This is a genomic window from Sphingobacterium spiritivorum (assembly GCF_016725325.1).
Classification (GTDB): domain Bacteria; phylum Bacteroidota; class Bacteroidia; order Sphingobacteriales; family Sphingobacteriaceae; genus Sphingobacterium.
In genome coordinates this window covers 4,785,999-4,901,341 of sequence record NZ_CP068083.1, presented here as the reverse complement: position 1 = coordinate 4,901,341, position 115,343 = coordinate 4,785,999, and the positions used below count along the sequence as shown (strand labels likewise).

General features: G+C 39.7%; 101 protein-coding genes (2 of these 101 cut by a window edge). 40 read left to right on the top strand and 61 right to left on the bottom strand.

All coding sequences use genetic code 11. The features are described 5' to 3' along the window. The 7 genes from I6J02_RS20615 to I6J02_RS20585 form a co-directional block, all read left to right on the top strand. Positions 1-614 carry the 3' portion of an ankyrin repeat domain-containing protein gene (locus I6J02_RS20615; protein WP_201679640.1) on the top strand. It extends 583 nt beyond the left edge of the window, so the window shows 614 of its 1,197 coding nt (coding positions 584-1,197); its start codon lies beyond the left edge, outside the window; its stop codon occupies positions 612-614. A gap of 9 nt (positions 615-623) precedes the next feature. Beyond that, a complete protein-coding gene (locus I6J02_RS20610; protein ID WP_201679639.1) occupies positions 624-1,970 on the top strand; it encodes an ankyrin repeat domain-containing protein in 1,347 nt (448 codons plus the stop codon). 55 nt (positions 1,971-2,025) lie between these two features. Continuing rightward, positions 2,026-3,036 carry an alpha/beta fold hydrolase gene (locus I6J02_RS20605; protein ID WP_201679638.1) on the top strand — a complete coding sequence of 337 codons (1,011 nt, stop codon included), beginning with the start codon at positions 2,026-2,028 and terminating at the stop codon, positions 3,034-3,036. 391 nt (positions 3,037-3,427) lie between these two features. Next, complete coding sequence (locus I6J02_RS20600) at positions 3,428-3,790, top strand: hypothetical protein (protein WP_201679637.1); 363 nt, start codon at positions 3,428-3,430, stop codon at positions 3,788-3,790. A gap of 9 nt (positions 3,791-3,799) precedes the next feature. After that, positions 3,800-4,009, top strand: a complete 210-nt coding sequence (locus tag I6J02_RS20595; RefSeq protein WP_201679636.1) for a helix-turn-helix transcriptional regulator — start codon at positions 3,800-3,802, stop codon at positions 4,007-4,009. Between the two features lie 47 nt (positions 4,010-4,056). Next, the gene (locus I6J02_RS20590) at positions 4,057-4,452 is read left to right on the top strand and encodes a barstar family protein (RefSeq protein ID WP_201679635.1); all 396 of its coding nucleotides are present in this window, start codon (positions 4,057-4,059) and stop codon (positions 4,450-4,452) included. A 40-nt stretch (positions 4,453-4,492) separates the two neighbouring features. Then, positions 4,493-5,197: a sterol desaturase family protein gene (locus I6J02_RS20585; protein ID WP_201679634.1), complete on the top strand. Its 705-nt coding sequence runs from the start codon at positions 4,493-4,495 to the stop codon at positions 5,195-5,197. Positions 5,198-5,264: 67 nt separating this feature from the next. On the opposite strand, the gene I6J02_RS20580 is transcribed toward I6J02_RS20585, so the two are convergent. The 10 genes from I6J02_RS20580 to I6J02_RS20535 all read right to left on the bottom strand — a co-directional run bounded on the left by I6J02_RS20580 (position 5,265) and on the right by I6J02_RS20535 (position 11,214). Further along, on the bottom strand, positions 5,265-5,756 hold the full coding sequence (locus tag I6J02_RS20580) for a hypothetical protein (RefSeq protein ID WP_201679633.1): 492 nt from the start codon (positions 5,754-5,756) through the stop codon (positions 5,265-5,267). Between the two features lie 112 nt (positions 5,757-5,868). After that, the gene (locus I6J02_RS20575; protein WP_201679632.1) at positions 5,869-6,267 is read right to left on the bottom strand and encodes a hypothetical protein; all 399 of its coding nucleotides are present in this window, start codon (positions 6,265-6,267) and stop codon (positions 5,869-5,871) included. Further along, on the bottom strand, positions 6,251-7,003 hold the full coding sequence (locus I6J02_RS20570; protein WP_201679631.1) for a class I SAM-dependent methyltransferase: 753 nt from the start codon (positions 7,001-7,003) through the stop codon (positions 6,251-6,253). The genes I6J02_RS20575 and I6J02_RS20570 overlap by 17 nt, the downstream gene beginning before the upstream one ends. After that, positions 6,994-7,728 carry a DUF2071 domain-containing protein gene (locus tag I6J02_RS20565; RefSeq protein ID WP_201679630.1) on the bottom strand — a complete coding sequence of 245 codons (735 nt, stop codon included), beginning with the start codon at positions 7,726-7,728 and terminating at the stop codon, positions 6,994-6,996. The genes I6J02_RS20570 and I6J02_RS20565 overlap by 10 nt, the downstream gene beginning before the upstream one ends. Before the next feature lie 2 nt (positions 7,729-7,730). Then, complete coding sequence (locus tag I6J02_RS20560) at positions 7,731-8,132, bottom strand: DoxX-like family protein (RefSeq protein ID WP_201679629.1); 402 nt, start codon at positions 8,130-8,132, stop codon at positions 7,731-7,733. A gap of 105 nt (positions 8,133-8,237) precedes the next feature. Beyond that, positions 8,238-8,708 carry an SRPBCC family protein gene (locus tag I6J02_RS20555; RefSeq protein ID WP_201679628.1) on the bottom strand — a complete coding sequence of 157 codons (471 nt, stop codon included), beginning with the start codon at positions 8,706-8,708 and terminating at the stop codon, positions 8,238-8,240. Between the two features lie 7 nt (positions 8,709-8,715). Then, positions 8,716-9,201, bottom strand: a complete 486-nt coding sequence (locus tag I6J02_RS20550) for a glutathione peroxidase (RefSeq protein ID WP_201679627.1) — start codon at positions 9,199-9,201, stop codon at positions 8,716-8,718. A 78-nt stretch (positions 9,202-9,279) separates the two neighbouring features. Beyond that, on the bottom strand, positions 9,280-9,849 hold the full coding sequence (locus tag I6J02_RS20545; protein WP_201679626.1) for a DUF4256 domain-containing protein: 570 nt from the start codon (positions 9,847-9,849) through the stop codon (positions 9,280-9,282). A 240-nt stretch (positions 9,850-10,089) separates the two neighbouring features. Further along, positions 10,090-10,527, bottom strand: coding sequence for a hypothetical protein (locus I6J02_RS20540; RefSeq protein WP_201679625.1), 438 nt, complete (start codon positions 10,525-10,527; stop codon positions 10,090-10,092). 132 nt (positions 10,528-10,659) lie between these two features. Next, positions 10,660-11,214, bottom strand: coding sequence for a hypothetical protein (locus I6J02_RS20535; protein ID WP_236582200.1), 555 nt, complete (start codon positions 11,212-11,214; stop codon positions 10,660-10,662). A 385-nt stretch (positions 11,215-11,599) separates the two neighbouring features. Between I6J02_RS20535 and I6J02_RS20530 the strand changes: the two genes are divergently transcribed. The 3 genes from I6J02_RS20530 (at position 11,600) to metA (ending at position 13,879) form a co-directional block, all read left to right on the top strand. Continuing rightward, positions 11,600-12,100 (top strand): hypothetical protein, encoded by a 501-nt coding sequence (locus I6J02_RS20530; protein WP_201679624.1) that lies wholly within the window; start codon positions 11,600-11,602, stop codon positions 12,098-12,100. Between the two features lie 6 nt (positions 12,101-12,106). Then, on the top strand, positions 12,107-12,769 hold the full coding sequence (locus tag I6J02_RS20525; protein WP_201679623.1) for a hypothetical protein: 663 nt from the start codon (positions 12,107-12,109) through the stop codon (positions 12,767-12,769). Between the two features lie 165 nt (positions 12,770-12,934). Continuing rightward, positions 12,935-13,879, top strand: coding sequence for a homoserine O-succinyltransferase (gene metA / locus I6J02_RS20520; RefSeq protein ID WP_201679622.1), 945 nt, complete (start codon positions 12,935-12,937; stop codon positions 13,877-13,879). Positions 13,880-13,888: 9 nt separating this feature from the next. On the opposite strand, the gene I6J02_RS20515 is transcribed toward metA, so the two are convergent. Further along, a complete protein-coding gene (locus I6J02_RS20515) occupies positions 13,889-14,407 on the bottom strand; it encodes a hypothetical protein (protein ID WP_201679621.1) in 519 nt (172 codons plus the stop codon). A 117-nt stretch (positions 14,408-14,524) separates the two neighbouring features. Then, complete coding sequence (locus tag I6J02_RS20510) at positions 14,525-15,094, bottom strand: hypothetical protein (RefSeq protein WP_201679620.1); 570 nt, start codon at positions 15,092-15,094, stop codon at positions 14,525-14,527. Between the two features lie 216 nt (positions 15,095-15,310). Here I6J02_RS20510 and I6J02_RS20505 point away from each other — a divergent pair, with 216 nt between their 5' ends. Continuing rightward, positions 15,311-16,132: a hypothetical protein gene (locus tag I6J02_RS20505; RefSeq protein ID WP_201679619.1), complete on the top strand. Its 822-nt coding sequence runs from the start codon at positions 15,311-15,313 to the stop codon at positions 16,130-16,132. Positions 16,133-16,157: 25 nt separating this feature from the next. On the opposite strand, the gene I6J02_RS20500 is transcribed toward I6J02_RS20505, so the two are convergent. The 5 genes from I6J02_RS20500 to I6J02_RS20480 all read right to left on the bottom strand — a co-directional run bounded on the left by I6J02_RS20500 (position 16,158) and on the right by I6J02_RS20480 (position 21,587). After that, entirely contained in the window at positions 16,158-17,075 is a 918-nt protein-coding gene (locus I6J02_RS20500; RefSeq protein ID WP_201679618.1) for a hypothetical protein, read from the bottom strand. A gap of 141 nt (positions 17,076-17,216) precedes the next feature. Then, positions 17,217-17,732, bottom strand: coding sequence for an N-acetyltransferase (locus tag I6J02_RS20495; RefSeq protein ID WP_201679617.1), 516 nt, complete (start codon positions 17,730-17,732; stop codon positions 17,217-17,219). A gap of 88 nt (positions 17,733-17,820) precedes the next feature. Next, entirely contained in the window at positions 17,821-19,227 is a 1,407-nt protein-coding gene (locus I6J02_RS20490) for a PLP-dependent aminotransferase family protein (RefSeq protein WP_201679616.1), read from the bottom strand. A gap of 184 nt (positions 19,228-19,411) precedes the next feature. Next, on the bottom strand, positions 19,412-20,104 hold the full coding sequence (locus I6J02_RS20485; protein ID WP_201679615.1) for a response regulator transcription factor: 693 nt from the start codon (positions 20,102-20,104) through the stop codon (positions 19,412-19,414). Between the two features lies 1 nt (position 20,105). Further along, positions 20,106-21,587, bottom strand: a complete 1,482-nt coding sequence (locus I6J02_RS20480; protein ID WP_201679614.1) for a sensor histidine kinase — start codon at positions 21,585-21,587, stop codon at positions 20,106-20,108. A 178-nt stretch (positions 21,588-21,765) separates the two neighbouring features. Between I6J02_RS20480 and I6J02_RS20475 the strand changes: the two genes are divergently transcribed. Together I6J02_RS20475 and I6J02_RS20470 are read left to right on the top strand one after the other, a co-directional pair. After that, positions 21,766-22,611, top strand: a complete 846-nt coding sequence (locus I6J02_RS20475) for a GLPGLI family protein (RefSeq protein WP_201679613.1) — start codon at positions 21,766-21,768, stop codon at positions 22,609-22,611. After that, positions 22,611-25,253 (top strand): TonB-dependent receptor, encoded by a 2,643-nt coding sequence (locus tag I6J02_RS20470; RefSeq protein WP_201679612.1) that lies wholly within the window; start codon positions 22,611-22,613, stop codon positions 25,251-25,253. Before I6J02_RS20475 ends, I6J02_RS20470 begins: the two co-directional genes overlap by 1 nt. A gap of 219 nt (positions 25,254-25,472) precedes the next feature. Here the strand turns inward: I6J02_RS20470 and I6J02_RS20465 are convergent, their stop codons facing one another. The 12 genes from I6J02_RS20465 to I6J02_RS20410 form a co-directional block, all read right to left on the bottom strand. After that, the gene (locus I6J02_RS20465) at positions 25,473-26,342 is read right to left on the bottom strand and encodes a DMT family transporter (RefSeq protein ID WP_201679611.1); all 870 of its coding nucleotides are present in this window, start codon (positions 26,340-26,342) and stop codon (positions 25,473-25,475) included. A gap of 240 nt (positions 26,343-26,582) precedes the next feature. Further along, complete coding sequence (locus I6J02_RS20460) at positions 26,583-27,230, bottom strand: hypothetical protein (RefSeq protein ID WP_201679610.1); 648 nt, start codon at positions 27,228-27,230, stop codon at positions 26,583-26,585. Then, positions 27,223-27,735: a hypothetical protein gene (locus tag I6J02_RS20455; RefSeq protein WP_201679609.1), complete on the bottom strand. Its 513-nt coding sequence runs from the start codon at positions 27,733-27,735 to the stop codon at positions 27,223-27,225. The genes I6J02_RS20460 and I6J02_RS20455 overlap by 8 nt, the downstream gene beginning before the upstream one ends. Positions 27,736-27,740: 5 nt before the next feature. Next, positions 27,741-28,469 carry an intradiol ring-cleavage dioxygenase gene (locus I6J02_RS20450; protein ID WP_201679608.1) on the bottom strand — a complete coding sequence of 243 codons (729 nt, stop codon included), beginning with the start codon at positions 28,467-28,469 and terminating at the stop codon, positions 27,741-27,743. A gap of 120 nt (positions 28,470-28,589) precedes the next feature. Next, on the bottom strand, positions 28,590-29,270 hold the full coding sequence (locus I6J02_RS20445; protein WP_201679607.1) for a LytR/AlgR family response regulator transcription factor: 681 nt from the start codon (positions 29,268-29,270) through the stop codon (positions 28,590-28,592). A gap of 2 nt (positions 29,271-29,272) precedes the next feature. Then, entirely contained in the window at positions 29,273-30,592 is a 1,320-nt protein-coding gene (locus tag I6J02_RS20440) for a sensor histidine kinase (RefSeq protein ID WP_201679606.1), read from the bottom strand. A 230-nt stretch (positions 30,593-30,822) separates the two neighbouring features. Continuing rightward, on the bottom strand, positions 30,823-31,248 hold the full coding sequence (locus tag I6J02_RS20435) for a hypothetical protein (protein WP_201679605.1): 426 nt from the start codon (positions 31,246-31,248) through the stop codon (positions 30,823-30,825). Further along, positions 31,232-31,642, bottom strand: coding sequence for a hypothetical protein (locus I6J02_RS20430; protein WP_201679604.1), 411 nt, complete (start codon positions 31,640-31,642; stop codon positions 31,232-31,234). The genes I6J02_RS20435 and I6J02_RS20430 overlap by 17 nt, the downstream gene beginning before the upstream one ends. A 195-nt stretch (positions 31,643-31,837) precedes the next feature. Beyond that, positions 31,838-32,449, bottom strand: coding sequence for a HEAT repeat domain-containing protein (locus I6J02_RS20425; RefSeq protein WP_201679603.1), 612 nt, complete (start codon positions 32,447-32,449; stop codon positions 31,838-31,840). 80 nt (positions 32,450-32,529) lie between these two features. Then, positions 32,530-33,219: a hypothetical protein gene (locus I6J02_RS20420; RefSeq protein ID WP_201679602.1), complete on the bottom strand. Its 690-nt coding sequence runs from the start codon at positions 33,217-33,219 to the stop codon at positions 32,530-32,532. Between the two features lies 1 nt (position 33,220). Further along, on the bottom strand, positions 33,221-36,628 hold the full coding sequence (locus I6J02_RS20415) for a DUF6443 domain-containing protein (RefSeq protein WP_201679601.1): 3,408 nt from the start codon (positions 36,626-36,628) through the stop codon (positions 33,221-33,223). Between the two features lie 52 nt (positions 36,629-36,680). Beyond that, on the bottom strand, positions 36,681-41,036 hold the full coding sequence (locus tag I6J02_RS20410; protein ID WP_201679600.1) for an RHS repeat domain-containing protein: 4,356 nt from the start codon (positions 41,034-41,036) through the stop codon (positions 36,681-36,683). A 1,004-nt stretch (positions 41,037-42,040) separates the two neighbouring features. On the opposite strand from I6J02_RS20410, the gene I6J02_RS20405 reads away from it, so the two are divergent. From I6J02_RS20405 to I6J02_RS20385, 5 genes are all read left to right on the top strand, one after another. Beyond that, positions 42,041-44,425, top strand: coding sequence for a TonB-dependent siderophore receptor (locus tag I6J02_RS20405; protein WP_201679599.1), 2,385 nt, complete (start codon positions 42,041-42,043; stop codon positions 44,423-44,425). A 239-nt stretch (positions 44,426-44,664) separates the two neighbouring features. Continuing rightward, positions 44,665-45,192 (top strand): RNA polymerase sigma-70 factor, encoded by a 528-nt coding sequence (locus tag I6J02_RS20400; protein WP_201679598.1) that lies wholly within the window; start codon positions 44,665-44,667, stop codon positions 45,190-45,192. Between the two features lie 61 nt (positions 45,193-45,253). After that, entirely contained in the window at positions 45,254-46,417 is a 1,164-nt protein-coding gene (locus tag I6J02_RS20395; protein WP_201679597.1) for a FecR family protein, read from the top strand. Between the two features lie 143 nt (positions 46,418-46,560). Beyond that, complete coding sequence (locus I6J02_RS20390) at positions 46,561-50,019, top strand: SusC/RagA family TonB-linked outer membrane protein (protein ID WP_201679596.1); 3,459 nt, start codon at positions 46,561-46,563, stop codon at positions 50,017-50,019. A 27-nt stretch (positions 50,020-50,046) separates the two neighbouring features. Then, positions 50,047-51,879 (top strand): RagB/SusD family nutrient uptake outer membrane protein, encoded by a 1,833-nt coding sequence (locus I6J02_RS20385; protein WP_201679595.1) that lies wholly within the window; start codon positions 50,047-50,049, stop codon positions 51,877-51,879. A gap of 126 nt (positions 51,880-52,005) precedes the next feature. Here the strand turns inward: I6J02_RS20385 and I6J02_RS20380 are convergent, their stop codons facing one another. Further along, positions 52,006-53,862, bottom strand: a complete 1,857-nt coding sequence (locus I6J02_RS20380; protein WP_236582199.1) for a M60 family metallopeptidase — start codon at positions 53,860-53,862, stop codon at positions 52,006-52,008. 294 nt (positions 53,863-54,156) lie between these two features. Between I6J02_RS20380 and I6J02_RS20375 the strand changes: the two genes are divergently transcribed. From I6J02_RS20375 to I6J02_RS20360, 4 genes are all read left to right on the top strand, one after another. Further along, complete coding sequence (locus I6J02_RS20375) at positions 54,157-56,580, top strand: TonB-dependent receptor (RefSeq protein WP_201679593.1); 2,424 nt, start codon at positions 54,157-54,159, stop codon at positions 56,578-56,580. Positions 56,581-56,598: 18 nt separating this feature from the next. Beyond that, the gene (locus I6J02_RS20370; protein ID WP_201679592.1) at positions 56,599-57,882 is read left to right on the top strand and encodes a hypothetical protein; all 1,284 of its coding nucleotides are present in this window, start codon (positions 56,599-56,601) and stop codon (positions 57,880-57,882) included. Between the two features lie 117 nt (positions 57,883-57,999). Then, the gene (locus I6J02_RS20365; RefSeq protein ID WP_201679591.1) at positions 58,000-59,037 is read left to right on the top strand and encodes a YncE family protein; all 1,038 of its coding nucleotides are present in this window, start codon (positions 58,000-58,002) and stop codon (positions 59,035-59,037) included. 124 nt (positions 59,038-59,161) lie between these two features. Next, the gene (locus I6J02_RS20360) at positions 59,162-59,452 is read left to right on the top strand and encodes a transcriptional repressor (protein ID WP_201679590.1); all 291 of its coding nucleotides are present in this window, start codon (positions 59,162-59,164) and stop codon (positions 59,450-59,452) included. Between the two features lie 1,129 nt (positions 59,453-60,581). On the opposite strand, the gene I6J02_RS20355 is transcribed toward I6J02_RS20360, so the two are convergent. The 13 genes from I6J02_RS20355 to I6J02_RS20295 form a co-directional block, all read right to left on the bottom strand. Further along, on the bottom strand, positions 60,582-61,394 hold the full coding sequence (locus tag I6J02_RS20355) for a siderophore-interacting protein (protein ID WP_201679589.1): 813 nt from the start codon (positions 61,392-61,394) through the stop codon (positions 60,582-60,584). Between the two features lie 7 nt (positions 61,395-61,401). Then, positions 61,402-62,334: a siderophore ABC transporter substrate-binding protein gene (locus I6J02_RS20350; protein WP_201679588.1), complete on the bottom strand. Its 933-nt coding sequence runs from the start codon at positions 62,332-62,334 to the stop codon at positions 61,402-61,404. Between the two features lie 48 nt (positions 62,335-62,382). Further along, the gene (locus I6J02_RS20345; protein WP_201679587.1) at positions 62,383-63,144 is read right to left on the bottom strand and encodes an ABC transporter ATP-binding protein; all 762 of its coding nucleotides are present in this window, start codon (positions 63,142-63,144) and stop codon (positions 62,383-62,385) included. Then, positions 63,141-64,091 carry an iron chelate uptake ABC transporter family permease subunit gene (locus tag I6J02_RS20340; protein WP_201679586.1) on the bottom strand — a complete coding sequence of 317 codons (951 nt, stop codon included), beginning with the start codon at positions 64,089-64,091 and terminating at the stop codon, positions 63,141-63,143. Before I6J02_RS20340 ends, I6J02_RS20345 begins: the two co-directional genes overlap by 4 nt. After that, positions 64,088-65,029: an ABC transporter permease gene (locus tag I6J02_RS20335; RefSeq protein ID WP_201679585.1), complete on the bottom strand. Its 942-nt coding sequence runs from the start codon at positions 65,027-65,029 to the stop codon at positions 64,088-64,090. The genes I6J02_RS20340 and I6J02_RS20335 overlap by 4 nt, the downstream gene beginning before the upstream one ends. An 89-nt stretch (positions 65,030-65,118) precedes the next feature. Then, positions 65,119-66,174 (bottom strand): YncE family protein, encoded by a 1,056-nt coding sequence (locus I6J02_RS20330; RefSeq protein ID WP_201679584.1) that lies wholly within the window; start codon positions 66,172-66,174, stop codon positions 65,119-65,121. A gap of 34 nt (positions 66,175-66,208) precedes the next feature. Continuing rightward, positions 66,209-67,402: an alpha/beta hydrolase gene (locus tag I6J02_RS20325; RefSeq protein ID WP_201679583.1), complete on the bottom strand. Its 1,194-nt coding sequence runs from the start codon at positions 67,400-67,402 to the stop codon at positions 66,209-66,211. Between the two features lie 278 nt (positions 67,403-67,680). Continuing rightward, positions 67,681-68,190, bottom strand: a complete 510-nt coding sequence (locus tag I6J02_RS20320) for an RNA polymerase sigma factor (RefSeq protein ID WP_201679582.1) — start codon at positions 68,188-68,190, stop codon at positions 67,681-67,683. A gap of 71 nt (positions 68,191-68,261) precedes the next feature. Next, on the bottom strand, positions 68,262-69,401 hold the full coding sequence (locus I6J02_RS20315; RefSeq protein ID WP_201679581.1) for a cytochrome-c peroxidase: 1,140 nt from the start codon (positions 69,399-69,401) through the stop codon (positions 68,262-68,264). 12 nt (positions 69,402-69,413) lie between these two features. Continuing rightward, positions 69,414-70,973: a DUF6850 family outer membrane beta-barrel protein gene (locus I6J02_RS20310; protein WP_201679580.1), complete on the bottom strand. Its 1,560-nt coding sequence runs from the start codon at positions 70,971-70,973 to the stop codon at positions 69,414-69,416. 20 nt (positions 70,974-70,993) lie between these two features. Continuing rightward, complete coding sequence (locus tag I6J02_RS20305; RefSeq protein WP_201679579.1) at positions 70,994-72,352, bottom strand: DUF4876 domain-containing protein; 1,359 nt, start codon at positions 72,350-72,352, stop codon at positions 70,994-70,996. Between the two features lie 11 nt (positions 72,353-72,363). Then, on the bottom strand, positions 72,364-75,372 hold the full coding sequence (locus I6J02_RS20300) for a TonB-dependent receptor (RefSeq protein WP_201679578.1): 3,009 nt from the start codon (positions 75,370-75,372) through the stop codon (positions 72,364-72,366). 5 nt (positions 75,373-75,377) lie between these two features. Beyond that, positions 75,378-76,178 carry a FecR family protein gene (locus tag I6J02_RS20295; RefSeq protein ID WP_201679577.1) on the bottom strand — a complete coding sequence of 267 codons (801 nt, stop codon included), beginning with the start codon at positions 76,176-76,178 and terminating at the stop codon, positions 75,378-75,380. Positions 76,179-76,310: 132 nt separating this feature from the next. On the opposite strand from I6J02_RS20295, the gene I6J02_RS20290 reads away from it, so the two are divergent. Continuing rightward, positions 76,311-77,537 (top strand): RCC1 domain-containing protein, encoded by a 1,227-nt coding sequence (locus I6J02_RS20290; RefSeq protein WP_201679576.1) that lies wholly within the window; start codon positions 76,311-76,313, stop codon positions 77,535-77,537. A gap of 95 nt (positions 77,538-77,632) precedes the next feature. Here the strand turns inward: I6J02_RS20290 and I6J02_RS20285 are convergent, their stop codons facing one another. Next, positions 77,633-78,688, bottom strand: coding sequence for a hypothetical protein (locus I6J02_RS20285; protein WP_201679575.1), 1,056 nt, complete (start codon positions 78,686-78,688; stop codon positions 77,633-77,635). Positions 78,689-79,154: 466 nt separating this feature from the next. On the opposite strand from I6J02_RS20285, the gene I6J02_RS20280 reads away from it, so the two are divergent. From I6J02_RS20280 to I6J02_RS20250, 7 genes are all read left to right on the top strand, one after another. Continuing rightward, on the top strand, positions 79,155-79,730 hold the full coding sequence (locus I6J02_RS20280; protein ID WP_201679574.1) for an RNA polymerase sigma factor: 576 nt from the start codon (positions 79,155-79,157) through the stop codon (positions 79,728-79,730). A gap of 103 nt (positions 79,731-79,833) precedes the next feature. Further along, the gene (locus tag I6J02_RS20275; protein ID WP_201679573.1) at positions 79,834-80,946 is read left to right on the top strand and encodes a FecR family protein; all 1,113 of its coding nucleotides are present in this window, start codon (positions 79,834-79,836) and stop codon (positions 80,944-80,946) included. Between the two features lie 295 nt (positions 80,947-81,241). Then, the gene (locus tag I6J02_RS20270; protein WP_236582198.1) at positions 81,242-84,556 is read left to right on the top strand and encodes a SusC/RagA family TonB-linked outer membrane protein; all 3,315 of its coding nucleotides are present in this window, start codon (positions 81,242-81,244) and stop codon (positions 84,554-84,556) included. Positions 84,557-84,644: 88 nt separating this feature from the next. Continuing rightward, on the top strand, positions 84,645-86,207 hold the full coding sequence (locus I6J02_RS20265) for a RagB/SusD family nutrient uptake outer membrane protein (protein WP_201679571.1): 1,563 nt from the start codon (positions 84,645-84,647) through the stop codon (positions 86,205-86,207). A gap of 97 nt (positions 86,208-86,304) precedes the next feature. Further along, positions 86,305-87,429 carry a DUF1735 and LamG domain-containing protein gene (locus tag I6J02_RS20260; protein WP_201679570.1) on the top strand — a complete coding sequence of 375 codons (1,125 nt, stop codon included), beginning with the start codon at positions 86,305-86,307 and terminating at the stop codon, positions 87,427-87,429. 55 nt (positions 87,430-87,484) lie between these two features. Continuing rightward, positions 87,485-88,480: a glycoside hydrolase family 18 gene (locus tag I6J02_RS20255; protein ID WP_201679569.1), complete on the top strand. Its 996-nt coding sequence runs from the start codon at positions 87,485-87,487 to the stop codon at positions 88,478-88,480. 36 nt (positions 88,481-88,516) lie between these two features. Continuing rightward, positions 88,517-89,974 (top strand): BT_3987 domain-containing protein, encoded by a 1,458-nt coding sequence (locus I6J02_RS20250; protein ID WP_201679568.1) that lies wholly within the window; start codon positions 88,517-88,519, stop codon positions 89,972-89,974. 126 nt (positions 89,975-90,100) lie between these two features. On the opposite strand, the gene I6J02_RS20245 is transcribed toward I6J02_RS20250, so the two are convergent. After that, a complete protein-coding gene (locus tag I6J02_RS20245; protein WP_236582197.1) occupies positions 90,101-90,994 on the bottom strand; it encodes a DMT family transporter in 894 nt (297 codons plus the stop codon). Between the two features lie 87 nt (positions 90,995-91,081). Here I6J02_RS20245 and I6J02_RS20240 point away from each other — a divergent pair, with 87 nt between their 5' ends. Then, positions 91,082-92,512 carry a PLP-dependent aminotransferase family protein gene (locus tag I6J02_RS20240; protein WP_201679567.1) on the top strand — a complete coding sequence of 477 codons (1,431 nt, stop codon included), beginning with the start codon at positions 91,082-91,084 and terminating at the stop codon, positions 92,510-92,512. A gap of 194 nt (positions 92,513-92,706) precedes the next feature. Here the strand turns inward: I6J02_RS20240 and I6J02_RS20235 are convergent, their stop codons facing one another. Both I6J02_RS20235 and I6J02_RS20230 read right to left on the bottom strand, forming a co-directional pair. Then, a complete protein-coding gene (locus tag I6J02_RS20235) occupies positions 92,707-93,705 on the bottom strand; it encodes a beta-ketoacyl-ACP synthase III (RefSeq protein WP_201679566.1) in 999 nt (332 codons plus the stop codon). Between the two features lie 646 nt (positions 93,706-94,351). Beyond that, the gene (locus I6J02_RS20230) at positions 94,352-95,443 is read right to left on the bottom strand and encodes an SH3 domain-containing protein (protein ID WP_201679565.1); all 1,092 of its coding nucleotides are present in this window, start codon (positions 95,441-95,443) and stop codon (positions 94,352-94,354) included. A 306-nt stretch (positions 95,444-95,749) separates the two neighbouring features. Between I6J02_RS20230 and I6J02_RS20225 the strand changes: the two genes are divergently transcribed. Then, on the top strand, positions 95,750-96,523 hold the full coding sequence (locus tag I6J02_RS20225) for a hypothetical protein (RefSeq protein ID WP_201679564.1): 774 nt from the start codon (positions 95,750-95,752) through the stop codon (positions 96,521-96,523). A gap of 118 nt (positions 96,524-96,641) precedes the next feature. Continuing rightward, complete coding sequence (locus tag I6J02_RS20220) at positions 96,642-97,283, top strand: hypothetical protein (RefSeq protein WP_201679563.1); 642 nt, start codon at positions 96,642-96,644, stop codon at positions 97,281-97,283. 16 nt (positions 97,284-97,299) lie between these two features. Here the strand turns inward: I6J02_RS20220 and arr are convergent, their stop codons facing one another. From arr to I6J02_RS20200, 4 genes are all read right to left on the bottom strand, one after another. Further along, positions 97,300-97,728 carry an NAD(+)--rifampin ADP-ribosyltransferase gene (gene arr / locus I6J02_RS20215; RefSeq protein ID WP_201679562.1) on the bottom strand — a complete coding sequence of 143 codons (429 nt, stop codon included), beginning with the start codon at positions 97,726-97,728 and terminating at the stop codon, positions 97,300-97,302. A 52-nt stretch (positions 97,729-97,780) separates the two neighbouring features. After that, the gene (locus I6J02_RS20210) at positions 97,781-98,344 is read right to left on the bottom strand and encodes an RbsD/FucU domain-containing protein (protein WP_201679561.1); all 564 of its coding nucleotides are present in this window, start codon (positions 98,342-98,344) and stop codon (positions 97,781-97,783) included. Then, positions 98,341-101,052 (bottom strand): GH116 family glycosyl hydrolase, encoded by a 2,712-nt coding sequence (locus I6J02_RS20205; protein WP_201679560.1) that lies wholly within the window; start codon positions 101,050-101,052, stop codon positions 98,341-98,343. Before I6J02_RS20205 ends, I6J02_RS20210 begins: the two co-directional genes overlap by 4 nt. Positions 101,053-101,412: 360 nt before the next feature. Beyond that, entirely contained in the window at positions 101,413-102,279 is an 867-nt protein-coding gene (locus tag I6J02_RS20200; protein WP_201679559.1) for a DUF6265 family protein, read from the bottom strand. Positions 102,280-102,438: 159 nt separating this feature from the next. Here I6J02_RS20200 and I6J02_RS20195 point away from each other — a divergent pair, with 159 nt between their 5' ends. Further along, entirely contained in the window at positions 102,439-103,779 is a 1,341-nt protein-coding gene (locus I6J02_RS20195; protein ID WP_201679558.1) for a MutS-related protein, read from the top strand. Between the two features lie 33 nt (positions 103,780-103,812). Here the strand turns inward: I6J02_RS20195 and I6J02_RS20190 are convergent, their stop codons facing one another. The 7 genes from I6J02_RS20190 to I6J02_RS20160 form a co-directional block, all read right to left on the bottom strand. Continuing rightward, positions 103,813-105,123, bottom strand: a complete 1,311-nt coding sequence (locus tag I6J02_RS20190) for a tetratricopeptide repeat protein (RefSeq protein ID WP_236582196.1) — start codon at positions 105,121-105,123, stop codon at positions 103,813-103,815. Between the two features lie 5 nt (positions 105,124-105,128). Beyond that, positions 105,129-105,479, bottom strand: a complete 351-nt coding sequence (locus I6J02_RS20185) for a DUF2200 domain-containing protein (protein ID WP_201679557.1) — start codon at positions 105,477-105,479, stop codon at positions 105,129-105,131. A gap of 47 nt (positions 105,480-105,526) precedes the next feature. Continuing rightward, the gene (locus I6J02_RS20180) at positions 105,527-106,192 is read right to left on the bottom strand and encodes an SMI1/KNR4 family protein (protein ID WP_201679556.1); all 666 of its coding nucleotides are present in this window, start codon (positions 106,190-106,192) and stop codon (positions 105,527-105,529) included. Positions 106,193-106,338: 146 nt separating this feature from the next. Then, entirely contained in the window at positions 106,339-106,515 is a 177-nt protein-coding gene (locus I6J02_RS20175) for a hypothetical protein (protein WP_201679555.1), read from the bottom strand. A 36-nt stretch (positions 106,516-106,551) separates the two neighbouring features. Then, the gene (locus I6J02_RS20170; RefSeq protein ID WP_201679554.1) at positions 106,552-107,055 is read right to left on the bottom strand and encodes a hypothetical protein; all 504 of its coding nucleotides are present in this window, start codon (positions 107,053-107,055) and stop codon (positions 106,552-106,554) included. A 278-nt stretch (positions 107,056-107,333) separates the two neighbouring features. Then, positions 107,334-107,888, bottom strand: coding sequence for a DUF1697 domain-containing protein (locus tag I6J02_RS20165; RefSeq protein WP_201679553.1), 555 nt, complete (start codon positions 107,886-107,888; stop codon positions 107,334-107,336). Between the two features lie 86 nt (positions 107,889-107,974). Beyond that, the gene (locus I6J02_RS20160) at positions 107,975-108,625 is read right to left on the bottom strand and encodes a metal-dependent transcriptional regulator (RefSeq protein ID WP_236582195.1); all 651 of its coding nucleotides are present in this window, start codon (positions 108,623-108,625) and stop codon (positions 107,975-107,977) included. Positions 108,626-108,745: 120 nt separating this feature from the next. On the opposite strand from I6J02_RS20160, the gene I6J02_RS20155 reads away from it, so the two are divergent. The 5 genes from I6J02_RS20155 to I6J02_RS20135 are packed head-to-tail and all read left to right on the top strand — an operon-like array spanning position 108,746 to position 112,923. Then, a complete protein-coding gene (locus tag I6J02_RS20155; RefSeq protein ID WP_236582194.1) occupies positions 108,746-111,013 on the top strand; it encodes a TonB-dependent receptor in 2,268 nt (755 codons plus the stop codon). A gap of 10 nt (positions 111,014-111,023) precedes the next feature. After that, positions 111,024-111,497, top strand: coding sequence for a thioredoxin fold domain-containing protein (locus tag I6J02_RS20150; protein WP_201679550.1), 474 nt, complete (start codon positions 111,024-111,026; stop codon positions 111,495-111,497). Between the two features lie 10 nt (positions 111,498-111,507). Further along, a complete protein-coding gene (locus I6J02_RS20145) occupies positions 111,508-111,675 on the top strand; it encodes a hypothetical protein (RefSeq protein ID WP_201679549.1) in 168 nt (55 codons plus the stop codon). A gap of 7 nt (positions 111,676-111,682) precedes the next feature. Beyond that, positions 111,683-112,087, top strand: coding sequence for a hypothetical protein (locus tag I6J02_RS20140; protein WP_201679548.1), 405 nt, complete (start codon positions 111,683-111,685; stop codon positions 112,085-112,087). 20 nt (positions 112,088-112,107) lie between these two features. Then, the gene (locus I6J02_RS20135) at positions 112,108-112,923 is read left to right on the top strand and encodes a ZIP family metal transporter (protein WP_201679547.1); all 816 of its coding nucleotides are present in this window, start codon (positions 112,108-112,110) and stop codon (positions 112,921-112,923) included. A 70-nt stretch (positions 112,924-112,993) separates the two neighbouring features. Here I6J02_RS20135 and I6J02_RS20130 read toward each other — a convergent pair whose 3' ends face one another. Genes I6J02_RS20130 through I6J02_RS20120 form a run of 3 tightly spaced genes read right to left on the bottom strand, consistent with a single transcriptional unit; the run spans position 112,994 to position 114,839 of the window. Continuing rightward, positions 112,994-113,533 (bottom strand): YfiT family bacillithiol transferase, encoded by a 540-nt coding sequence (locus I6J02_RS20130; protein ID WP_236582193.1) that lies wholly within the window; start codon positions 113,531-113,533, stop codon positions 112,994-112,996. Between the two features lie 26 nt (positions 113,534-113,559). Continuing rightward, positions 113,560-114,102, bottom strand: a complete 543-nt coding sequence (locus I6J02_RS20125) for a dihydrofolate reductase family protein (RefSeq protein ID WP_236582192.1) — start codon at positions 114,100-114,102, stop codon at positions 113,560-113,562. Between the two features lie 14 nt (positions 114,103-114,116). Then, positions 114,117-114,839, bottom strand: coding sequence for a hypothetical protein (locus I6J02_RS20120; protein WP_236582191.1), 723 nt, complete (start codon positions 114,837-114,839; stop codon positions 114,117-114,119). Positions 114,840-115,122: 283 nt separating this feature from the next. Between I6J02_RS20120 and I6J02_RS20115 the strand changes: the two genes are divergently transcribed. Continuing rightward, on the top strand, positions 115,123-115,343 hold the 5' portion of the coding sequence (locus I6J02_RS20115; protein ID WP_201679545.1) for a SusC/RagA family TonB-linked outer membrane protein. 2,848 nt of this gene lie beyond the right edge of the window; the window shows 221 of its 3,069 coding nt (coding positions 1-221); it begins with the start codon at positions 115,123-115,125; the stop codon falls past the right edge of the window.

Below are 115,343 nucleotides of genomic sequence, written 5' to 3'. Positions count from 1 at the left end.
GGGCAGTTTCTGCCGGAAATATTTCCCTTCTTACTTTGTTGCTTGAAAATGGTGCAGACCCCTCCGTACAGGATTGGAAAGGTGAAAATGCATTTTATCATGCTGCGGTACATCTGCATAATAAAGATATGGTAAAGCTTCTGTTGGAATACCAGACTCCTGACTGGCATATGCTGACTAAACAAAATGAAAATCTCCTGAATGCATTTCTCCGGGCGATGTTGAATGGGAATGAAGATGATTTTGAGATACTTGAATTGTTTCTTGAAAATGGCGCAGATCCCGAGATGACAAGTCAGTACTATAGCGCAGAAAAATCCGGACTGGACTGGATTGCCGAAAAGCCCTTTGAAGTAATGGAGCGTTTGCTGGAGAAAGGATATTTCCGGATAGACTATCAGGATAATGAAGGAAATACACTCCTTCATAAAGTTTGCCGGTTCAATGTAAATTATGAGGAAAAGGCAGCTAAGGATCTTTACCGTAAGGTCAAACTTTTGCTGAAAGCAGGGACAGATCCGAATGTCGAAAATACAGCAGATAAAAAAGCGGTAGATTATGCGATGGAGGATAATCTTAAAACCAAAACGGTAGAACTTTTATTAAATCAGTAGAAATAAATCATGTCACAATCATTTATAAAAGCCTGTGAAGACGGCAAACGTAAGATCGCTGAGATATTATTGGAAAAACAACAGGTGGATGTCCGATACACGGACGAAATGGGACGTACAGCACTGCATTATGCTGCCCATCGGGGTTATCTGGACCTGGTAAAACAATTGATCAGTGCCGGAGCGGATATCAGCTATGAGGAACATAATGGAGAAACTCCCGTTTTCTTCGCTATCCTTCAAAAGCAAAAGCAGACCGCCTTATATCTGATCGAACAGGGAGCTAATCTGCAGATCAACGATTTTCAAGGTAACAGTTTACTTCATGTCGCTGCAAGCAGCGGACAGCAGGAGATTGTAGAAAAACTTCTGCAAGAAGGCCTGGATGTCAACGCGCTCAATAATCAGGCAGAAACACCGTTATTGCTGGCGGTACAAGGCAAATTTCCGCCCGTTGTACAGGTGCTGCTTCATAATGGAGCAAATGTAGATCTGACTGATAAAAATGGAAATACAGCACTCAATACAGCCGTAAGCAGCAGTTCTGTTCCTATTGTAAATATGCTTCTGGATAATGGAGCTACCGTTAATTTGCTGAATGATCAGAGTGAAAGTCCGTTGCTTATCGCGACTAAACTAGGTAACCGTATTATTGCGCAGAAGCTGGTCGAGACCGGAGCTGATATTTTTACAGAATCCGCAGATGGCGTATCACCTGTCTGGTATGTATGTGGCAGTAACCAGAAAGAACTTTTATCTCTCTTTATTTCCAAAGGTCTCTCTCCGGACTATGCAAGGCCGGTAGACTCGTTTGACGGAAAAGATGGACAGTATATCCAAAAACTTATAGCACGTACGGGAACACGCACATTTATTCTGGGGTATGAACCTCATTATGCAGGAGAAACATTATTGCAGACCGCTGCAAAGTCGGGCTATCTGTCATTGATGAAAGTATTAATTGACAGTGGTGCACAGATTGATAAGCAGGATGCCTCCGGTAATACAGCATTGCACTATGCTGCTTCCTATGGTAAGAAGGATGCTGTTCGGTTTTTGCTTTCTAATGGCAGTTCTCCTGATATTACTAACGTACTGGAGCAAAAAGCCATAGATTATTCTAATATGCAGGGATTTAATGAAATTACAGCCTTACTGATTGAATATGGTGCGGCACCTGATCCGGTCGTATCAGGTTTAGTTTCTCCGGTTAAAGAGGTATCAAGAGAGGAAAAACCGGCAATGGATATGGCACAGAAAAAACAAGCTCTGTTTGATCTGAAGGATTTGCTGGATGCGGGAATTATTTCCAAAGAAGAATTTGAACAGGAAAAAAGCAAAATTCTGCAGGCTTAATAAATAATCAGGATCTGGAAAGGAAAAGAAGATCATCAAAAAAATAATAAACACGATGAGATACGGACATATTTTGATTTACATACTCCTGTTTTGCGGAACAGCTCAGGCACAAAACAAACGTCCTGTACTGGATATCATGCTGACTAATTATACTTATCCTTATGAAGTTCACTACCTGAATTTTAAAAGTCAGGGGCAGGAGATCCGCATGGCCTATATGGATGTGCAACCCTCACAATCAAATGGTAAAACGGTCATGCTTCTGCATGGCAAGAACTTTAACGGAGCGTATTGGAAAACTACAGTTGAATCACTGGTAAAAGAAGGATACCGTGTTATTGTGCCGGATCAGATAGGATTTGGAAAGTCTTCTAAGCCGGTGGGTTATCAGTTTACCTTTCAGCAACTGGCCAGCAATACAAAACTATTGCTTGAAAAGTTAAAAGTGAACCAGATTTATTTGTTAGGGCACTCAATGGGGGGCATGCTGGCAGCAAGGTTTACCTTGATGTATCCGGATATGGTTGAAAAGCTAATTCTTGAAAATCCAATCGGACTGGAAGACTGGAAATTAGTGGCGCCCTATACTACGATTGATGAAAATTATCAGAATGAACTGAAAGCTGACTATGAAACAACCCGAAATTATCAGTCAGGCTTCTATTATGATAATAAATGGAAAGCAGAATATGATGAATGGGTGTATTTGCTGACAGGATGGATCAAATCTCCGGATTATCCTACAGTCGCTATGAATAATGCACAGACTTCGGATATGATATTTACGCAGCCGGTAGTCTATGAATTCGGTAACATTAAAACACCAACCTTACTGATTATCGGTACGAGAGACCGAACTGCAATCGGTAAAAATAAAGTAAAAGATTCAGCAGTAAGAGAAAAAATGGGACTTTATCAGTTTTTGGGTAAAGAGACACAGCAGAAAATTAATGGATCACAATTGGTTGAACTGGATAATGTAGGCCATCTGCCACATATTGAAGTATTTGACCGGTTTATAAATCCTTTGAAAGCTTTTTTGGCTAATCAGGCTGGTAATTAGTCTGCTACGAATGCGGGACCTGCCCGGTAGACAAGTTCTTTTAAGTGATCAGCTCATCATGGGATTAAAATAATACATCTGGAGTGTCAATATAAACCTCTCTGCCCTGAGGGCATCTCTCCTTAAAAAGGAGAGAAAATATCCTGGTTTAACCATTGCGTCAGTAGGTGTCCTCACTAACCATTTATATAGGTTCGTTTTTATCTTATAGGCTATAACCTCTCTGCCCTGCGGGCATCTCTCCTTTAAAAGGAGAGAAATATCCAGGTTTAACCATTGCGTCAGTTGGTGTCCTCACCAACTGTATAACACATAGGGTCTTATATATTTTGTAAAGTATACTTGACATTATGAAAAGTATGCTTACCTTTGTTTTGTAAACATTAGAATTATGAAAGCTATTTCATCACCCGGACTTTTCACCTTTCAGAAGTATATCGGTATTGTTGTAACCGTAATCGGAGCATTAATCTTTATATTTGACAGGAGACCGGAAGCAAGTACACCACTTATGATCGGATTGTTCACGCTCTATATTTCAAAGAACAGGGTAGAAGATGAACGGACATCGAGCCTGAAAACTTCTTCACTCTACATTGCATTTATACTTGCATATACGATCAAATTAATAAGTTCCAATTTGTTTTCGCATGGGATGATGGGCATACAGATTACAGAAGTAGATCACTTTATTATTTTAACATTTGGTATAGCGCTGATCACATATTACATCAGGCTGTATTTCGGGAAATAAAGAATATAAATGACCAATACATTAAAGGTAGAAAGAGCCAGACGAAATATGACACAGGCGGAGTTGGCAGCGCTTGTAGAAGTATCCCGTCAGACTATAAATTCCATTGAAATAGGAAAATATGTTCCCTCAACGTTACTGGCATTGAAGATTTCCTCAGTTTTTGAAATCCCGGTTGAAAGTATTTTTAATCTGGAAGAATCGGACTGGATAAAGTAATGAATTTCTGTCCTTTTGGGCAAGTATATAAAATCAACAAGTAGCTTATGAAAAATACGGTGATGATCGATGGTAATAACATTCACGATATCAGTTCTTTTTATGAAGAGATCAATCGTGTTTTTATGGCGGGTGAAGATTGGAAAATAGGCTGTAGTCTGGATGCTTTTAATGATTTACTGTATGGTGGATTTGGTATTCTGCATAAACTGGAGCACCCCAGATTAATCTGGACGGCAATTGACAAAAGCAAGGCTGCCCTTGGATATGATGCAACAAGGGCCTATTATCAACAAAAAATAGATGCTGGTCCGGTCTTTAATACCAGTTTTTTCGAACATAAACTCGCTGAACTGCGTGAGGGAAAAGGACAGACTTATTTTGATATTCTGCTGGAGATTATAGCCGACCATCCGGATATTTCTTTAGAGATGAAGGCTTAGAAGGTCCGGATAAATTGTAAATAATTTGTTAAGTTTGAGTATGGAGGAATTATTAATATCCATTTCCCGATTAAATCCTTTTGTACAGTTTCTGATCTTTCTGGTGCAAAATATTCTTGTTTTTCTACTCGGGCTTTTGTTTGGATATTATCTGTTGCGAAATCGAGCAGAACATACCAAGCAGATTTCAAAACGAGATAAGGGAATTGCAGCCGGTACTGTTCTCATTAATACCATTGTTACATTAACTGGATTTGTATTTTGGGAGAAAGGCTGGATTGAGATAGCATTCGGATGGTCTTTTTATGCGTTCACAGATCTGCTTATTCTGTTTTTTGCTATGGATCTTCTTATGTATATTTTCCATCTGGCTATCCATTACTCTTTTATGTATACGTATATTCATACATTACATCACGAATCCGTTGATCCCAATCCTATAGATCTTTTTGTGCTTCACCCGTTAGAAACAGTTGCTTTTGGAGTAATGTGGCTGCTATTGCTTTTGTGCGGAACATTTAATATCTGGGCAATCTGTATTTATCTGATTCTTAATGTAATATTTGGTATCGTAGGACATTTGGGAAGCAATAATAATGTGCCCGCTAAAGGTATATGGAGTTATCTGGGGACTGCAGATTTTCACCATGCACATCATCGGGATGTGAAATGTAATTTTGGTTTTTACACCAGTATCTGGGACAGACTTTTCCGCACTTATGCTGTTAATAAAAAGAACTCATAATTTTGCAGTAGTGGAATTCAGGAAACAGATCTAAAAAGATTCATGGCGTCCGGATTTAGCCTTCCTTCTAAAGTTGGATGTTAGGTGAGTCTCCTACTTCAAAATCCCATGTATATTCATAGTGCGGAAGATTCGAATTTGTCTCAGGAAAGGAAAGGTGTTTTATCTCTTTTGCATTTCCATAATCTTTGCCTTCCAGAAGATACACCCCGAGATTTTTGTTTATTTCTTTGACTATTTCAGGAGTTATAGCTTTATTCATTTCTCCGTCAGCAATGACTTTTACCCGAATCTGCTGTTTACCTGAATCCTTCAGGTAAGCGGTAAGCTCATATGGTGCAGGAATACCGTCACCACCATGCGATTGTGCCAGTAAAGAATCATTCACAAATATTTCATAATCTATATTTCTGATATCATGATTCAGAAAGTACGTTTTGGTAACTTTAGTAGGCTCTTCTACAACCTTGGTTTCGTTGCTCACCTTATTTTTACCAATGTCTCTGCAACTCATTAAAAACAAGGTGCTCCCGATCATACACAAAATAAATTTATTCATAGTTTTTCTTTTTCTGGCAGATTATACACAGCTATATGCGAATTATAATTCTCTAAATTACATAAATTCTATAAAAGAGAAACGTTATTCGGGTCTTTTGGTTTCCTTTTGATTAAGATAGAAAGTATATGCCTAAAAATACAGCACTCAAATAGATCCATAACAGACAGAAGGTAATATGTATAATTGTTTCAAATTTCTTCCCTTTCCATAACTCTGTTGAATATCCTGAAAACTGAACGATTAATCTCACAAACCAGAATATTCCCAGACCCAGACATATTTTTCTTCCCAACGCTGTATGGACTAATTCAACAGGAGATGTATAGCATAGTAAACCCATGAGGAAAACGCCAATCGCAATAAACAGGGTATGAATAGACATCATCTGTCTGTTGATAAGATTCAAGGATTTAAGTTCCTGTTTCCAATTGAAATACCTCGGAAATATAATATGGATTCCTGCCAGAAGGATCAACAGTATGCCTATGATTTTAAGTTGTAATTCCATTTTTTTCTAATATAAATGTACTCACAAATGGGGTTACTTTAATCTCCTCTTTTAACAGAAGACCAGCCTGCTGAAAGACATACATCCAATCTTTTTTGGAGTAAAAATGCAGAAATCCAATAGTATAAGCTAAAAAATTATGGCTATCCCGCAAGTGCTCGGTTATCATGATCTGCCCGTCTGACTTGGTCACACGGTTCAGCTCTCTGAAAAATAGGATACGCTCCTCCTGATTTCTGATTTCATGTGCTGAAAGTATAGCGAGACAGATATCGAACCTATTATCTTCAAAAGGTAGTTGTGTTGTCTGTACGCAAACAGCATCCTTTGACGGGTAGATCTTCCGGGCTCTTTTTATGGATATTTCGGTATGCTTTTCCGGATCATAAAAGTCACATGTCGTAAGATGAATATCCGGTGAGATGCTTTTTAAAATCCTGCTCGTTTCATCAAATCCGGCATTGATATTCAATACATTTTTATGATCCATTTTACCAACCCATCTCAACTGATACAGATCCGATAAATCATAGATATAATAAGAAACTATCAGGGAAATGAGAATGGTTATCCCCGCTATCACATTTCCTGTGATAAGAACGAATTGCAAATGAGTTGGAAGATAGGAGTGAAAGAAGATGGAAATAAATAAAATCAGTAGGGCAATGACATAAAAATGCCAGTTAAACCGGATAATATTCCCTACTCCCTCAAAAGGTTTTCGCTTTAATGCCATGACTCTGTTCTTCCTTTCTTCCAGTAATAAGGAACATTTTTTATTTCAAAAGCGCTGGATAAAACAGGCGTATCCAAATTTAAATGTTCGAAAAAATCAAAATGGTAAGCTTTTATCTGTATAGGTGAAGGTTTCCAGTTTTGACGAACACCTTCTATGATCAATACCTTTTTATTTGCTGAATTGTATGAAAATGTAAAGGGAAGTGGACCTGCAAATTTCCGTGCATCTTTCCAGTCCGAAAATATGGATCCTTCCGGGATCTGAATGTCCTCTTCTGATCTGGTGATCTGAATTTCGAAACCGGACTTTTTTGAACTTACAGAAATAAAATCATCTTTATTTATCTTTAAAATATCTGTAGTGGAGTAATTGTAATGCGTGAAAATATTTCCCAGGTATTCCATTTTCTTTTTATCCGTTTCAGATTTTAAAATATAGAGCCCCCTGTATTTTTTTCCATCTGCATTGCTGTAGCGAACGAAGATCCGGTAACCGATGAGAAAAAAATCGTGCCCCATAAAAGACGGAAATCCTTTGGGCCTCAGGGAAGAGGTCTGTACCAATGCTACAGCTATAAAAGCCCATTTGTTTTCAAAAAGATCTAATTCCAGACAATCGGGTATGAATTTCTGAAGCTGTTGTTTAGGCAAAGCAAAAGTGAGGACAATTGAACTGTCAAAAAATGCTTCAACTGCAAAGGGATGATTTTTTAAAAATTCCATATTCAGATTTGCGGTCCTGCCTTTTTATAGCGTACAAATTCAGTATAGTATATAAATCCTGCAAATAGGACGGCAAATACGAGATTAAGCCTGCCCCATAAAAGAAGGTCAGGTACGACTACAAATTCTATTATATTCATCGTGATCACCACCACAATCTGTGTAATAGCATTGAATCTGGATTTAAATCCTGTCAAAATCCACGCAGCCATTAGAATTTCGGCCAGCCCGATCAGTAGTGTTAAGGCTCTGGCATGCTCCTGATCCAGGATTGTCCCGACAATCTGCTGATGCCGGGGTTCAAAGTCAAGAACTTTACAGAATAAACCATTGATCAGCCAGACCAGGCTGATGATCAGGTTTTCAAAACGAACCGGATTGCGATTGTTTAGTTGACTGGCCATACAGGTGTTCAGAATATGAATATTTTATTACCGGATGCTATAAAAATACAAATATTCCCGGCTATAAACTATTTCGCTGATAAGGGATGCAAATTCGTATTATAATCAGACGAAGTGTCTCCATTGTTCTCCTTCAGCTATGGATTTTATAGCTTCATTTCTTTTCTTCAGAAAATCAGCCATATAGGCTCTCAGGAATGCTTTCTCTGCTATTCGTCCCAGCAGACCTAAGGGAGCTTCGAAAGTAAATTTATCAATCATCAGGGTTCCATCTGTATGCTGTTCAAACAGATGTATATGTTCCATACTCTTAAATGCACCTTTCAGCATTTTATCTTCAAACATATGAGGCCTGTCAAATGCAGTGATGGCCACACTTAACTTTTGATAGATGCCAAAGTGTCTGGCCCGCCAGGTCACGGTTTCGTGAAGTTCTATCAATCCGGATAATCTGCCAGCAATAGCTTTTTCATTTGTTTGACGTGTAGAAAACTGATGAATATCGATACTTCTGCTGAGATCAAATACACGTTCTATGGGGGCTTTGATCAATGTTTCAATCCGGATAGTCGGCATACTCTAATTAGGATTGAAGTAATTTGATAATGTCTTTTTCGAGTGCTTTTGGTTTTGTGGTAGGCGCATATCGTTTAAAAGGCTGACCGTTCTTGTCAATCACAAATTTGGTAAAGTTCCATTTGACACGGTTACTGATAAAACCGGAAAGTTGTTTTTTAAGATATCTGAATATCGGATGCGTGTCAGCACCATTCACATCGCACTTTGCAAGCAATTGAAAGGTGACGCCATGATTGACCATACATACCTGCTCTATAGTCTCGTTACTTTCGGGTTCCTGTCCGGCAAACTGATCGCATGGAAACCCTAATAGAATAAGTCCTTGCGCACTGTATTTTTTATGAAGCTCTTCCAGACCCTCAAACTGAGGAGCTAATCCGCATTTTGTGGCTGTATTGACAATCAATACTACTTTGCCTTTATAATCGGACATCGGAATGTCCTTCCCTTGGGGAGTAAGGGCTGTCAACTGATAAAATGGTTTTTCCATTAGGAATGTTTATGTAAGTCTTGTATAATTCTGTTTCTATCTGTTTTGACCTTATTTACAAATGGATTATATATATTGTTATATCGCTATCCATCCACGAAATCCTCTTACAGCATAATAAGAGGAGGCTCCATTGTGATAGATAAAAACCTGTCCGTAACGAAAGTCACCGAATATAGCACCCCCTAACTTGCGGATCGGATCAGGTGTGCGTAACCAACTGGATGTTTTGTTATCAAAATTGCCAAGTTGTTGTAAATAACGGTATTGTTCTTCAGACAGCAACTCAATTCCCATTTCCATAGCCAGATCTATGGCATTATTTTCAGGTCTGTGTTCTTTTCTTGAGTCTTGTCCTTCCCGGTCATAGCTGAGGCTTCTGCGCCCTTTTGGGGTTTCAGCAGAACAGTCAAAGAAAGTACAAACTCCTGATTTTTTATCATAACTAACCACATCCGGCTCACCACCCGTTTCTTCCATTTCATAGAGTGACCGGAGTTTATCCGGTGCAGCTTCCAGACGGGCTGATACTTTATCCCAATGCAGATCCGGATGACGGTGAATATGTTTTTCAAAGCGTGCTTTTAATACCTCAATAAGGTCCTGATGATGAGCAGCAGACAATTCGGATTTGTTATTGTTTTTCATACTGTGTTACTTACTGTACCGATGATAAATATTTAACGTAATATAACACAATAATAATATTTCATTGGATATAAAAACAAAAATGAGCGCATAGAAATCTGCAGAAGTTAGAAAATTAAAAAGTATTGATTTTAGGGAAGGAGTGGGGAATGTACTTCCAACAAAACAGAAGTTTTACCTTACCGGCTGTCAGAATAGATTCCCAAAGCCGGTAAGGTGTTTTTTTATCAGGAAAGCTGATTAAGCTTTTCCGAATGTTGTTGTTTTTACTTTTTTAGTATTGCCTGAAGATTCGATTGTGCTTTTGATCTCCAAAAGACCACCGTTCATCCTGTAGTCAACACTGAACGACTGTGATTTCTGACTTTTATCCATATATTTAAAAGTGATCTTAGAGCCATATAATGCAAAAGTACCTTCAATATTACTTGCAGTAGCATCCTGTCCGATATTTCCGCTTAAGGTAAACGTATCATCAGGATAAAAATCGATAGCCAGACGATTGATCTTTACTTCTTCAGTTTTTATGATTTTATCATCCTGATACGTATCGATCTGCTGGGATACCCCAATCCACTCTGCAATAATAGGATCATCGCTGCTGTCTTTGGCACAGGATACAATAAAACAGGTCAGTACTGCTACACAGGCATTCAACCAAAATAATCTTTTTAACATGTATTTAGTTTTCTTTTTTTATTATTTGCGAAGGTAATGAAAATGAATTTTAACAAAAAAAACAATAACATTTTTGTAGACAGTTCTCTATATTTCAGTAAGTTGTTGCCGGATTTCTTTTGTAACAGCAAACTAAATTCCCGGTCGCGGATCTTCGTCTGTAATGGAAATATTCACCGGAATTTTTACGTTGCGGGTCTGGTTTCCGGGCATTGCAAACAAGACTGTGATATGGCCTTTCAACGTTTCAAAATTTTTATGGAGCTTTACATAAACGCCTAATTGTCCGCATAGCACATCGTTGTATGTCCATAGTGAAAAATCCTGTAAAGGCATAACACTGTTATTATCCTTTAGCTGAAGTTTTTCGTTTTTCTCGTTTATCAGTTCATAATCTTTTATTTCATAAGTTGCAAAGTCTGCAATATCATCCATTTTATTGACGATATGTCCGTTCTTATTGTATTCCTCAACTTTACTCTTGGCGAGCGGGTAGTAAGTCAGAAGATCAAATTCATCAGCCGGCTTTTTATGTATTAATGTCCGGTCCGAATTAAGGGCCATGACGTTGCTGCTGATCTGATCCAGAAATTCTTTTGTTTCTTTTTCAGAGTAGGGATAATTTGCAGGGCGGTTACTCTGGCAAGCGAATAAGACAGGCAGAACTAAAAACAATATCTTTTTCATCGGTTTCTATTTGTGTAGACGAACTATTATGCCGTGAAGTTAGGTGTTTTTAAAGTAGTATTCAGAAGTTACATCCCAAAATATTTTCCTGTCTGTATGAAGTAAATAAACCGCTTAAGATGTGGTTCGACGAATCTGAAGTCATATGTTGCGAATCTGGATTGATATCCTACGAATAGGTATTCTCCGTTTTATAATACAGGAATGATCTGTTTATTTGTTCTTAGATTAGGATTACAGAACGCTGATACAATATTTCACCATTGAAGATGAATCAAACAGAACTATCGTGATTTTCTGAGCACAATAGCCAGCCTGAATTAAAATCAGATATCTGCCATTGTTAGGTGAGCTTTATCCGCTTTAAAAATAAAAATGCATACAGATGAAAAATACAATTATTGCCTGCTTTACTTTTTTCATATTTTTATTATCGTGTACCGATGAGCAGGAAATCGCTTATAACGAAAAAGTTTCTGCCGAGTTTTACAGCAATAAAATGCGCTTTGAAGAAGTGCAGGAAAAACTGGCCAGCGGATATTTTGACAATTCCGCAGATATTCAAATTCTAAAAGATGTAAAGGATCTGGAAAGTAAATCTGAGTTGGCTGTCACTTCCGGAAAGGATATTAATACATTACTGATCAGTGAAACAGCAAAACCATATCATACGCAGCTATTGTTGTATCTGGATAAAATACAATTATATTATGCCCTTACGGGAGAATATATCAGTAATACTGATACAGCAGCCAGAAGTCAGTTGATGGACCGCATGAATAAGGTGAGCAAGGATGTGGAAGATTTGCATAAAAAGTGTCTGGAATCTCAGATTCTTTTTTTGAATAAAGCAGGTCTACAACATGTTCCTCTACAAGCTAAATAACAAATAATGAGCAATACCGTAAAGCTAAATAAAGATACGCTACGCCTTATCATTGATCCGTTATTATTCGGAGCAATATCATTTGGTCTTCTTATTCTGCTTACTTATTTGTTTCGTTTTGACAAGAATGTCACTATGGAGTGCCTGGCTATTGCAACCATTATTATCGTTTTACGTGTTTCCTATTTGCTGGATGCAGATAGTGCGAAGCATTTTCGTCAACATTATTCACAGATACATGAAAAAAAATTGAGCAATGAAAAATTCAATTATCACCATGAATATTACGAACGGCCTTCTTTTTATTTTTTTCTGATATTCGGGACATTTGTCGGGGCTTATGGCGTATTTGTATTGTTGGAAAAGTATGTTTTCGGATTTGTACTTCTGATAATAGGAGGAGGCTACATTTACCATATTCTGAAGCCTCAAAAAAGTATAAAAATAACCGCTAACGGAGTTTGGTCAACAGATTTTGGATTTATATATCTGAATGATATCAAAAAGTTTGAATACTACTTCTCAAATGGCAAATTTTCATCCAAGCATATTAAGATTTATATGCAGAATCCCGATTTGTATAAGATGAAATTGCCTTATCTTATTGTTTCCATGCCAAATATAGAAAAGGAAAACAGTCTTCGATCAGAACTTTCTAAGCTAAAATAGCGATTTACTCCTTAGCTATTTTAGAACTTCTCATTTATCGCTGGAAAATTTTCCTTTTAAATATATATTTTAGAGAAGAGTAGCCTTTAATTGGGTGTCAATATTTAAGTTATGGTATATTCTTTATATTTTTGTGTGGAATAAAGCATTATAAGGAAAGAGAATATGCCTGTTAAAATACCCAATAATTTGCCAGCTATAGAGCTTCTGAAAAAGGAAAACATATTTGTAATGAGTGACCTTCGGGCCAATACACAGGATATTCGTCCTATGCGTGTACTTATTCTGAATCTAATGCCTTTGAAGATCTCTACAGAAACAGATTTTGTCAGGTTGCTTTCTAATAACCCCTTGCAGGTGGAGGTCGAATTTCTCAGACTGGACTCCCATACATCAAAAAATACACCGGAAGAACATCTGGAATTGTTCTATAAAGGTTTCGGAGAGATAAAGGAAAACTTTTATGACGGAATGATCATCACCGGTGCTCCTGTAGAAATGATGAAATTTGAAGATGTTAATTATTGGGAAGAAGTTACAATGATCTTCGATTGGGCTAGAAAGCATGTTACTTCCTCCTTATACATCTGTTGGGCTTCTCAGGCAGCTTTATACCATTTTTATGGCGTAGAGAAAGTACCGCTTGATGACAAATTATTTGGCGTTTTCAAACATACGGCCACTGAAAAAACACATCCTTTATTCAGAGGATTTGATGATGAATTTTTTATTCCGCATAGCAGACACACCACGATCCTGAAGAACGATCTGGAAGATAAAGAAGAAGTATCAATCTTATCTGAGTCGGCAGGTGCCGGAATTGCAATCGCTTCCTCGAGAGGAGGACGTGAGTTTTATCTGACCGGTCACTCTGAGTATGCTCCGCTTACACTGCACGAAGAGTATGTGCGGGATGTGGAAAAAGGACTGCCGATAGAAGTCCCTCAAAACTATTATACGGATAATAACCCGGCAAATCCGCCACTGGTGAGATGGACAAGTCACGCAAATCTGCTGTTCAACAACTGGCTTAACTATTTTGTATACCAGGAGACTCCATATGATCTCAAAGATGTGGAGCATCTGGGAGACATTAAAGTCAATAGCTAGTCCAGCAAATTAGTTTAGCTTTTCATTATTGTCTATTAGTTTAATCTCAAAATCATATTGAAAAGCAGGAAATAAGGCCGATGGTTCGGCGGAGGAACTGTTTTTGATATAGATTGGCTCTCCTACAGGCTTGTATCCACCCCTTACTTTTTTCCATTGATCATAGAGTACAGGCCGGAAAGTGGTCGTGTCATGCTCATTAGGTATAAGTCTGATGCATGATTTTGGCATTTTGATTTTTTGCTTCGTCTCTTTATAAGTCAGATATACAGTAGTCGTCTTCGGATCATAATGATATGTGCCGGTAAACACATTTGTCCAGTATGCACCACCAGAATACCAGTCTTTAGCTTCAAAATGATGGTCCGGCAGAAATGTCCAGATCGTACCGGCTCCTATACCTGATGAACGGGAGTTGCTTACCAGGCTCCATTGTTGATTTTCCAATGTTTCCCCTTTAAGATCTTGAGCCGGAGCCTGTTTCATACAAATAAAAATACTGAATAACAGAATTGCTTGTCTACTCAAATACATATGATATTAATCCGATATTTAATAAAATAAGACTTCAATGTACGGTTATAATGTGATAGAATATCTTCGTATGTATATTTGAAGAAACCCGGTTTATATTCGAATTGTTATTTAAGTAAATTGAAATGTGAAATACAAGGTTTCACAGTGTTTACAACAAAAGAAAGCGATATCTCTTTTACTTTCCGGCGCACCGTATTTCCTGAAATTATAAAATTCGCTTTTCTCACAGACTTGTTTTTCCCAATAAGTGGCTTTTTCCGTCAGATCATAACATTCATCCGCATCTTTTGGATATCCTGTAAATTCGGTTATATCATTGCAGCATAATGGCCTGTCATCATATTGCATAAATATCGGAATATCAGGTGTCTTCTGGTATTTTTCTGTAAGTATATTTTTGTTGTGTATATATGCTGCATCGTTCAAATCTTTTTGACGCAGATACTGATCTATGATTTCGAAATATGCAAAATCACAGGAATGCGTAAGATTACCTTTTAGGATACAGGAAGAGCAGGCTGCATAGATATCATCATCCACTTCCCCGTTTTCCAGATGCAGTTTGCCCTGATAGGGGTACAGATCAATATCTGTTCTATTACAGACGTGGCATTCATCGTAGTAGCTGTCTAATTTTTCGAGAGCAGAATCCGCAATAAGGTCAAAAATCTTTCCCATAAGAGTGTTGTGACTTTGATAACAAGTTTATTATTTACAATATCATAATAATTCCATTTGAAAACAAAAGACCAGCATCTTTAGTGAAATACTTTATTTACGAATGTTGCTGCGCACGACACGAATCCTGAATCAGTATACCCGGATATACACCCATGTATTAAAGGTTAGTATATTATCCCTAATTTTAGGACATATTTCAGGTGTTATGCAATTATGTCTTCAAAAATAGTCTTAAGAATAGAAAAGCCGCATTTAGTAAAAAAAGCAAAAGGAGTACAGCTGTTATTTGCGGTATTGCTGAGTCTTTTATTGATATTAGCACTTGTTCTGAATTTTAAATCTGCACTGTTTGCATTCGGAACGGTGGGTTTAGTGTGGTTGCTTAAAAGTAAAATGCATATACGTATGAATATCTATCTTGCTGTAATACTTTTGTTTGCAGCAATGATTTTCCTTTCTTATATTCTCCATATAGATTTTCCATCCTATCTGTTGACGACATTAGTGACACCTGTTGTCTTACTCTCAGGATCCGCTTATTTTTTTCCGGCGGCTGAATCTTCAGCAGAAATATTTTACATAGACAGAGGGCAACTCAAGTGTTTAGCCACAAAAGACAATGACTATAAAGCCTATGCGCTTAATCCTTTTTCATTTTACAGATCTTTTGATACGCAGCATATTAAAGGTATTGTCTTCGGAGATAATGATATGCGGATCAATATTAATGACGAGCTGATATTACCTCGTGAGCTGGATAAAGATGATCTGCTTAAAATCCGGGAATTTGTGGAGCAGCATTTTGAGCATCTTGTGCTGCAACCTGCTATGGAAGAAGCATACAAATCACAAAATCAGTTATATCTGCTTAAACTATTGTTAGTTGTGCTTTTGATACTGAGTGGTATGGCTATTTATTTTTTTGCAGACAATGGAAGAGACACACCGTTAACATGGATTCTGATGGCTGTGGCTGCTCTTCTGATCATAGGCATTTTAATCTTTTTTAATATTCAAAAGAAAAGATCTGTATAAAAATATAGCACAGCAGTTTTAAATGTTACTTTTTTCGGATATTTTCCAGTAAGTCTGACATGATCGTTAAATAACGACCGTCTCCTTCGCGATAAGACATCGTAGACAGGATGTAAGGTTTAAGAACCCACACATATTTCTTTTCCTGTTTTAAACGTTCCAATTGCTGCGCTTCAATTTGGTCATATTCAGAGCGTTTAAGTACCAGAAACTGAATGCTGAAATAGTCCCTGTGATAAGCTCCTTTTTCTGTATCAAAGCCGGCTTCTGAAGAAGGCTCAATCTTTAACTGAATAATTCTGTCATCAAACTTCCATAGATCGAAGCTGGTATTTTGAGTATCATAATCGTATATATCAGCACGTATTTCCTTTATGGTATCAACATAATGTTTACTGTATTTCTTTACCTCATTGTAGGACAGGTAATTGACCTTTTCGGGTGGAGATGCATCATATTTATAATAATTCAATTCTTCATATGATCCCAGTTTATCATAAAGATGAAAGATCAGAGAATCCAGTTCTTTTTTTGTTTCGATCTCACTATAGCCTACAAAAGAGATCAATTTATCGTTTTCATCTGTTTCCAGTTCTACCTGATCGAATACAAGTCCGTCATAGTGTGCAATACTATCCGTTTTTAAACTTTTATAATAATATCTTTTTCCGGGAACACTCTCATATACCAGATTGCCCTCTGTCATATTTACCTTCCATTCATAGTCAGCTTTCTGTTTTATTGCTCCTGTATTCTCATCCACAGAGTCCAGTACAGAAGCAATCAATTTTACAGGGCTTTCATTAAAGGTGAGCTGATTGACATCAAACATCGCCTTCCGGGATAAGATCTCCGGTTGTGGTTTTTCAGAAGGAGCGGAAGAATTGGAAGTTCCCTGACAGGCAACCAAGGTATAAAGCATTGCAAAAAATATTCTTTTCATAGATGTGATCTTCAAACTGTAATAACTTAAGAACCGGCTTAATATTGTTTTAAGCTACAATATACAAAGTCAGTACTTTAAAAACAAACTGTTAATACAATAGTAAGATAAAGTAAAAGATAATAGTGCAATATGGATGGCCTAAGATTGTTCTCTTAACATACTCACAATGTGTAGGGGCAGACCTTCGTGCTCACCGCTGTTCTGTAATATAGTAAAAGCATTCTTTTTAAAATATTCTTTTAAAGAATCTTCTACATATTCCGTAATCCAGATGCTGTCGTACGACCGGCAAAGTGCCAGACATTTTTCCAGTAACGAATCCTTTGCAGTTGTATTTTCATAAGCTTTCAAAATACCAAAATCTGCGATTCTGATCATACGATTATGGGAACATGTATCCGGCCTAATACCTTTAGAGGTAATTCGTGCAAATCCTGCCGGCCGATCATCTACGTTGACCATAAGCCATTGATTGGATAAGCTATTAACCTCTTTTAACAGATGTTTTTCATTAAAATTAGCCGTTAAATAAGTGCTCAGTTGTTGTTCTTCTACAACCGATGAAAATTTTTCAGTGGAAATATCTTTCGCCAGCAGCGAAAGCCTTTCAATATCCTGTTCTGTAGCAATTACGAATTTTGTAATTATTTTCATACCATTCTTAATTTGTTAATAGCACAAAATTACGTTTCAATTCAGTAGCTGAGCGGTACAGAACTGTAAGGAATGAACGGTACAGATACTATCCGGCCAACTGGCCGGCAAGTCTGATCGCTTCTATCCGTTGAGCGGTATAGTTATCGGAAAAAACTAGTCTGAAGTAGTTAGAAAATATCCCTGAAAATGAAAAAGTATACCCCGGAGTGAATCGTACGCCAATCTTATTGCATTGTTGGTAAAAGTCCTCCATATTGACCCGTTCAGGCATTCTGACCCATATATTGTAGCCACCTGAAGGGGTGAGCAGCGTAATGTCTTTCGGAAAACTCTCTGTTAGAAGCCGGACTGTGAAATGCGCATTTTTTGCCAGCTGCATACGGAAGTTGCGCAGGTGGCGGTCATAACTGTTTGTTTTCAACAAGCGGTTTACGGTTTCCTGATAAACTGGAGATACACTGCTACCCAATGAAAATCTGATCTGTTCAGCACGTTCCATAAATCGTCCGGCAGATAACCAGCCAAGTCTGATACCCGGAGCCAACGTTTTGGAATATGAGGAATACGTCATCACAAGTCCGCTTTCATCAAATGCTTTAACAGGAAGCGGCCTTTTATTCGTGAAGCTCAGATCTCCGTAAATGTCGTTCTCTATTAAGGCGATTCCTCCATGTTGTATAATACGGAGCAGAGCTTTCTTCTTTTCATCCGATAATAATACACCGGTCGGATTATGAAAATTGGGCGTAACCAGCACTGCTTTTATGGTGTTTTTTTCGCATGCTTTTCGAAAAAAGTCTACATCGAATCCACTTTGCGTATCTGCAGGTATTTCTATTACTTTCAGGTGAAGTACCCGGATAATTTCCAGTACCGAAAAGACACAGGGGCTTTCTACTGCAATAATATCACCTGCAGTGCATACTGAAGATAATGCGATATACAAAGACTGCAATGCTCCGTCTGTAATCAGCAATTCTTCCGGAGAATAGACAGTCTGATACCCGGCGGCATATCTTGATATCGTATTACGGAGATCAAAAGATCCATTCGCGGGATAATACCGTAATAAGCTGGCTCCTTCTTCCCGAATAACCTGTTGCATCGTGCGGAGTAATAGCTTTTGAGGTACTAATAAATCTCCCGGTGCTGCGACATTAAACTCAGAAAGTTGACGGCCGGAGCGGAGAGAGGTTGTCAGGAGGAGATTATTTTTGAACAGAGAGTCTCTTACTACAGGTTTTCGGCGGGAAGGAATCTTTTCTTGTTCTTTTTCGGTGGCAACACGTACAAAATAGCCGGATTTGGGAATACTTTCGACTAAGCCTCGGATAATAAGATATTCATATCCGCTCTGTACCGTGGTTATGCTGATCTGATATTTATCTTTTACTTCACGAACCGAAGGAAGTTTATCACCGGGGAGATATATACCCTCATTGATATTCTTTTCTATAAAAGAGGTGAAGACTTCATATTTAGAGGATTTCATATAACTGTACCGGTTGTTTTATAAATATGGATTAACTGTACCGGCAAATTTGAGAAATTAAAAACACAATTTCCTGTATAGGTCAGACATAATTTTTTGATACAGTTGGCCCCATATACAAACACAGCCTGCATGGAGAAGTGAATTCTAACATATATAATTTTCTTATTTCAAGGTAGCAATATTATTCATTAATAATCAGCTTGAAACCTATTCCTCTGATATTGACAATCTTGATGTCTGTATCTTTGCTTAACATCCTTCTTAATTTAGTGATGAATACATCCATACTCCGGGAGAGCAGATAGCTGTCATCTCCCCAGATGTATTTTAAAGCTATACTTCTGTCCAGAACACCATTTTTATTATCAACCAACATCTTTAGTAACATAGCCTCTTTGAAGGTGAGGTCTTGCTTCAGTGGGCCATACTGGAGAGACAAACTCTCAAAATTCAGTTTATACTTACCGATAGCGATTTCTGGACTGGTTGAAGTCTCTTTTATCGGAGCAGACCTTTTTAACTGAGATTTGATACGGACGATCAGTTCTTCCATACTGAAAGGTTTTTTGAGATAATCATTTGCTCCAAGTTCAAAACCCTCCACAATATCTGCAGTTGAAGATTTGGCTGTGAGAAACAGGATGGGAATATCATTATCTATTTTGCGTATTTCCTTTGCTACTGTAAATCCGTCCTGCACGGGCATCATGACATCAAAAATACAGATATCAGGACGTTGTGCCCGAAATGAAGAAAAAGCTTTGAGCCCGTCTGTGACCCATGTAACTGTAAAACCTCTGCTTTCCAGGGCTTCCTTAATAATTTTTCCCATTAAGACTTCATCTTCGGCTAAAAGGATATGGATGTGTTGCATGTTAATTATCATTAGGGATTAAAGGGATCTCAATGGTGAAAGTAGTACCTTTTGACACTTCACTGTTTACTTTAATAGATCCGTTGTGCAGATGGATTATTTTTTGAACATAGCTTAGCCCCAGACCAAAGCCCTGTGCATTGTGCACATTGCCGGTAGGGACCCTGAAAAAATTATCAAATATTTTATTGAGATATACCTTCGAGATACCTATTCCGTTGTCCCGGAAGATCATATGAAGATTTTTATCGTCGTTGTAAAAACGTATTAAAATATGGGGATGCTCTTGGTTTTTTCTGTATTTGATACTGTTGTCAAGTAAATTAAACAGCAGATTGCCAAAGTGTACTTTATCTGCAGTGATCAGGTCTGCCTGGCTGTCATTCTGAATGTCCAGTACTCCGTTGACTTCAGCCAGCAAGGGTTTACTCTGGGTGTAGAAGGTTGTCAGCAATTCGCTCAGAGAAAACTCTTCGAATTTGATGACAAAAGGTTTTTCATGCGATAGTTTCAGTACCCGTTCTATCATAGAAGAAGTGCGGTGGAGTTCATCAAGACAGATACCGAGATACTCATCCAGTTTTTCGGGATCATCTTTTATTCCAAAATACCGTATAGACTGAATGGCTAACGAAACGGTAGAGATGGGAGTCTTGAATTCGTGCGTCATATTAGAGATAAAATCATTCTTAATCTCGGAGATTCTTTTTTCCTCTCTCAACTGTTTGATAAGATAGATCAGACCATAGACAATAAACAGGACAATAAGCAGTGATATTATAAACGTCCAGAAAATGCTCTTCAAAGGCCCTATCATATCGTCTTCCACATGTATCGTAGCAAGAAAATTAAGATCGATAGCTTTATTCTGTACCGCGATAAAATTATATTTCTGAAACTGAAGTGTATCTTTTGTGTACCAGATCCGGGGTTGCTGTACAGACTTCAGGGATATTTCATATCCGTTTGTTATTTGGTTAGCCTGAAAGTGTTTTTGTATAACCTGACTGATTGATTTTTCGGCATCGACCAGCTGATTTTTTTGCGGAATTTCTGGTTTATAAACCGAAACTTTAGAGGATTCAGTAAGCGTATTTAAAGAAGACTTCTTTACCGAACCCATGTTTTTTACCGTATCAGAAGTTTTTGCAGGATCAATAGTGGTGTTGATATTAAAAGTCACTACATTTTTTCCTTCTTTGGTTGAAATGGAATCTTCCGAATAAATCTGTGTCAGACTCTGAATTGTTTTGGCTAGCTGTCTGGCCGCTAAACTGTCTTTTTTCTCTATTTTATACAGTTTATTCATGCTTATTAAACTGTACTGGTCGAGACTTTCACTTAACACACGCCGGATATTAGCCTGATTCTTTTCTCTGTTCAATTTAAAGTCACTGTATAGCCAGTAACTCTGAAGTATCAGCATGGCTATAGTGCTTATGGCAAGCAGATAAATAATGACTTTAAATTTTCTTTTTTCCATCGGTTTTTGTTTTTCAGATTGGGTGAAACAAGAATTTATCCGTCTTTTTTAACACTGTTTCACAGTCGTTAACACTTGTTAACAAATCTGTTAGCTATTAACGCTAATTAACAAATAATAATCAGCATATCCGCAACTGAAGATCCATTTTTGTGAGCACAAAATAAATATATTTTATATGAAAACGAATTTAATTAAACAAAGTATCTGCCTGATTTTTCTTTTCTTAATTGCAGTTACTACCAAGGTTTCAGCACAGGAATATATGGATGCTTATGTCAGATATGCAGTGTCTCATCTGGCGGATTCGACAAGAAAAGACAGTCCTATCAAACAAGATATGTATGTCTATGTATCTCCCAACTATTCTTATTATTCCAAAATGCAACCGGAGACTTTTTCACCCAATCAGATGACATTTTCTTATGATAATATTCCTTCGGATGTGGTAGATAGTTATCTGTACAACAAGTCCTCGCAGGAATATTTTAAAATGGAATTTGCGGGGAACCTTTTCAGAATTAAAACGGAAAAGAAATCAATTGACTGGGATATTAAAGATGAAGAAAAGGAGATAGGCGGATATAAGTGTATCAAAGCTGTAGGTACATTTGGCGGACGTACCTATGAAGCCTGGTATACTCCGGAATTGCCTTACGCCTACGGACCATGGAAACTGGACGGTCTTCCGGGACTTATTCTGGAGGCAAAAGATCTGAAAAGTGAAGTGATATTTGCTTATTCCGGTTTTAATAAGATGGCTGAGAAGTTTGAATTTGCCAAATTATATGAAATGCAGGAAACTACTGCTGAAAAGATTGCTAAAGCAAAAAAGGCAATGGAAGCAGATATGCTGACATCTGTTCTCGCATCAGTGCCAGCAGGAAGTAATGTGACATTCAAAGGAGAGGATGGCAAGGACATATCAAAAGAAGAAGCCGAAATGCTAATACAACAGCATAAAAAGAAACAAGCCAAAGAAAAATCTTTCGAACTCAACAATCCTGCTGAAATCAATAAATAATGAGAAGCATTATTCTGATCATCATAAGCCTTCTGGTATTGAACCAGAAGGTCTATTCACAACAATATGCGGAGGGAAGTGTCCGAAACAGTACAGGTGCGATGATTCCTTATGTAACGGTCTCTTTGATGGATGCTAATCAAAAAGTCATTAAGTCGCTGAGGGCTGACAGTAAAGGTCATTTTAAAATTGAGATCGCTAAAGAACTGAACCGGGACAGTCTGTTTCTTGAATTCAAACATATTGCCTACGTTACACAACATATTGCGTTGTCATCTCCTTCTGCCGTTTATGCTGTAAAGATGATAGACAAGCCAATTTCTCTGGACGAAGTACAGGTGAAAAGCAAGCCGCGTATCCGACAGAACGGAGATACGACAACCTATAAAATGGGCTCTTTTACTTCAGCAGAAGACAGGAATATAGGGGATGCTATCCGCAGGATGCCCGGTATGGAGGTGGATGATGCCGGAGTTATCAAATACAATGGCAGGACAGTATCGAATATGTATATTGATGGAGATGATCTTTTGAATGAAGGCTATGGAATAGGTACACGTACCATAAAACCACAAATGATTGAAGATCTGGAAGTCATCCAGGGACACGAACATCGAAAAGTTAAACAGGGTTTGTCAAAATCTGACGAAGTGGCTATCAACCTGAAAGTAAAAGAGGATGCAAAACTAAAATGGTCAGGACAGGTGAGGCTGGGAGCCGGCTTACCATATGGCGTGGAAACAGATAATAATGCAATGACCTTCAATAAAAAATTTAAAACGTTGAACAACTTGCAGGGAAATACTGTTGGAGATGATATGGCAAAGGAAGTGACTGCAACACATTCTTTTGATCTGACCTCGGCAACTTCCGCCGGCAGTCCTGCTATACCTCTAAACAGGTATAATAAAAATCACTCGTTGGCCGTCAATCTGAATAACTTATATAATCTAAACAAAAACTGGCAACTGAAGAATAATGTCAATCTTTGGGGAGATCGTGTCAACAGACAGAGCAGTATTCTGCAGAATTACAGAATTGACGATCAGCTGATCAGTTACGATGATCGTATAGAAACAAAGTCCAGATCCATGTACGGGCATATCAGCCTGGGGCTGGAGTCAAACACGGATAATTACTTTTTCAAAGATTATCTGGCATTCAAAGCCGGAAGTTTAAGAGATAACTCTTTTATAACAAATAATAACAACGATTTTTTTCAGCAGGACCGGGATCAGTCCTACCGGTTCAGTAATAGTCTGGAATATATGCCAAAGCTCCGGAATAAACATGTACTGACTGTTTACAGTAATGTTTTTGCAGGCCGTCATAAGGAAAATCTTAGTGTTTCTCCGGGTATTATGACTGATATTCTGAATGCAGATAATCCTTACAAAGAAGTGCGGCAACAGGTAAATACACCCGAGTTGTCATTCCATACAGGAGCAAGTTATACAGTACCCGGACGCTTTATAAATCAGGAGTATAAAGTAGACTACCAATATAAAGATATACGGCTGGAATCCGATCTGCGACTGGCAGATCTGGATGAACAGATCAGACCCGTCACCGGATTTGTTGACAATACGTTCAGATGGAAAGAGAATGTTGTTGAATTATCAGGAACGTGGAATGCAAAAATCAAAAAATCTGAATTTCAGGTGAGATTACCGGTTCAATACGGAAGGTGGAATCTGGCGGATCCTAATTTTGATTTTCGTGATGTGGAAAATCGTATTTTCTTTAATCCTATAGCTTCTTTTAAACAATACGTATATAATAAAGATTACATTAACCTTTCCTATGCATTACGGAATGTAACGGGAGCAATAGATAACATATACAAAGGGAAAATCTTGGTCAATTTCAGAGACCTGATTGCCAATGATGCACGTTTTGATATACGTAAACAGCAGAATATGACAATAGATTACAGTTTTCAGCGTCCTTTGGAAATGCTCTATATGAATGCCTCTCTTTCTTATTCGCAGATGAATGCCAATAATATTGTTTCCCGGAATCTGACACCTTCAGGAATCCAGTCTGTTTTTATTCCGCTTAAAAATAAGATGAATACGCTGAACTCCAATGTAGGTATTAGCAAGTACTTTTCCGAACTGAAGACTTCTACATCGTTCAAATCAGCGTATAACATTACACATTACAATCAGCTGCTGAATGCACAGTTGCTACCCTACCAGAATGCAGAACTGATTGTGGAGCCAACCGTTGAATTTAAAGGTATTCAGGGGGTAACACTAAGCTATAAAAGTGTATGGACAATGTCCAAAAATACAGTCGATGAAGAATTGGCTGCAGCATCAGCGTTTGACTCAAAAAACCAGTTATGGGTGAATAATCTGAGCATGACGTATGTGCCTTTCTTCAATTTTTTTGTCAAAGGAAGTGTGGCGCATAGAAAATTGGAACAGACCAATCTGAAAAGCATTCAAAATACTTTTCTAGATATGAATATCCGGTATAAAGTTCCGAAATGGAAAATGGAATTTGAGCTGGAGATGCGCAACCTGAGCAATATCAAAATGTATGAGTCTTATTCCATCAGTGCTGTGCAGGAAAGCATTTCAAGATATCCGCTCAACGGGAGACTCTCTTTATTCAGAATGAGTTATCTTTTTTGATCCCTTATATGTGAGGAATACATATTCCCCGATAAAACTGCTATTCCCGGGAAGGAGGGATAACCCGTATATAGCAGTATCGGGGAATCCTTACATTTTATACTAAATATTACGCTGCCTGTGCATGGAGCATATGGATGTGAGGATTTTGGAAGTGGAAAAACTGACGAACCGTAAATTCACCTTTTTCAGAGCAAACACGATTCGTCAGAGATTATTTTAGTTGGATTTTTTTAAGGATGCGATGGTTTGCAAGACTACAGAAGTCATTACCAGCAGTAATCCAATGTAAAAGAAGAGGTTTAATTCCTTACTTTCATCAAAAAACAGAAAGGCCAGTATAATTGCGTAAACAGGTTCGAGATTGAAACTTAAATTTACAGTAAAGGCAGGTATTTTTTTAAGCGATTCTGCAAATAAGATATAAAGACCAACGGTACAGAAGGATGCCAGTAACAGGAGATATCCGATGTCTCTCCAATCCGGAAAGACAGTTTCTACAGGAAATATATACAGATAAAAAGGCATCAATATTCCTAATCCTATAGTTCCTCCGATCATTTGGTAGTAATTGATGAGTCTGCTGTCATACTTTTTTACAATACGCTCATTGAATAATGTATACAGAGCTGCAAAAGCAGACGAAATAATTCCCAGGGCTATTCCTAACTGATAAGATGAATCGAAATGAAAGATTAAAGCTATTCCTGCTAATGTCAGTACACTTAAGAGTAATTCATTCACATTGAATTTACGACGGTTGATTAGCGGGTCAAATACGGCAGTGAAGAAACTGGTTAAACAATAACAAACTACGCCTACTGAAATATTTGAGTATTTGATGCTGGCATAAAAAAACACCCAATGCATCGTAATGAACATTCCGATTTTGGCAATATCAAATTTTTCTTTCGTAGTGATATGCCTTGGAACCTTGAATAGGGATAAGATCATCCAAAGGATAATAGCGGAGAATAAAACTCTGTACCAGACCAAAAGGCCTTCATTGACAGCTATAAGTTTTCCGAATATGCCGGTAAAACCTGCAAGTATTACAGCAAAATGTAATACCAGATATGATTTTTTCATAAAAGAATTGTCTTCCTGTCCCAGAAGAACAGGGGTATAAAAATTAATAAATAACTAAAATCAGATTATAACATATATGCCAATCAGCCTATCCGCAATCTGTATAATCTACGTATCTGTTAAATATTAAGGGGTAGGAGGAGGAAGACTACTCTTTCTGTTCATATGTATACTTTTCTCAAAACTAATGAATAAAGGTGAAAATACCAATTATTCATGCTTACAGAAGTTCCGTGTTTGTCACCATTCCAGCATAATGCCCACGGTATAGGGAGTTAGCGATTCTATTTCCATTTGTAAAAGTTCCCGCATGTGTAGCATGTCTCCATCGTATACGATCCGGTCTTCTATTTCAAAAGCACCATCGATAACTGAAATCAGGTGGTTGCTAAAGAAGACGTTAAAATCATAATTAAACGTTTGACCACTATAAAAAGCCCCAAGAGAAATCGCGAACGGTATGGGCTGCGTGAATTCTGCTTTTAACCACGAATTCGGCGTATCCGAAAGTTGAACTGTATATATTTCCTGCCATGGAGCTATTGCTTCAGTTTTATCCTCTTTTGGAATGATCAGGTGTATAAAATTTGTTTTTTCCTGTGCTTCCATATTCATTAGATCTAACTTTCCGGTATGATCTGTTGAAAGGAGCAAGACCTGGCCAATATTGATCTGACTGATCTGATTATCGCTGTAAATCTGCAGATCCCCGTATATAGGGATAAATAGATGATAATAGTTTTTCTGTAATCTCGTGTTGTAATGTATTCCAGCCGCTAAAGAGCAGTCTTTCCATATATGAGGATCCGACCTGCTCAATATACGGATTTCAGGATTCTCATAGTGTTGTCTGCTGTCTGCAATATGTAAGCTGATGTTATTAATCATGATCCGCCAGATGAAGGTGTGTAATAGTGAGATAGGGTTGTATCCGTATTAAGTGTGTGTGATATACCGGTGAAGTCTGTTGATCCGAACTGATAAGCATCATATCTGCAATACTATCGTGCCATTGAAATGTTTCAGAGAAAAAGGTTATGGCAATCTTAAAAGAATGAAAATGTTGCATATCAGCCTGAAGAATTTCGAGATGGAAACGTTCAAAATGTAGAATACGTACACCCTGATTATCGATGATATCAGGTATTATTTCTTTCAGCTGAGACAAATATCCTATAATTGCACCACTGACAAGATAGGGTAATCTCTTAGCGTCAGGGTATTGGAGAAGCAGATCGGAATAGGTGGTATACAATCCCGATCTGTCGTAATTCTGAAACTGCAGCCTGTATTCCATAAATGCACTCTCCAGTACCATCTTTTCCCAGACTCCGGTATGTTGAGAATCTATAATCTTGCGATATGAAAACTGTATTTTTCTGATTTTTCCCATTTATATTATGCACTTACCCTTATCGTAATAGCCAGCTGCATTCCTTCAGACAGGGTTCCGGTAACAGTAGACATTTCCTGATCTACCCCATCGCTGAAAACATTATCCTTCGCATTATAGGTATATCCACTTATGCCCTTAGTATATCCATAGTTACTTCCATTGGTGTTGACGGACACGGAGAGACTATCCTGAAAAGCAATCTGCGTAACCAATAATGATTTGCCACTACTGTTGTACACATGTACATGAATATGAGTTGCTCTTCCCTGATACCAGCCCGGAAAGATAGTTTGAAAAGTCACAAGACCATTGACATCCGTGATCTGGCGTCCCCGAAACCAATGTTGATTCTGATAGTTGGCAGACTGCATCTGGGTACCGCCGTATTCGGAATAATCTCCTTTTACATCGCAGTGCCAGATATCAACAATAGCATCTGAAAGAGGATTACAACTATTGTTGGTGTTGACAATACTGATATTAGTCTGCATGTCTACTCCGAGTCCGTCTCCTTTGCGTATGTCACGGCGTATATAAGAGGCAGGACTTTTAGTCGGAAACGGACCTTCAGTCTCCTGAGGGGTTACTTTACAGGAAGTACTGACTGGGACATCGCTTGCACCTGTATTTGTTTCCTCTGTTAAAGATGAATCTTTTTTACAGCCATTGACCAGCAGCGGAGAGGATGCTGCCAGAAGAGAAAGTGATCTGATGAAATTTTTGCGTTCCATAACATTGCTATTTTTAAGTGATCAAATTATGACGCTCATCGTGAAGAGCTTGATCAATAATAGCAAGTCTTATGGTTAAAAAACGTTAAGTGACGATCAACGATACAAATGTGTCGATGATTATTGCAGGAAAGATTTCAGTAATGTTATATGACGTTTGCTCACAGGTACTTCTGCGGTAGATAGCTGAACTTTTCCCTGACTTACAGAAATTACCTGCGATAGTGAGATGACATAACTGCGATGCACCTGAATAAAATGTAAAGGTGGAAGTTTTGAAAGTATACCTTTGAGTGTGCTTAAAGTCAGGATAAAACTTTTAGTGGTCAGGTGAATCTTGACATAGTCCTGCATAGCTTCCAGATAAACGATTGTATCTATATCAATTTTTTGCAATCTGTATTCACTGTAGACCGTGATAGATGAAATGGATGTATCCGTCTGAGGTTGCCGTTTGATAACTTTTGTTATTGCCTTATTAAAACGGTCAATATCAAAAGGTTTAAGCAGAAAGTCTGTAGCCTCTAATTCAAAACCGTCAAAAGCGTACTTCTGATGTGCTGTAGTAAATATAAACTGAGGGGTATGCGTTAAGCTTTTAATAAAAGAAATGCCATCCAGATCCGGCATATCGATGTCCAGCAATACCAGATCAACAGGTTGTACCTCAAGATATGCCTGTGCTTCATATGGATTGTCGAATGCTTTTAACAGATGTATCTCCGGCAATTGCGCAATGTAATGTTGAAGGAGTTGCAATGCCAGCGGTTCGTCGTCCAGTATAATACAGTTAATAAGCATGATTAGGTTATAATACTTAATGTGACGTTAAACCATCCGTTTTGCTCCTCAATTGTCAGGCTATGTCTGTCAGGGTATATTTGCTCAAGCCTCCTTCTTGTATTTGCGATTCCGATACCGGTCGAAATCGTAGGTGCAGACTGAGCATGTATTCTGTTTTTTGTCTCAAAATATAACGTATTTGCTTCTGTATATAATCGGATATAAATAGGTGAATCATTGACTTTACTAATGCCATATTTGAAAACATTCTCTACAAAGGACATCAGTAAAAGAGGAGCAACATAAATATTTGAAGCTATAGGCTTCAAATCGATATCTATAGGATGAGAAATGCTTAACCTCATTTTTTGCAAATCAGTGTAATCTCTTATACAGTCTGCTTCCTGCTGCAACAGGACAAACTGATTTTGAGAATCATCTGTGAAATAACGCATAATCTGAGCCAGTTTATGGATGCTCTTAGCTGTAGCAGGATGGTGACTGATCGCCAAAGCATATATGTTATTCAGCGTGTTGAACAAAAAATGGGGATGTACCTGCGCTTTGAGAAAGGCTAATTCTGCCTTTGTTTTTTCGCGTTCGATTTCTGTAATACGTTGTTCCGTATCATTCCAAAGACGGGTTACACGATAGGCCGCACCCAATGCCAGTACCATTACAAAAATATATAAGGTCATAATATCAATGCGAATGGGATGCTGTCTTTTCACGGGTGGTGGAGGTACAGGCCGGTCTCGATGTTCAGTGGGTAATGGAGGGGGCGGAAAATGATCATTATCCCGCATAAGCCTGTCGAATGGCTGGAATACTAAAAAAAATACCAACAAGACAGATACACTCCATCCATAATACACGTATTTCTTGCGAAAGATAAGCTGTGGTATGAGAATATAGGTGTTGACATAATAAAGTGCAATAAAACTGAAACAAAAAATCCAATAACTGCTTCTGCCTAGCAGCTCAAAAAAATGACTGTCCTGATAGCCAATAAACAATAATGGAAACGACAAGAATAAAATACAGGCAATAAGCTGCAGATATAAGTTGATATTCCTCTTTTGCCTCATAGAGAAATAAATATAGGAATTATTTGTTTTTAATGCTCCTGAAAGTGCGACAACATCTACATCTTCCTTGTAATCCTTTATCCTGAAATTATTAACAGGTATCGTATCCAGCCCGGGCGGATCAGAAAATGCTAAAGGACTATTGAGCACATAGTGGTAACCGGTCTGGCTATAATGTACCTCTCCCAACGGATCCGGTACATTCCAGCGTCCGATGACAGGGTCGTCCGCCAGCAGGCGGACAGGTGTCATCCGGCTCCGTAATTTAACTGGCCACCTAATTCCTCCTGTTTTTCCTTGCCATTATAAAGATACTTATTATTTCCATATACCGGATTTGGTGATTTCTGTAAACCAAACGGATAATAGTCATCCCATTGCAGTACTTCTATCGCATTCGTATTACGGTAGATTGTAGCTCTGATAACTTATGCACGAGCAAAACTTTCGAGCCAGAGGGGAGTTACTGCTTATTTTCTCTATTAAGGAACCAATTGATATCCTTCTTCTCCCTTTCCCGCTTTATTTATTATGTTCATATATTCTCTGTTTTCAAGTGGATTATAATCTATCCTTATAGATTTGAACTTCTCCTTAATATCTATTTCTTTCCATTCCAGATAAAATACAAATAAAGTATCTCCCCGAAACCTATATACAAACGGTGACAAGCCATTTATAGCATTCACCGTATCGGTTTTATCCTTTAACCTACCTGCATCTTTAGTAATGATGGTATACTGATTATCATTAGAAACACCCCAATTAAGAGTATTTATATACAGTTTTTCGCCTTTACTAGAAACGAGCATTTTACTCCTAAACGTATCGTTAACGCCACTACAGTTGTTAAACAAAAGTATCATTGGAAGTATAAAAACGAGTAAACTATTATTTCTTTGTACCATAATTGATTCCTTGTAATATTCTACGTCCTGAATAAGATTGCTCGCCATAGTAAGGCGCTGGGCCAAATGATTTTCCAAAAATCATTATCAAACCTATATTTTTCATGGACAACTGACCTTGTTGATATGCTCCTGCTAACTTCATGTAAGTTAAACCACTGATTCCCGATCCTTGAACAGTACCCGTTACACCATTTAGCCCTGCTAAAAAATTACCAGCAGAACTTGCAGTCGCATATTTGCCGTTCAAAAGTCGTCCAGTGATAGATCCATATGGAGCATAATTTATATTGTGCTTTATATCAAGCTCTCCATTCAATTTAGATTGTTCCATTGTAACGGTAAGGTCTTGATTATTGGCTTTTTTATTACGATCAGCAATAACTTTTCCCAATTTCTCACCTTAATAATTCCGTTCTCTTTTGAGGGCTCAAAAATAATTTTTCCTGATCCACCTTTATCCCCAGGGACTATAAACTCATCCCAAAACTCCGTTTCTCCCATCTTTTCACCTCCAGCGGATGTTGATTTTTGTGCCTTTTATCAATTTGAGCCTTAGTTACAGCCTGATAATCATGTCGTTTTCCTTTCAGCTGGCTTTTCCTTTGGAAACTTTCTTTAAGCTTTTTTCGGCCATATCTCGAATAATTTTGTCCTCGTCATTTATAAGTTCAAGTAACACTTCTTTCACTTCTTCCGTTTTTATCTTTCCTAAAGCAGCCACAAACATTTGTCTTGAGGATCCGTTTTCCTTATCCAGAACAAGGGGAATGATATCTGCCACATTATTTTTGGTTATTGTGACATTCACAGCATTGCCAATGACCCATCTCAGATTATGTTTCTCTTTTGGTGTATTATAATATTCCTTTAATAATAATGGAACCGCTATACCTTTGGCTTCAGGGACAGTTAACGATCTGATGATACCTTCTTTATTTTTCAGATGTTTTACCATTGGTAAGTATTTCAGTAAGAGAGGAATTGCTTCAGGATATTTTCTATTGGTATTTACTAAATTCCAAATGTCAGTAATTTGAATTCTAATATCATGAAGTTCTGCCAATAACCCCAAATACTCTTTAGAGAGTTCTATATTCATTTTTTCTACCAGTAATACAGATTCTTCTAATTCCTCTTTAGTGCGGGGTCTTCCTACCAGTTCTTTCCACCGTTTCTCCAGTTTTTCTAATTCTGTCATATGGTATACTATTTAAAATCCGGGTACTGTTTTGTGAAGTATGTCTATTTTCACATACTGATAGTTGCGGAAGCTTTGTTTTAGGCTATAAGTTCTGAACTTTGCAATTTGGCGATTTTCTTATCCTGCTTATTCACCTCTATCTGCTTCAAAAATTCATCCCTGTTGCTTATTACTTCCTGTAAACTTTGAAGCCAAACATCCAACTTTCCATGCCACATTTCAAACATTTGAATATTCCATTTTTTGCTTGCCTGCTGAATTTGATTTATAACATTTTGAACCTGAGATTGATTTCCTGTGTATAAAGCAGCATAAAATTTTAATTCAAATAGTTTCGCTTGCTGTGATGAATTTGTTTTGATTAAAATATCATTAAAACGGTTATCTATTAAGGTAAACAATGATCTCAACGAAATACTATCATTCCATAAAATTGGAAGTTCTTTTTTTAAACATTCGATAACATCATTAAAGTAAATATTATGTTTCAGATAGGGTATAGAAAACTCTAACCTCTTTTTATTTTCTATAGAAAAGTAAATACTTGGAGCATCCATACATTTTTTCAAATCATCCTTCCATAATGGATATATTACGAAATGAGGTTTGTATCCTTCAATATTAGGAACATTTACCGCTTCTATACCTATAACAAGACATCCAACAACTCTATAAAATTTATTCTGAGCAAAAAATGAAAACTGAGGAACGGAACTTATCCATTCTTCAGAAATTTTTTTCTTTATTTTTTGAATATTTTCTGGCATATTACGGTCTAACTATTTGAATTGGTAACCCAAAGTTTCTAAGATATTTATTGTATTGCGAAGAACTCATAACTGCTTTTCCAAATTTAAAATCATAAACAATTCCATTAATCTTATCAAGAACATCTAAAGTGCCACGATTGCCTACACCATTATTGAACGAAAAATTAGTAAATAATCCGCGATTACCATATATACGTTGATATCTTTCTAAAAGATTTGTTGCATACTTATGCTTCGCAGTACCCGCAAACCTGCCTATACCCCCAATGGCAGCCTCTGCTTTTGTAGCTGCTTTCTGAACAAGCTGTGCATTTGTAAGTCCCTCCTTAAGTGCCTTTTTCAGGGCCAGCCGTTTCAGGATTAGCGGAATACCACCTTTGAGAATCATTATGCCGCCTCTGGTCAGCAGATAGGCATCACCGATTCCGCTGGCAATGGAGGCCACATTCATCAGGTCTATAGCCGGATCCCGTGCTGCATTCAGTGTCCTTCGGTATTCTATAACATCGTATGGACGTTTTTTGAAATACGGATCATCACTGGCATCCAGGAAAGATAGTGTTGCAAAGCCGTTATTTGAGCTTCTGTTACGGGTTACGGTTGCTCCTGAAAGTGCGACAACATCTACATCTTCCTCGTAATCCTTTATCCTGAAATTATTAACAGGTATCGTATCCAGCCCGAGCGGATCAGAAAATGCTAAAGGACTATTGAGCACATAGTGGTAACCGGTCTGGCTATAATGTACCTCTCCCAACGGATCCGGCACATTCCAGCGTCCGATGACAGGGTCGTAGAATCTGGCTCCGTAATCTAACTGGCCACCTAATTCCTCCTGTTTTTCCTTGCCATTATAAAGATACTTATTATTTCCATAAACAGGACCTGGAGATTTTTGTAAACCAAACGGATAATAGTCATCCCGTTGCAGTACCTCTATCGCATTTGTATTTGGATTACGGTATACTGTAGCTCTGACATTTCCCAGGTGATCTGTCAGGTGATACTGATAGGTGTAGACACCATTTGTATTCCTGTAGGCCACGCCTTCTGCTGTATGGATCAGCTCTATAGTTCCGTTCTGATACTCTATGCCATCAATATAGTCCCGCTGTCCGGTCGTATTTGCTGTTTTCCGGAGTTTTGTACCTAATGCATCATAGAGGTATCCTACAGTCCTGCCTCCTCCGGTGACCTGCCTGGGAAGATTGAGTCTGTTGTATACAAAACTCATCCCGGTACGGTCGGTCTTTGCATTGCCGTTGGCATCATAGCTGTAACTGCCACTCGCTGATCCGCTCACTGCATTCAGCCGGTTACCCGTATAGCTGTAGCTGATCATTCCACCATCCCTTGTCAGATTCGTGATATTGCCCATATCATCGTAATTCATCTGTTCTGACATACCTGATGTAGGGCTGCTGCCGCTCTTCAACCTGTTTAGTGCATCATAGCTGTACACAAAATGCTGGTTGAGGATTGTACTTTGTCCCCATTGCTGCTCAGAGATATTACCGTTCCACTGGGGAGGTGCACCGTTTACCGGATCCTGATAGCGCAGGTGCTGACTGAACTGCCCGGAAACCCGGGAAGTCATCCAGCCGCGCTCATTGTAGGCATAGGTAGTAGTGTTTACAGGATTATTAGCATCTGCATTCGCTCCGACAGCTTTTTCTTTGAGCTGTCCGGTCTCATTGTAACTGTTGAGACTCAATGTCACTTCCTGTTGTGCATTGATTCGCTGCCGGGAAGCAATGAGCCGTCCGGTATGGTCGTATTCATAGGTGCTGACAATTGTTGTGGTCTGTCCGCCAGCTGTATGTTTACGGGTGCTGACGAGCAGCTCTCCCGGGAAGCTGTATGTATTGGTCACATAGTCTGTTCCGCTCAGATGATTCTGCGAGGCTGTCTGTATGACCCTGCCGTAATCATCATAATACAATACAGTGAGCAGGGGCTGTGTTCCCTCTGTAGTGTAAACCAGCGATCCGGTCTGCAGGGAGTGAACCAGACTGCTCCGGCTGATCCCGGATTCGGGAAGGGAAGTACTGCCTGCAAAACCGTAATCATCATAGTAGTTTATCACCTCCGGCCTGGTATTGCTACGGGGGAAGCTTACATTGCTGTACCCTGAAGCATTATATCCCCGGCTCTCCCACAGACTGCCTGCAGTCTCCTGATCTGCTATGCTCTGCAGGTTACTCCGGTCTGCCGTCGTGGGGTAAGTACCGGTTTCGGTGACCCGGCCGAAAGCATCATATTTGGTATATGCCCATTCTTTTCCGGTCTGCTCCCCATCCTGTGTTAATATGGGCTGATCGTTCTGATTGTATACGATAGCTTCTTTTTCTTTGCCGGGTATTTTCTTTTCGGTCAGTCTTCTGCGGCCGTCGTATTTATAGGCATATATAGAGTTGCTGAAGCTCTGGTCGGCTTCAGTAAAGTTACCGGCCGTTACTGCCGGAGGTACCACGTAACGGAGGTCCCCGAAGTCGTCGTATATATAATAGGTTTCCAGTTTTTTGGTTTCGGTTTCCCAGACTCGTTTCAGGACTACGCGCCCGTCGAAGTCTTTGTATTCCTCTACTGTACCGCTCTTGCCGGAAGTCTGATTCTCGTCTTTTACTACAGTCCTGTACAGCCTTCCGGACGGGTAGAAAGTGGATGATGCACCGTTTTCTGCCGGATTTATTTCCCACATCCTGACATCGTTCGTTTCATTGGTACCGTAGTCGGTACGCACTGTATGACCTGTATTGAGCTGCCAGGCTTCTCCCGGTGATCCCTGAGCCTGCACACGGTTCAGCGGACTGTTCTCAAACTGAGTTTCTGCATAAGGAAAGGCCGTTTTCTTTACTGCGGGATCCCATCCTGTAGCAGGTGCGTAGTACTTTATCACCTCCGTTGCGGCGGTTGCTTTATAGCTTCCGTCTGCATTCCCGGAGCTTACATAGGGCAGATATTTTCTGACCTCGCGGCCATAGTTGTCGTATTCCACGTGCTGCACGATGTCCTTGTGGGTAGGGGAACCCATAACCTCAACGGTCTGGTTCAATCGCCCCAATCCGTCAAAGTATTGGACGGTCTGATTTTCTTCATCTGCCGTACGGGACTGGCTAAGATTGGAAGAAGTTATCCCTGCCCTGCGAAAGGTGCGCATCAGGATATAGTTCTGATTAGCGTTCGGCTGTGTCTGTAAGACCGGGTGCTCCGGGAGGGTGCTGCTGGTGTATATCCTCACGGTACTGCCGGAAGGAATATGGACACCAGGCTTTAGTGTAACACTGCCACGGGCTTTGATCTGACTCTGGCCGCTGTAACTGCTGAGGGTCAGATCCGTATTTTGTGCCTTAACCGTTGATAAGGTTAATAAGGTTAATATGGCGGATAAAAACTGTCTTTTCATGATCTCCGGGGTTTAGTTATAAAACTATTTAGCTTTTTATACACACTATTGGCTACTTGTTATAATTGATTATCAGGGAAACCGTACTGCCGGAAGACCATGCCGGGCTACCGCTGCCGATCCATTTGATGTAGAGCCGGGGCAGGACTCCAGCCTGTATCTCACATAGCCAGTTGCCGGAAATAAATTGTCTGCCGGCCGAAGGAAGATAAGAATCGTCGCTGAAAGCTCCTGCGTAGGCAAAGCCGCCCGCATTGACAGAAGGTGCTGATAAAGACCGTAGAACCAGACTACCTGTAACCCGCCCGCCGGAAAGCGTTACGTTGTTACTCTGCAGTGCAAAATTGGAAGATGGATAAAAATCCGAACCGGGCACTACAACCGGAGGAGATTCGAAGTCCATAGTAATAGCGAAGTCCTGTCCCGGTAAAAACCAGATGGGGAGCAGCGGAACAGTCAGCAGCTTACCCATATTCATCCCTGTACCGTCGGATATCTTCCATAGCGGGCCGGCTGGTGTCAGCTTGTAGGTGTAATCTACCGCTGGCCGATATTCCGGAGTCAAGGGTTTATAGACCCGTGAGTTGAACTCAAGAGACAGCTTGCCGGACATCAGTTCGGCACGGGGTATCTGCAGCAGTACCTCTTGTGTAGTGTTATCCGGAAATTTGACCGGGGGAACGATCTGACCGGTTACATTGTGGCGTACAGATACATAACTCAGGTTTGTACTCCCGGTCAGCGATTGTAGTTTGATGGTAACCTTATCTGTGGTTCCGGGCACCTCTGATGATACCAGATTACAGTCTACCCGGACACCTTTGTAGTTATAGCAAAATGTCTGCACAATATTACCCTGATGATCCCGGATAGCGGACAATCTGCCAAATCCGTCATAATCATAGTATTCCGTCTGTCCTGTAGCATTGGTCTTGCTGCTCATACCTACCAGTGGTTTGTAGGTATATGATGTCACCTGAGCACTGCGAAGATGGGTACGGAGTGTAGTCATTATCTGTTTGATGAAATTCTCACTGACAGTAGTACTGTTCAACTGATCAATTGCCGTCTGACCACCTATAGCCGATACTACATCACTGTAATTTGCGTTGGTGATCTCTGCTATGGGATACTGATACTGATATCCCCAGAGATAAGTTGTTGGAGACTCTTTTTTAGCTTTGGTTTCAGCGATATTACCAGAAGCATATTTTACACTGTTTTCAAAACGATATCTGGAATCTTTTGTTATATTACTTCCGGATAATTTAGAATGGCCAAAAGTTAGTTCAACAGCAGAAAAATCAATAACTTCATTTGTATTGGGATAAACTGCAGCCGTAACAGCATCAGTCATATAAGAGGTATAATACGCACCCGTGATTCTGTTTTTTCGCCATTTGCTTGTTTCAACTGTGGAGTTCTGAAAGTTGTCCTGCATCTGCAGAATGGGTTTTAGCGTGATCCCGGCAGAAGCTTTTGCAGCATCATGGATAGTTTTTGAATTATTTATCTGATCAGAAAATTGTGTTCTGCGGTAACTGATAAATTCACTTCTGGCATTGACTTTTGCTCTTTTATACCGCTGAAGCGCAATCCATCGATTTCCGCGGTGATTTATTTCAGCATCTGTGATAGCCTGATCTAATGCGGCTTTTGCAGTTATCTCTTTGGACAGATAAGTATTCACTCCGGGATCAATGGCTTGTAAGGCAGGAATCTGGTAATCGAATACATACTGTTTCTTTGTAGTAACTGTATCTCCATCTGATGATATGGTTACTGCCTCAGTTGTCTGATTATGATAAGGACTTCTATAATAGAGGATTTTATAAGTGGTATCATTTCCATTGGGTAAATACACGGTCTCTATAATCTTTTCCTCCATTTTCCTGCCTGTATTCAAATTGTAAAATGATCCCCAGAATCGTTCATTATTGACAACAATGTATCCAGGTGTAGAAATCGGATTTTCACGAAAGATGTAATCGTATTGAATACTTTTTAAAGGCTTTCCATTTTCGTCGAAATGACTTTCAAATTGTGGTAATCCTTTCTGATACTCAAATGGCAGTGGAACGGTTGGATAGTTTGGAGTATTAGGATCACATACTTTTGTATTTACTACGATATTGGCAACAGCACCCGGAGGACCCGAAATATAAGGGTATTGCAAAAATTTTGACCAGTAGTAATTATATTGGGAATAACCGTTTCCTGTCTGACTTACTTTAACCTGTGTATAACCTATATGTTGCCCCTGTGTTGATTTCATTGGTCGCAGATCACCACCAGATTTGACATAGGACATCAAACTACCTGCTATTTCACAGTTGCTGCAGCCATTCATATTACAATAGGGGGTATAATTCGCATTAAACGGACCGTCATCTTTGACCAATTTTAGCATATCATTCCGTTTGATCATTGCAAAAGTAGGACGTTCATAAAGCTCTCCCGATGAATTTCCGTCATCACGCAGATAACTGTACGAAGTCACAATGGGTGTTTCGGTAGACGAAGTTTGATTGGTAATGGTTTTAATACGGAGTCCTCCTACCATACTGTTTTCATTTACACTATAGGAAACATTTTTACCTATAGATACTGATAGGGGGTAGCCGGAGGGATTTCCTCCAGCCTGACTAAAACTTAATTTGACAGAATATGTGCCGGCAGACAAACTGACAAATTCTTTTCTTGTCTGACCTTTGTAGCAGGAAATACCAATACCGCTTAATATTCCGTTTGGATCATAAATACTTACATAACCATCATTTATTGGAGACATATTATTTATATCCACCAATACTCCTGAACCATCCGTGACCAGCGTCAGACTTTCGGGCACTGACCTAAAGATGTTGCCATCTCCTCCTAAATGGATGTTTTGAGAGACAGTTGTGTAATTTATGTAGTTAGTATAGGTGTAATGTGGTTCGAAATCAAATATGGTTACTCCACCCATAGGATAGGTTATCGCTTTCAATGTACCAGCTCTCATACTAGGCCAGGATGGTTTACGATCAGCACCTTTGACAAGGTTGCCATTTTCCCTGATGTCAGGAATAATTGTCGTATTGGTATTCATACCATTATTAAATCCCCAGTAGTCTTGTGCATAACTTAACGTGCTTGCAACTGTTTCTCCAAAATAACTGAATTTATATTTACCTGCTTTTACAGTAAGATCACAAGAGACTTCTTCAAGAGAATCAAGTTTTAGTCGTTTTAAATCAGATTGTGTTGTTATTCCTGCCTCATATGTAACTCTTGGTACAAAACCATAAGCAGAAAAATAATCATGATGAAAAATGAATTTTTTGCAAAACTGATCCCCTGCAGTTATCTGGATTTCTTTTAAGGCTCTTGCTTCTGTATTGGGGTATTCAATAATATTATTAGGGTCGTATCGCGCCAAATCCTGACGTGCCGAAGCAGAGGCAACAAAACGTACGGAACCATTAGGAAATTTAATTTCATTAAGCCGAACTCCTTCAAAGGAGTTTTTGACCAGATATGCATCTCTTTTATCCGGAGGATAGATATCTTTATACTGACCGCTTATCTCTTGGGGAGATATAGTATAGTAACTGTATTTTTCCTCTTGATATGCAAATACTATAGAAAACAGACCATCTGCAGATTGGATTTTGTTTAAAAACCAACTGGAAATTGGAGTTCCGCTGATTTTTCCATATCTGCTGGAATATACAGAGGTCTTTTCTATAGGAACTACTGAACCTGTATTTCCATTTTTTCCAAAAAAATATTTTGAACCATCCGGTGTAGTAATAGTAAATCCTTCGATTTTGCCAGATTGTTCAGTCATTCCGACCTCGATTTTGATATCTTGTTCCGGGACCAGTACAGGTGTCCGGTCATCATTAAAATAAAACTTTCCTGAATAACCATTAAAATTAAAGAAAAATAAATCTGGCTCCCCGTCAAGTACTCCATTCGCAAAATCAATATCCGAAATCACACTATCACCTCTATTGTAAAAATAATTACTGTAACCATAATCAACATAGTGTGCTTTAGTTTGTATCAACACATTTGATCTGTCATCAGGAAGACCACGTACTGTTCGGGTTATGGCGCCTCCTGCCTGTAGTGAAAATCCGCTTCCTACCCATCCTGAAATTTCCTGAACTTTTAGTCCGGAAGCATGATGGCTCAGACTTATCGGGAGTTTAATCGCACCTGAGTTAACCGTATATATCGGAATTGATATGTCCGGAATTCCTGTGTTTTTATTGACAGGAATATCGGCGTATTTTCCCAGTGTTGCTGCTGTAGGTGAAGAAATGGTGACCTTCTCAATTTCTTTTCCTTCCTGTCCATAAGCAGATAAGTTAAAAAAGAGAAGAGCAGCGAAGAGTAAGGTTTTGGTTATATTTTTCATATCTAATTATTGATACTTTAATTTAAACATAAATTGTTTTTTTTATGTATAATTGGTTTCGTGTGATATTTTGTTGTAATCTAACCTGATGCTACTTGATTTGCAGCTATAGAGTGTAAAATAACTTTTAGATTAAATTAAATCTTTAGTTGGTAAGTGCTTATATTTTATATAAATTTTATTAAAATATACGGATTGAAATATTTGGGAATAGCTAATAATTTAGTGTATTCGAAAGGAAAAAAATATAGATATAAAGGAAATTATATGTAGTGTTTTGTTATTTTTTTTGAATTTAGGAATATAATAATGAAATACAAAATATAATACTATATTTTTTATCTCTGTTTTGTTCGAAATTTTTTTACAGATATTAATTGGTTTTTAAATTTTGAAAAAAAATTAAAAAAGAGAATGATGGCGTGCTTGTTTACTATTTATGACTATTGTATATAGCTGAATTTAAATATTCCTACAGATATTATCTAAACAGTATTGAAAGTGTTATGTCTGGAAACCCTGAATAGTATTAGGATCGTCCAAGGGACAATAGCGGAGAATAAAACTCTGTACCAGACCAGAAGGCCTTCATTGACAGATATAAGTTAGACTACTTCCTTAGCAACTCCTCAGAACCAAAATAGGGGAAATAAAAAAAGGTTTTCAAACGGGGAGAGTGAAAACCTTTATAACCAATTATAAACCTAAATTATGATGATACAAATATAGTGTATTTATAACACTAAGTGCAAATTTATTTTTATTTTTTTTCAAAATAATTCACAAATAGCAGGCAAAATATGCAATAATGCGCACAGAATAAGGGATTTTTATGACGCTCAGCGACGTTGTAATTCAGTTTAAAAAGGCTGTTTTCAGGCAATACAGGTTGTTTTTACAGTATTTATAAAAATATTTGTGAATCGTGATTCTTTATTTATATTTGGTCTAAATAATGATAGTGGAATATCATTATCTACATCATACTTAACTTAATATCACTAATGAAAACAAAAATTGCTATCTTTTTAGCACTATGCTCTATAATGAGTTTCAGTTATGCCCAGACTTCCCGCATCACAGGTACAGTCAAAACCAGTGACGGACATATCGCTGAAAATGTTGTTGTCCTGCTGAATGGAGGAAAAGCGTCCAAAGTTTCGGAACAGGGCATTTATGAATTCAATAACCTGAAGCCTGGCAATTACAAGATTACAGCCCGACATATTGGTCTGACTTCTAAAACCATCGAAGCGGAAGTATCAGAAGGAGAGAGCAAAGTCGTTGATTTTATACTGGCAGATACCAAGCGACAACTTGATGAAGTACTCGTAGAAGGCCTGAAAGGACTTGTAGAGGAGCAACCTTCTTCCAGTCTTCGGGTGCAGACTCCTCTTCTGGAACTACCACAAAGTGTGCAGGTGATCAGTTCTTCTGTCCTTTCCAAACAACAGATTTTTAATCTGGCGGACGGTGCAATACGCAATGTCAGTGGTGTAAGCAGACAGAGCCACTGGAATGATATGTATGTCAATATTCATATGCGCGGATCACAGATACAGGCCTTTCGCAATGGAATGAATGTAGTGAGCTCATTCTGGAGTCCTTTATCGGAAGATATGTCTACAGTCGAACGTATTGAATTTGTGAAAGGTCCCGCTGGCTTTATGATGTCCAGTGGTGATCCGGCCGGGATATATAATGTGGTTACAAAAAAACCGACAGCAGAAAATAAGGGAGAGGTAACATTCTCCGCAGGAAGTTTTGAAGCTTTACGCTCTACTCTCGATCTGAATGGCAGGTTGAGTAAAGATGGCAAATTGCTGATGAGAATGAATGTGGCAGCGGATAGAAAGTCTTCATTCAGACCCAATGAAAACAACAAACGGTTTGTGATCGCACCTGTATTATCTTATGAACTGAATGACGATACCAAACTGACTTTTGAATATACCTACCAAAAAGCTAAAATGACCGATGTGGGATCAGCGTATGTCATGTCTCCATTTGGTTATAAGTCTCTGCCTCGTGATTTTACTTTTTCGATGCCCGGACTGGAACCGTTTAATGTGGATGAACATAGTGCTTTCCTGACTATAGAACATCAACTAGCTAAGGACTGGAAACTGACAGGACAGGGTGCCTATTTTAATTACAATCAGATAGGAGCGAGCAGCTGGCCGAAAGATATCACAGCGGATGGCAAAGTGATCCGTAAGTCAGATATTTGGGATGCACAGAGTGAGATGGCTATGGGACAGATTTTTCTGAACGGACAGGTTCGTACCGGTAGCATACAGCATCGTATACTGGCTGGTCTTGACGTGGGAGATAAAAAATATGACGCAGACTGGAATCAATCTCAGGTACTGGACTCTCTGAACGGTGGAGAATTTGATCCTCAAAATCCGGATTATACCCCTGATTTTGGTTTTAAACCTTTCGACAGAAGTCTTCCGGTGCGTCAGCGTTCGGCAACGGGAGGTGGTGCTATGGCCACGAAATACTCCTCTGTGTATATACAGGACGAACTTGGTTTCTTTGAAGATGCCTTGCGTCTTACATTGGCAGGTCGTTTGACAACTATGTCCGTTGCAAACTGGGGGGGCAAGCCTGTGAAAAGTACCAAAGTAACTCCAAGACTGGGATTATCCTATTCCATTGACAAGCTTACCTCTGTATACGGACTATACGATCAGGCTTTCCTGCCACAGAATGGAATACTGTTTGACGGCTCTGAAGTAAAACCGATAACCGGCAATAATATGGAGCTGGGTATAAAAAGAGATTGGTTTGGAGGGAAGTGGAATACTACCCTTGCAGTGTATCAGATAGTGAAAAACCATGAAATCGCTTCTTACGGTCCGCGCCCGGAGATGAGTATGGAAATCGGACAGAAAAAAGTTAAAGGAATAGAACTGGATATTAAGGGTGAAATTGCTAAAGGACTGAATGTAATTGCCAATTATGCCTATACGGACGGAGAGATTACCAAACTTAATGAAGGCGTGGGAAATCAGTTTTTTGTAGGACAGCGACTTGACGGAGCAGACAAGCATATTGCAAATGTGTGGCTGGACTATGAATTGATAAGTGGAAAATTAAAAGGATTGAGTTTGAATGCCGGTATGTCCAGCAACAGCGATCGTGCTACAGGATTTTACTCGAATGATAATCCGGACTATAATCTGGAAGACTACCTGCGCTTTGACGGAGGTCTGGGGTATAGACACAAATCATTTTCCGTACGCCTCAATGTAAACAACCTGCTGGACAAATATCTTCTGGCCGGAGGAGCTTATTATACGAATTACTTTACAACTCCTGTATATTCCTGGCAGGCAGATGCTCCCCGAAATTACAGATTGACCATGAGCTACAAATTTTAACAAGTTTTTTTAATACGCTAATCCACACTAATTGACGGAGCTTTGCCAGAAAGGTAAGGCTCCGTCGCTATTTGTAATGAAAGAAAAGGCATTGATCTGCAACGCAATCAGCGTACAAATCATGAAAATTATTAACTAACACCATTGATATTAAAATTTATTATCTAAATTGGTTGGAAGAACAGTAAACACCAATTTTAAGACCATCGACCAGAGAGAATTTTAAGTTGTGAAATGATATGGCAGATAGTCAATTAATAGATTTTCGTCAAAAGGAGGAGGCATTTGTAATGCGTAAGCTGCATGACCGGCAGTGGCAGAAGTTGTTACATTTCTGTTACAATATAGTCGGCGAAGAAGCAGAAGCGCAGGATATCGTGCAGGATTCTTTTTTGGCAATATGGAAGATAAGAGAACGCTGGGAGACTATCGAAAATCTGGATAATTACCTCTTTATGATCTGTAGAAATAATGCACTGGCATTACTCAAAAAACAAACGGAAATCAAACGTCTTGCAGAAGATATTGCCATTCACCTTCAAAATCAGATACAGCACAGTGCTTTGGAACATATATATGCTTCCGAAACAAACCAACATATACAGGGACAGATTCAAACCTTTCCTGCAAAGATGAAAGAGGTTTTTCTGTTAAGCCGAGAGGAAGAGTTAAGTCAGAAAGAGATCGCTGCGAAGTTAGATATCTCAGAAAACACGGTTAAGAAGCAGATAAACAATGTGTTAAAAGTTTTAAAGAAAAAACTTTAAAAAAAATACATTTTCTTCTACTACCTCCTTTAGTTTTTTCACTCTTTATAACAAATAAAGAATGATGAACCCAACGCAAATCGAAGAGCTTATACGTAAATGTCTCAATGGAGAAGCGACTGATGAAGAGCAACAGTTGCTTAATTCTTACCTGAAACAGATAAGTCAGCATGATCTGCCTATTCCTGAGGATCGTCTTTCTGATATGAAGCAGGAATCATGGACAAAATTGCAGCAACAATTTGTCAGTACTGAATCTCTTCAGAAAAAGAGAAGTACGAAACGCTGGCTTTGGCCAGCCGTAGCGGCTGCGGTCGTTTTAATAACGGCCACCGGACTGTTATTCCTTAGCTCTCCAAAAATAGACCAACAACCTTTGACGGCAAAAAAAGAGTTGGCAGATACGGTTGTATATCCGGCGGCAGATAAAGCTTATCTGGTACTTGCAAATGGCGGGACAATAGATCTGGAAACACCTGAGAATGCTCAAAAAGAAGTAAAACAACAGCTGGATGCTAATATCAACATAGATAAGGGGATGATATCCTTCGGAAATACCGATAAAATCAAAGAAGCAGCCGGATTATATCAGACGCTTGTCGTACCTGCAGGAGCGACTTACAAACTTACGCTATCTGATGGAACCAGGGTTTGGATGAATGCTGCTTCCAGATTAAAATTTCCGCTAGCCTTTGAGAAAGACAGGAGACTGGTGGAGATGGATGGAGAAGCATATTTTGAAGTCGCTAAAGATAAGGACAAACCCTTTATTATTAAAAGCAGACGGCAGGAAGTAAAAGTGCTGGGTACTTCATTCAATATGACAGATTATGAAAATGAAAAAAACAGCAGAACCACGCTGGTAGAGGGATCTGTAGAAATCGCTAATCGCAAAACTAACCAAAAACTGTATATGAAACCGGGGGAGCAGACTGTAGCCGGAGAGCAGTTCAAAAAAATGAAAGTTGATCCTTCTCCTTATATCGCCTGGAAAAACGGATATTTTGATTTTACGGAATCAAATAGTCTGGTTGATGTTATGAAACAGGTAGAACGCTGGTACAATGTGAAAGTGATATTCACGAATCCAAATGAAAATAGAAACTGGGCCGGTAAAATGAAAAGAAATATGACGCTAAATGAACTGGTGGGACAGCTCAACTTTACCGGAATCAAATGTGAGATAGAAAACAGAAATACAATCAAAAACCTAATTATAAATTAAAGTATGAGATAGAAATTTTAAAACCAAAAAAAGGGTTGCTACTAACAACCCTCTTATTCAAGTAAAAACAATGCCCGATAGATCCATGTACCAAATACATCTAAATGGGTGTGCTATGTATTCACTTAACCTAACCAAAACTAATGAAAATTAATCAATTGCCCAAAGGATTAGGGCATAGAAAAGACTGCTCTTATCTCGTGCCCGCGATGGAGCGAACAGGACATTACATCTATCAATATCGTATAGTAATTATGAAACTCAAACTATTCGTACTATTTGCATGTATAGCAATAGGACAGAGTAAAGCCACCGTATTTGCGCAAAAATTTACTTTACACGAACGCAAGGTCTCCTTAAAAGTAGTTTTTGACAAAATCGAGAAAAGCTCTAATTATGTATTCTTCTATGACCGCAAAGAAGTAGAAGAAATAGGCCGGATTAATGTAAATGCTATTGGCATGCCGCTGGATCAGTTACTATCCATACTGGCAAAGGACAATGGATTTACCTATAAAATCGTAAAGAATAATATCGCCATCAAAAAGAGCGATAAACCCCGACGACAGGAGACTATTCCAATCAGCGGAATTGTACGGGATTCCACCGGTATCATTCAGGGAGTATCTATACAAGTCAAAAACAAACCTACAATTGCCACGTCCACAGATGTCAATGGCCGGTTTATTCTGATGGTTCCCCCGGATGCAGTATTGACTATCAGTATGATCGGATATAAGCGGCAGGAAATACAGATCAATAAGCAGACGGCGTTTGATATATTTCTTGAAAAGGATGATGCCCAACTGGATGAAGTGGTGGTTATCGGTTTCGGAACACAAAAGAAACAAAGTCTGGTTAGTTCTGTCGCAACCGTGAAAGGGGAAGAGCTGAAAGGTTCAAACCGGAGTCTGAGTAACAGTCTGGCCGGAAAGCTGCCGGGACTTATTGCCGTCCAAAGATCCGGAGAGCCGGGCTATGACAATTCAGAATTCTGGATAAGGGGTACCAGCTCTTTCTCCGGTGGGACGAGTCCGCTTATACTGGTGGACGGTATACCGCGTACTATGAATGATATAGAACCGGATGAAATCGAAACGTTCACATTACTTAAAGATGCTGCGGCAACAGCCGTTTATGGTGCTGAAGGTGCAAATGGTGTCGTGTTAATTACTTCCAAAAGGGGGATTGCGCAGAAAACAACTATTGCCTACCGGGGAGAATACACCACGCTTAGACCTACACGTATTCCCAAATTTGCGAGTTCGGCAGATTACCTGAGTATCTACAATGAGGGGCTTATGAACGAGGGTAAAGCGGCTATGTTTTCGGATGAACTGATTGCTAAATACAGATCAGGAGAAGATCCGGATCTGTATCCAAATAGTCAGTGGTGGGATATTCTCATGAAAGAAAATACTAATAATACGAGACATACGCTGAGCTTCAGAGGGGGAGGAGACCGTATGAAATTCTTTGTGTCCGGTGCTTATTTCGGTGAAAGCGGACTGTACAAAGTCTCCAATGATTATAACAACAATGCCGGTATCAAGAGATACAATCTTCGTTCAAATATAGATCTGGATGTGACGAAAACAACTTCTTTACGAGTCGATCTCAGTGGACAGTATTTACAAGGGAACTATCCTTATAATTCGGCAACAAATATTTTTGAACGCTTTTCCAGAATCCCGCCTTACCTGTTTCCTGCAAAATATTCGGACGGAACACTTGCCGGGCATCCGGCACAGGATGCTAATAAAGTGAATCCTTACAACCAGCTCATGGAATATGGGTACCGCAAAGAATGGCGTTCGTTTATCCAGTCCAGAGTAGACCTGAACCAAAAGCTGGACTTCCTGACAGAAGGTTTAAAGGTTAGAGGAACAATCAGTTATGATTCAGAGGGCTTCTTTAATATGTCACGCTACAAAGCGCCGAAGACATTCTATGCAACCGGTCGGGATGATACTGGCAAATTGATCTTTAAACAGATCAGTAACGAGACGACTATAGGAGAACCTCAGGAAAGCAGCTCCGGGTTGAAAAAAATCTATATGGAAGCTGCCATTAATTATGACCGTCTGTTTGGGAATAAACATCAGGTAAACGGAATGCTATTGACATACCAGAAAGAGCAGCAGTCTAATTCGGATGCTCTTGCTGTACGTAAACAAGCATATATAGGAAGAGGGGTCTACACCTTTGATAACCGCTATGCTATAGAAGCCAATTTCGGTATTACAGGATCGGAAAAATTTGCTGAAGGATATCGTTATGGATTTTTTCCGGCTGTAGGTATTGCATACAATATTTCTAATGAGCCTTTTTACGGAAATGAATTAAAGGAGGTGATCAATAACCTGAAGGTAAGAGCATCCATTGGTAAAACCGGAAACGATGATACCGGAGGTGCGCGATTCCTGTATCGCCCAACATTCGCTGATGCAGCCGACAACGGGTATAGCTGGGGAATAGGAAGTACAGGTACCCTGAATAAAATAAATGGTATAGTAGAAGGACGGTTTGCTTCGCCTTCACTTTCCTGGGAAATTGAGATTAAAAGAAATTACGGTATTGATCTAGGCTTTTTCAATAACTCCATTACCTTACAGGTTGACTATTTTGATAACAGAAGAAGTAATATCCTGATGCAGCGCCGCACGATATCCGGTGTGGCGGGATTCAGACAAGCCCCTTTCCAGAATTTTGGTGTGGTGACCAACAAAGGGATTGAAGGGGGGATGAATATCAACCATACATTCGGAGAGTTTAAGATCGGTGCACTTGGCAATTTTACATTTGCACGCAACAAAATAGTAGAAATGGATGAGATACCACAGTTGCATCCGTGGATGAATACGACAGGAACACGTATCAATGCTTTGAACGGCATGTGGATCTCAGATGGACTTTACAGAGAAGCCGATTTTAATGTAACGCTGGGTACAGATGGTAAAAAACAATATAGCCTTAAAGAAGGTATTGCTACCGCTACAACGATGCCTAGTCCGTTACCCGGAGATCTTAAGTTCAAAGATCTGAATGGGGATGGAATTGTAAACGAATTTGACCGCTCACAGGATGTCGCCAATCCAATAGTTCCTGAAATTATCTATGGATTCGGACTGAATCTGCAATATAAAGGAATCTATGCCAGTGTATTTTTCCAGGGTGCCAATAATGTATCAACCAATCTTAATAACCAGGGGAATGCTTTTCTGCCTTTCCAATGGGGACTGACGGAAAGTAATGTCAGACAGGAAATACTCGAAAGTCGCTGGACCGAACAGAATCCTTCAGGTAATGTATTTTTTCCGCGTGTTCGCGTTGAGAACCTTGGAAATACCAACACTGCTACGACATGGTGGGTAAGGGATGCTTCATTTTTAAGATTGAAAAATGTGGAGATCGGTTATACGTTACCCAAATCTCTTATTGAACGCCTGAAGTTCAGAAATACCCGATTGTATATTATGGGACAGAACCTGTATGTATGGGATAAAGTGAAAATGTATGATCCTGAACTGGGTAACAGTGCGGCAGGTACTAAGTATCCGCTACCCCGCACATGGACATTCGGACTGGAAATCACCCTTTAATTAATTACTACATTCATTATTGACGATATGAAAACATTATTAAAACTATTTATGTGCATCAGCCTGACGTTGGTCTTCACGTCTTGCGAGAAGTATCTTAATGTTTCGGATGAATTGGCTGAAGAAATGGATATGGAAAAGATATTTTCCAATCCTGTTAATGTGCGCAAATTTCATAGAAACATTTATACGGGAATACCTAATACTGCTGACTATGCCCGCGGGCTCACAGGATTGAATCTGCCCTGGCCGCAGATGTCTGACGAAATTGATAAGACCTCTGACGGGACCGATGATAATACGTTTCTGTACAATGCCGGTTCGACTACCTTAGGACGATGGTCACTCTATCAGCAGATCAGGCAGGCAAATGTTTTTCTGGAAAATGTAAAGGAAATCCCGAATAAGGGAGACGCCGATTTCCTTGCGCAACAAGAGGTAAATGAATTAAAGGCACAGGCCCGTTTCCTGAGAGCATATTATCATTTTTTGCTTTTTGAACTTTACGGACCTGTCCCGGTTATGAATACAATAGCAGATCCTTCTCAGAAAGATATTGACTATGCCCGGAATTCGGTAGACGAGGTTGTAGATTTTATCGATAAAGAATTGATAGAATGCATTGCTGATCTCAAAGATCCCAATCTGAATGATCAGCAAAATCTGGCTGTACCTACAAAGGGAACAGCACGTGCATTGCGTACCGTCTTACTGACCTATGCTGCAAGTCCGCTGTACAATGGCGGATATCAGGAAGCCTTGAATCTCAGCAATAAAGATGGTAAGAAATTGTTTCCTGCATATTCTAAAGAAAAATGGAACAAAGCGCTTGCTGCAGCTAAAGAGTTTATTGATTATGCCAATTCGGGTGTGTATGAACTCTACAAAGTATATGATGCCGGCAAATACAATCCGGACAGAAGTCTGTACGAGTTATTTATGACGTATAACAAAGAGACCATATTTGTACGTTCGGATGTATCCTGGGGATCTGTACCACGCGCAGGAGTGGATGGCTATTCAGTGCCAAGAGGTGCCCGCGGAGGCGGTACCACGACAGGATATCTTTCTGTCTTGCAGGAATTGGTGGATGATTTCTTTATGATCGATGGTAAAAGTATTGAAGAATCACCGAAATATGTAGAGGAGGGGTTTTCCAAAGCCGGGGATGACCCTTCCGGCCGTACCAAAGTAGGGACATATAATATGTATGTCAACAGAGAACCACGTTTTTATCAGACAGTATTCTACAATACCCGCAACTGGCATGTCGGCAATGAAGTTATTACTTTCCAGAAGGGAGGCAACTCAGACAATTCGCTCACAAAGATTTACCCTAAAGCCGGAACAATTCTTTACAAAAGACTAAGCAAGAAAGTATATGATCAGGGCAGTAATCCGAAAAGCGAGTACAGACCGGGGATTATCTACAGACTGGCCGACCTGTACTTGCTGTATGCTGAAATCCTGAATGAAGTAGACCCAACTCATCCGGATATCGTGGAATACATAGATCGCGTGCGTTCCCGTGCAGGTATACCTTTGCTAAAGGATATCAATCCCGGTATTCTGGGGCAACAGGAGAAACTAAGAGAAGCAATCCGCAGAGAGCGCAGAGTAGAGCTTGCTACTGAAGGACAGCGTTACTTTGATGTGCGTCGATGGATGCTGGCTGAAACGGAGGGGTATAAGCAGGGTGGACAGGTTTACGGAATGAATATGGAAGCTCCGACATTAAGCGGTTTCTATAAACGTGTTCCGATCGAAACCAGATTGTTTTCCAAAGCAATGTATTTTTATCCGATTCCGCTGACCGAAATACAAAAAAGCAGATTATTAGTGCAGAATCCAGGTTATTAAGAGAAGTGATTGGATTTGTTGAGTTTATATAGTAGGCTAAAGGGTGTGGATTTCCACACCCTTTTTTTGTTTATAAATGTTCATTAAAAATCTGTACCTACGCACTCCAGCCATTCCTCTGATTCCTCAAAAGCGGATAACAGGGACAAAATCCTGTTTGTCGGTGCTGCTGGTTGCCCATATCTGTATCTTTGTCCCATTGGCTGTGCCACCTCCATTGACATCCAGTCTGGAAGAAGGTGCACAGGCAGGCGTAAATGAAAAGGTCGACGTACCTCTGTTATTGGCTGTCCAGCGCTGTGCAGGTCCGTTGTCAAATGTCCAGATACGCACTTGTGTTCCGTTAGCTGTACCGGCTGCAGCTACAGCCATTACTTTACTGGTGTCCAATTTGCTTTTGAAGTTATATTCCGTGGCATTTGCCTTACGAACCAACCATAGTTTGGAATTATTAAGAGTGGCATTATCCATTAATTCTATTACTGTTCCGTTAGCAGTAGCACCGTTTTTGACTGTTAAAACAGTGTTTTGATTTAATTTGGAATTCAAAGAATAATAGGCTCCTTCTATTAAAGCATCATCTGAGTTGATAAGACTTACATCGGTTGCCGGTTCAGGAAGGTTTAAGGCAGAGATAAGGCCTATCCGGGCTGGAGAAAGATTAAATCCCCATTTCTGAAAGAAATTAGTCAGATTTTTGCCGGATGTCTTTGAGGCATAGAAAGCCAGAGCTCCCAGTCTTTCATCCACGTTAGTCGTCGTTCTGTTAGGAAGGGGGTAGGTAATACCAATTTCTTCACGCACCATCTTATGCAAATTCTTCATGAAGTCTTCACCAAATGCCAGCATCAGTTGTTCAAACAGCATCAGTTTGGTATAGTTCTCCGCTGCGGTCAGATTCTTTGAAGCATCAGGCTGAGCAAGATAGACTTTTGCATTTGTCCAGTTTGTTCCGGAGACATAGCGGTATGTCGGTTCGTAATATTTTTTAGTGTAGGAAGCGTAAATGTTAGGTGCAGCCTCGCCCAGTACCGCATAAGGTGTGATCGGCCATAACTGGTGCAAATGACCTATTTCATGCCATAGCCCCCATTGATCTACTGTAGAGCCGCTAACAATGTTTTTCGCTTTGAAGACTTTATCCCATGCAGCAGTACCTGTCAGTCTTACCAACCCTTTGTGGGTAGCATCCATGTAGCCGCTGTTTTTTTCAATTATACATACCTTTCCATCAGGTTCTCTATGCAGAGCACTGCTATTATCCAGTCCGCTTATTTCATTTTCACGACTTATAATCAGATCTACAGCAGAAAGCACTGTATTCGGATCTGTACTGCTATAGTTGTTATAGCGGCTGCGTGTAAGAAGAATATAGTTTTTTTGTCCGATAAGGGTGACATATTCCGCATCGCTATAGGTTGTCAGTTGATCCGACCATTCAGCAGCTGTCGTCTGGCCAAGCTTGAACAAAGGTACCTGTGCATAGCCGCTTATAAACTCTACTGTTACACTGTCATTGGTATTGGGAGTGGCAGAAACATATTGCAGATACATGTTTTTTATAAGCGTAGGATTCAGCGTATTGAGACCTGCATCTAATGCATAAGTCTGTTCCGTATCCAGCTCAGGAGTACCGACGATCAATACCGGTTTGACAGTACTGCTTCCGTGAAAAGTTACCTTTACCTGCAGAGCGGTACTCGCTATCGGTTTTAATCCTGTGGGATCAAAGTCGCTGTAGGATAATGCAGTACGAAGCCGGTTGCCATCTGTGACATATTCCATAGATTGACGGATCGTAAATTTGCTGGTACTTTCGTATTTAATATTACTAAAATACGTGGCTGAACTGGCCAGCGCAACATTTGATAATCCAGGAGCCAGATCTGCCTTTTTAGATTCAGGACCAAAATTTTTGCTGCAGGATGTCAGACTCAGAAGGCACAGGGAGAGTGACAAACTGAGTGTCTTTACATTTTTCATAATCATGAGTTTACAGGTTTGTAAATGATTTATATTTTGTTAGTTAACCTAAATCTAACTAAAATGTTAGTATCAACAGAAGCACAAACGTTTGCGTAGTAAACGAAAACGTTATAGCCGGAAATGAAGCAAATGATCTGACTTTTAGCTATATATCTTTCTGAATAGAGAACGATGCAGTTTACTACTATGGCTTTTTGCTTTAGAGGCTTGTAATAAATTTGATTTAGGCTTGCTATTTGGACATAATAGTCTTAGGTTTGTATTTATTTTAATTTAATCTAAATAAATACAATGGCATTTCGGACAGGATTCGGGTGGCTCGGAAAAATAATAATATGTTATCTCTTACTGATGCCCTTTATTGTGACAGCACAGCAGGATATCACGGTCAGTGGGACAGTTAAGGATAAAGAAGATCAGCAACCAAATGTTGGAGCGACGGTTTCTCTGACAGGGCAAAGTAAGGTATCTACAGATGAAAAGGGAAGCTTTATCTTTAAAAATAATAAAGCCGGAAAAGCAATATTAAGGGTGTCAGCAATCGGATACCGGGATACTATCATACAGTTGGCACTTACACCAGATCAGAGTAATGTAGTATTTAATGTATTTATTTCCAGAGATAACCGTCTTTTAACTGAAGTGAAAGTAGATGGAATCACAGAGAAGCAACAGCGTAAGACGCAGGCCATACGTGCTGTCGTAGTGGACGCCGCAGCTGCTCAGGAGCAACCGGCTACTTTGTCAGAGCTCATAAACAGATCTCCCGGCATTCGCGTGAGACAGAGTGGAGGTCTGGGGAATGAAGTCGACCTTTCCATTAATGGATTTCAGAGTAATTCGGTACAATATTTCCGGGATGGAATCCCTTTAGAATATCTCGGAGGAGGTTTTGGACTCAACAATGTTCCGGTCAATCTGTTGGATAGGGTCGAGATATACAAAGGAGTTGTTCCGGTTTCCCTGGGAGGTGACGCGTTGGGCGGAGCGATCAATATGGTCAGCAAAAAAAATACAGGTACAAAAGTAGATGCCTCGTATGAAATAGCCTCTTTCGGGACACATATTGCTTCCTTATCAGTAATGAAGACTGATAGACAGAACCGTACTTTTGGTGGTTTTGAGGCCTTTTACAACAATTCCAGAAATAACTACAATGTGGATGTATCTGTAGTAGACCAAAATGCCAATCTTGTTCCTGTACGTGTACCCTTATTTCACAATAACTATAAACAGTATTTTGTAGAAGCTTATGCAGGTGTAAGAAACCGAAGCTGGGCAGATGAGCTGCGCTTTTCGCTGGCTCGCTATGATATCGATCGGGCTTCACAGCATCCCGCCCTTATGACTATCCCATACGGTGCTGTAATGGTCTACAATCAAGGGTGGGTGCCGAGTCTGCGTTATACAAAAAGTTTTATGGATCAACGGCTTAAAATCGATCAGTTTACCTCTTTGAGCTTTATTAACAGAGCACGGATAGATACTGTTAAAGGGTCGTATGATTGGTACGGTACTTTCACCCCGGGCAATAGTATAGGGGAAAGTCCGAGGCCAGCTTTGTCAGATATTAACTTCCGGAATATCATGAACAGAACTAATGTTATATTTGATATAAATAGTCGTAATAAGCTGGAATATAATTTTGTATATAATTATAGCAAACGTACAGGTGAAGATAAATATGGTATGCGGTTTAATGGAACTGATATCGATATTCTGAGTAAAGAGGCTGTATACAATAAGATCATATCCGGCCTTATGTGGGAATCGAAATGGATAGAGGGCAGACTTACCAATCAGATAACGGCCAAACATTTTTACTTCCGTACAAAAGGCATTAACGGGTTTCTGAGCAACAGCAGTAACCTGGAAGATTATACTACCTATAGCGGACACAACTGGGGAGCATCTGAAGCAGTTAAATACCAGATCAATGATCACAGCTTTGTTAGATCTTCTCTGGAATGGACTAATCGTTTGCCAAGAGATTTTGAAATCTTTGGCGATAATGATACAAGGGCTCCTAATTTTGAGTTGAAACCGGAGAAAAGTCTGAATATTAATCTGGCTTATCGCTATGGACGTGAAAACTGGTCTGTAGAAGCCGCTGGTTTCTACCGCAAAACAGAAGGACTCATTCTGCTGGTACCGGTGCAGGCTCCTTTTGCACAATACCAGAATCTGGATAATGTAAGAGGCTATGGTTTTGATATCGATGCAGAATATCGGTTGAGTAAGCAGCTCCGTATTTCTGCAAATGCCTCCTGGCAGGACAATCGTATGGCAGATGTAGAAGAAGGACTATATAAATGGATAGAAGGTACGCGACTGCGTAATACTCCTTATTTCTTTTCAAATGCAGGCCTTTATGGGCAGTTCAACGGCTGGGGAAGTCGCGGTGATATTTTCAGACCATATTTCAATTGGAATTTCATACGCGAATTTTACCTCAATAATATCCCGCGTGATCTGGAACCGGGTGGTTTTCTGGGATTGTCGGGAACAGCAGGTGTGCCGGTTACAAACATAGTTCCTAATCAACATCTGTTATCCGGAGGGTTTACATATCATTTTGTCAGGAATGGACTTACGGTAGGAGCAGAAGTAAAAAATATAGGAGACGCCAGGCTCTTTGATTATTATAAAATCCAGCGTGCAGGTAGAAGTTATCACCTTAAGCTGACGTATACATTGAATTTAAAACAATCGTAAAATATAAAATACACGGATATGAAAAAACGAAATCTAATAGGATACATTGCACTGGGAGTTCTGGCTCTATGGACAACAGCATGCAGTAAAAACGATAATCCGACACCGCCGGTAGAAGAATCATCTTCCAGATATGTACTTATCACATTGGCTGATCGGGTAAGTGGTAATAAAGGAGGCTTTGTAAGCTCCTTTGCTACTTATCCCACTGGAGTAATCTCCAATGCGACAGCTAATTCACTGGAAGGGCAGGGTATGGGCGGATGGCGTGTACATAATAATATGATTTTCAAAATGTTCAGTACCGCAGGTTACGTTAGTGGTATAGAAAAAATTGAGGTCAGCAAGGACGGGAAAGTCACTGCAGGCAAATTTATCTCTTCCAAGATACCAACAGAAGCTGCTAAATACTTTGGAACAGGCAATCTTGTTATCCAGAATGATAATGCAGGATATTACTGGGATGCCGCAGAACCTCTGAAAGTACAGAAGTTCAACCCTACAACTATGGTCAATACCGGTTCTGTAGATCTGTCTGCGGCAGTTAATGCTAGAGGTAAAGACGAAGCATTAATAAAATTCAGAGCTGCCGGACAAAAATTCTTAGCTATAAAAGGAGGTAAATTATACGTCAATCTTACCTATGCTAAAAATGATGCAAGTCAGGTCGGGTTTTTCGATGATTTCTATACGGATGTATATCTTGCGGTTGTCGATATAGCGACTGGTACATATGAAAAAACTATTACCATAAAGGAAACAGGAAGTATCGCATATATCAATGAAAACCATATGTATGACTTTGATACCAATGGCGATTTGTATATCGTCACTCAAGGGCGTACGGCTGTAGGTGGCAAATCCAAAATTGTGCGAATCAAAGCTGCTGAAACAGACATTGACAGTTCATGGGAACTTAAATTCAGTGATTTCAGAGCTGCAGATGATGGTAAATTTACCAATGTATTTGCGAAAGACGGACGTCTTATCTTCACACTCAATACGGAGAAACTGACGGGCGGAGCTACAGGAAATATTAATAGTGAAGATATCTGGAAATTTTATTCCCTGAATGTAAGCGACCGGAAATTCAATGCCATAACAGGAGTACCTACCGGAACTAATCCGGGAGCTGCTATGGTAGCAGTAGAGGTCGATGGGAAAGTTCTGCTTCGTGGTGCTACTAAGGCAGGTGAAAACGGATATTACGAATATAATGCAGGTAGTAATACGGCTACCAACTCTTTCTCTGTCAATGTAGGAGGGGCGGTGTCCGGATTTGTCAAAGTACAGACAAAGTAACATATTAATACCTATGAAACAGGGCGTACCGGATTCGGTACGCCTTTTTTTGTGTTTTGACCTTCGGGAAAAGACTGTTTACGCTACTTATTTATATTGAGTCTAATTATTAATAAAATGAAAAAGATGTTTATTGTATGTGGCCTTTTGTTTGCCACTGTAGCCGTTCAGGCCCAGGAGAAAACTCCGCTTTTCCGTATCGATAAAAAACAAAAAATTGATAGTGAAGTATATCAGTTAGTCTATAATCCGAGTATGGATCAGGTCTATGTTGCCGGCCCGAAACCAGGTTTCAATAAAGAAGTGGATAATTACATCTATGTACTTAACGGGCAGGATCTGGTTGTTGTGGATTCTATCAATGTTGGTAAAAATCTGCCTTTTGGTATAGCATTGAACAATAAAACACAGACTTTGTATGTTGGCCATTCGCTTCAGAGTGCGGTGAGTGCTGTAGATCTCAAAACAAAACAGGTTCAGCTAATCAAAAATGAACGCAGCAAATCTAAGATCAGAGAGTTAACTGTAGATGAGTCCCGCAATAAAGTGTATGTGTCTGATCATGGTAACCCGTCAATATGGGTGATTAACGGAGATTCCAAAAGCATCCAATCTTTTATGGAATATCCGGGTGGTTCCTTGTTAGGATTGGCTACCGATGCAGAAAAAGGGAAAGTGTATGCCACGGATTCAGAGACTATGGAAGGAAATATTCTGGTCTACAATGCAGATAACGGTGCACTCGAATCCAAATTCCAGACCTGGTCATACTGCCCTTTGAATATTACATTAGATAAGAGCGGCAACCGCATTTTTGTGAGTCAGTCAAATGATAATAATATCACTGTAGTGGATAGTGGTACAGGCAAAATCATTAATAAGGTATATCTGGGATATGATGCATCTCCGATAGGTATAGCCTATGATGCGGATAAAGATGTACTGTATGCTGCTAACCGTAATAAGAAAGAGGTAGTTGCAGTGGATATGAAAACGTATAAAATACTGGAACGTATTGAAACACAGGGATTACCTAATACCATCAGCATTAATGCTGGTAATGGAACTGTGTATGTAACAAATAAACAAGTTGGCCGTAAAGGTGAGCCTGTTGAAAACGGAAATACAGTTATGAAAATCGTAAGAAGTTTATAATACTGCAAGTGTGTTGGTTGAGTAAAGGTCATCTCTTTGGAGATGACTTTTTTCTTCGGAATAAATATAGAATACTAAAGTTTTGGGATTGATCATCTCAAAGGAAAGCAACAGCATTTAAATTATGGAACTACCAGGCAAAAGAAACTATTATGTAACGCTCAAAAGAATATTGGAAACGGTTCATGCCTCTGGACATAAATTGACCAGACAGCGTGAGATAGTGATACAGATGATCTGTAAGCTCAAAATTATAGATGATGTAGAGCAGATATGGCTCCGGTTAAAAGATGAATTTGATATTGCATTGGCAACTATATACAGTACAATAAAGCTTTTATGCTCCTTAGGGTTGATGGGGGTGAAGTATCAGACTGATACCCGGAAACGTATATATCGATTGGCAAATCGATAATTCCCTCTCTTTTGTAAGGAGAACCTGTTCCGACTGGTCGGAAGGGTTAGGGAGAGGTTTTGAACTGATGTAGATTAACCTCTCTGCCCTTCGGGCATCTCTCCTTAAGAAGGAGAGAAAAAGTTGTAACGGTGGTTCTGCGAATGGTTAGGGAGAGGTTTAGAGATCTAATATCGAAACCTGCGTCAGGAAACCTAAATTAACTTAAGTATTTAATAGCGTTATTTGGCGTCCCCGCCAAATTATAGAGCCAGAATTACCATACTGCCGGTGAGGACACCGGCAGACGCGGGCAATACTACTTATCCACCTAAAGCTATCCCTTCGACTTATAATAACGGTTCTGCGAGGCTAATTCCCTCTCCTTTGTAAGGAGAGGGTTAGGGAGAGGTTTTGGACTGATGTAGATTAACCTCTCTGCCCTTCGGGCATCTCTCCTTAAGAAGGAGAGAAAAAGTTGTAACGGTGGTTCTGCGAATGGTTAGGGAGAGGTTTAGAGATCTAATATCGAAACCTGCGTCAGGAAACCTAAATTAACTTAAGTATTTAATAGCGTTATTTGGCGGGGACGCCAAATTATAAAGCCAGAATTACCATACTGCCGGTGAGGACACCGGCAGACGCGGACAATACTATTTATCCACTTAAAGCTATCCTTTCGACTTATAATAGTAGTTCTGCGAGGCTAATTCCCTCTCCTTTGTAAGGAGAGGGTTAGGGAGAGGTTTTGGACTGATGTAGATTAACCTCTCTGCCCTTCGGGCATCTCTGCTTAAGAAGAGAGAAAAGTTGTAACGAAGTTACTACAATAGAATTGGGGCTGTCCGAAAAGATTAGATACCCCTTCCTTTTTATGCGATTTTATACGTACCTCCCTTACAGTATCATTTCAGATATGAAATTTTCAAAGGGTTGGACTTGACTTTTTATACACCTTTTTTACTATTTGATAAACCAATTCCCTCTCATTTTTAAGGAGAGGGTTAGGGTGAGGTTTTGCAGTTTTAAAATTTACCTCTCTGCCCTTCGGGCATCTCTGCTTAAGAAGGAGAGAGAAGTTGTAACGGCGGTTCTGCGAAGGCAGAGGGAGGTTTTATCTTTAATCCACAACTTAATGCTGCTTTTGTATTTACTGTTCTTTTTCCTGTCTGCGGTCCTGTGCAGACTGATCTTCCGCTACACCGGCCTTCCAGTACGAAAATGCATAAAGTTCCTGATTGCTCCAGTTCAGTTCTTCACGGAAATAGGTGCGCAATGCCTTGACGGAGCTGTATTCACAGGCTACATATGCAAAGTGTGAACCTTCGTCAGGTATAGATACTTTCAGCACTTCTTCCGCCAAACTGCTTCCGGATTCAGGATGCCCGTTGAAGATCCATTGGATAGTAAATCCGGGGTGTCCGAGTTGAGGTTGTATATCTGTAGGAGAAGAGACTTCCAGAATGCAATGTCCTTTTGCTTCTGCTGGTAAACTTTCGAGAATACTGGCCAGTACCGGGATGGCTGTAGCATCTCCGATCAAAAAATACCATTCCGCGGCAGGATATAACGGATTTTTTCGAAGTTTCATCGCTACGCCCAAAGCATCTCCTTCCTGCGCATGAAGAGCCCACGAAGAAGCGGGACCATTATCACCATGGTTTACAAAATCAATCATGATCTCTTTATTCGCTACATCTATACCCCGATGTGTATACGTTCTGACAATAGGCTTTTCATTGTCTGCAGGATTTATCCAGGCTCCCTTTTCAGCATCGAATACAGGGAAAACAACGTCTTTGGTTCCTGCCGGAGGTATAAAAATCTTATTATTAGCTCCGATAGTACATGCCGCAAATTCTGCAGCACCGTCTCCCTGAAGAGTAACCCGTATATAATGAGGTGTTATAAATTCTTTTTTACTGACATGGAATATATGTCTTGCTATAGCTGTCTGTTCCATAGGGCTATTATTTTAATGCTTTTATGATTTCGTCTATCATCATATCCGTAGAGGTAATACCACCTCCTGAAAGATACCAGATTTGTGGATTGAGATAGATAAGTTTGCCGTTTTTGTAGGCATTTGTTTGTTGGATCAGTTTATTTTCAATTTCACTTTTATTACCGGCTTTACCGGCAACCACTGCATTACGGTCTATGATAAAAAGATAATCAGGATTAGTCTCCGCTATAAATTCATTGGAAATCTTTTGACCATGTATAGCCACTTCCAGTTGCTCCTGAGCCGGCTTTACACCAAGTACATCATGGATAAAACCAAAACGGGATCCTTTACCGTAAGCACTGAAACGACCATTGTTGTGCAGGATAATCAAAGCCTTGTGATCATCTCCTTTTAGCTGACCCCGAGCCGCTTTTAATTTTTCATCAATAGCATCCAGTTTAGTTTTGGCTTCTGCCTCCTTTCCAACCAGTTGCCCGATCAGAAGTGTATTTTTGCGGAAAGATGCCATGTAGTCTTTATCATCTACACCGACAAAAACAGTAGGAGCTATCTTATTCAATTCATCATAAAACTTTTCCTGTCGGCTGGAAATCAGGATGAGATCCGGATTCAGTGCATTGATTTTCTCGTAGTTGGGTTCTTTCACAGATCCCACATTGGCTATTGCTTCCTCATTTTTGTATTTGATAAGATGGTCCGGTATATTATCTTTTGGAACACCGGCTACAGGAATGCCCAGTTGATCCAGTGTTTCTAATGCGCCGATATCAAATACTACAATCCGGGAGGGGGAAGTGACGACCTGAGCTTTACCGAGTTTATGTTCTACAGTGATGGAGTCAGTAGCTGCCCCGTCATTTTTCTTAGTACTGTTGCAGCTGGCTGCTACAGCCAGAAGTATAATACAACTTATATTTTTGATCAGTTTGTTCATATTAATTCGAATGTTATATGTGTAAATAATAAATTTTAATTTTAAAAATCAGATATTGAAGTAATTACAGATTTTGGAAGCGCCATTTTCAATAATGTCAAATTCAATGTCAAAAATTTCCTTTAGTCTTTTTGCATTAATAACTTTCTCCGTGTCCTCATGGTAATAAATGGCTCCGTCTTTCATGGCAATAATCTGATCAGAGTATTGCGCTGCAAAATTAATCTCATGAATGACCATAACCACTGTTTTACCAAGTTCATCAACCAGTCTGCGTAAGGTTTTCATCACCTGTACAGCATGTTTCATATCCAGGTTATTAAGCGGCTCGTCCAATAGAATAAACTCTGTATTCTGAGCAATAATCATAGACAGAAAAGCACGCTGACGCTGTCCGCCACTCAACTCATCTATGTACGCATCCTGAAGTTGCTCCAGTTCTGAAAAAGCAAGTGCCTGATCGATATATTGTTTATCCTCAGCATTGAGCCTTCCCTGTGAATATGGAAAGCGTCCGAAAGAGACCAGATCCCGTACCGTCAGTTTGAGATCAAGATGATTCGATTGGCGTAGAATCGAAAGGTGTTTGGCAAAATCATTACTTTTGTACTGCGTGACGTCCTTATCCAACAAGCTTACCATACCCTTATCTTGCTTCAGTAAACGGCATATTATCGATAGCAAAGTACTTTTACCAGCTCCGTTAGGACCAATAAGAGAGGTAATCTTTCCCCGGGATATGTTAGAAGAAATGTTTTTCAACACTTCTTTATCTCCATATTGTTTAGATATATCCTGAAATTTGATCATATGCGTTTTCGTGATTTTAAGATTAAGTACATAAAGTAAAGCCCTCCTGCGAAATTGATAACAATACTTACTGTCGTAGAAAAATTAAAGACATGTTCAACCATAAATTGTCCTGCAAGTAATGCAATACAGGCTATCAGACCACATATCCAGATCATAACTTTATGTCTGGAAGACGGAGTCAGTTCGTAGGTAAGATTCGTAACCAGAATACCCAGAAAGGTTACCGGTCCGACAAGGGCTGTAGAAACGGATACCAGAAGGGAGATAATCAGCATATACCGTTTGATCAGTCTATTGTAATCCAGTCCCAGGTTAATAGCATGCTCTCTTCCCAATGCGAGGACATCCAGATATTTAACATAGCGTTGCGCCCATAGGAGTGTTCCAAGCAGGACTACTGAAGCAATCAGCAGCAGACTGCTGTTCATCTTATTGAACGAAACAAACATATAGCCCTCTATCACTGAGAATTCATTGGGATCTATGACAATCTGCATAAACTGACTGATGGTCTGAAACAGTGTCCCAAGTATCAGTCCGATCAGCAGCAGATGATATATATTGCGCTTACTTTTTCCAAAGATCAGCATGTACATCACCCATGAAAAAAATAACATCAGCAGGATCGCATAAAAGAAATTATCCGTTTGTGAAATGACCTGAAAAGTCTTATCCCCATAGACAAATACAATGATGGTCTGGAAAAGGATAAAGATCGATTCATATCCCATAATAGAGGGAGTGAGTATCTTATTGTTGGTAATCGTCTGAAAGATCATCGATGAATAAGCTACGCTGATTCCGACGACAACAATGGTCGCCAGACGAATGGCACGTCTGGGGAGCACATAATCGATATTGCGACCCGTATCGTAAAAAAGAAACGCGACGATAAGTACGGCCAATAGTGCCAGCATGATCCATACACGAGACTGTTGTTTCATCTGTTACGTTTTAGGATCAGTAAAAAGAAGATAATTCCCCCTGTAATTCCGACCATCAGTCCGATGGGGATTTCGTAGGGATATATAAGAACTCTGCCCAGTATATCGCATACTAAAAGAAAAATAGCACCTATCAATGCCGTATAAGGCAGATTTTTGCGGAGATTGTCGCCGTATATCATACTGACAATATTAGGAATGATAAGCCCTAAAAAGGGTATAGCACCTACGGTGACAATAGTGACACTCACAGTAACTGAAACTACAAATAACCCCAGATTGACAACTGTCAGATAGGGAAGTCCGAGGTTTTTTGAAAAACTCTCCCCCATTCCTGCAATAGTAAAGCGGTCTGCATAGACATAACTGATCAACACGGCAGGCAAAATAATGTAGATGGTTTCATATTGTCCCTGAAGAACTGCGGAAAAATCGCCCATTAACCATCCTTGTACATTTTGGACAATATTATGCTTATAGGCAAAAAATGTAGAGATTGCTCCCAGAATATTTCCGAATAGAATACCAATCAGCGGAATGAATACCGTACTCCGGAAGCGAATACGCCTTACCATAGCCATGAACAGCATACTTGCAGCAAAGGTAAAGCACAAAGCAAAGAGCATTTTATAGACCAGTGATTCCTGTGGGATGAGTAGTAAACTGAAAAGGATTCCCATTTTTGCAGCTTCCAGAGAACCTGCCGTAGTTGGTGACACAAATTTGTTTTGTGTAATCTGCTGCATAATAAATCCGACAATACTGAGACCTCCTCCGGCCAGTATCAGTGCCGCTGTACGTGGAATTCTGCTGATCGTAAAGACCAGTAGCTGATCTTCCGACAGATGGAAGATCTCAGAAAGAGAAATCTCTTTGACTCCTGTAAAAAGAGAAACAATAGCCAGGAGTATAAGAACTATAAGAAACAGAATGCGCATTAATATCTTTTGCGGTATGCTTTTACTATAAAATAAATAGGTTTTGACAAAGACTTTCCTCTTTATCAAAACCTACGAATGAGTTTTACTTATCGGATCAGCGTAATCGTATCACCGTTGGTATCTGCAGGAGGGGCAGGCTGTCCTTCCACTGGTCTGCCACCTTTAGCTTTATTAATCACATAAGCCGCTCCCGTCTGTGGAGATACTTTTACATTATTTGGATGCGATCCTGTCGGTAAATCCGCCAGTACAGCATAAGTGGCAGCATCTATGACAGTAGTTGTACCTGTCTGGCGGTTAGCCGAATAGATTCGGTTACTTTTCTTGTCATAGCTGATACCAATCGCTCCGGCACCTGTCGGAATCGACTTGAGTACTTGTCCTGAAGTCGCATCAAGGACTGTTATCGTACCGGATTTCTGATTAGCAACAAAGATGTGGTTGCCGTCAGCTACAAGATTCACCGGAGATTCTCCTCCGGAAGGGAAGCTTTTTTCTACTTTATGACTCTTCAGATCGATCACTGCCACTTCATTAGTGCCCATATTCGTGATATACATTTTGTCTTTACGGTCATTCAATACCATACCTGTGGTCGTTTTACCTGTATTTTCGATGCTGTGAAGATAGGTGTTGGTTTTACCGTCAATCACCCATATACTGCTCGGATCGCCCACATCAGAGATATAGATCAGGTTATTGTCTTCATCTACCAGAACTTCACGAGTATGACTGTTATCTTTTCCATTATTAAATGTGGCAATCACTTTACCGGTTTTAATATCCACAGCACTGACAGAATGCGTACGGGTATTCGTCGTGTACAACGTTTGAGTTTTGTGGTTGATTCCCAGACCAAACGGTGGATTTTCTTTCATGATAATGCTATCTGTAATCGCCAGACTTTCCGGATGGATTTTATAAATGGCTCCGCCCGGTTGTGTTCTGCTACCTGCAGAAGTCACGTAGATAAATCCATTCTGCTCATTGACAACAGCTTCATAGACACCCTTGCCGGCTGTAGAAGATTTAACAACTGTTTGAGCTGTTGCTGAATGTCCCCATGCCAGGAAAGCAAACGCAAATGATGAAGCTATCAGGATCTCCTTTTTGAAGATATGTGGTTTTTTGAAATTGTACATAAATAAATCAGTTTTGATATGTGAAAAAATGATATTAGTTTAATTTTGCCTGCCACCAGTCATAAAAAGCCGGAAATGCTTTGTGCCAGTACCATGCTCCATGTCTCCCTTCCGGATTGATGCTGATTTCCAGCTGCGGATGATTTTTTTCACGAAGCATATCTGTAATTTGCAGTACATCTGTATTCATAGTGACAGTGCTGCCATCAGGTTTGATCCTGTTTTCATTCCCTCCACCATAAAAATAATAGTGCTGGTCACTGATAGCTGTCTGATGACCGATGCGTGTGATCGTTTTTTGTACCTGCCCTTCGTCTAACCATATGGAAGGTGAAAATATCCCCAGCGATCCGAATACATCCGGATACGAGAGCCCGGCATATAGTGTCAGTAATCCTCCAACAGAACTTCCGGCCATAGCGGTGTGCTTTTTGTCAGGCATCGTGCGGTAATGACTGTCCATATAAGGTTTAAGGGTATGGACAATAAATTTGAGATACTCCGCTCCCTGAGGTTTTGGAAATCTGCTGTTAGGCGATACAAAATATTCATTCTGACGGTCTTCTTTGCTTTCAGCATGAGCTACCGCTACGACTATGGCACTTTGACGGTGATGGTCTATGGCCTCATCGACACCCCATTCCAGCGGACCTATACGTCCCTGAGAAGTGGCCTCATCAAATAAATCCTGACCATCATGCATATAGAGCACAGGATATTTTTTATCGGATGTATCGTAATCTTTCGGCAGATAAATCCATACCGGACGTGTTACAGCAAGTTGGGGAATATGGAATGCACTGTCCAGCAGACGAATCTGTGGACTAGCTGTAGAGGCCGGGAAATCGTCCCTCCAACCCACGATATCGACCTGAATAACAGTATCCTTCTGGATCATTACGTTTCGCGGAGCAGTCAGCGTACCTATTGCTGTAGATTCTAATGTCTGCCAGTCTCCTCTGGTAAATTTAAATTCCAGAAGTCCGGCTTTAACCTCAGGCAATAGAATGCGGTTATGCAAAGAAGTTGTTCCTGAAGGCAAGGTATCAAGAAGATGAAGTTTAGGATTCCAGCCGTTAAAGTTTCCGGTAATATATAAAGGGCTGTGACGATGCGTTGCAGGTGTACTCTTCACTTCAATGGTAACCTGATATTTGGACTGACTACAGGCAGGAAGGACAAAAATCAGATAGCTAAAAAATAAAGGAAGAATACGCTTAAAAACCATGTTATGACTAAATATTTGTAAAATGCAGATGTTATAATTTTGCTAATTTATAATTATTCTAAATAAATTAAGATCTTTATTAATAATAATTATAAATAAAGACATAGCTGTGATAAATGACATTCAAAATGTCTCTACGATATAAGAAAGGGGAAATATCACATGTGATATCGCCCCCTAATAAACATAAAAACAAACTATTATCTTGAGAGCCGGTATGCTGCCAACCTTAATTTTTCTTGTCCGAACCCGGATATTGCTTTCTACTGCTGCAGTTCTCAGGAATTGAGCCTGCGGAGATTTTTATAAGCAAGCTTAATATGGGTTTTGACCGTATTGATCGAAACCTGCAATCTATCCGAAATCTCCTGATACTTGAGATCGCCCCAAATATTCATATCAATTGCCTCCCTTTGTCTGTCCGGTAGCAATTGTATACTCGCAGCTACATCCTCCAGACGCTGCTCATAGGCTATACGAAGTTCCATATCATCATGATCTTCGCTTATATGGTGAAAATCCGAAGAAATATCCTGTATAGGAATGTGTTTCTTCTTCAGTACATTGAGACAATTGTTGCGGATCGATCTTACCGCATAATGCTCAAACTGCCCCTCGATTTTCTCTGCCCTGTTCTTCTGCCACAGCAGATAGAAAAAGTCCTGAACAATATCCTCAGCTTCCTGATGATCTTTTACATATTGGAACGCTACTTTGCATAACATTTCATAGTATTGCTCGAAATATGCTTCAATCAAATTTATGTCTGATCTCTTGCGCAGTGCCATTACTCTATTTTTATTTAGATTAATTATAAATAATTGCAATTTTACGGTTTAATTTTAGAATCTGCAAATATTTATTCAGGTAATTGTGGTCTTTCTATCTCTATAGGCTGAGCAGCAAGGGCTTCCAGAAAGCGAATAATAGCTTCCCGCTCTTTCAATGTGATCCCCAGCGGTTGCAAATGGGAAGATTGTTGCGGATACAGACTGTCTGTTTCCTGTCCGGATTTTGCTTTAGGCTGAGGCATACCTGCATTATACTGGTTAAGCAACATACTTATATCATTAAAGCGTCCGTCATGGAACCAGGGAAAGGTGCGTACAGCATCTCTCAGTCCGGGAGTTTTGAAGGCTCCTATGTCAGCTTTATTAAGGGTGATTTCATATCTGCCCAGATCCTGATTTTTGGTTCCGTAGTTGCTAAAACCCAGATTATGAAATTTGCCATCCGTAAAGAAAGGACCATTGTGACAGTTGAAACATCTTGCTTTGGTACGGAACAGGTGCATACCCCATATCTGTTGATCGGATAAAGCTCTTCCTCTTCCTTTTAGAAAATTATCAAATCGGGTAATATTGGATGAAATTGTCTGCTGGAAGTAGGAGAGTGCTTCACCCAGCTGATCTGCATTCATCTTGTCTGTTCCAAAAGCAGCCTGTATCCATGTTTTGTAACCTTTGATTGCATGAATATGACGCAGAGCAGTATCTATAGGCGTATTCATTTCATTCGGATCTTCTATTGGAGATTTGGCAACCTGCCGGAGCTTATCTTGACGTCCATCCCAGAAGAAGAGCTGCTGAGACCAGATATTCTGTAGAGAAGGGGTATGTCTTCTTCCGATCCGGTGATTGCTCCCTATGGCTTTCTTACGTCCGTCTGTCCAGTGCATATCCGGATCATGGCAGGACGAGCATGATATCTGCATGGATGCACTCAGTCTTGGTTCAAAGAAAAGCCTCTTGCCAAGGGCTATTTTAGCCTGTGTGGCAGCATCTTTTTGATTCCATATCGGAGGAGCGGGTAATGGAGCCCATTCCTGATATACAATATCTTTATCTACATGCGGAGCCGGCCATTGATCCACAGGTTTTTCGTACTGTGCCCTGAGAAGTACAAAATCCGGTTCTTTATCAGGCTCCTGTGTCCAGAAGGACTGAAGAATAACTGCTGAAAATAAGACCAGAATTAGGATCAATGTATTGCGTATCAATGTTTTGCTATATTAGAAATAAAGAAATAAGGAAGCGGATGCTCTGCTTCTGCTTTTGCCTGTCAGATCAGGTACTGTATTGGTTCGCTGGATATAGCCGAACTGGGGCTGGACACACCATTTCATCTCTGCCAGTCTGAAAAAATATTGTACAGCAATATCGGATTGCAGGTATTGAGCCTTGTCATAGTTTACATCCGATTTGATGACTTCTTCAATAAAAGGGTTGGTACTTTTGGAATTATAGGTGAACTCCGTGCTGTGTGGAGTAGAATAACCTACTCGCATCTCTACATTGAGTTGTTCTGAAAGCGTATGTCTGACTGCTACAGTCGTGATCTGACGCCCCCGTTTGCGGCTTACCATCATATTTCCGTCTGCCTGATTGGTATAGCTATTCTCTACAGAACCCCATAATGATGTATTTCTGTCCCATAACCGGATATCTTTAAACACCTTTAATCCAATCAGCTGCTGCAGGTAGACATAGTTATTACCTGAAAATTCTACATTCAGATCCCTGCCTTTGGTCTGCGAGGCACGGATGAGGACACCCTGTCCATGATGACTTATACTGAATTGTCCTTTGAGCTGCTTCAGATCGTAATCACCGTACATGTCATATCCGTCATATCTTCCGGAAGAATTTCCCCTGTCATATTCTTCATGGATCGTTTCGTAGCCAATATCTCCTAACAGGAGAAGGTCTTTAGACTGATATCGTCCTTCCATTCCTATACCGCGATAATCCTGATTGTTGGTATATACCCGGTCTGAGAAGGCTAATGCAGGACGTATGGTGCCATATCCGTTAGACAACCAGTTGAGGTACTCCGGGAATTGAGTTGACTCATAATATTCTTTATTGCGGTAATCAACCTGCGACTCCTGTTGGCCATATCCCCAGGTTCCTCTTACTCCGAAGCTTAGTTTACTCCATTTTAGATTCAAACTTGGTTGCAGTTTTAGTTTGAAATGTTTGAGCACCGCTCTCGGATCGTTCGTACTGTAATGATCGCCCATAGCATAGTCCGTTGCAAGGGCGAAATAGACCGGTGACCATACTTTGATACCCGTCTGTGTATTGATTGTATAATTTGTGCGGGTGTAGTGAACGGCACGCTGAGCGGCATAAAAGTAAGGAGAGGACTGCTCGTCATCCTTTCTGTGTCCCCATCGTATGCTGTCCAGCTGTTGTTTTTCATATATAAATTTCCCCCAGAACCAGATGTTTTTAAGTTTTTTACCACCTTCTGCTCTGAAGCTGCCTAAAGTCTGTTTTTCAGCATCCTGATAGGGTTTGAACTTGCCTTTAACTCCTGTAAACTGCAGTTGTGTAATACTTAGTTTGTTGGGCATAAGCGATTCTAACTGTACCGCATAACCTTCCTGCGCATGTTCATACCGCTCTGCTTGCATCGGGTTACTCAGCAGGTAACGGGAAGAGTCTGTCTGTGCATATTTTTGTTCAGCGGGTTGCTGAGCGTTCACGCATAGCGGATTAGCGAAGTATACTGCAAAGGCTGTAAATACTTGGAGGCAATAGAAAAATAAGATTCGGGATCGTTTCATTGGTAAAAAGCTTATATGTATTAATCTTTGAATCCTCCCGGAATAGCAGGCATAATCCATTCAAAATCATTAGAAGAATTGTTGGTGTCCTGGAGTATACGTCTGCCGTCTACAATCCGGGCAACTTTCCGCATAAGTGCCTGTGAGCTGTACGAACCTAACGGAACAAAACCGAATCCTGCATCGAGTTCAGGACTTAGTTTTTTCGGAATACGCCGGTCTGCAGTATTGGGCTGTGTTTCCACAGCATCAATAATGTATTTTTTAGGGACACGGGTATATAATGTTTTTCCTTCAATGGTAGTTTCTTTAACTTCTGCATATTTGGGCCACTTTTTGATATCTTCAGATGTCTTAAAAAGAGCATAGCCTATGCGGCCGATATTGTCCATCATCATCGTTGCACCGAATCGCTGTATGACAATGAGGCTTGTTTTGCCTGGTGTCGGAATATCGATCAGGGATTCGGAGACACCTTCCTCCAGGTAAGGTGTGGTGATAACTTCAAAATCAGCCTTACTTAAGTCTACAGTGAGGTCGGGCCGGCTCACTTCATAGACCTTTCCATTTTTATTTGTAAAAGGAGCTTTATGATTGATGGCGCTTCGGGCAACCACAAGTCCCTGACCCGGCTGAACGGGATAAGTCGTTCCGTTGCCTGGAAACATATAGATGGCCTGTGCGTAGAGATAATCTGTATTGGCATTGGCAGGTGCGATTTCTGTTCCTAATGCCTGTCTCCAGTCAAACTGTCCGTTTTCCAGTAATTTTTCAGGCATACGATAGGTGGTGGAAAGCCTTCCGTAGACAAACATCATGCAGAGGCTGTCTGCATAGAGCACTTCATCAGAATTATTGTAAATTTCGAAAAAGTTGTCACGCAGAGAGGCTGCTTTATAGAGGTCCGATCCGGCATAATACAATTGTTTGATGACCCAGTCTCCTGGTACTGACTTGTGCAGGGTAAGACTAATCTGATTCTGGTTGCGGGTAGGCAATATTTTGTAGCCATTCTCTGCGGCATTAAATGTGACTTCCCGTTTGCTTTTTTCGCCGAAAACCTGTTCGTATTCTGCTATAGAAAAGTTTTTGACGACCTGTATATCGTACTTTCCACTGCTTAGCTCCGGAATAAAAGCAACACCATCAGCATCAACTTTTGCAGAATCTTCTGTTCCTGTCGTCAGATTTTTGAGGTAGACGGTATAGCCTTCGGTAGAGAGTTGCGGACGTTGGTATGCGGATTCATATTCCACTCGTACGGCCAGAGTTGTGGCTTTGAGATCAGGACTGATATCTTTCTGACAGCCTGTGAATGTTAGGCATATTCCGGTCAGGATAAGACTGTAGATGTAAATATGTGGTATAGATTTTTTCATGATGAGAGCGATTAAAGTTTGAAACTGATTTCTCCTCCGAATGATGGCGGGTCATTGAGTACGACCCGGTTTTCTGTACCGGGTACTATATAACTCGGACGCCAGTTGAGCATATTGAATACATTAAAGGAGAAACGAAGACGCTTATTGATATCCTTGGTTACCCGCAGGTGTATATTGCCGTATTTGATGGCATGTCGCTCATTTTCCCGTCTGTTGGATGCAGATAGCATAGCAAGATGTCCGTATATCGGGTTGTCAGGATCATAGTTTTCAATAGAATGAAAATTAAATTTGTTGTCATAATAACCTATTGGTTCTCCGGAACGGCCATATTGTGTCGAATGTGTGGTGATCGGAAAATCAGTGATCAGATTGATCATCAATGCCAGTGAAGGAATATGCGTCTGGGAAGATAGTGTAGCCCTTATCTGTTCATTACGTCTGTTTTCCGGAGGGAATACAGCAAAAATAGCTTCTTCAGAAAAATCTATCTTATCCAGTGAAGTATAGTTAAGATAAGGCGAACTATCATAATAATACGAATTGGTATAGGCACTGCTTACGGTGAAAGAAGTTGCCAGCCAATGTATTTTGGGTGTATTTGCCATCAGCTCAATCCCATAGTTTTCGGATTGAAGACTATTGATCATCTGCGAGTAGGAAGAAGTTTTTTTAGTGCTGAGTCCCGTAGGGCTGTAGGCCGGACGGCCATTGGCATCCAGTTTATACTGATACTGCGGGATAATCCAATCTTTGAATATGCTTTTTGTAGAATAACCGTCTTTGCTGATCTTACGGTAAGCCGTTACGGATAGGTTGACTTTGTTTTTGCTGTAGTGATACGAGAGTTCCTGAGTATTGGAACGTGTAGGCTTCAATTGACTATTATCTGCATAGGCCATATCCGCATATACCAGATAGAGTCGCAGATCCGGATCATCACTTGGGTAATTGATGAGTGGTATTTTGAAATATACGGGACCCGGATAGCGGTGGGCCAGAGAAGGAGCTTTGGTCGCATAACCCCATGCAAAACCAAGGGTAGAATGTGAGTTAAGCTCTAATCGGGTATTGACGCGGGGAGAGAAGCTCCATGCATCACTTTGATTGTCGGCCCGTATACCGATCCGAAAGTGAAGCGGCATATTGGAAATACGATATCTGAAAGCATCTTCTACATATATACCGGTATTGAGCATAGTGGGTACATTTTTGTAATTGTAGCTTTGCTCTTTAGAGCTGGAAAACAGAGGACGTTCGAGATCAATAATCTGTCCTCTTCCTTTATTGGCGGATAGAAATGCATTTCCTCCCATACTGAGGGCATGTGTTGCTCCCCAGAAAGTTTTTGAGGCTGTCAGGCTCAGGTTCGCATTAGCAGTAATAGGTTTTCCTTCGACAGCGGTGATACCCAGGTAACTTCCATTGGCCCATTGTGCCTCGTAAATCCCCGGTGATTTGATATCTACATATGGAAAGCTCTCATCATTGATCAGATACTGCATAGAAGAGTATTGCCGGCCTGCAGATACACCCATGCTTAGATTCACCTGGTCAAACCAGCTTTTCTCTTTAAACTGATAGGAGAGCCTGTCTGTAAAACTCACATTAAAGTATTCAAATGTTGATTTGCGTTGCGCACGATCATCCTGATCTAGTTTTGCACCGTCCAGATTACCACTGATATTAAGTGAAAAATTGTTTTTTAACTGTCTTCTTGTTCCCATTTGTATTGTATGGGTAAGCGATCCGGTAAGTCGTTTATACGCTTTTATATTGTCCCGGGGATCATTATTAGCCAGCAGATAGTTTCCGTTGAAGTTAAGTGCTCCCAGTTTTCCGGGCAGTATGATTCCTTTACCCACACTGTATTGAGAAGTTCCCTTTCTAAAGGAGGTACGGAAGTAATAAGGTGATTTACCGGCCTGTGTATTGATTATGACGGCTCCGTCTGCATAGTCACCGTACTTGGCTGAAGCGACCCCGGATATAACTTCAATACTTTCAATATTGTCTACGCCGATACTTCGCATATCTATACCGCCATAAGCATTGTCACCACTGGTTGTATTACGATTGTTGAGCCCCAGACCATATTCACCTGCGATGTAAGGATTGAGAAAACCATTGGCTGCAGGATTTAAGGATTGCATATTGGCGTTGTTGCTGAGTTGTACGCCATCCATGTAGTAGCTGACCGAAAAAGCATTATTACGGCTGAAAATATCCGTATCCCAGCTGTCTCCGGATACAGATCGCAGGGTCAGCATATTAGTTTTTGCCATATTTGTTTCTGTCACGGATTTACCCGGCAGCATATTCAGGACATCCGCAAGACTGATTGCCTGTGTATTCTCTATAGCTTCCCGATCAAAAATAATAGATGAATTGGATGATCTCTTCAGGTCACGTACTGCATCTACATCAACTACAGCGAGTTTGAGATCTGAATTTACCATCCGTATCAAAATGGTATCTGTAGAGCGTTGAGTGGGAAGTTCTCTTTCTACGCTTTGCTTACCAATGTAGGAAGCCCGTATCGTGAGCTTTTCCTGAGGAGGAAGCGACAGTGTAAACCGTCCCTTTTCGTCTGTATTTGTCCGAATCTGCAGTGCAGGTATCTGTAGGGTAGCATAGGGAAGTGGTTGATCTGTTTCGTCAAGTATACTGCCGGATACAATTCTTTTCTTCGGGGTTTTAACAGGCAGATGTTTTGGTGCCGGTGTGAGCAGCAGTACTCCTTTTGACCAGTTGAATGATAATATATGGGGATCTATAATCTGTGTAAGGTACTGCTCCAGTATAACGTTGTTAGCACTTTGCGTGACAGCAGGATGCTGACGCAGATCTGTAGGCAGATAAATTATATTGATACCAGATGTCTGCTGGATCTGAAGTAAGACACTGTTGAGCGGAGTGGGGCTTGTAATCTTTAATGATATACGCTGTTTTTGTGCATACCCCTGAAAGCTATTGATCAGACAGATCAATAGTATGGTGAAGGATTTGGTTGACATGAGGATTAGTGTAGAATAAGTTGATTGGCTTCCAAAGTAATACGGCTGTGACTGACTTGTGCTATGGCATCCAGAAGTGCGGACAACTGAAGTGTCTTTTTATCAAGACTCAGTGTCAGAGCGGGATAGGTCGCTGTAGGATTGCTTTGTTTAAACTCTTTGCCGTAATATAAGGCTATACGGGACAAAGCTGTTTCAAGCGGAATTTCCTGAAAAACCCATTTTCCGGACTGCCATGAGAGTTCCTGTTCTGCATTTACCTCTCTGATCTGCACCTTGAGGTCAGACGGCGAGAATTGCAGTCGTTGTCCGGGATGCAACATCTGCTGAAATGTGCCATGGTGGAAGGAGATTAATCCTTCTTTCAATGTCACGTATACCGTTGGACTGTATGTATTCACATTAAAGTATGTTCCGTGTACTTCTATTTTACTTTCTTTATACCATACATGAAAAGGGCGTGTGGCATCATGACTGATAGCAAAAGAAGCTTCTCCTGATAACAGATGTACCTCACGAACCGGATGTTCAAATGCTGTAGGATATGTAATAGAGGTATTGCTGTTCAATATAATTCTGCTGCTGTCAGCCAGTACAATTGTTTTGATTTCATTGGCTGCAGTCGTTACTGTAATCATTTGCGGAGCATTGGAGGACTGCTTTAACCAGAAGTACGAGAAGCTTCCTGAAATTATCAATACTGCAATTAATGCAGATAATAACCGGTTGGTTTTCTTGTCTTTCTGTTGCTTCTTATGAATTCTTCCTTGAATATTATTCCAGGCTTTTTCTTTGTCAAATTCCATATGCTGTAAGGCTTTTATATCAGAGCCGTTTCTCTATAGACCACGAAATAAAAAAAAGGGTGAAGGCTATTCACCCTTTTTTTTATTTCGTGGTCTTATGTATGTGAATGACCACAGATTAAATATTTATATATGCAATACCTAAACAAGAAATGGACGCTTGGAATTATCCTGGCGGTGACTATGCTGTCATGCAGCAAAAAAGATGTTATTGATGACGGAGGTAAGGAGCCTGAAGTAGAAATTCCTCAGAATTACTGGAAATCAATTTCTAACGGACAATCCCACAGTCTGGCGTTAAGTACTGACGGGGGCATTTATGTCTGGGGAGATAATTCAGATGGTCAGCTTGGAACCGGTAATAAGGAAGCCGTAGCCAAACCAATTATACTGACCGGATCTCAAAAATGGAGTCAGGCACGCACAGGGTATAGCCATAGTCTGGCAATAGCGGCAGATGGCACGCTTTGGGCATGGGGAGCAAATACGGAAGGGCAGCTTGGGCTGGGTAACTTTGGCGAAGCTGTGACCATACCGACTAAAGTAGGTGCAGATACAGACTGGTCTTCCATAGCTGTAGGAGGTGATTATAGTCTCGCTTTGAAGAAAGATGGTACATTATGGTCCTGGGGTAATCATCAGAGCGGACGTATAGGAAACGGACAGACATCCGGAAGAACTACAGCACCAACAAAAGTCGGCTCTGCCAATGACTGGGTGAAAATATTTGCCTGGAACAACTGGGGATGCGGATTTGCAATCAAGAAAGACGGCACACTATGGGCGTGGGGAACCAGTCAGAATTATATGCTGGGAACAGGTACTACGGCAAACCAGCTGACTCCTGTAGAAGTCGGTAAAGGAAAAAAATGGAAGACGGTCTCTTATGCAAGAAGTCGCAATACGCTTGCTATTGCTGAAGATGGTACAATGTGGGCCGTAGGACGTAATAATAAAAACCTGTTGCAACAGGGGAATTCTACAGCTCAGGAAAATTGGGTACAAGTAGGTAAAGACAACGATTGGGAGGATGTATCTATCTTTAATCTCAGTGTATTGGCTGTTAAAAAGAATGGTGATCTGTATGGTTGGGGTACGAATACTTACGGCGAACTGGGAACAGGTAAGATCAACAAAAGCTCTACAGACGAAGAATCTGTTAATGAAATTACGAAGATCTCAGGAGTAAGCGGAGCAAAAGAAGTCCTGTTGGGATTTAACTTTTCTCTGATTCGAAAAGAGAATAACAAAAGTATCTGTATTGCCGGATCCAATTTGGGTGCATTCCCATCTTTAGGGACAGGAAATGCAGCTTCAGCTCCTATATTGACACACGGTTGCGATATCACATTGTTTTAAGCCGTTAATAGCAGCTAACAAAGAAAGGCGTACTTCAACAGGAGTACGCCTTTTCTTTGTTATATTTTCTAAAGTTAACCGGATATGGCTGTTTTTTATTTTAGTTTTGTTAATGCTTTGGCGTTTCTTAATAAAAAAACATATTGAAAATAATCAGTAGCAGAAGTGCCTTTTTCAGGAGTGATATTTTCTCCGAAAACCCTGGATTTCACCGTTATTAATTGTTGTGATTTAAAATAGGGTGATTGCTGTGCATTGATTCTAAACAGCGTAATGGTATTAGGGGTACTCAATTCTTTCAAATCATTTATTCCCTTAACCAATTGTAGTGGCCCGTCCGCATTGACCCAATCAATTTTTTCATCCTTTGGTGTTGGGAATTGAGCATTTTTTGGAAGATACATTTCGCTGTCTAAGGTATAACTGACAAAGCTGCTGACCTTTATGCCGGATTTCTTTAATTCCGAAGCGAATGTTTCATTACTTCCCTCTACTTTATTTTGCAAGGCATGGAAGAACCCGAAAAGACCATAAAACTTTTCATTCTCCAGTTTCATTTCTTTAACAGCATTTTTGAAATTGACAAACATCACGGAATCTCGTGATACTTTTGATGCATCATCAAATCCCTTGTCAATTCCGATCACAGAGATTTTTAAGGAATCTGCCAGCTTCTGATTATAATCGTAGATGTCATTCCATTTATCAAATAATTCCTGACTGGATTGTTGAGGAATTCGTTTCTTTATAGCCGTAACAACTTCTTTTAGATTGTTTTCATTTTTTGAACTGTCTTTCAGAAACGTTGTTAACTTTTTAGCGGTCAGGCTATCCATTTCTGCAATATAATATCTGACTCCAAGTTTTTTATTCAGAAAGAATAACAATTCTTTATCTAATTTTTGATTATCTGCGTAGCCATGAATCTCTCCTAAAAGAAAAACACTGGATTTGTAAAAGTCCTGGTCAAATAATTCGCCACTAATAGAATCTGTAACCTGAGATTTGTTCTTCTTCAGGTAACTGATGTTGTCTTCATTTTTAGATCCCAGAAATAATTTGTTACTGATCAAAAAGTAAAAGAATGAGATTAAACAAATACTGAGAATAGTGATAAATGTGTATTTAATGATTTTTAAAAATTTTTTCATTTGTGTATTGTATTGATCAAAATGTATGATTACTATCGCGAACCTTTGTTTTATATCATTGAAAACAGAAGGGCAAACAGGCAAATAAATTTGGTTATAAAATTCAATTTATCAACAAGCTGACTGATGTTATAAATCACGGACGAAAATACAAAAAATACGAATGCTTGTGGTAGTAATTTTTTTCAAGTGTGCTTGTTTTTTAGGAGATACTGAGCTGATATATTACTGGTCTGTCTGATTTTTTGTTGTTTAATATATAAAAGATAATATATTTGTGACAATAAGTAACGAAATCTGTTTGTTCCGTTTAAGAATACAATTGTATGTCTTGAAGACTAAGATTCAGAACTATCACACTGCGATTATATCTTGATTTTTAGGATTTAAACTATCTTATTACAGCAAATACTACTAATTATAATAAAAGCAATATTTGATTATGGATTTATTGCAGTATTAAATTATGCGACCTTATTCCAAACATACTGAATCAGAACTGATGGCTTTAATGATTGCCGGAGATCATAATGCTTATCTTGAAATTTATGACCGGTATAAAACACCTTTACAACAGCATGCCTGGAAGAAACTGGGGCACGCGCAGGATGTACAGGATGTGATTCAGGATATGTTTGCAGAATTATGGATCAGAAGAGAGGTACTGCAATTAACTACCGGACTTGCCAACTATCTTTTTACTGCAATTCGAAACCGCTCTTTAAATCTGATTTATAAAAGACGCAAAGAGACTCCTTATCTGGATTCTCTGGAAGAATTTATACGTGAAGGACATTATTTAACTGATCTGCAGATTCGGGAGAAAGAATTCAGAGAACTTATTGAAAAGGAAATCGGTAGTTTGCCTCCACGAATGCAGGAAGTGTTTCGCATGAGCCGTGAAGAAGGCTTGTCTCATAAGCAGATAGCATTGCGTCTCGGAACTTCTGAGCATACTATTGCCAAGCAAATGACCAATGTGCTCAAAGTTCTTCGAAAAAAACTAGGTCGTTTTTATTTTGTTATCTTTTTGATTATCTGATATTTATATTTTTTTTGATTTTTTCTCTGTTCTTCGATACTTGTTTTGCTCCGTTTCTTTGTCATAGATAATAGAAGGCTAATTATATTTCTTCAACTAACCAATGAAAGAATCAGAAAAACTGCTGCTTAAGTATTTAAATGGAGATGTTACTCCTCAACAACAGGCCATTGTTGAAAAATGGTATGCTGATTTAAACGTTCCGGATAGTTCGGGTTTTACCGATCTGGAAAAACAGCAACAATTAGACATGATCAGAAAGCACCTTCCCGGAAATAAACCAAGACAGGTAAAGATTTGGCCTCGTATTGTGGCTGCAGCTTCTGTACTGTTGATAATTGCAGGAGGCATTTTTTATTATAACCGTACCTTTCATGCTGATCAGAGTAATTTACTTACACATAATTCCGATATTCCTCCCGGACATACAGGAGCTACACTCACTCTTGCCAATGGTAAACAGATTGTACTCTCCGCTGCCGGAGAAGGTCAGATTGCAGAGGAAGCAGGAATGCGGGTAACTAAAACAGCGGATGGTCAGATCATGTATGAGATTCTTGAAGCAAAAGCCACATCTGATAAGACGAATACCTTATCTACCGCTAACGGACAAACCTATGTACTGACCTTGCCTGATCAGACAAAGATATGGCTTAATGCAGCATCCAGTCTTACTTATAATACAACCCTTTACAGCGAAGGCAAGCGACAGGTACAACTTCAGGGGGAAGCATATTTTGAAGTAGCTAAAGATCCCAAATATCCATTTATTGTAAAATCAGGGAGCCAGTCAGTAGAGGTACTGGGTACGCATTTCAATATCAATAGCTATGCAGATGAAGAAGCGATAAGCACCACTTTGATAGAAGGATCCGTACGTGTAGCAGAAGGTGAAAGAAAACGAATATTAAAACCCGGGCAACAAGCTGTTAATACAGGTACTGCTATGACAGTGCAAACAGTAGATACGGAAAGTACTGTAGACTGGAAAGATGGAGACTTTGTCCTGAATCATGTGGATTTTAAGACAGCTATGCGAAAAATTGCAAGGTGGTATGATGTAGAGGTGATATATGATCCGAATGTACCGGCAGATATAGAAGCTGGTGGATGGATTTCCAGAAAAAACAATTTGTCCGCTATTCTAAAATTAATTGAGTCATCGGGACTCGTTCATTTTAAAGTGGAAGGCCGTAAAGTATACGTTTCAAAATAAATTTACAGATACTGTTATTTATCTGTAAGACCTGAATAATAATATAAACCTAAAACAAATTATGATATGAAAATAGACGTTACATAAAAATCTGAGAAAAGAAACAGAACCAGAAGTGTCTGACACACCTCTGGTTAGCATTTGGCACAATCTTTTAAAATTGTTAAACCTGGCAACTGCCCGCTCTGTGGAAAGTAAAGGCATGCTGCTTATTAACCAAACTTAACAAATGTATAAAAAATATACGAACAAAATAGGTATGGCCATCCGGCGATACCATAGACTACTGCTTCTTATGAGACTCACCATTTTGCTGCTTATCATTTCCCTAGTGCAGGTAAATGCGGAGACATTGGCACAGCGTATCTCGCTACACAAAAGAAAAGCCTCTCTGGAATCCGTACTGAAAGAAATACGTAAACAAAGCGGCTACGATTTTTTTTATGACGGAAAGATCCTTCCTAAAAATCACAAGGTAGATGTTGCATTGACAGGTTCTACAGTGGACGAAGCATTGGAAGCAACCTTAAAAGGACTTCCTGTTGAATATAAGATAGAAAACCGTTCGGTAGTGCTTCGTCTTCAGAAAACTACTTCAGGAGTGAAAAGAGAAGATCTGGTCAAAATAACGGGTGTTGTGACTGATTCTATCGGGGTCCGGATACAAGGAGTGTCTGTAGCAAATAAAACCACCGGATCAGTGACTTCTACAAATGCTGAAGGCACATTTACTATAGAAGCAAATGAAGGCAATATATTAGTCTTTTCTTCTGTAGGGTACATCCGTCAGGAAGTTCGCGTCGGGAATGAGTCTCAGCTCATGGTGGTTATGAAACAGTTGGAAAGCCAGCTGGATCAGGTCGTAGTAACGGCATTGGGTATAAAAAAATCTACACGTTCATTAACATATAATGTACAGGAAATAAAAGGTGAGGAACTTACCCGTAATAAAGATGCAAACTTTGTAAATAGTTTAACGGGAAAAATTGCTGGTGTCACCATAAATGCCAGCTCCTCCGGTATCGGTGGCGCTACACGGGTGGTGATGCGAGGTACAAAGTCTATTACAGGAAATAATAATGCATTGTATGTTGTAGACGGGGTTCCGATACTCAACACAACAGATTTACGTACCAATAAGCCGGCAGGACAAATAGATGACATCTTTTCGGCGAATACTTCCAGTGATATTATTTCTTTGATTAATCCGGATGATATTGAGAGTATATCTACATTGACAGGGGCTGCTGCTGCTGCACTTTATGGCAGTCAGGGACAAAATGGAGTCATTGTTATTAATACGAAGTCAGGCAAGAGTGGGAAAACAAGCCTTAGCCTTTTGAATAACACAAATTTTATGAAACCGCTGGTCATGCCCAAATTTCAAAATACCTACGGACGTAGTGATGAGGGTAGTTATTACAGTTGGGGACCAAAATTAACCGAGCCATCAACCTATCGTCCGGCGGAGTTTTTTCAGACTGCGGTTACATCCATGACAGGTTTTACATTTTCTACAGGTAAAGAAAACAATCAGACATTTTTCTCAGGTGGTATGACACGTGGAAAAGGTATTATTCCAAATAACAATCTCAATCGCTACAATTTTTCTTTCAGGAATACATCCAGTTTTTTAGAGGATAAATTAGAATTAGATTTGAATGGAATGTATCTTTCTCAGATGGAAAGAAACATGGTAGCACAGGGGCTTTATCACAATCCAATTGTACCTGTTTATCTCTTTCCTCCGGGGGGAAATTTTGAAGCCATAAAAGTATTCGAGCGTTATAATCCGGATCGTTTGTTTCCAACACAGTATTGGCCTTATGGTGGAGCACCTTTTCAGATGCAGAATCCCTACTGGACAGCTAATCGTATTCTTCAGGAGAGCAATACAGCCAGATTATTGTTGGGAGGAACTTTAAAATATAAGGTCAATAATTGGCTTAATATAACAGGGCGAGCTAAATTAGATTTGACAGAATTGAGATCAGATAGAAAGGTGTATGCCAGTACTGATATGCTGTTTTCGGGATATGGAGGCGCTTTTTTTATCAATGAGAATAACACACGTGCGATTTATGGGGATGTTTTGGCAAATGTTAACAAAAGTTTTGGTGATTTTTTGTTAGTAGCGAATGTGGGTGGTTCACGCATTGAATCTTCATCCAGTTTTCTGGCTGCCGGAGGAGGAATAGCACAAGGGTCTCCACCCAATGTTTTTACAACGGATAATGTTAGTGGTTCCACCGGTACCGGTGCTGGCGCTGGTACTGCAAGACAGCCAGATAAGACAAGTTTTCAGTCAATGCTGGGAAATTTTAACCTTTCGTATAAAAACATGTTATTTTTGGATGGTTCTTACCGCTATGATTGGTATTCACAACTCTATTTCAATAAGGACTCTCGTCTTTATCTGACCTATCCATCTATAGGTTTATCTGCAATATTGACCGAGGCTTTACCTATCAAATCTAATACATTATCCTATCTTAAAGTGCGGGCTAATTTTTCTCAGGTCGGAAATCCACCCCGTTTATATGACGGAGGACCACAGGTATATCTGCTAGCCGGAGGAAATATTAATCAGAATACGCCATTGCGTTATCCGTTGCGGCCAGAACGTACCAGTTCATGGGAAGCCGGTCTGAATCTGCGATTGTTGCGTGATAGGTTGAATGTAGATATTACCCTTTATAATACCAATACCTATGATCAGATCTTCACGATTACGCAGTCCGCGAGTAGTGGAGGAAATCAATCCTTCTTACTCAATGCCGGAAGAGTTAATAACAAGGGAATTGAGGGAGCTCTGGGCTACAACGGTAATTTGGGTAAGGTCAATTGGAATAGCAATGTTGTCTTTACACTCAATAGAAATACGGCTAAAGATCTGTATTCGACTGTTGGATCGGATGGTAAACGTATAGCTACAGATACAATCAATGTTGCAGGGGCAGGTAGTTACGTACAAAAAGTGGCTGTTGGAGGGAATATGAGTGCTATCTATATCACATCCAGACTGGCCAGAGACCAAAACGGATATGTCTCGTTAAATCCCGGAGTGTCTGTAGACAACCGTGCATATTTTTATGCAGGAAATGCAGATCCGGACTATAGTATAGGTTTTAACAACAGTTTAACCTATAAAAATTTCAATTTGAGTTTTTTGATTTTCGGACGATTTGGCGGAGTGGGAGTATCTGCTACTCAGGCTATGCTGGATGCCTACGGTGTGTCGCAGACCACTGCTGAGGCACGGGATCGCGGATATGTATTGGTCAATGGTGCTCCTTATCCGAATGTAGAACAATATTATACACAAATGGGGAGTGGAACGAATGGAGTATTAGCATATTATGTATATAGTGCGACGAATATACGTCTTAGAGAACTGGCATTTGGTTACACTATTCCGAAGCGATTTCTAGGAAAATGGATAAAGAGTCTAAATGCATCAGTAATTGGTAATAATCTGTTTTTGTTCTATAACAAGGCACCGTTTGATCCGGAAAGTACACCCTCATCAGGCACATACTTTCAGGGGTTAGACTATTTCAGACAACCTAGTCTAAGAAGCTTTGGGTTTAGTATTAAGGCACAATTTTAAAATTTAAATGATGATGAAAATATATTTTAAATCGAAAATACACAGGAATCGTTATTGGACTGTAGTCACATGGTTGCTCTCCTTTTTTATGATTGTAAACCTTTGTTCCTGTACAAAGAATTTTGAAAAGTACAATACAGATCCTAATGCTTTACCTGCAAACAAGATCAACAATGACAATGTGTACCTGGGAGGTTTTTTCAAACAAATGGAAGAAAGTGTATTCCCTGTTGGTGGAACAGGTACAAATGCTGCAAATTCCTATCAATTAGTGGAAAATCTGGTAGGCGATATTTTCGGAGGTTATCATGGTATGGCTAACCGCTGGAATGCTGCGGGAGATAATACTACCTATAATTTTAATGCAGTAGGGTGGAATAGTGCTCCTTTCAATTTGTATTATACCAATATTGTACGTAATTATGACACCATTGCACGTTATGCTGCTAAAAATCCAGATATTCTTGCTGTAGCTAAGATCATAAAAGTTCAGGCTGCCCATCGCACCGTTGATATGTTTGGACCTATACCTTATTTTGATACCCGAACTGTTCTTGGAAGGCTGGGCTCTCCATATGATCCTGTAGACAAGATTTATCTTTCTTTTTTTAAAGATCTGGATTCGGCCATTTTGGTATTAAAACCTTTTGCTGAAAATGGAGCTAAGCCGTTACGTTATTTCGATGCTGTTTATAGAGGCGATTACCGGCAATGGATTCGATTTGCCAATTCACTTAAACTTAGACTGGCAATGCGTATGGCCTATGTTGATGCGAATAATGCCAGAAAATTTGCAGAAGAAGCTGTGCAGGATTCCTATGGTGTTATAACCGAAAATATAGATAATGCGACTATGCAGGGTGTAGAAGGCATGACCTATAACAATCCGCTCCAGACATTGTCAGAAGCGTATAAAGAAACACGGCTCAGTGCTGTAATGGAATCTTTTCTGACTGGTTATTCGGATCCCAGACTTCCCCGTCTCTTCAGACCGTCTACCCGCCCAGCTGATCCTGCAGGCCGGTTCAGGGGTATCCGTTTAGGAATAAACATGCCTGATAACACCCTTTATCAACCCTTCTCTGAAGTGAGATCGGATTTCAATGTAATCTGGATGTCGGCTGCTGAAGTTTCATTTCTAAAAGCAGAAGCAGCTATGAGAGGCTGGAGTATGGGAGGGACGGCGCAGTCTCTGTATGAGACTGGAATACGTCAATCTTTTTCTCAATGGGGAGTTAGTGGAGCAGATCAATATCTTCAAAATGCTGATCGTCGCCCTGCAACTTATCAGGATCCTGTGGGCGGAAACAGTGTGGGTGCCGGATCTTCTCTTCTCGCAACTATTACAATCCGTTGGGAAGAGAATGCAAATGCAGAGCAAAAACTTGAGCGTATTATGACTCAAAAATGGATCGCAATGTATCCGAATGGGCAGGAAGCCTGGAGTGAATTTAGAAGAACTGGTTACCCAAGGTTGTTTCCTGTAGTTGTAAATCAGAGTGGTAGTACTGTAAATACCAGCATACAGGTGAGGCGACTACCTTATCCGGCATCAGAATATGAGTTCAACAGAACCAATTTAGCACAGGGTATTACTTTTCTGGGCGGACCGGATAACGGAGGAACACGACTTTGGTGGGACCGCAAGTAGAATTAATAATGATCTGTAAAGTGAGTGCTCAACTGTTTATCAAACATCGAACAATGGTAGACTTTACAGATTGATAAGGAATTACTTAACACTTAAAATGATGAATACATTATATTATAATATAAGAATTAGTTATCGTTGGTTTCTTTTGCTCTGTACCACATGCTTATCGTTAGCCAGCTGTAAGCAAGATGCAGATGTAAGTAACGTTATTTTTATACGACAAACGGTGAATAGTCCTGTCGTTCCACTGGCTATGGATGGTGGTCAGGGAGAGTCAATTCTGACAATTGGCTCTTCTTATACAATGGATATAGATGAGGAGGTGACTATTGCTGCTGTAGGGCAGGACTATCTGGACAATTTTAATCGTCAGAATTTTACTGAATATAAATTAGTACCTGTTTCTGCAGTTACATTTTCCAGTCAATCGGTGACTATTGCCAGCGGTACCGCTCTTGGAAAGGAGAATATTACAGTGAATGTCAAGGAGTGGCCGGGTTATATTGAAGGGACACAATACGTTGTCCCTGTCCAGATTAAACCTCAAAAATACGGAGTTCTATCCGGTTCAGATGTTGCTCTGCTATTGGTAACCAAGACGATTGTCGGGGCAGCTGCTCAAAATGCCAATCTAACCATTCCCGTGTCAATTTTTGGTCCGGACGCAGAAGGAAAAACCTATGACAAATTTACTTTTGAAGGACGTTTTAATATGACTAAATCCTTAGGAGTAGCGGGAAACTGGCGTTCCGATATTTTCAATGGTTGCGGACTTCAGTTTCTGGTTTTTAGTGATGGAAAGATAGATATTCGTTTTCCAGATGCCAGATTTATGACATCAACGGTAACAGCAACGCTTAATACCTGGTATCATTATGCTATTACCTATACAGATGGTGTGGCTACTCTATATATTAATGGTCAACTTGTTGGACAGATTCCTTATGCGGGGCTAAAACTTAGCGATTGTGCAATAACTCCTTATGCAACAGGCACAGGTGCAACAGTGAGTGAAGTCCGCATATGGAAAACACTACGTACACCCCGGCAAATGCGTTCGTTTGTCTGTGCAGTAGATCCTTCGGATCCCAATTTGGTAGGCTATTGGAAACTTAATGAAGGAAGTGGAAACAAGGTTATGGATAGTTCAGCTAAGGGGCAGCATCTAACTTCTGAAACCAATATTACCTGGGTGTCAGGAGTACGTTGTCCTAATTAGGATGTGAAAATTAATTTATAAACAAGCATAAATAAATGCTAAAAATATAAAAGACATGGTAAGATATTTCAAAATTATTTTAATGGCTGTGATTTGTTGTTTGTTCTTTCAGCAATGCAACAAACAGAATATAGCAGAGCCTATAGATTTTAAGGAAACGAAGCCAGTAATAGGTAGTGATAAATACTATGAGGCTCTGCGGGCCTACAAAAAAAGTGACCATGCTATTGTTTTCGGCTGGTGGGGAGCAAGTGGTGCTAAAGGTATAGGACCTGATATGGCACCTCGTTATCTGGGGTTGCCGGATAGTATGGACATTGTGAGTCTTTGGGGTGGCTTTCCTAAAGATGAAGCGAATTGGGAAGAGCTACGGTATTGTCAAAGGGTGAAAGGAACTCGTTTTGTGTCTGTGATGTTTGGTTCAGGAGTAGATGAACTAAGAATGCGAAATTTTCCCAAAATGGACATCCTCCAAAGCATAGATAGTGTGGCTAAATCAATCGCCGATACGGTAAATAAATACGGATTGGATGGCTTTGATCTGGATTATGAGCCAAATTATGGAGATCGAAGTATATTTGGCTATGGCCCTAAGGACGAAGGAGGAGATGTGTATACACAACGACTTTTCAAAGCTTTATCTCAATACATGGGGCCAAAATCCAATACAGGAAAACTTTTAATAATTGATGGAGAAAATGAAAGAGGAATTGAGCCTTATATTGATTATTTAGTTCAGCAAACGTATAACGCTCAAAGTTATACTGCATTACAAAACAGTTATCAAAGATTTGGTTTTAATGGTGTTTTACCCCCTGAAAAATTTGTTGTTACCGAAAATATGCAGGCAAATGGACCAAGTGGGGCAAGATTTATGCTTGATGGTGTGAATATAGGCAGTGTACTGGGGATGGCAACCTGGAATCCTCCGCAAGGACGCAAAGGCGGTTTTGGAGCTTATATAATGGAAGCCGATGCTAAGTCCCGACCTCCTGAATCGTACTACTATCTTCGTCGGGGAATTCAGATTCAGAATCCGGCTGTATACTAGAAATTAACGTGAATGTTTTTGATAAACTATCTGAAAATGAAAATATATTCTTTTTTATCCCTTATATCCTTCATACAGCGATGCTTTCTTTTGCTGTTGGGGGTAATGTGCCTGTTTTTATCTTGTTCAAAAGAACAAATTGACACAGAAAATCTGACTATATATCTGCCTTCCGGATCATTGAATTATAATAGTAATGCAGCAAGCTATGTCACTGCACGAACTAAAGTATTTGAAGGTATGGGAACAGCTTTTCCAGTTGTACTGACTCGTGCTTTTGGTCAGGATATACAGGTAACAGCAACAATTGACACTTCCCTTTTGGCGGAGTATGACCGTGTAAATAAGACCAAATCGCCCGTGATTCCTGCCGGAGCTTTTTTTCTTAAAAACAATGGTCAGATCCGTATTCCGGCAGGACAGGAGCGCTCTGCGGACTCTGTACAATTAAGTTTGGGAGACGGGGCAGCAAATCTGGATTTTACTAAACAATATGTAGTGCCTGTACGTCTGATAAGTACAAATACTAATGTACCACTTAGTACCAACCGGCAGGTTATGTACATGCGGATTACTTTCAACCGGATTATGACACAGCTTATTGATGTACCAGCAAACCGGTTGATACCAATTACTATCAACCGTACGCCTAGCGGAGATGTTATTAAAGGTAACTTAAATATATCTGCAGCGGTTAACATTGCTTTCTCACAGAATCTGTCTGTTGCACTACAAGCGAGACCGGATTTGCTTACTGTCTATAATCAGACAAATCAAACAAATTATCAGGCCTTTCCTGCTAATACATTTACCTTTAATCCCGGAAGTGCTTCCATTACTAGTGGTAGTCTTAAAGCGACAACTCCAATAAGTTTGTTGTTGAACAATACCACTGCTTTTGAGTCGGGAAAGAGCTATTTGTTACCGGTAGGAATTACTGATGAAGGACCTGTCGCTCCTCATGAAACGCAGGGATTAGCTTATTTTAAGGTGGACGTACAGATACAGAATATCAATCCGGATAATCCGACTCCATCAGGTTCCAGGGTGGATCGATCTGCATGGACAGCAATGGCGAGTTCTACCGATACAGACTATGCACCTGGCGAGCCTGAGCTCGTTTTTGATAATGATGCCGCCACCGGATGGCATTCTGAATTTGCCTTTGGAACTAAACCTGCTGTCCTCTTTACTGTAGATATGCATAACCAGAAGAGCATCAGAGGATTTACGTTTATACCTAAGTATTGGGATTTTTATGGTTCAGGCTATATTTCAGCTATAACAGAGATGCGGGTAGAGAGCAGCAATGATGGTATTAACTGGACTCCTCAGGGATCATACGCGGGTAGTATGCCTGAAGGTACGGCAACAAATCCGGAATTAAGAAATGTTAGTTTTTATACACCTGTACAGGCACGCTACTTCCGTTTTACCATTACAGGGTATGGAGATTATGCAGCTGGCTTTGGAGAGTTAAATGCTTTTGAATAAGAAAATAAGTAGTGATGTTTGTTTAATTAGAGAGCGTCCGGTTTGCAATATTGCCGGCGCTCTCTTTTATGCTATCAGCTATAAGATAATTCGGATGAATCCACATGCTCATTATCTACAGGATTATCACGCAAATCGCTTTGAACCTGCCACACATAAGATGACGCCCACCGTAATACCAAGCATAGCTATACTGACCGGTTCATGAAGTAATGATGCGGCAAGTGCTAATCCGAAAAATGGTTGCAACAGCTGTAACTGACCTACGGCAGCAATACCGCCTTGTGCCAGTCCTTTGTACCAGAAAATAAAACCAATAAACATACTGAACAGCGAAACATAGATAAGTCCGATCCATGCAGAGGTGTGGACAGTACCGAGGGAAGGAGGGAAGAAGTACCACATCAAAGGAATCATGACAGGCAGAGACAGTACCAGTGCCCAGGAAATAACCTGCCATCCGCCAAGTGTTTTAGACAGTTTAGCACCTTCGGCATACCCGCATCCGCATAATATAATCGCGAATAACATCAGCAGATCTCCTGCGAAGGAGGAGGTATGATCCTGAAAAACGGCAAAACCTACAACCAGCAGGCTCCCCATTATAGAGAAAATCCAGAATGCCGGACGTGGGCGTTCACCTCCGCGAAGTACTGCAAACAGGGCTGTTGTCAGCGGAAGTATACCTACAAAAACAATAGAATAGGCCGAAGTCATATATTGTAAAGCCAGAGCAGATAATAGGGGAAAACCAATAACCACGCCGATAGAAACAATACCTAAAGAAACCAACTGATTCTTTTGCGGTCTTTTCTCTTTAAACAGCAACAAAATTAGAAGGGCAAGTATACCAGCGGTTCCTGCACGTGTGACCGTTAGAAAAATGGGATCAAAATCCAGTATAGCTGCTTTAGTTGCTGGCATAGATCCGCTAAAAATAAGGACACCAATAAATCCGTTGATCCATCCGTTATTCGTTCCGGATAATGTATCACCACTTAAAGATTGACTGTTCATCATATTGTTTTTTTGTAAAAGTAGAAGAACTGCTCGTATGATAACAGTATCAGTTTTGAGTTTTTGGATGGACACAGTTATATTTGTAGTATGAATAAGGAGTTTCTGTATATGGAGATCGCCAATGGTATGGCGCAGCAAATCAAAAGTGGTGTTTTGAAATCCGGTGACCGGTTGCCTTCCGTCAGAAGACTGTGTGAGGAGCATCGTATCAGTATGAATACGGCTAAAAGGGTCTTTTTAGAGCTGGAAGGGCAGTCTCTTATCGATTCCCGACCTCAGTCCGGCTATTTTGTCAGCCATCTTCCTTTTCCGAAACTTCCTATTCCGGAGGTGAGTCAGCCGTCCTCCGTAGCCAATAGTAATGAACCTGATGAACTGATTAGAAAAGTATATGGCAGTATGGGGAATGAAGAGCTCACCTTACTCTCCATTGCTGTTCCCGACCGTGCATTATTACCATTGGCTAAGCTTAAAAAGGAAATTTTACATGCTACACGCGAACTTCAGGGAGGAGGAGCCGAATATGAAGCTTTACAAGGGAATGCAAAGCTTCGCAGAATGATTGCTGTTCGGAGTCTGGCATGGGGAGGAAATTTAAATGAAAATGACCTCATCACCACCAGTGGCGGAATGAATGCTCTTTCGCTCTGCCTGATGGCTCTTGGAAAGCCCGGGGATACTATTGCGATAGAAAGTCCATGTTATCCCGGTATATTGCAGCTGGCCGTCGGATTGGGATATAAAGTTCTTGAACTGCCGACACATCCCATTACAGGAATAGAGATAAATGCCTTAAAAGAAGCTATTCCTAAAATTGATATTTGCCTGCTGATCCCTAATTTCAATACCCCATTGGGAAGTTGTATGTCCGATGAAAATAAAAAAGAGGTGGTAACATTATTATCCAAACATCAGATTCCGCTTATTGAAGATGATGTGTATGGTGATCTGTACTTTGGTACACAGCGACCTAAATGTTGCAAATCCTTTGATACAGAAGGGAATGTGTTGTGGTGTAGTTCGGTTTCCAAAACTTTAGCTCCCGGGTATAGAGTGGGATGGATCGCACCCGGTAAATACAAAGAGAAATTGTTGAAATTGAAACTTGTACATGCGATCTCATCCACCTCAGTAGTACAGGAAGCAGTCGGCAATTTTCTGAAAACAGGCCGTTACGAAATTCACCTCAGACATTTGCGCCGCACTTTGCAGGACAATTGCCAGAAATATGTTCAGGCAGTAGCAGCCTATTTTCCGGATGGGACAAAGATCAGCCGGCCACAGGGAGGATTGGCTCTTTGGTTGGAATTTCCGAAAGGTATCGATACAGCCCGGCTTTATGATCTGGCAATCAAACAACAGATCAGTATCGCGCCCGGAAGAATGTTTACATTGCAGGATCAGTTTGATAATTGCATGCGATTGTGTATCGGATTGCCCTGGTCAGAAGAACTTAAATTTAAACTAAAGCAGGTAGGTAATCTGTCAAAGGTAATCCTGCAGGCTGCCAAATCCTGAATATAAGAGATGTGTATAAAGTGGTAATTGAAAATCTATGAAAGCCGGCTTTTAAAAGGCTGATCCATTATAAAAAAACAGCTCAACCGAATAGATTGAGCTGTTTTTTTATTTTATTTTTAAATATCAGATTTTTAAATATCAGATTTTTAAATATCAGATTTTTAAATATCAGATTTTTAAATATCAGATTTTTAAATCATCCAACGTAATAAACTAGCTCCCCAGGAGAATCCTGCACCAAATGCAGTCAGCATAACCAGATCTCCTCTTTTTATCTGTTTGAGATTCTCCCAGATACACAGTGGAATGGTAGCTGCTATCGTATTTCCGAGATACTCAATGTTGCTCAGTGTTTTACCTTCAGCAATATTGATAGAGCGTCCTACGGCATCGATAATACGCTGATTAGCCTGATGAGGAACCAGCCATTTAACATCATCTATGGTAAGGTCATTTTTATGAAGTACATGCAGACAGGCATCGCTCATGGATTGTACAGCTTGCTTGAATACCGTTTTACCATCTTGTTTGAGGTATTTGCGCTCACTTTCCGTAGGTTCGTTCTTATGTGGGTATAGAGATCCACCGGCCTCAATATTGAGAAATTCGCGGCCTGCGCCATTACTCCTCAGATAAGCATCCATAATTCCACCTACTGTAGAAGGTTCCAGCCATACTACACCGGCTCCGTCTCCAAACAGGATATTTGTAGAACGGTCTTCTGCATTCACAAAGGTGCTGATATTGTCAGCTCCTATGACAAGAATATTTTTATAACGATTGGTTTCAATCAGTGACGCCCCCATATCGAGTGCATAGAGAAAACCTGAACATGCTGCATTGATATCAAATGCCCAGACATTTGCCAGACCCAGCTTCTCTGCAATAATATTGGCTGTAGCAGGCATTGGCATATCCGGAGTGGAGGTTGCTACCAGAATAGCATCTACATCATTGATATTCTTATCAAATTTTTCAACAAGATCATGTATTGCGCGGACAGCCATATCAGAGGTCGCCAGATTTTCTTCCAATATACGGCGCTCTTTGATCCCGGTACGCTTTACGATCCATTCATCTGAAGTATTGCATACTTTCTCCAGATCGTAATTCGTCCTTCTATTTTGGGGTACATAACCTCCTATGGCTGTTATGGAAGCAAATTGTCTTGTTGCTAAACTGTTATTCATATAATCGGATACTCTAATAATATGCTGATCCTTGGTTGCGGAGCAGTGGGCCACGAAGAAAGAGGACGTAAATCAGTATCCATAAAAGCATCCCGAAAAGCCACAGTTTTAACTGTAGTATCCGAAATAGCAAGCGTTAGAAACGTATTGGTTTTACTGGATAAAGTGGAAATTACAAATCTCTCTCTCAACATTCTTTGTTATAAAGTGCAAAAATAGAATTATTAGTTGTGTTGGAAACTATAAAATCGATTATTTTGACAGAATAATTACCGAATTCTGAAATTTATGGGATTAAAGCCACTTTAGGAGATGCATATTTATTACAGAAAAGTATAATGTCTTCCTGATAAAAAATTATATATCCGGAGGTTTGGTGTTATTGTTGTTCATATTTTGTAGATTCGGTTAACATTATTAACCGGTTGGCCATTATGAAACAGCCTGATTCCAAATATTATCTGACAGCCAAGAAGTTTTGGGATACGGTTGTTAATACGGATCCTAAAAAAGTTATCCCGGAACTTGATAAAAAAGGGAAACCAATAAAACCTCATTGATAATATTTGATGAAAATTTTAAAATCAAAGCTTTAATAAAGGTTAACAGTTTATTTACAGAGGTATGTTCTGCCTGAATTAATATCCTATAATACTTTTATACGTAAATATTGATATGTATTGTTTAGCTGGCCATTTTCCATCCAGAAGGAGTTTACATGATTAGCGGTAAGATAAATATAGCCATCGTTACTCCAGAATAATTCTCCCGGATCTACAGCCGGCATCCAGTTTTTGAAACTTACACTTATTACCTGTTTTATTCGTTTGTCTGTGATCGTATAAAGTTCAAAATCTCCTGTAGATTCATAAGGATTAGCATATATGCTTATTATATGTTTTTTATCCGGTGATATATAGGGGAATTCTCCAAATACCTGTTTTTCTTCTCCCGACGTTTTATCAATCAGACGGTAATCCATACTTTCATAATAAGATCCACTTATGAGATAACTATTTAAGGCTTCGATCTGCCCCTCATATTTAAATATCTGCATATCTTCTTCTGCATCAGGTTTATCTGTGAATCGTACCGTTTTATTTTGCGTTTTCAGTTCAATAACTCCGTTTTTCTTTTGAATTTTTGTGGTATCAGCCAGTAAAAAATTGACGGCTGTTTGTTTTTTGCTTTCGAAAAGGGATTTATCAATTAATTCGATCTTAAGGTATTCTTTCAACTGCTTTCCGTTCTCAAAATATTCAGACTTTTCATTTTTTACCCATAATGAAATAATATCCAGATCTCCAGGAACCAATGTTATTTCTTTCATGGAGCCTGTTTTACTTTTCAGCACATATACCTTTTCCCATCGGGTTGTCTCTATTTCCTGGCCGTCCTTTGTGTGATTTCTGGTAATTCGATCCCGTACTCCATACCACTTATCATTTTCTTCGATGACTTCCAGACGTGTACCGTAGGTATATCTGCCTAGTTTTTTTGACTGTTCATTCGCTTGTTGCTTCAATTCAGCTCCGCTTCGGTCTGTGACTGTAGTTGTTTTGAGGACTTTAGTACTGTCGAAATCAATAGGGATACCTTCATCATCACTTTCTGCGACTACACTACTATCCCTAACCGTTGTATCCTGAACGGTGGTATTAGATGTTTTTTGGCTATTCCCACATGCAGAAGCGCATACAAGCAATAAAGCAAATGTAATCGGTAATAATGTTTTCATGGATATTGGCATTTAAATAAATCGTATAAGAGTTGAAAATATCGCAATCATTCTCGCAAGTATCGTGCTAAACTAATAAAATTACATCATTAAACAGATGTTTTTAGTTTGAAAAAGAATATTAACTTGGAGGACAGGCAACTTGAATTGCGAATATAAGTTGCTTCCCAACGAATGCCGTTTCAAAACCGGCGAATCTGTTTTTAATACCTGAATAGTAATCCGCATCTTATATATTAGTTTTGATATGAACACATATTGCGTGTCATATCCGAAGAAAGACGAAAGTTAAAGAAAAACAGAAAAATGAATACCGATAAAGGGCTGAGCAAACTTAAAGTAATGTCAATGGGAAAGGGTTTAATGCCTCTGATTATTTCTATTGTATTTATGCTTATTATCATACCTATGATTAAAGTTATAGTAGATAGCCTCTTTATGCTTTCCGAATTATGGATAATCTATACTGTTTGTTATATACTTTCTCTGCTTTTACTTCTGTTGGTATGGAGAATACCATTTAGTGATAAGTTTTTTAAAAATATTGGTCTTTATCTAGGCATATCAGGAGTAATGGCCATATTTATTTATGCCTTTTTATTCTTTTTCTACTCCCTCTTTCCGATATTGAGGATGATCTATTTTGCATTTTCTCATCCTTCCTGGGAACAGTGTAAGGATATCCGGATAACGAAAACTGAAGTATATTATGACTTTGTTCCAAAAGGTACTGACTATGCGTATCTGGATATTTCATACAGCTATACTGATAAGGCAGGAGGGAAGCATATGCAAACGGAGAAGAAAGCTTTTAAAGTATATCAGACCTTTGCGCATCAGAAAGATTCGGAAATAGATAAGGCTCAATTGAAAAATAAAGTTCCTGATTTGCTGGCTCAGCATCCTCCCGTTATATTTTACAACAGTAAAGCACCGAAAGAATCCCGCCTGTTTTTAAGTAATCAATTGTTTGATTTGCATCAGGTGAGCTATTTCTCTTATGACCTTATCTTTTTTGCACTATTAATGGTCATTTTCTTTATTAGCGGAATGCTTAGTAAAGTCAAATTAAAAGAATAATCAAATTACGGATTTAAGTCCCTGGACTACAAATTTATAACAGCTCCTGACGAATCTGAAAAAGGATAATTAAATAAGCATATCCTGTAATAGATTTGTTCCATCAAACTTCAGCAATATGTCAACACAGGAAAATACGGGTTTAACTGTCCTTGAAAAAATCAAAAGCATAGCCATTGCCTTGGTAGGTACAGGGATGACGGTCAAAGGATTTACGTACTTTACTCCACAGCTCAGCTATGATATTCCACGGATATTAATTCCTGTTTATAAAATACTGGGACCAGTAGGATTAGCTGTTGCTATGACCATATTAGGATTGTTACTTCTGATATGGAGTTATTCCTTATGGAAGAAAAACAGCGGTAAAGGCATATCCTGGATCATCCTTATCTCCGTATTGATCTTGTCAATCGTAGCAATAATAATTACTGTCAGTAATAAAAATAGCAGTATGCCTGCTTCAAATGTACCTGTATCATCACAACCTACAGCTAATTCTGTAGCCACTGGAGATATGGAGGTTGTTTTTCCTCCTGTATTTGGAGAGGATGCTAAGCAGCAATATGAACAACTTATTCAAGAACTGGAGGATGCTATTGCATCAAGAGATGCCGGCAAGAGCTGGAGCGCATATAACAGAGTAAATGTATTTGTTGCAAGATTAAAGACAGATCAAACGGATCATAAACAGTTAGATTTTATTGTAACACAAACAAAAAGAATGGATAAGTACAATCAGCAGATAAAAGAATTTTAGGAAACAGGCCAAATCATTAATCTTCTATAGCTTCGATGCCCTGTTCTTTGAGTTTAGCCAGATGATCCCTCATAGCCAGAAGCTGATCCGGAGTATGTCCTGTCCAGTTTTCTACTTCACCGGTCACACGCAGCGGACTTTTAGTCCGGTATGATTTAGTCGGATTTCCCGGATATTTTTTGTCTGTTAAGTTGGGGTCATCTTCCATAGCGCCTGTAGGTTCTACGGTATATATTCTGCCTTTTAGCTCACCCACAGCCAGTTCAGCACCCCAAACAGCAGCATCTAAAGTTGCAGTAAGGTAGACATAACGAGCTTGTTTCCGGCTTCCGTAATTGGAATGAAAGCCGGCTTCGATAAGATCTCCCTTTTTAAGATCGGCCTTTGTACCATGGTAAAATTTCTGTTCGTCAGATTTATGTGCTGCTTGGTTATCTGTTTTCATAAGGCTCCTAAATAGAATAGAGAATTTTGATTATTTATACGCTGCTTTTCAATTACTTCATACGCTGACGCAATTGATTTTCACGATTTGCATCCCAGTATCTGCAATCTAGCTGAAGAAATACAGAGCTATATGGAATAGTTTGATTTGTTTTTATCACAAGAACCTTAAATAGCTTTGAAGACTGATCTAATAAGCGAAACACACTGTCGTGCGCCAATGTTTGGACTTCATTTCCTTCCATAGTTTTATTCAATTCTTTACGAAATTCCTCTACACCAGATGCTTGTTGTTCCGTAATATAGGATAATTCCTTATCCGTAAATGCTACAGGTCTAACATGGGTAGAATTATTTAGTTGTTTCATGACATAGTCCAGCACGGATGGCAGATTTTCATCTGCATAAATGTAATCGATACCACTGGATGATTGCAGGGGGTATGCTTTGTCGACAACTAATATCCAGTTGCGATGACCAAGCATAGGTAGCTGTTCCTGAAGCTCCTTTTGCCAGGTTTTAGTCTGTACTTCCTGTGGTTTGTCAGAAGGAGGGGGGTGGCAGCCTGATAATCCAAACGCCAAACCTATACCGAGTAAGTTAGTAACTATTTTCATGACCACATTACTTTTAGAAGATCTCCTTCTTTCAAGAGCAATTCTTCTTTAAAGGATAGTTTTACTTTTTCTTCATCATTATAAACTTTTGACACACTGACTAATCTGTCATTCAGAAGGACCTTGAGCCGTGATTTTTCTAAATTTAAACCTTTTGGTTTTCCAATTCCAAAGGTGTGTAGCGGCAAATCACCATAAATCACAGAAAGTATACTTTCATTTTTTTCTGCATTCTGTTTTTGTGCATACGAACCCCAAGCAGAGGCAGTCGTGTAAGCAGCTTTAAATTCTTCGGCAGTTATTCTCGGAGCAAAGGCTAAGTATTTTTTAGGCCCATGATATTCATATCCGCATGCACTGATAAAGGTGCCATAGCTCGCCATAGCTCTTGCATAATGATCGCTGCATTCTATCTCATTGAATGGATTTCTCCTGGCAGCGTGATAGCGATCGTGAATGACGCGAGTCAATATCAGGCTCTCATCCGTCATGCCTTCTGCCATCATATGAGCAGCAACCTGATGTTCAAAACCACTCATACATTCATGAAAATATCCCAATTGCCAGGTTTCATTATTTCCATAGGCCTTTGCTTCATTTTTTGGATTGGTGTTCATTACCATTCCGCCATCACCTGGTAGTGCATAAGGTCTTCCATTGAGATGTGTTTTGATATATGGCCCTACATCCATTGTAAAATTGTAGTCCCACAAGGCTTTCAGCGCAGATAAGGTTTTTTGCTTCTCATTGATTCGGGACATTCCAAGCTGGAAAGTCCAGGCCTGTCCATAGACCTGATCGATATGACAGGTATTATAAGACCCTAGTTTTGTTCTTCCGGATACTTTGTCTGGTCTGTGTATATAGTATTCACCATTGAAAAGCTCTTTGTCCATATTAACAGAGCCCAGGTGAACATATGCCGTACAACGTTGTTGAAAATCCTTGTCTCCGACCTCTTCTGCCATATATGCACCTGCTTTTATAGCTGCAAGACTCAGCCCTACAATCCAGGCTATTTCACCTTCCCATATAGCATCAAGGGTGTTTTCCATTGGGGTATCGGTCATGCCATCTCCATTTTTATCCTGGTCGATGAGGAATTGAATAGCCTTTTTCAGATTAGTCCAGTTTCTTTTCAAAAAAGTACTGTCTCTGGACATCTGATGGTCGCGATAGAAGCGTAATATCACACCGGCCTGTCCATCTATAGCAGGTCTATGCTCATATTCTGCTCTGAAAATAATAGCACCTGACTCGGGTCTAAATCCAACACCCAGGTCAGTTGTTTCCCTCAAGTTTTGCTCCAGCTCAGGGAATATGCGTCCCATAGCCTGTCCATATTGCCAGACATGTGTACAGGTGCCGGCGCATGCGCCTACACCTTCCCAACCCCAAAAGCGTCCGGAGTTAAACCGGTATGTATTGGCTGTAGCCAAAGTGCCGATATTAACAAAAGTGCGGTCTAAAAACCAGTGCGGGAGGGTGGAGTCGTTCCAGGCCTTAGCCCATTGCAAGGTGGTTTTATTCAGGAATTCGTTGTTTTCGTTATAATAACGGAGTACTGCATGTGCATCTTCGAATCGCTTTCCATACCAATAACCTTCCTGTGCATCTTTCAGGCGTTCCCGCAATTTTGGGTGAGGATTGTTAAAGTGCCAGCTTACAGCATATGAAACAGAGGTCGTATCAGTTGGATGGATTTCACGTTTGACGGATAAGCTTCCAACCTGTAAATCTGCAAAACTGACATTATTGTTGTTAACAGTCTTCATTAATTGAATAGGTTCAATAGGCCAGGATGGTACACTGCATGCTGCAACAGCTTCAGATGTATTGCAAAAGAGTCCCATTGTTCCATTATCTCCAGCCTGAAGATCCTTATCCGGTACCAGTTCGCAAGTAAATAAAATAGATTGGGCATTTTTCATTGGTCTTGCAGTTGCAACTTTACGGACCGTATCATAATCCTTACGGTTTTTATGTACTCCGTTTTCTAGCCAGCCGCTGATTATCACTTCGAGAGATTGTGGTGTTTTGTTCTTAATATCCAGGTGGAATGAAGTCAGTGGTAAAGCTGAATTATCGGCATCCAAAGGGATAAATGGAGAAAATGCGGTCATTACAACTTCTACCGGGAAACTTTCGCTGCTGTAAGTTACTTTACAGATTGGGTAAGAAGGTTCAAATGTGATTTCGTCCCAGTGGTCTTCCCGAAGTTCTTTTACCCATTGTTTTCCATTATAATTAACTGATATAGCAAATCCCTGCTCTAAAATCCGGAGGTTATCGGCAATAGCAGGTTCAATATATGCTGCTCCGTCCCGGGGACGTATGTTAACCTGTTCCTTACCATTGTTCCATTTCACAGTTTTTGTTTCTATACCTTCCTTTGTTTCTTCGTAGGTTTCATTATATATCTGCCATAACCATAGCCTGCCATCACCACCGATATAAACTGTTCCGGCATGTAACCCACCCACAGGCATCCCAATATATCTCAACTCATTTTTGGATTTACGATATTTGATTGATTCCCCGCGTTCATACAATGAAGATAACCATGCAGCATCTATATTCTTTTCCACCGGAATATTATGTACAGGCTGTTGCCAACCGAATATACTGGTGGACCATGCCGGGAATTGTGTGGCGAATACACCTAAACCTATTAAGCCTGAATTTTTTATAAAGTCTCTTCTGTTCATATCTTATTAAATGTTGTGCATCTGCTTAAGTAAATGATTCGGGTATTAGCCAGATCTGGTGCAGACTTTTGAAATGGCTCAATCAGTCATAAAAATAAAAAAATAATCCACATGTTAATGTAACAGATGTGATTGGTTTTCAATCTCTTATTTAGGTTGTTTTCTCTCCTTTTCAAGGAGAGATGCCCGCAGGGCAGAGAGGTTAAAAGCTACTACAAAGCAGACATGGTTAAATTGTTGTTGAGGACAGCAACAAACGTACACAACGCGTTTGCAGGTGTCCTCACCTGCAACAATGCAAAGGCACAAGCACCGCTAAGCTTATGCTTGCGCCAGATAAAGTCATATAAATGACACCACCTACGGATTCTTTCTCCAAATTTTATCTGAGGCAGGCAGATATTCCGGTAAAGCAGCCGATCCGTACCAGTTAAATAGTTCTATATCCAACAGGCCGGCTTTTACAGCCGGATCTGTTTGCAGGATTTCTTTTGCTTCATCAAGGGAATTGATATTGTTTAAGATAAAAATACCCCGGTAGTTGCTTGTATTTTTGCCTAAAGGACCAGCTACAATTAGCTTACCCTGTTCGACCAGCCGATTGATGTTTTGAAGATGTCCTCTAAAGCTTTCATTGATAAAAGTTTTGTCAGTTGTGTTGTTTGTACCTGTTTTCAATATAACAAGTATATACTTTTTCATTCCGTAATCGTCTCCGCCCAGTTTTTTTGCAAGTATTGCATCATAATTCTTGTTGGATGTAGCTGTATCTTGCTGTGAAGTAGTAGAATAAGTCAGGTTATGCATCTTAAATCCAGACTCTTTCTGTTTCAGGTCAGAGATCCGTACTTCCACTTCCATATCGGATAGCTTCTTGTAGATAATCTGTTTAGGAAAATCATGTTTAAGATTTTCAAAGATTAACTCCCCATCCTTTTTTTTCATCGTAAAAGAAACTGGTTTTCCCAGATTTTGATTGACTACAGTAGCGGTATAAACAAGGTTATCCTTGATCTGTGTCAGTTCCAGATATTCTGTTATGTTCATCTGGCCATCTTTCATCTTATACGAAAACCCTTTCAGCGTATTATCATTCAGCTGATCCCAATGTTCATAAACCTCTGCATTATCTACTTTCCACGTTCCTTTTAAAAAAACAGGCAGGAGCGATTGACCAAAGCATGGTACCACAAAGAACCAAAATATAAGTGCTAGAATTGCTTTCATAACATAGGATTATGGTGTGCAATTTATAAATATTTTGTGGTTTAACCTCGTAATCTTTAAAGACTGAATATCTTCAAAAAGCACCTTCCTAAGATCTTATAAAGAAGATAATACAAAGTGTAAAATCATTTAATTATATTAGTGTTATTACTTATTGATATGTTCAGAATTGATAAACAGACACTTTCGGATTTAAATGCTCTGGATTGGAACTCACGGAGTCTTTTAAGATTTTTCAATCACACCCTTACTATTGGAGGGAACGATGTGCTGTATGGTTATTTTCTATATCCGCTCGATGATGTTGAGGAGATCAGACAAAGACAGGAGGCAATAGCTCATCTGGCAGGCTGCAATATAGATTCTTTTTTTGATAAATACATGATGATTGATCTGGAACGCTATCTTAGTCTTCCCGGTGAGTTACATTCAGACAGTCCGTTGCCTTATTATCTGGAGAAGATTTCTACCAATTTCATGTCGAAATCCTATAAAAAAGAACGAATTCTGATTAAACGATCGGTAGCAGAGATAGCTATGATTATACTAAATCTGAGAGCATGGTTAGAAGAAGTTCTTGAATGTGAAAATCCTGTCGGAATATTAAGGACCTATAGCGATACGCTTAAGGATTTATCTGTTGATTTATCTGTTGATGAATTACAGACCCTTTCAGATGGAAAGAGTTCCATTCATCTTATTATTAAATATGATTATTTATTCCGGAATTTGAAAAGAAGTGAAGTAAAGGAAATATTCACTATATATTATAGTATTGATGCATTAAGAAGTGTTGCTAAGTCTTTTGATAAGGTAAATATGTCTTTTCCTCACTTTTTAACTGATCAATCAGGAAGCATGCTTCTCCGGATAAGCGGACTCTATAATCTGGCTCTTGACAGTCCTGTAAAAAACAATATTGAAATAGAAAACTGTAAGAATATCTGGTTTTTGACAGGTGCAAATATGACGGGTAAATCAACCTTATTAAAGAGCATGGGGTCTTCCATCTATCTGGCTCACATGGGATTTCCGGTTCCGGCAAAAAGTATGCAGATTCATCTGTTCAGAGGATTGATGACTACTATTAATTTAGGGGATAACCTGGCTTCCGGATACAGTCATTTCTTTAATGAGGTCTATCGTGTAAAGCGCATAGCAGAATCTATTAGAGACGAAGGGAAAATGATCGTTATGTTTGATGAACTTTTTAAAGGAACTAATTATGAAGATTCTTATGAAGCAACAAAAAAACTGATTGAAAGTATCAGTAAGTTGAAGGGTAGTATTTTTATAATTTCAAGTCATATAACAGAACTTGAAGAGGAATTAAATAATAATGAACGAGTTGCCTTTAAATACTTAAAAACAACGATGGAAGATGATGAAGATGTTTCCTTTACGTATCAACTTGCAGAAGGTATTGATAGGACAAAACTGGGAATGTGGTTTCTGGAAAGGGAAGATGTGTTTAAAACATTTGAAAAAATCAAGTCCTGAACATATAAATATGAGTTTTGATTTTTTCTCTTTCTAATTCTCAATATATCCTTTGCTGAGTATTTCAGTTAATCGTTTTCTTGCGGTATTATTAGGCAGATCTTTTATGATTCGCAGCAGTATAGGAGCGGCTTCTTTTTGTTCTTCCTTTGTTTTGAAAGCGTTCTGAAAGCAGGCAAATGTTTCCTGCATATACCCGAATTCTTCTTTACCCTGTTGAAATTCTTTATCACTGTATACTTTTCCCTTTTCAAAAAGGTCATTAAACCGGGAGGTCAATGTCTGGAGTTGTTCCTGATTTATATGTCTGTCTTTATGAAGATAAGCACTTATAAAAAGTCGGAGGGAAGCAAAATACTCAACTGCTTTAACCTTCTGTAGTTCTTGACCACTAAGATTCCCTTTATTGTTCATAAGGCCTTTTGCAGACTCCAAAGCACCGGAGTAATCTTTCAGGGTATAATACTGAAACTGTATTTTTTCTACAGGGCTGACATCCGCTATTAAACTGTTGAACAATTTATTACATATTGTGGCAGAATAACCATAGATACTGCAGATATTTTCATCTTTAAAAAAGGAATTCACAGTTTTAGTTCTTGCCATTTCATCTGCTGACTGACTTGCCCACAGTTCTCTTAATCTGGCAATGTATATATCAATTTCTTGCTCACTTAAATCCGGAGAAGTCAGTCTGAATGCATAAGCAATTACAAGTCGTCCCTTTTCATCTTCGGCATCTAATGTGACGAAATCATCATTAGCGTCATAATTAGTCAAAAACTGTTCGTAGCTGTCTATACATTGCTGATATAGCTTTTTGGCCATATAGCATCTTCCGTATAAGGTGAGAAACGCATTGTTTTTTTCTATTGTTGCATTATCCATTATTTTCAGACATTCATCATATTTTCCCAGATTCTGAGCCATAGATGCGGCATTCCACAGTTGGATGCCGGAATCTTCCATGATGGAATATGCTTTTATTGCATATTCGTATGCTTTTTCGTTGTCCTGGAGATTGGAGTAGCAGGCTGAAAGATTGGTATAGTATAACGCAATATTTTCTTTGTCTTCAGGATCACAGTACAAGGCGGCCAGACGGAATTTTTCTTTAGCTTTTTGAAAGTCATTTAGTTCATACTGACACAAGCCTGCTTTGCATAACAGGTAGCTGTTATTTTCTTCCTGCAGTAAGAGCTTTTCATACGCCTGCAGAGCTTTTGTGAATTCTTTTTCTTCGTAGAGACTGTCTGCAGCAGAAACCGTCCATGTATTTTGAGCAGTCAGTGAAAGGCTGATAAACAGAAAAAAGAAAAGCAGGGAATATTTAATCATCATCATAATAATTACTTGCGCAGGATTTTTTCCATAGCCTTCCCTTTTGCCAGTTCATCTATGAGCTTATCCAGGTAACGTACCTTTTGCATAAGCTGATCTTCGATCTCTTCGACCCGATATCCGCAGATGACTCCTGTTATTTTGGAAACATTAGGATTGAGCATTGGTGCCTCAGCAAAAAAAGCTTCAAAATTAGTTTTATTATCAATCTGTTTTTGCAGGGCTTCGGGGCTATAGCCTGTAAGCCAGCAGATGATTTCATCTACATCAGCTTTTGTCCGGCCTTTTTTCTCTGCTTTTTGAATATAGTGCGGATATACTCCTGCAAATGACATTTTATATACTCTTGAATTATCCATGTTGAATAGCTATTTGATGTTGTTCATTAAAAATAGTTGTTTGTATTTTAGGAGTTTTTTAAGGTAGCCAGTTCCTGCAGTGCATTGTCCAACCACTTCTCGTACCAGTCCAGGAATTGAATTCGTTCTGTATTACCTAATTCTACAGAAGGGTAGAGGCCGGCATCATTTGTCCGGTCATCTGTCCAAATATTTCCTTTTTCATGTCCGTTTACAATCAGGCTTATATAAACTCCACAACCATAATCAGCTATATATAATCGGCCGTAATCGTGTTCTTCCGCACCGATAAGTTCCCACTTCTCATCAAATAACTTTTCTTCCAGTTCTTCATCTCCTGCTTCATATGCCTCCTCTATGCGATCGTACAACGCTTCTAATTCCTCTTCGACATTCCATGCTTCTGAATGAGGAAAAGGTTTGGAGAGATTAAAATAAGTAACATTACCTGCATTATCCGAAAGATTTATACGGCTTTCCTGCAAAGGAAATAGTCCGTAGAATGGACCCGCTCCACCATTTCCCAGCTGTGTCAGAAACAGTACATAATCCTCAGGTAAAGCCACCTCATTTTCGGATTCAAATGCTCTGATTTCAACCATAGATAATGGTGCATGTAAGGTATATGCATGATTATCGGCTCCAAACAGTTCCAAATTAGTATCTGTTTCCTTTAACTGCTGTAATTTGGTTCGTATTCTTTCAATTTGCATATATTATTCATTTTGAAATCTAAATATAAGGAATTTACTAAAGCAGATCGGCAGACAATGATGTGTATCAATTGCATCAGACTTTAAAAGAATAAGTTCACAGGTTTGGCATCCTGTGAACTATCTTCATCACAATTTTTAAATCACTAGTGATCTAAAAGCCACTTTACACCAACAACAAGCATAACAATGACAGCTACAATATATTTAATTTTAATAACCTGACTTTTTCTGTAGCTTATGTAAATTCCTGCTGCCATAATCACAGCTATGGCAATAATGAACCATCCAAAATTAGACGCATCCCCAAGTTCTATTTGCATAATGAATATAATTTAGGTTAATAGTATATTTTTATGTTAGTCTTTCTGAATAGTGACATTCGTTAGCTGATAAGCAAAATTATCAGCTCTTCTGTCTCCTTCTTCTTTTTTAAGTTCATTGTATGAGACCGTTCCTGTGATCTTAAACTGCGTATGCTCATTCAGATTGTATTTGTTTCCGTCTTTATCGTAAACATAAAAATCTTTGAGAGTATAATTTTTCTGATCATCAGCGACATCCATTACGACCGTGTTTTTGTCTGTCCCGATTGGTAAAACAACATCTGTCACAATAAATTTTTCAGAACTTATAGCGTGAGGTTTCACGACAAAGTGCATTCCTAGTGTTTTTGACCTGCCGGAAGAAAAAGTAAAAGTCGGTGCATCGAATTCACCGGTTAGTTCTATTGTCTTGTTTTGATTTTCATAATTAGACTCCAGTGCTTTCACAGTATCAACAGATGAACCGTTGCAGGAAGATAGCCATACAGCACCTACTGCTGTAATAAATAAAGCCGGGAAAATAGATTTTGTTTTCATATTATATTAGCTTTCAGTTGTTTATACTATCAAATATAGTAAACAAATAAACGTGAAATACTGCTGTTTAAAATTTGCAGCGGTTGGACTAATATTCGTATGAAAAACAGATTTTTTTGTGAGAGGTTACAATAGGGCTAAAGAATTATTGTAACCTATAAACATTTTCAATCTCGTGCTCTAAACAGGTTTATTGAAAACAGTTGGTTGGGACACCAACTTACGCAATAGTTCTTTTTGAATTATTACTCTCCTGCACAGATAACCGGATAAGCTATCTACATCTTTTTTAAGATCTTTTCGAATGTATTCATATTGCGGGAAGTAAATGTACTCTTCATATCTTTCCTTCCTAATATCTTTCCGAATTCAGAATCGAGGGTATTTCCTTTAGGAACTTTCCAGTAAAAATTATTTCTGACAATACGACCTTCTTCACGTTCTGCTTTTGCAGATTTCTGAAATGCTGCCATTAATGAATTTTCAATTTCTGCGATTCCGACAAAACTGTAAATGTGTACATCAGCCTCCGTTTCAAATGGATTCTGTCCGGTAATGGTTTCGATTTCGGATTTGTTTTTTACAAATAAAAAAGCTTCATAAACGAAATAATCGGATAGTGCTTTTTCCAATACAACCTTGATATCATCGGCTTTTTCTTCTGTTGTAAACAGAATATTGCCGGAAGCCAGCACAGAGGATACATTTTTGACCCCCGCTTTTTCAAATACAGCGCAAACATCCGCCATTTTCATAGCGGTACCTTTGACATTTACCCCTCGCAGAAATGCACAATGTGTAGGTTTTATATCCGATAACGGTTTTTTTGTCATATTTCTGGCTTAACCCTGTTCTTTATTTTTATTAGTCTGTTGTACTAAAAGAGCATTAGCAATATAGACGGCTTGGTATACCCTTATCAGGAGACCAATAATTTGTCCGTCGCAATCTTACTTAAGACAACAGGTTTACCTTCCTGAATACTTACCGTCATATTGCCATCGAATGTTTCTCTGCTCTGCACCTTTATCTCAGCTGTGAGATGGATGTTTTTAGAATTCAGGTATTGTAAAAACTCCTGAGAGGAATCTCCGATCGCCATTAAGCGCACTGTGGAGCCGGAAGCAATCTCTGTAAGTGATTTATATTTTGGAGTTATGACCTTTCCATTTACATCCGGTATAGGAGAGCCGTGCGGATCAAATTTGGGAAATCCCAGTAATTCATCCATTTTATCAAAAAACTTGGTCGATTGTATATGTTCGATCTGTTCCGCAATCTCGTGTACTTCTTCCCATCCGAAGCCCATCATTCTGGCAAGGAACATCTCAGTCAACCGATGTTTACGCAGAATCATAGAAGCCTCTTTTTTGCCCAGAGCTGTCAGCCGAATCGGTTTGTAGCTTTCATAGTGTACCAGACCCTTTTCTGCAAATTTCTTGATCATACCGTTGACAGTAGGCATTTTCAGATTGAGCCGCTTGCTCAATTCATTGATACTGACCTCTCCGTGACTATTTTCAAGGGATAACATGGATTTGAGATAATTCTCTTCTGCAGCTGAATACATATTCAAAAATACAAAAAATATAAATATACAGAATATCATCATTGTTAGTTTTTGATAAAATATTTGTTAGCTTATACTAACTTTATATATTTGCAATAACTAATATTTATGAAAGTGCAAATGAAAACAATTAAAATAAATCTTATGCTGGGCTTATGGAGTCTCGTTCAGCTATCTTTCGGACAGAGTGGAACAGTAAAGGGTAGGATCAGAGATCAGCAGGGCAATCCGATGAATGCAGCGAGTGTGCGTATATTGAAACAGGAGGGAGGTACATTAACAGATTCGTCAGGAAATTTTTATCTCCCCAATATTCCTTTCGGTAACTGGCAACTGCAGGTTACATCTACCGGATTTAACCCTAGGCTTGAAACATTGATACTGAATAAAGATCATCCTGATGCAGACCTCCGGCTCGTACTGAGCCAAACAGATGCCACACTGGAAGAAGTTGTCGTGACAGGCACTATGCGTACTGTAAGACGACTGGACAGTCCTATACCGGTGGAAGTATTTACACCGGCTTATTTTAAAAAAAATCCAACTCCGAGTCTTTTTGATGCTGTGGGCATGATCAACGGGGTGAAACCTCAGCTGAACTGTAATGTATGCAATACAGGTGATATCCATATCAATGGAATGGAAGGCCCATATACCATGATTCTGATCGATGGAATGCCTATTGTAAGTGCTTTATCTACTGTCTATGGTCTGAGCGGCATACCGAATAGTCTCGTTGAGCGTCTGGAAGTAGTCAAAGGACCAGCTTCCTCTTTATATGGTTCTGAAGCTATGGGAGGTATTATTAATGTCATTACCAAAAATCCTGCACATGCACCCCGCTTTATGCTGGATCTGTTTGGTACGACCTGGGGAGAAGGGAGTTTTGACGGAGGGACTTCTTTCAGAGCTGGAAACGCTACTTCGATGCTGGGCGTTAATTATTATAATTTTCAACAAAAAACGGATCACAATAAGGACAATTTCACAGATATGACCTTACAAAACAGAGTCTCGGTTTTCAACAAATGGAAGTTTGACAGAAAGGATAATAAACTGACAAGCATAGCCGCACGATATGTGTATGAAGACCGATGGGGAGGAGAGATGAACTGGAATAAGTCCTACAGAGGTAGCAGCGATGTATACGGAGAAAGCATATACACACGCAGGGCAGAAGTAATCGGAATCTACGAGTTGCCTTTAGCAGAAAAGATCACTACACAGTTTTCGTATAACTGGCACGATCAGAATTCCTGGTATGGTGATTCTCCTTATATGGCCACACAGAAAGTAGGATTTGTGCAGGCCTACTGGGACAAAGAGTTCATACCCGATCATAACTTCCTGTTAGGTGCATCTTACCGCTACACCTGGTATGATGATAATACGCCGGCTACAGCATCCAAAGACGGAGCGCATAATCAGCCTGCCACCACGCCATTGCCGGGTGTATTTATTCAGGATGAGTGGAAGGTGAGTGATAAACATACTGTTTTATTAGGATATCGCTTTGACCATGATCAACATCACGGGAGTGTACATTCACCACGCATAGCCTATAAACTATCACCGGATAACAAGCAGACTATACGTGCCAGTTTCGGAACCGGATTCAGAGTGGTCAATCTCTTTACAGAAGACCATGCAGCCCTTACTGGTGCCCGTGAAGTGGTGATAGCAGAACAGCTGAATCCGGAACGCTCTTATAACAGCAATCTGAACTACAATCTGCGTGTGGCTGATGAAAACTTTTTTATGGGGCTGGATATAACCGGATTCTACTCTTACTTTACAAACAAGATTACAGGTGATTTTGATACGGATCCCAATAAGATTATTTATCAGAACCTGCGTGGACACGCAATTTCAAATGGTATTTCTGTCAATACAGACTTTAAATTTAATTTTCCTTTAAAGATTATGGCTGGTGTCACGTTGATGGACGTCTATCAGAAACAAAGAAATGAACAAGAACAAATGCAACGCGTACAGCAATTGCATGCACCGAAATGGTCCGGCAATTTCATAGGGACCTATTCTTTTCCTAAAGGTTATGTTGTGGATCTTACGGCCAACTGGACAGGACCTATGCGCTTACCTGTACAGCCTGATGATTATCGGCCTGAATACTCACCATGGTTTTGTATTGCTAATATTCAGGCAACAAAATCACTGAAGCATGGGGTGGAAATCTATGGCGGAATAAAGAATCTTTTCAATTTTGTGCCGAAATATCCGCTGATGAGACCCTTTGATCCATTCGATAAGACGGTGGATGATCCCGTGAATAATCCATATGGATACACCTTTGATACCGAATATAACTATGCTTCCATGCAGGGTATCCGTGGTTTTCTGGGTATCCGATACAATATATTTAAATAATTGTATATAAATGAATAATAGTATTCTATATAAAGTAATAGTGTATGTTTTGATGATGCTGTCTCTGCACGCAGAAGGACAGTTGAAGAGCATTCCTGTTCAGAATATACCGGATAGTGTGCAGGTAAATGGAAAACCCGTTATCCTGTTGATCAGCACGGACGACTGCGGATACTGCCGTATGCAACAGCAACAATTACAACACAGAACGGACGTACAACAATTGATGAGGGAGTTTAATTACACAACTTTAGATGCCGGAACAAAAGAGAATATAGTGTTTAATAAACAGCTCTATCGCTATAAATCTCAGGAACATGTGCACGAATTAGCAGAATACCTGGGTATGGATGAGAAAGGGCACTTGTCTTATCCCTGCTGGATTATACTCAATAAGAACTATGATATTATATTCAGATATCAGGGTTTGTTAGCACCTGCAGATCTGAAGAATGTATTAGAAAAATCAATAGAAATAAATTAATCATTATACAATGGAATATGTACTGCAAGTGTTGGAAAATGAAAGAAAACAACTTCGTAAAATACTGTATGAAGAAGATCTGATGAGAAGAAATATGAAAAAAGCTACTTTTGCAATGAAAAATATCAGAAATCTGGAGATTGCCATCAAATTATTGAAAAATAAATTAAAAAACTGACGGCAATATGAATACGAATATTTGTTTGAAAATCGAAGCCGAATGGCAGCATTTGACCGGATATGCAAATACAGATTTCCACAACGGAGCATTTAAGGAAGCATTGAAAAGTTATCAGTTGGCACTCGATAAGGCCGTACAATTGACTCATGAAGAGAAATCATGTAGTTTTGCTGAAATTCCATATATTCAGATCTACATTATTTCAATTAACAACCTGGTGCATACATATGAAGAGCTTGGGCAGTATGTCAAGTGTAAAGAATTGCTGAAGCGTGTGGTCGATTATCTGAGCTATATCAGGCAAAATGAAATTACAGATCAGTTCGTTGCCGGATTGGAATTAAGAAGGGCGCAGGGATATTATCATATGATGTCTACACGATTGGATCAGTTGCATAAACAGAAATAAATAAAAACATAAGTCATACAATGGACGAATTAATAAGTTATTTATCCGGTATAGACCCGGTATTAGCGGCTCTTTATGCCGGATTGTTTACCTGGGGAGTTACAGCAGCAGGAGCTGCGTTGGTATATCTTTTTAAAGATGTAAACAAGAAGTTGCTGAATGGTATGCTTGGATTCACAGGAGGAGTGATGGTGGCGGCGAGTTTCTGGAGTCTGCTTAGTCCGGCTATAGAAATGAGTGGAGGAAGCGGATTTTCCAAAGTTGCGCCTGCAGCAATTGGTTTTGTACTGGGAGCATTATTTATATTCGGACTGGACAAGCTGATGCCTCATTTACACATTAACTTTAAGCAATCTGAAGGCCCTAAGTCATCTCTTCAGCGTACCACTTTGCTGACAATTGCTATAGCGTTGCATAATATTCCTGAAGGATTGGCTGTGGGTGTGCTTTTCGGTGGAGTAGCCGCAGGAGTTCCTGAGGCCAGTATAGGTGGTGCTGTATTGTTGGCTATGGGAATCGGTTTACAGAATTTTCCGGAAGGAATAGCCGTGTCTATGCCGCTGAGAAGAATGGGATTGTCCCGTTGGAAAAGTTTTACATACGGACAGCTATCAGCTATTGTCGAACCGGTATTTGCGGTGTTGGGCGCTATGGCAGTAGGTTTTTTTATGCCTATACTTCCGTATGCACTGTCATTTGCAGCAGGAGCAATGATCTTTGTCGTGATCGAGGAAGTGATACCGGAGACACAGCAGGAACAACATTCGGATATTCCAATTCTGGGATTTGTGATCGGATTTGTAATAATGATGATGCTGGATGTGGCACTTTCCTGAGGACATGTTGCTTATTCACAGTTGTTACTAAAGCGTAATCCGTTGTGAATAAGCAATATTTTTGCTTTATTTATAGATGATCACCTTCTTTAAACGTTCCTTTTGCAATCCGGATATGTGCCAGGTGATGTTCAGCATGCCAGGCATAGATGCCAATATTTGTTTTTAATGAAATAAGAGCTTTCGATTCCGGATGTCTGAATTGTTTTTCCAACTCTTCCGGTGTCAGGTTTTTTATCAGGACTGTCCATCTTTCATGGAGTCCTTCCAGAATCCTGACCGAGCACATAACATCTACTTTGCCGGAATCCGGCAATTCGGCCCACAGATCTTCCGCATAGGCCTTGATAGTCGGTGTATCTTCTGTCAGGGCCAGTTTAAACCTGATCAGACTATTCATATGACTATCTGCACAATGATGTACCAGTTGTCTTATTGTCCATCCTCCCGGCCGGTAGCTTTGTTCCAGTTCCTTCTCCGATAAATCGACAACTTCTTCCATTAATTTCTGAGGAAAGGATTCCAGTATTTTTAGCCAGCCATCTATAGTTTGCCGGTCTATATCTAAAGGCGGAATAAATTTCCCGATCGGATAGCGGAGTTTATCCATATGATGCTGCACATGTCAATGATTTCTTATTTCTGTTCATAAATAAGTTGTACAACACCGGATTTGAATGTATTGGTCCGGATAAGATTCAGTTGCACACGGTCTTTTAAATTTTCAAATAGAGGTTTACCACTTCCCAGCGCTACCGGATGTACAGAAATCCTGTAGATATCGATGAGTCCCATTTGTATAAATGACCGTATCAGGCTGGCTCCGCCGTATAACCAGATATCTTTTCCACCCTGTGCTTTGATCTCAGATACCTTTTGTGCAATATCGGAGTGAACAAAAGTTGCATGCTCATCTATTCTGGTCTGACTGCTGAACACAATCTTTTGTTTGCTGTGGATATCATTCCATAACTGTTTTTCTACAGGTTCAGCATCTATTTCCGGTTGATAATTACCCCATGCGTCATAACTGACACGACCGTAAAATATAGTATCAATACCCGACATAAACCCGGCAAAGTCCATGTCCTCATCCATTATGCACCAATCGATTTCTCCGTTGGGGCCTTCAATAAATCCATCTAAAGTAACAGCCAGATCTAAAATTATTTTCTTCATATTTATTTGAATGCTTAACAGCCCATCGGAACGTTTATAGTAATGAGTTTGGTGACGGGTTTACCATTATCTTTATGTTGTCCGGTAATACGCAATTGATATCGGCTGATCCATACAGCACTTGGATATTCATTGGGAGATTTTATACTTTCAATTAGTTTAAACCAATCCCTGCCGCAGTGTTCTTTTGCTGCCCGTTGCAGATCTTCTATCGCTACATCCGGAAATTTTGTATAATCTGCTTCTGTATAGCTGTCACATATAAACTGCCCTTTGTTGTTCAGCTTTAAGGGGTTCCATTCGGAATAAAAATGCTTCCATTCTGTCAGATCACAGTGCGGACCCTCATTCATAATCGTGATACTCGTTTCATAACGCTGTTCAACTTTCAGTCCAGTCAGTTGACTGTCTGATATACGGAGAAGCTGTCCTTCTATAGTTTCTCCCATTTCAGCTCCGATTTGTACAGAATCTGTGTTTCGGATAGCTGTCGAACGATCTTCTTCGTATACGACCAGCCGATTAAATGTGACCGAAAACTCGTTGAATCTGAGCCGCGTTGCTGTATCCGGACTCAGCTCTTCAGCAGGTTTTAATTCATTGCTGACCACACTGTCCGCAGACATAGTGTGCTGTTGTATAGTTTCCGTTTTGTTCGTTGAAGACGAATTGCAGGAGCAAAATATACAGAGTGCAGAAAGGATAAGAATAGAAGGAAGTATGTTCATAATACTCATTTGGTATAAATATAACATTAATGCTTTGGTTTGGATAGCATAAAAATAAAATTCCTTCTGTTGCAAATACTGTGTGTTTTTTGATGTCTTGAAAATAAGTTAAGGGACTTCCTTATTTCTTTTTGCAGCTAAGGAGAGGATATGTTACGGTTATAGTATTACTACTTCGAACTAAATCGTTTTCGTGATCTGCGCAATCGGTTGTGCATTGGTTAGCTCTGTTGCTATGCCTACATTTACGTGAATAAACTGTGAATATATTATAAACAAATTATCAAATTTTATGAAAAGTAGGTTGCTATCAGAGCGGTACCAGCACAGGCTTTACTGGAAGCTGTTAATGTTGAGCCCGACACTCATTTTCGCCGTCCCTAATCAGTCCTTTGCATCGAAAGTAAAGACTGAAACTAATTTTTATTCCGTAGCATCCCAATCTACTCTTTCCGGAACAGTAAAAGATGAAGGTGGGAATCCCTTATCAGGTGTGACGGTGACAGAGAAGGG

Bases quoted from the DNA above. Each gene is read 5' to 3' on its own strand.
- I6J02_RS20560 (WP_201679629.1), bottom strand. From the start codon at position 8,132: ATGGCCAGTCAACTAAACAATCGCAATCCGGTTCGTTTTGAAAACCTG.
- I6J02_RS20345 (WP_201679587.1), bottom strand. From the start codon at position 63,144: ATGATCAAATTTCAGGATATATCTAAACAATATGGAGATAAAGAAGTG.
- I6J02_RS20500 (WP_201679618.1), bottom strand. From the start codon at position 17,075: ATGAAAAGAATATTTTTTGCAATGCTTTATACCTTGGTTGCCTGTCAG.
- I6J02_RS20295 (WP_201679577.1), bottom strand. From the start codon at position 76,178: ATGGAATTTGACAAAGAAAAAGCCTGGAATAATATTCAAGGAAGAATT.
- I6J02_RS20195 (WP_201679558.1), top strand. From the start codon at position 102,439: ATGTTCAGAATTGATAAACAGACACTTTCGGATTTAAATGCTCTGGAT.
- I6J02_RS20260 (WP_201679570.1), top strand. From the start codon at position 86,305: ATGATGAATACATTATATTATAATATAAGAATTAGTTATCGTTGGTTT.
- I6J02_RS20140 (WP_201679548.1), top strand. From the start codon at position 111,683: ATGAATACGAATATTTGTTTGAAAATCGAAGCCGAATGGCAGCATTTG.
- I6J02_RS20470 (WP_201679612.1), top strand. From the start codon at position 22,611: ATGAGAAGCATTATTCTGATCATCATAAGCCTTCTGGTATTGAACCAG.
- I6J02_RS20300 (WP_201679578.1), bottom strand. From the start codon at position 75,372: ATGTCAACCAAATCCTTCACCATACTATTGATCTGTCTGATCAATAGC.
- I6J02_RS20435 (WP_201679605.1), bottom strand. From the start codon at position 31,248: ATGGTACAAAGAAATAATAGTTTACTCGTTTTTATACTTCCAATGATA.
- I6J02_RS20575 (WP_201679632.1), bottom strand. From the start codon at position 6,267: ATGGAATTACAACTTAAAATCATAGGCATACTGTTGATCCTTCTGGCA.
- I6J02_RS20535 (WP_236582200.1), bottom strand. From the start codon at position 11,214: ATGAAAAAGATATTGTTTTTAGTTCTGCCTGTCTTATTCGCTTGCCAG.
- I6J02_RS20325 (WP_201679583.1), bottom strand. From the start codon at position 67,402: ATGGTTTTTAAGCGTATTCTTCCTTTATTTTTTAGCTATCTGATTTTT.
- I6J02_RS20580 (WP_201679633.1), bottom strand. From the start codon at position 5,756: ATGAATAAATTTATTTTGTGTATGATCGGGAGCACCTTGTTTTTAATG.
- I6J02_RS20320 (WP_201679582.1), bottom strand. From the start codon at position 68,190: ATGGCACTGCGCAAGAGATCAGACATAAATTTGATTGAAGCATATTTC.
- I6J02_RS20450 (WP_201679608.1), bottom strand. From the start codon at position 28,469: ATGGAACGCAAAAATTTCATCAGATCACTTTCTCTTCTGGCAGCATCC.
- I6J02_RS20270 (WP_236582198.1), top strand. From the start codon at position 81,242: ATGAGACTCACCATTTTGCTGCTTATCATTTCCCTAGTGCAGGTAAAT.
- I6J02_RS20390 (WP_201679596.1), top strand. From the start codon at position 46,561: ATGAAAATTAATCAATTGCCCAAAGGATTAGGGCATAGAAAAGACTGC.
- I6J02_RS20130 (WP_236582193.1), bottom strand. From the start codon at position 113,533: ATGGATAAACTCCGCTATCCGATCGGGAAATTTATTCCGCCTTTAGAT.
- I6J02_RS20385 (WP_201679595.1), top strand. From the start codon at position 50,047: ATGAAAACATTATTAAAACTATTTATGTGCATCAGCCTGACGTTGGTC.
- I6J02_RS20205 (WP_201679560.1), bottom strand. From the start codon at position 101,052: ATGAACAGAAGAGACTTTATAAAAAATTCAGGCTTAATAGGTTTAGGT.
- I6J02_RS20445 (WP_201679607.1), bottom strand. From the start codon at position 29,270: ATGCTTATTAACTGTATTATACTGGACGACGAACCGCTGGCATTGCAA.
- I6J02_RS20165 (WP_201679553.1), bottom strand. From the start codon at position 107,888: ATGACAAAAAAACCGTTATCGGATATAAAACCTACACATTGTGCATTT.
- I6J02_RS20250 (WP_201679568.1), top strand. From the start codon at position 88,517: ATGAAAATATATTCTTTTTTATCCCTTATATCCTTCATACAGCGATGC.
- I6J02_RS20375 (WP_201679593.1), top strand. From the start codon at position 54,157: ATGGCATTTCGGACAGGATTCGGGTGGCTCGGAAAAATAATAATATGT.
- I6J02_RS20380 (WP_236582199.1), bottom strand. From the start codon at position 53,862: ATGAAAAATGTAAAGACACTCAGTTTGTCACTCTCCCTGTGCCTTCTG.
- I6J02_RS20145 (WP_201679549.1), top strand. From the start codon at position 111,508: ATGGAATATGTACTGCAAGTGTTGGAAAATGAAAGAAAACAACTTCGT.
- I6J02_RS20400 (WP_201679598.1), top strand. From the start codon at position 44,665: ATGGCAGATAGTCAATTAATAGATTTTCGTCAAAAGGAGGAGGCATTT.
- I6J02_RS20180 (WP_201679556.1), bottom strand. From the start codon at position 106,192: ATGCAAATTGAAAGAATACGAACCAAATTACAGCAGTTAAAGGAAACA.
- I6J02_RS20510 (WP_201679620.1), bottom strand. From the start codon at position 15,094: ATGGGAAAGATTTTTGACCTTATTGCGGATTCTGCTCTCGAAAAATTA.
- I6J02_RS20505 (WP_201679619.1), top strand. From the start codon at position 15,311: ATGTCTTCAAAAATAGTCTTAAGAATAGAAAAGCCGCATTTAGTAAAA.
- I6J02_RS20330 (WP_201679584.1), bottom strand. From the start codon at position 66,174: ATGTACAATTTCAAAAAACCACATATCTTCAAAAAGGAGATCCTGATA.
- I6J02_RS20230 (WP_201679565.1), bottom strand. From the start codon at position 95,443: ATGAAAACATTATTACCGATTACATTTGCTTTATTGCTTGTATGCGCT.
- I6J02_RS20525 (WP_201679623.1), top strand. From the start codon at position 12,107: ATGAGCAATACCGTAAAGCTAAATAAAGATACGCTACGCCTTATCATT.
- I6J02_RS20455 (WP_201679609.1), bottom strand. From the start codon at position 27,735: ATGGGAAAAATCAGAAAAATACAGTTTTCATATCGCAAGATTATAGAT.
- I6J02_RS20465 (WP_201679611.1), bottom strand. From the start codon at position 26,342: ATGAAAAAATCATATCTGGTATTACATTTTGCTGTAATACTTGCAGGT.
- I6J02_RS20585 (WP_201679634.1), top strand. From the start codon at position 4,493: ATGGAGGAATTATTAATATCCATTTCCCGATTAAATCCTTTTGTACAG.
- I6J02_RS20280 (WP_201679574.1), top strand. From the start codon at position 79,155: ATGCGACCTTATTCCAAACATACTGAATCAGAACTGATGGCTTTAATG.
- I6J02_RS20440 (WP_201679606.1), bottom strand. From the start codon at position 30,592: ATGACACCTGTCCGCCTGCTGGCGGACGACCCTGTCATCGGACGCTGG.
- I6J02_RS20135 (WP_201679547.1), top strand. From the start codon at position 112,108: ATGGACGAATTAATAAGTTATTTATCCGGTATAGACCCGGTATTAGCG.
- I6J02_RS20310 (WP_201679580.1), bottom strand. From the start codon at position 70,973: ATGAAACGATCCCGAATCTTATTTTTCTATTGCCTCCAAGTATTTACA.
- I6J02_RS20360 (WP_201679590.1), top strand. From the start codon at position 59,162: ATGGAACTACCAGGCAAAAGAAACTATTATGTAACGCTCAAAAGAATA.
- I6J02_RS20340 (WP_201679586.1), bottom strand. From the start codon at position 64,091: ATGAAACAACAGTCTCGTGTATGGATCATGCTGGCACTATTGGCCGTA.
- I6J02_RS20150 (WP_201679550.1), top strand. From the start codon at position 111,024: ATGAATAATAGTATTCTATATAAAGTAATAGTGTATGTTTTGATGATG.
- I6J02_RS20475 (WP_201679613.1), top strand. From the start codon at position 21,766: ATGAAAACGAATTTAATTAAACAAAGTATCTGCCTGATTTTTCTTTTC.
- I6J02_RS20160 (WP_236582195.1), bottom strand. From the start codon at position 108,625: ATGTATTCAGCTGCAGAAGAGAATTATCTCAAATCCATGTTATCCCTT.
- I6J02_RS20225 (WP_201679564.1), top strand. From the start codon at position 95,750: ATGAATACCGATAAAGGGCTGAGCAAACTTAAAGTAATGTCAATGGGA.
- I6J02_RS20460 (WP_201679610.1), bottom strand. From the start codon at position 27,230: ATGATTAATAACATCAGCTTACATATTGCAGACAGCAGACAACACTAT.
- I6J02_RS20355 (WP_201679589.1), bottom strand. From the start codon at position 61,394: ATGGAACAGACAGCTATAGCAAGACATATATTCCATGTCAGTAAAAAA.
- I6J02_RS20305 (WP_201679579.1), bottom strand. From the start codon at position 72,352: ATGAAAAAATCTATACCACATATTTACATCTACAGTCTTATCCTGACC.
- I6J02_RS20610 (WP_201679639.1), top strand. From the start codon at position 624: ATGTCACAATCATTTATAAAAGCCTGTGAAGACGGCAAACGTAAGATC.
- I6J02_RS20275 (WP_201679573.1), top strand. From the start codon at position 79,834: ATGAAAGAATCAGAAAAACTGCTGCTTAAGTATTTAAATGGAGATGTT.
- I6J02_RS20545 (WP_201679626.1), bottom strand. From the start codon at position 9,849: ATGAAAAACAATAACAAATCCGAATTGTCTGCTGCTCATCATCAGGAC.
- I6J02_RS20235 (WP_201679566.1), bottom strand. From the start codon at position 93,705: ATGAATAACAGTTTAGCAACAAGACAATTTGCTTCCATAACAGCCATA.
- I6J02_RS20590 (WP_201679635.1), top strand. From the start codon at position 4,057: ATGAAAAATACGGTGATGATCGATGGTAATAACATTCACGATATCAGT.
- I6J02_RS20210 (WP_201679561.1), bottom strand. From the start codon at position 98,344: ATGAAAATAGTTACTAACTTACTCGGTATAGGTTTGGCGTTTGGATTA.
- I6J02_RS20565 (WP_201679630.1), bottom strand. From the start codon at position 7,728: ATGGAATTTTTAAAAAATCATCCCTTTGCAGTTGAAGCATTTTTTGAC.
- I6J02_RS20395 (WP_201679597.1), top strand. From the start codon at position 45,254: ATGATGAACCCAACGCAAATCGAAGAGCTTATACGTAAATGTCTCAAT.
- I6J02_RS20425 (WP_201679603.1), bottom strand. From the start codon at position 32,449: ATGACAGAATTAGAAAAACTGGAGAAACGGTGGAAAGAACTGGTAGGA.
- I6J02_RS20350 (WP_201679588.1), bottom strand. From the start codon at position 62,334: ATGAACAAACTGATCAAAAATATAAGTTGTATTATACTTCTGGCTGTA.
- I6J02_RS20365 (WP_201679591.1), top strand. From the start codon at position 58,000: ATGAAAAAGATGTTTATTGTATGTGGCCTTTTGTTTGCCACTGTAGCC.
- I6J02_RS20220 (WP_201679563.1), top strand. From the start codon at position 96,642: ATGTCAACACAGGAAAATACGGGTTTAACTGTCCTTGAAAAAATCAAA.
- I6J02_RS20240 (WP_201679567.1), top strand. From the start codon at position 91,082: ATGAATAAGGAGTTTCTGTATATGGAGATCGCCAATGGTATGGCGCAG.
- I6J02_RS20405 (WP_201679599.1), top strand. From the start codon at position 42,041: ATGAAAACAAAAATTGCTATCTTTTTAGCACTATGCTCTATAATGAGT.
- I6J02_RS20480 (WP_201679614.1), bottom strand. From the start codon at position 21,587: ATGGAAAAAAGAAAATTTAAAGTCATTATTTATCTGCTTGCCATAAGC.
- I6J02_RS20245 (WP_236582197.1), bottom strand. From the start codon at position 90,994: ATGATGAACAGTCAATCTTTAAGTGGTGATACATTATCCGGAACGAAT.
- I6J02_RS20600 (WP_201679637.1), top strand. From the start codon at position 3,428: ATGAAAGCTATTTCATCACCCGGACTTTTCACCTTTCAGAAGTATATC.
- I6J02_RS20255 (WP_201679569.1), top strand. From the start codon at position 87,485: ATGGTAAGATATTTCAAAATTATTTTAATGGCTGTGATTTGTTGTTTG.
- arr (WP_201679562.1), bottom strand. From the start codon at position 97,728: ATGAAAACAGATAACCAAGCAGCACATAAATCTGACGAACAGAAATTT.
- I6J02_RS20415 (WP_201679601.1), bottom strand. From the start codon at position 36,628: ATGAAAAGACAGTTTTTATCCGCCATATTAACCTTATTAACCTTATCA.
- I6J02_RS20265 (WP_201679571.1), top strand. From the start codon at position 84,645: ATGATTGTAAACCTTTGTTCCTGTACAAAGAATTTTGAAAAGTACAAT.
- I6J02_RS20420 (WP_201679602.1), bottom strand. From the start codon at position 33,219: ATGCCAGAAAATATTCAAAAAATAAAGAAAAAAATTTCTGAAGAATGG.
- I6J02_RS20120 (WP_236582191.1), bottom strand. From the start codon at position 114,839: ATGAGTATTATGAACATACTTCCTTCTATTCTTATCCTTTCTGCACTC.
- I6J02_RS20540 (WP_201679625.1), bottom strand. From the start codon at position 10,527: ATGTTAAAAAGATTATTTTGGTTGAATGCCTGTGTAGCAGTACTGACC.
- I6J02_RS20495 (WP_201679617.1), bottom strand. From the start codon at position 17,732: ATGAAAATAATTACAAAATTCGTAATTGCTACAGAACAGGATATTGAA.
- I6J02_RS20190 (WP_236582196.1), bottom strand. From the start codon at position 105,123: ATGATGATGATTAAATATTCCCTGCTTTTCTTTTTTCTGTTTATCAGC.
- I6J02_RS20175 (WP_201679555.1), bottom strand. From the start codon at position 106,515: ATGCAAATAGAACTTGGGGATGCGTCTAATTTTGGATGGTTCATTATT.
- I6J02_RS20570 (WP_201679631.1), bottom strand. From the start codon at position 7,003: ATGGCATTAAAGCGAAAACCTTTTGAGGGAGTAGGGAATATTATCCGG.
- I6J02_RS20410 (WP_201679600.1), bottom strand. From the start codon at position 41,036: ATGAAAAATATAACCAAAACCTTACTCTTCGCTGCTCTTCTCTTTTTT.
- metA (WP_201679622.1), top strand. From the start codon at position 12,935: ATGCCTGTTAAAATACCCAATAATTTGCCAGCTATAGAGCTTCTGAAA.
- I6J02_RS20605 (WP_201679638.1), top strand. From the start codon at position 2,026: ATGAGATACGGACATATTTTGATTTACATACTCCTGTTTTGCGGAACA.
- I6J02_RS20370 (WP_201679592.1), top strand. From the start codon at position 56,599: ATGAAAAAACGAAATCTAATAGGATACATTGCACTGGGAGTTCTGGCT.
- I6J02_RS20125 (WP_236582192.1), bottom strand. From the start codon at position 114,102: ATGAAGAAAATAATTTTAGATCTGGCTGTTACTTTAGATGGATTTATT.
- I6J02_RS20530 (WP_201679624.1), top strand. From the start codon at position 11,600: ATGAAAAATACAATTATTGCCTGCTTTACTTTTTTCATATTTTTATTA.
- I6J02_RS20285 (WP_201679575.1), bottom strand. From the start codon at position 78,688: ATGAAAAAATTTTTAAAAATCATTAAATACACATTTATCACTATTCTC.
- I6J02_RS20595 (WP_201679636.1), top strand. From the start codon at position 3,800: ATGACCAATACATTAAAGGTAGAAAGAGCCAGACGAAATATGACACAG.
- I6J02_RS20555 (WP_201679628.1), bottom strand. From the start codon at position 8,708: ATGCCGACTATCCGGATTGAAACATTGATCAAAGCCCCCATAGAACGT.
- I6J02_RS20290 (WP_201679576.1), top strand. From the start codon at position 76,311: ATGCAATACCTAAACAAGAAATGGACGCTTGGAATTATCCTGGCGGTG.
- I6J02_RS20170 (WP_201679554.1), bottom strand. From the start codon at position 107,055: ATGAAAACAAAATCTATTTTCCCGGCTTTATTTATTACAGCAGTAGGT.
- I6J02_RS20490 (WP_201679616.1), bottom strand. From the start codon at position 19,227: ATGAAATCCTCTAAATATGAAGTCTTCACCTCTTTTATAGAAAAGAAT.
- I6J02_RS20550 (WP_201679627.1), bottom strand. From the start codon at position 9,201: ATGGAAAAACCATTTTATCAGTTGACAGCCCTTACTCCCCAAGGGAAG.
- I6J02_RS20185 (WP_201679557.1), bottom strand. From the start codon at position 105,479: ATGGATAATTCAAGAGTATATAAAATGTCATTTGCAGGAGTATATCCG.
- I6J02_RS20485 (WP_201679615.1), bottom strand. From the start codon at position 20,104: ATGCAACACATCCATATCCTTTTAGCCGAAGATGAAGTCTTAATGGGA.
- I6J02_RS20155 (WP_236582194.1), top strand. From the start codon at position 108,746: ATGAAAACAATTAAAATAAATCTTATGCTGGGCTTATGGAGTCTCGTT.
- I6J02_RS20200 (WP_201679559.1), bottom strand. From the start codon at position 102,279: ATGAAAGCAATTCTAGCACTTATATTTTGGTTCTTTGTGGTACCATGC.
- I6J02_RS20335 (WP_201679585.1), bottom strand. From the start codon at position 65,029: ATGCGCATTCTGTTTCTTATAGTTCTTATACTCCTGGCTATTGTTTCT.